Source organism: Saccharothrix sp. 6-C (genome assembly GCF_016695385.1).
Taxonomy (GTDB): Bacteria; Actinomycetota; Actinomycetes; order Mycobacteriales; family Pseudonocardiaceae; genus Actinosynnema; species Actinosynnema texasense.
The window spans coordinates 515,624-630,966 of the sequence record NZ_CP064192.1; the positions used below are offsets into that span (position 1 = coordinate 515,624).

Here is a 115,343-nt window from a genome sequence, read left to right on the forward strand (position 1 = left end):
GAAACTCGACCTCGCACCGGACGATCGGGCCGACCGGCGCGTCACGGCGGTCCTGCGCTACCTCAAGGGCAGCGGACCGAAGTAGCGCCGCCGCACCACCAGGTCGGTCCTGCCGGGCATCACCGTGCCGCGCTTGGGGCAGGCAGAGCGTCGGTGGTGGGCGGCGCTGTGGGGCGTCTGCCACCTCAAGGGGTGTCAGAGGTGTGTCAGGACGGTGGCTGGGTGGTGTCAGGGCGGCAGGTGATCGTAGGGACGTGGTCAGGTCGGCGAGTGCGCTTGGTCCTGGCGGAATCGTCCCCGACGGGGGGATGGTCGACGAAGTCGAGGAGATTGCCATGCGGAAGTTCGAGACGCCCGCCCCGATCGCCGCCGTTCTGGACGTCCCCGCCGGGCGGGTCCGGGTTGTCGCGGCCGAGCGGGACGACACCGTGGTCGAGGTTCAGGCGGTGGACGGGGCGAAGAGGCGCGATGTGAAGGCGGCCGAACAGGTCGCGGTCGAGTTCGGGGATGGTGTCCTGCGGGTGGTGGCTCCGGTGGAGAACCAGTACTTCGGTCCTTCCGGTGCGGTCGACGTGACGATCCACCTGCCCGCCGGGTCGCGGGTGGAGGCGAAGGTGGCCGGTGCGGAGGTTCAGGCCACCGGGCAGCTCGGCGACGTCGACATCGTCGGCGCGCACGGGTTGGTGGCGCTCGACGAGGTCGCCGGCGCCCGGTTGGCCCTGCTCGCCGGCGACGTCACCGTCGCCCGCTTGGCCGGGCCTGCCGAGATCAGCACCGGCAAGGGCGACATCCGCATCACCGAGGCGGTGGCCGGTGCGGTGGTCCTGCGCACCGAGGCCGGTGACGTGACGGTCGGCGCCGCGGGGTCGGCCTCCCTGGACGCCGGCACGTCCTACGGTCGCATCCACAACGCGCTCAAGAACACCGAAGGCGCCGGCGCCCGGCTCGCCATCCAGGCGACCACCACCTACGGCGACATCACGGCCCGCAGCCTGTGAGTCGGCCCTTACCGGTCGGCTCGGCGGCGGGCCGCGTCGTCCAGCAGGGCTCCGACGGTCCGGCGGGCGGGGTTCGGGGTGGCCGGCGCGGTGTCCTGGCGGAAGCGGCGCTGCAGGTGCAGCCGCAGTCGGGTGGTCTCGCCCTGGACGACTCGTTCGACGATCCGGTCCTTCTCGGCGGACGGCAAGGACTTCACCCAAGCGGTCAGGGCGGCTGGGGTGGTGGCCGGTTCGGTGAGCGGTGGGCTGGTCAGGGCGGCGGTCGCGAGCAGGTCGTCGTCCAGGCGCAGGAAGTCGGCGAGGGCGCGCTGGGACGCGGTGAGGGTGGTCAGCCCGGGTGGGACCGGTGGCTCGAGGTCGTCGTCGGCCTCGCGGCCGAAGGCGTCCTCGTCGCGTTCCCAGGTGCCGTAGGCGGCGAGCCACGCCAGGTAGAGCGGCCGGAGGTCGCCGGTGGCCAGTTCGGCGCGGACGCCGACGATCGTCGGCAGCAACGTCTCGGCGTCCTCGTCGAAGTCGAACTCGCCGGAGTGGTCCTCGTTGACGAAGTCGAGCACGGTGGACCCGGCCGCGGTCCAGGCGGTCACCTGGTCGTCCACGCAGTGCTCGTCGACGACCTCGGGATCGAGCAGGTCGCTCGGCAGGCGGAACATCACGCGACGCGTGCCCCAGTTCGTCACGTGCAGGTGGGCGTCGTAGTAGCGCTCCATCCACGAGTCCGCGTCGCCCTTGAAGTCGCCCCAGTGGTACTCGTTGACGAAGCTGGTGGCGGTGATCGTCGCGCGGGTGGAGGCGGCTCGGACCTCGGCCTGCTCGTCACCGTCCAGTGGCCGGTCGATCGCGAGGAACTCGTAGTACTGGTACTCGCTCACTGCCCGTCCAGTCGCTCGGTGGGCCGGAGCGGTGGGCCGTCCGGCGGCGTGCGAGGTGAAGGTAGCGGTTGCGCGGTGCGGGTCCGCCGCGGCCGATGCGACCACGCTGCCGCCGCTCGGTCACGGTCCGCAGGTCGGGCCGGGACGTGGGCAGCCCGGCGTTTGGTGGGGTTCGAGCGTCGTGGCCGGCTGATGGGCGAGGTGTTTCGCTGCTCGCCGGCGGGCGTTCGGGCGTCTCGCCGGCGGGAGGTCGCGGTCGACGCGGGGCGGATCGGGTCGAGGGTCCACGGGTCGGGTCGTCGGGGTGGAAGCGCTGATCAGAGCTGGTTCAGACCGGCGGGTCGGCGGGGTGGCGCAGGCTGGGGAAGCTGGCCCGTCCGGTGAAAGTGAGCAGTGCTCGCTTGGTCAAGATGGCGTACGTCACTCACGTGATTCCTAGGTGAAGTGCGTGTGAGGGCTCACGCTGCGAGCTGACAAATTCCGGTGGCGTGTCGTCGGGGGACATGCGCTCACCTTGGGGGCTCCATCATCTTGTCCACCAGCCGCGCGGCGGCGGGGCGGTCACGCCTGCGCACGCCGAGATTCCTCGCATCCCTGCTGGCTCTCTCCGCCGTCGCCGCGACCGCGGTGGTCACGGCGAGCGGGCCGGACGAGCCCGTTCCGCCGTCACCGGTCACCGAGGCGCCGGACACGGGCACCGCGCTCGCCGCCGCCCGGGTCCAGGGCACCGAGGTCGAGTCGGTCGCCCTGCGGTCCGCCACCCGGACCGTGTTCGCGCAGCCCGACGGCACGTTGCGCGCGCACCTGTCGTTGGTGCCGCGACGCGTGCGGCAGGGCGACGCGTGGGCGGCGGTCGACACGTCGCTGCACGTCGGCGAGAAGACCGTGGCGCCCAAGGCCGCGGAGGTCGGTCTCGGGTTCTCGCGCGGCGGCGCGGACACCCCGCTGGTGGAGCTGACCAAGGACGGCAGGAGCTTCGCGCTGACCTGGCCGGGCACGCTGCCCGAACCGCGGGTCGAGGGCCGCAGCGCCACCTACCCCGAGGTCCTGCCGGGCGTGGACCTGGTCATGGCGGCGGTGGGGGACGGCTACGACCAGTTCGTGGTGGTCAAGACCCCGGAAGCGGCGCGCGCCCCGGAACTCGCCCGCCTCCGGCTCGGGATGAGGACCTCCGGCCTCACCGTGAAGGCGGACGGCGCCGGCGGCCTGGACATGGTCGACGACGCGGGCGCCGAGGTGTTCACGGTGCCGCCGTCGACGATGTGGGACTCGAAGGAGCGGGCCGACACCGAGACGCCGCGGACCGACCTCGCGCCCGTCGGCGTCGAGCTCGCCGCGGACTCGCTCACGCTGGTCCCCGACCAGTCCCTGCTGACCGACCCGAACACGGTGTTCCCGGTCTACGTCGACCCGGCGCCCCGCACGGTGCACAAGTCGGGCTGGACGACGGTCTACCAGAACGACGGTGACGGCAACGTCGCCAACAGCACGCACTGGAACGGCTACAACTCGCAGGGCGAGACGAACTGGTGGGTCACGGTCGACCCGACGGCCCGCTCCGGCCGCGCCTACGCGACGTCGCCGCTGCTGCGGACCCGCTCCTACTTCCAGTTCGACACCTCGTTCCTGGCGGGCAAGGTGGTGAGCGCCGCGAAGGTGAACACCGCGTACGTGCACGCGCCGGGGTGCAACCTGTCGCACAACCACTCGCTGCACCTGGCGGGCTGGGGCGTCGACGCGAACACGAGCTGGAACAACCAGCCACCCGACCGAGGTGTGATCAACACGCAGGCGATCGGCTCGGTGCACGGCAACTGCTCCGGGCAGAAGGGCGTCAGCTTCACCAACGTCGGTCCGCACGTGAACACGACCGGCGCGTCCACCTACTTCATCGGCGCGGACAACGAGAGCGACGAGTGGGCGTGGCGGAAGTTCAACCCCAACGACACCGTCATGGTCGTCGAGTACAACGGCACGCCGGGCACGCCGACCGGGATGCACACGGTGCCCGACCCGGCGGCGTGCCGCTGGTGCGGCGGTGTGCCGTACGTCGGTGACTCGAGCATCACGCTGAAGGCCCAGGTGTCCGACCCGGACGGCGACCAGGTCCGGGCCGAGTGGGACGTCTACGACATCAAGGAGGACGGCACCTACGGCAAGGACACGCGCGCCGGCGGCTGGGTCCCGTCCGGCTCGTGGACGAGCACCGAGGTCAGCCTCGTCGACTTCGACGGCAAGACCGTCCACTGGTACGTGCGGGCACAGGACGGCGTGGCGAGCTCCCCGTACGCCCAGCACCCCGAGGCGTTCGTGGTCGACCGGACGGCGCCGGTGAAGGTCCCCCGGGTCGACAGCGTGGTGTACCCGGAGGACAACCGCTGGCACGGCGGCGTTTCGGTGCCGGGCACGTTCTCCTTCACCGCCGACCCCCTCGACGTGGACGTCGACGGGTTCGAGTACGGCTGGCGCGGCGGCGGCTGGACGAGGATCGCCGCCGACGAGCTGGGCGGCACCGCGACCCTCCCGCTGACCCCGCCCGGTGACGGCCCGCGCGACCTGATGGTGCGCAGCGTCGACCGCGCGGGCAACGCCGGACCTGCGCGGGTCTACCACTTCTACGTCCGCCCCGGCAACGGCGCGCTCGCGCAGTGGTCGATGGAGGGCAACACCGCCGACACCGCCCACCTCGGCGACCGCGACGCCACCACGCACGGCGCCACGTCCTACGTCCCCGGCGCGGTCGGTTCGGCGCTCGCGCTGGGCGGCGCCGGGCACGCCGAGGCGCCCAACGCGGTGCGCACCGACGAGAGCTTCTCGGTGTCGGCGTGGGTCCGGCTCGACGTGGTCGGCGACTCGATCCACACCGCCGTGAGCCAGGACGGCTCGTCGATCTGCGGCTTCTGCCTGCAGTACGAGGGCACCTCGCGGCGCTGGGTGTTCGTCATGCCGCAGAGCGACGGGACGCCGTCCGCCGGGTACTCCTTCGTGCGGTCGGCGGAAGAGCCCACGCCCGGCGTGTGGACCCACCTGGCCGGCGTGCACGACGCGCAGAACAAGCAGCTCAAGCTGTACGTCAACGGTGTGTGGGCGGGCACCACCCCGAGGTCGGTGGAGTGGAACGCCACCGGCGTGCTGCGCATCGGCCAGTCCAAGGGCGGCGGTGTGCTCGGCAAGGAGTGGATCGGCGCGCTGGACGAGGTGCGGGTCCACGACCGCGTGCTGAGCGACAGCGAGGTGCTCGCCGAGGTCCGGCGGGACGGCGTGCACGTCGCGCACTGGCGCTTCGAGGAGGACCCGGGCCACCCGACCGCGCCCAACTCGGTGGCCGGTGGCGCCACCGCCCACCTCGACGGCGGGGCGGACTTCGTCGCCGAGCGGTTCGACGGCGAAGCGGTCGTCGACAGCGCCCTCCGGTTCGACGGCACGGGCCAGGCCACCACCGGGGGCCCGGTGGTGCGCACGGACAGGAGCTTCACCGTGTCCGCCTCGGTCACGCTCGACGACGTGAACAGCCCGATGACCGTGCTGTCGCAGGACGGTCCGACCGCGAGCGGGTTCGCGCTGCGGCAGTCGGGCGGCCGCTGGGAGTTCGGCGTGGCGCAGCAGGGCGGCACGTCGTGGAACGTCCTCGCGCGGAGCGGGGCCATGACCGCGGTGAAGGACACCCCGACGCACCTCGCCGGCGTGTTCGACGCCCGCGCCAAGACCGCCACGCTGTACGTCGACGGTCAGCAGGTGTCCGTCAGCGCCGCCGCCGCGCAGCCGCTGTGGGACGCGCCCGGCTCGTTCGCCCTGGGGCGCGCGCAGGCGTCCGGCGGGCACGTGGACTTCCTGCGCGGGCGGTTGGACGAGGTGCGGGTGCACAGCCGCGCCCTGGCCGCGGACGAGGTCGAGGCGATCGTGACCCTCGACGCGGGACCGGTCCGGCAGTGGCGGCTCGACGGCGACGGCGCCGACAGCTCCGGGCAGCACGTGGACGCCGAGCACGACCCGGCGGTGGACTGGGTGTCGGGCCGGAACGACAACTCCGACCCGAAGGACCTCGCGGCGCGCCTGCGCGGCCAGGCCGGGTCGGAGCTGTCCTCCGGCCACGCGGTCGACACCTCGCGCAGCTTCTCGGTCGCCGCCTGGGCGCGGCTGGACCAGCTCGGCGGCTACCCGACGGTCCTCTCGCAGGACGGCCGGACCACGAGCGCGTTCCAGCTCCAGGCGACCCCGGAGGGCCACTGGGCGCTGGCGATGTTCCCCGAGGACGTGAACGGCGGCGGCACGCCGCACGTGCGGGCCGTCGGCCCGGTCGTGCAGCTCGGGATGTGGACGCACCTGGCCGCCACCTACGACGCCACCCGCGACCAGATGATCCTCTACGTCAACGGTGAGCAGGCCGCCACCGCGGCGCACGCGAACGCCTGGGACCACGCCGCCGGCCGGTTCCGCATCGGCCGCGGCCAGCGGCTCGGCGCCGGGGCCGACCACTTCCCGGGCGCGGTCGACGACGTGGAGGTGCACAGCCGCGTCCTGTTCGCGGGCGAGATCCGCGACAAGGCCGGGCGCGACCTCAGCCTCGTGCACAAGTGGCAGCTCGACGAGGCCGCGGGCGGCAGCGTCGGCGACTCGGTCGGCGGGGGCACCGGCACGGTGACCGGCGGTCCGACCTCCGCGCCCGGCAGGGTGGGCAGCGCGCTCAGCTTCGACGGCGTGGACGACTCGGTGTCCACCACCGCGGTCCCGCGCACCGACGAGGACTTCACCGTCTCCGCGTGGGTGCTCCTGCCGTCGCTGCAGTGCGCGACGACGAAGTGCAAGCACGTCGCGGTGAGCCAGGACGGCTCGCGCAACAGCAAGTTCCGCCTCGGCGTCGTCAAGGACCGGGACCACCTCTACGGCAACTGGCTGTTCGAGATGCCGGAGTCCGACACGGACTCGACCGCGGTCACCACCGCGGCCGTGTCGGTGGAGTCGTCCGACTTCGGCAACTGGGTCCACCTGCTCGGCGTCTACGACCGGTCGGCCAGGCAGGTGCTGCTGTACGTCGACGGCCACCGCGTCGGCGAGGGCACGGTGACGTCGGCGTGGCGGGCGGACGGCGGCGTGCAGATCGGCCGCGGCCGGGTCGCGGGCCAGCCGGCCGAGCGCTGGCCGGGCCTGGTCGACGACGTCCGGCTGCACACCGGCTCACTGGACGACGACGGGGTGCTCGCGCTGTTCAAGAGCTACCCCGACGAGGCGCAGCCGGCGGCGTCGCTGCCGGTCGCGGACGCCGGGCGGTGGACGATGAAGGAGAGGACCGGCGCCACCGCCGCCGACTCCAGCGGACGGGGCAACACCGTCACGTTCACCGGCGGCGCCGGGTGGATCGGCGGCCGCACCGGCGGCGGCGCGTGGCTCGACGGCAGCACGGCCTCGGGGCAGACCGCCGGGCACGTGGTCGACACCGGCAGCAGCTTCTCCGTGTCGGCCTGGGCGTTCCGGAACGCGAACACCGCGGAGAACCGCACGGTCGTCGCGCAGGACGGCAACCGGGTCAGCTCGTTCGCCCTCCAGTACGACGCCGGCGGCAAGTGGGCCGTGGCGATGCCGAAGGCGGACGAGGACGACCCGGAGACGGTGACGCTGCTGTCCACCGAGCCCGCCGTGCTGGGCAGGTGGACCCACCTGACGGTGGTCTACGACCACGACGACAAGCACCTGCGGCTCTACGTCGGGGGAGTGCTGTCCGCCGTGCGGGTCGGGGTGACCGGGGTGGACGGCGGCGGCGCGCTCAGCGTCGGCAGGCACCAGAAGAACGGCGTCAAGGGCGGCTACTTCCCGGGCGGTGTCGACGACCTGCGGGTCTTCGACCGGGCGTTGAGCCACGGCGAGGTCGCCGCGGTCAACCGCGACGTCGTGCTCGCGCCCTACGGGGTGTGGCGGTTCGACGGCGGCACGGGCGTCGACAGCACCCCGCGCGGCAACACGGTCACGTTCACCGGACCGACGTCGTTCGTGCCGGGCGTGATCGGCGACGCGCTCAAGCTGGAGGGCTCCTCGTCCGGCACCTCGACCATGGTCGGCATCAACTCGCGCGACAGCTTCACGGTGAGCGCGTGGGCGCGCTTGGAACGCGACGACAAGCCGTACGCGGTGGTGAGCCAGGACGGCGTGCGCCGCAGCGGGTTCGTGCTGCAGTACCGGCCGGAGTCCCACCGCTGGGTGTTCGCCGCCCCGGCCCAGGACTCCGACAGCGCGCCGCTGGTCCAGGCACTGTCCGCGGAACCGGCGGTCACGTGGCGCTGGACGCACCTGACGGGGATCTACGACCACGCCGGCGGTGAGCTGCGGCTGTACGTGGACGGGAAGTTCTCGGGCAGCACCGACTTCCGGCTGTGGCCCTCCGACGGCGCGCTGGCCATCGGTCGGGCCAAGGACAAGGACGGCGCCACCGACCAGTTCGCCGGCCTGATCGACGACGTGCGGATCGACCAGGGCGAGCTGGCCGACAGCAAGGTGCTGGAACGCGCCACCCGGCCCGCGCCGCCCGCCGGGCAGCTCGGCCGGTACGTGGACGAGCGGGGGCAGCACTACACCGGCAACACCGCTGTCGCACCGCTGCCGGGGTTCCGGTACGAGGGCATCCTCGGCGCGCCGGTCCCGTCGAACCACGCGAACACCCGGGTGCTGCGTTCCTGCAAGTCGGGTGACGACCTGTTCACCTCGACGTCGGCGGACTGCGAGGGCGGCACGAAGCTCGCCGACATCGGCAGCGTCTACACCGTCGAACCGACCAACGTCGAGACCATCGCCGTGTACCGGTGCGTCGCCGGCAGCGACCGCTTCGACTCCCTGACCGGCGACTGCGAAGGGGCGACGAAGCAGCAGCTGCTCGGCTACACGCTGGATTACGCGCCACTGGCCCGTTACACCTCGGGGCAGTACCCGTGGGACAACTGGAGCACGGTGCAGGGCGTGACACCCGGCTACCGCCTCGAAGGAGTCCTCGGCTGGGTCACCACGGCGGCCCCCGGCACCGTCCCGCTGTACTCCTGCCAGTCCGGCGTGGACATGTTCAGCTCACTGGACCCGGCCTGCGAAGGGGGCACGCGGATCGCGTCCCTCGGCCGGATCTTCGCCACGCCGCCCGCCGGTGCGCCGACCGACGAGTTGTCCCGGTGCCTGGAAACCGGCACCACGAACAGGTTCGACTCCATCGGCAACTGCGAGGGGCACCAGGTCCAGCAGCGGTTGGGCTACCTGCTGCGGACGCCGCCCGCCGTCGTGCCCACCTTCCCCGCGGCCTGACCCGTGCCTTCCACTGGAGGAACCATGCAAGCGGCCAGACGTGCCCTGACCAGGGTCCTGACCGTCGTGCTCGTCCTGTCCGCGACCACCGCGACCACGCCCGCGGCGATCGCGGCGACGGGGCCGTCGGTCGACGCGCCGGCGGTCGAACCGGTGCCGGTGACCGGCACGGCGATGGCGTCCCGCCCGGCCGACGAGGCCACCACCAGGGCGTTGCGCAACGACCAACCGGCTTCCGGCGGCACGCAGGAGGGCGGCGGGTCGTTCACCGCGACACCGCTCTCGACCTCGGCGTCGTGGGAGGTGTCCGGGCAGAGCGGTGACTTCACCTGGTCCTACCCGCTGCGGGTGCCGCCGTCACCGGGCGGTTTCGCGCCGTCGTTGGGGCTGTCGTACCGGTCGTCCGCCGTGGACGGCCTGACCAGCGCGACGAACAACCAGCCGTCGTGGATCGGCGACGGCTGGGACCTGTCGGCCGGGTTCGTGGAACGCGCCTACGGCGGTTGCGCCGACGACACCCAGGGCGGCACCACGCCACCCAAGACCGGCGACCTGTGCTGGAAGAGCGACAACGCCACCACCTCCTACGCCGGTGGCGGCGGGATGCTCATCCGCGACGACGCGACCGGCGCGTGGCGGCTCAAGTCCGACGACCGGTCCCGCGTCGAACGCGTCACCGTCGCGGGCAACGGCGACGACGACGGCGAGTCGTGGAAGATCACCACGGTCGACGGCTCGCAGTACTTCTTCGGGTCGCGGCCGGAGTCGAAGTCGACGTGGACGGTGCCGGTGTTCGGCGACGACGCCGGCGAACCCTGCCACGCCACGACGTTCGACGCGTCGTCGTGCGCGCAGGCGTGGCGGTGGAACCTGGACAAGGCCGTCGACCCGCGCGGCAACGTGATCCTCTACAGCTACGAGACCGAGACCAACAACTACGGCCGCAACCTCAAGGACGCCGGGGTGTCCTACACCCGCGCGGGCACGCTCAAGAGCGTCGAGTACGGCCTGCGCGACGACGTCGCGGCGCCCGCGACGGGCCGCGTCGAGTTCGGGCTGGCCGACCGGTGCGTGCCGGGTGGCACGTGCGCGTTCGACCACAAGGAGAACTGGCCGGACGTGCCGCTGGACCAGCGGTGCGACACGGCCACGTGCAAGGACCGCCACTCGCCGACGTTCTGGTCGACCAAGCGCCTGGCGACGATCACCACGCAGGTGCGGGTCGGCACGACGTGGTCGAACGTGGACCGGTGGACGCTGAACCACGAGTTCCCCAAGGCCGACGACGTGTACCAGGCGGCGTTGTGGCTCAAGGGCATCACGCACACCGGCCTGGTCGGCGGCGAGGTCTCCCTGCCCGAGGTGACGTTCGAGGGCGCCGCGATGCCCAACCGCGTCGACACGCCGACGGGCATCGGCCCGCTCAACCGCTACCGCGTGACGGGGGTGGTGTCGGAGGCCGGCGGCGTCACCGCGATCCGCTACGCCCCGCCGGACTGCGTGCCGGGCGGCTCCATGCCCGTCGACGCCCAGTCCAACACCCTGCGCTGCTTCCCCTCGACGTGGGCGAAGAAGGACTACGCCGAGCGGACGGACTACTTCCACAAGTACGTCGTGGAGTCGATCACCACGACGGACCGGTTGGCGTCGAGCCCCGAGCAGGTCGTGCGCTACGAGTACCTCGACGGCGCGGCGTGGCGCTACAACCGGTCGGAGTTCACCAAGGACGACAAGCGGACCTGGAACGAGTTCCGCGGCTACGGCCGCGTCCGCACGCGCGCGGGCTCCGAGGACGACCCGAGCGGTCCGGTCACGATGACCGAGGACCGGTACTACCGGGGCCTGCACGGCGACCACCTGCCGGGCGGCTCGCGCACGGTGGCGGTCACCGACTCCGAGGGCGGCGCGCGGGAGGACTCCGACTGGCTGAGCGGTTTCCGGTTCGAGTCCGCCACCCACGACGGTGAGGCCGGCGGGGTCGTCGCGAAGACGATCTCCACGCCGACCTGGTCGGGTCCGACCGCGACCAGGGGGCAGTTCAAGTCCTACTTCGTCGCTTCCGGGTCCACGACCTCCCACACCACGTTGCGGGGCGGCGGCGTGCGGAGCACCAAGACCGAGACCGCCTACGACGAGCACGGTCAGGCGATCTCGGTCGACGACCACGGCGACCTGGCCGTGACCGGCGACGAGCAGTGCACGCGGACGTCGTACACGCAGGACGCGTCCCGGTGGATGTGGTCCTACCCGACCCAGACGGAGACCGTGGGCGTCGGGTGCGCCGCCACGCCGACCTTCCCCGCCGACGCCATCGCGGGCGCGCGGACCGAGTACGACGCGTCGGGCAGCCCGACGAAGCTGGAGGTGCTCGACCAGCGCCCGGCGTCCGGCCCGGTGTTCGTCACGAAGTCGACGACGACCTACGACGTCTACGGCCGCCTGCTGACCCTCAAGGACGCCGCGCAGTCCACCACGACCACCGCGTACACCCCGAGCACGGGCGGCGCGCTGACCGGAACCACGGTCACCAACGCGCTGGGCCACGTGGTGACGACGACGGTCGACCCGGCGTGGGGCGCCACGGCCAAGGTCGTGGACGCCAACGAGAACACCTCCGAGGCCGCGTTCGACGCGCTGGGACGCACGGTGCGGGTGTGGCGGCCCAACCGGCCGCGCGAGGAGTTCTCCGACCGCCCGAGCACCACCATCGCCTACTCGGTGCGGCGTGACGCGTCCACCGCCGTGACCACGACCACGGTCGGACCGCGCGGCACCTACACGACCGGCACCACCGTGTACGACGGCCTCTACCGCGTCCGTCAGACGCAGACGCCGACCGACGGCGGCCGGCTCGTCGTGGACACCGCCTACGGCAGCCGCGGCCAGGTCACCCGGACCACCCAGCCGTTCTACAACAACGCGCCCGTCGACGAGCAGCTGCTCGGCTTCTCCGAGACGGTCGTGCCCGGTCTGAAGCGCACCCGGTACGACGGTGCGGGCCGGGAGATCGCGTCGATCTTCCAGGGCGGCGGGCAGGAGAAGTGGCGCTCGACCACCGCTTACGGCGGCGACCGGCTCGACATCACCCCGCCGCCGGGTGGCACGCCGACCACCACGCTCGTCGACGTCCGCGGGCGCACCACGGAGCTGTGGCAGTACAAGGGCGCGGTGGCCGCAGGTGACCACGACACCACCAGGTACGGCTACACGCGGACCGGTGCGATCGCCTCGACCACCGACGCCGCCGGGAACACGTGGCGCTGGTCGTACGACCTCCAGGGCAGGCAGGTCCGGGCGGAGGACGTCGACAAGGGCACCTCGACGACCACGTACGACGCCCTGGGCCGCACGGACACGGTGACCGACGCCCGCGGCTCGACGCTGAAGTACGGCTATGACGTGCTGGGCCGCAACACCACCGTGCACAACGGCAGCACGTTGTTGCAGGAGTACACCTACGACACGGCGCTGTACGGCTTGGGACGGGTGCACCGCTCCACCCGGCACGTGGACGGCAATGCCTACACCAGCTCCGTCGAGGCGTACACGACGCTCTACCAGCCGATCCGCAGCGAAGTCACCATCCCCGCGATCGAAGGACCGCTCAAGGGCACCTACCGGACCGAGTACGCCTACAAGCCGGACGGCTCGCCGGCGGGCCTGGCCTACGGCGCGGTGACCAGCGCCAACATCCCGTCCGAGACCGTGCTGTACGAGTACGACGACCTGGGCCGGTTGACCAAGTCCAACGGCGGGCTCAGCGGCCTGGGCACCGACAGCCTGGTGACGAGCACCGAGTTCACCAAGTACGGCGAGCTCTACCGCCTCCAGACCGGCACGTCCGGCAAGCGCATGTGGCAGTCGTACTACTACGACGACCACACCCGTCGGATGAACCGCCAGATCATCGACGCCGAGGTGGCGTCACCCATGCAGGCGGACCTGCACTACGCCCACGACCCGGCGGGCAACGTCACGTCGGTCACCGACGAGACGCGCGGTCAGCCGGTGGACCGGCAGTGCTTCCGCTACGACCACCTGCGGCGCATGACGGACGCGTGGACCCCTTCGGGTTCCTGCGAGACGGCACCGGCCACAGCGTCCCTGTCGGGGCCCGCGCCGTACTGGCACGCCTACACCTACAACGAGGCGGGCAACCGGCTCGAGGAGGTTCAGCACTCCGCCGCCGGCGACACCACCCGCACCTACCACTACCCGGCGGCCGGTTCACCCCGTCCGCACGCCGTGTCGTCCGTGACGACGGAGGGGCCGGGGGTCGGGAAGACCGACGAGTACGAGTACGACGAGATCGGCTCGACGGTCGGGCGTCCGGGCCAGGAGCTGTTCTGGGACGCGGAGGGACGCGTCGCCGAGGTCGCCGAGGGCACGAAGATCACCGAGTTCCTCTACTCGGCGGACGGGACGCGCCTGATCCGCCGCGCGCCGGACGCCACGACGTTGTACCTGGGCGACCAGGAACTGCGCTTGGCCAAGGGCGCGACCGCACCCACGGTGACCCGCTACTACCGGCACGGCGGCAAGACCGTCGCCATGCGCGAGGGTCGCAGCAAGCTGACGTGGTTGGCCTCCGACCACCAGGGCACGGCGCAGATCGCCGTCGACAAGGCCACGATGACCGTCAGCCGTCGCAGGCAGTTGCCGTTCGGCGGTCCGCGTGGCGGGTTGGTGGCGTTGCCCGGCGAGCGCGGTTTCGTCGGTGGCACGAACGACGTGTCGACGGGCCTGGTCCACGTCGGTGCGCGTGACTACGACGCGGCGCTGGGCAAGTTCATCTCGGTCGACCCGGTCATGGGCCTGTCGAACCCGCAGCAGTGGAACGCCTACGCGTACGCCGAGAACAACCCCGTCACGCTGAGCGACCCGACCGGGTTGGCGTCCTTCATGTGCCCGGACGGCGAGTGCAACGGCAAGAAGACCACCAACGGCCTGGGCCACGACCGCTCGGGCTCGACCCCGTCCACGCCCGCGCCGCCGTCGTACCCGGAGCAGATCCCGGACGAGATCCGGACCGCCGCGCCGGAGCAGCGGCAGCCAATCCTGCGGCAGCGGTGGAACGACCTCAAGATGTTGCCGAACCAGGCGGAGTTCGCCGCCCAGTACGGGCGGGCGTACTGCCACGAGTTCAGTGCGGACTCCCTGTGCCGCAAGTCGAAGTCGATGTCCCTCGGTGACCACGTGCAACTCCTGCTCGACGTGGCGAGCGCGGCGGCGGGCACCCGCAAACAGGCGGGACCGACCCTCGAGGACGTCGCCGACGTCGCCCGCCGCGGGTTCCACGTGGGCCGTTTCACGGTCAACGCGCCTCTCACCGCAGGCGCTACGCTGTGGGCCGAGGCCAACGGCGCCGACTGCGGAATGGCGGAAGGCCTGATGGTGCACTGCAAGAGCATGGAGAGCGGCTACGGCACCCGTGCGGGAATGACGATCGGGAACACCTTCCTCACCGGACACTCCGAGGTGACGGCGCCACTGGCCGAGCACGAGGCGAACCACGCCACGCAGTGGGCGTTCATCCCCGGGTTCGGGCTGCTCTACGTCGCGGCCGAACGGACGGCGGTGCTCACGGGCCACTGCAACATGTTCGAAGTGATCGCGGACGCCGAAAAGGGGGGATACGAGTGCTGACCAGAACCCTCGCCACCATGTTGTCCTTCGCCCTGATCGGCGCGGCTTCAGCGGCGTGCGTCCCGCAGACCCCTCACGCTCCGCTCGCTGTCCGGCTCGACGACTCCGGAGCCGTCGAGATCCTCGACACCCAGTGCAAGATGCAGGCGGTGAACAGGGTCGAGGTGATCGCGCCGGACCCCGACACCGTGGTCGACGACAGCGACATCCGGCTCTGGAAGGTGGAGTTCGGGTCGCCTTCGACGGCGCGCACCTATGTCGTCGGTGAACCCCAGCCGGGCGGCGATGAGGTTGTCGCGTGGCGGAAGCCGGACCCTGACCAGCGACTCTTCGCCCAGATCAGCACGGACGGCGGGATGACGCTCGGCACCGGGTTCACCCTCGCCGACCTGGCCGACGGCAAGGTTCGCTACCACCTGGAGAACATGACGCACGAGCAGTTCCTCGAAGAGTCCAAGTGCTGACCTGACGTCAGCCCTCCCACCGGCCGCCACCACGCCTCCGCCCCGCTGGGCGCCACCCAGCGGGGCGGAGTGCTGTGTTTGTCCACTTTTTGGCCCGTCCAGGTCTTATTGCCCACTTTTTTGTCTGTTTTTCGCGCGTGACTGCTGCATATCATCTGCCGCGTGTCCGACTACAAGTTCGATTTCTTCATCAGCTACGCCCGTCGTGGCACCGTCCAGCAATGGTTGCTGAACCATTTCCTCCGGAAGCTGTCGGATTGTCTGGCAGATCAGTTCGCCCCGGCGCCGAAGATCTACGTCGACCGGGAGATGTCGAGGGCGGCGCACTGGCCGGACAGCCTGAGGCATGCGTTGCGGCACAGCAAGATCATGATCCAGCTGCTCAGCCCGCAGTACTTCGCCTCGCCCTGGTGCATGGCCGAGTGGTACAGCATGCTGGAAAGGGAAAGGATGCTGGGGCTGGCGAGCCCGGAAACATCCCAAGGGCTCATCTATCCCATCCTGTACTCGGACTCCGACAACTTTCCGTTGGAGGGCAAGGTCCGGTCCTGGTGGAGCTTCAAGGAATTCGCCTACCCGGATCCGGTGTACCAGCAGACCCACGAATTCGTGCGATTCCACCACGAGGTGAACAAGCTGGCGGCCGATCTCGTGGCCTTGGTCCAGCAAGTGCCTCCTTGGCGACCCGACTGGCCGGACGTCGACCCACCAGACCCCGTGCTGGCCCCTACACCTCCGATACCGAGGTTCTGATGACTGCCGGGACCGTCATCACCTTCTACTCCTACAAGGGCGGGGTCGGGCGGAGCTTCACGCTGGCCAACGTCGCTGTCCTGCTGGCCCGTTGGGGCTACCGCGTGCTCGCCGTCGACTGGGACCTGGAGGCCCCTGGGCTGCACCACTACTTCAAGCCGGTGATGCCCGAACAGCCCGAGGGTGGCGTCATCGACCTCGCCCACGACTTCCTCGCGGGGGCGGAGAGCCCTCGCCCGCACGCCGTCCGGCTCGAGGTCGAGGGCAACACCCTCGCGTTGCTGGCGGCGGGTCGCGATGACGACTCCTACACCGACCGGATGCAGCGCATCGACTGGGAAGACCTCTACCAGCGTGGTTTCGCGGAATTCCTGGAGCGCTGCCGGGCGGAGTGGGTCGAGGACTACGACTTCGTGCTGATCGACAGCCGAACCGGCGTCTCGGACATCGCCGGCATCTGCACCGCGCAGCTGCCCGATCGGCTGGCCGTCCTGTTCACCGCCAACGAGCAGAACCTCAAAGACGTCGTGAACGTCGTGCGACGTGCTGACGCCGCCCGTGACCGGATGCCCTACGACCGACCGAGACACCTCGTGCTGCCGATCCTGTCCCGGCTGGACGAGTCGGTGGAGTACAAGCGGGCCGAGCGGTGGCGACGCAAGTGCGCCGAGGTCGTCGGGCCGTTGTTCCGCAACTGGCTGGTCAAGAGCGTGCCGGAAGACCTGATGTTGCGGCACCTCACGCTGCCCTACATCCCCTTCTGGAGCTTCGGCGAGCAGTTGTCCGTGCTTCAGGAGGACGTCCCGTCGGCGGGCCAGGTCTCGTTCGCCCTGGAAACGGTGGCGGCGGTGATCGTGCAGCAGTTCGACCGCACCGACGTGCTCGCCGACAACCGGGACGCCTACGTGGCGTCGGCGCGCGACCGCCGCCAGGACTTCGACCTGGACCTGCTGGTGTCCAGCCCGCGGTCCACGCTGGACGTCGCGGACCGGTTGGTCGACGAGCTGCGCGGCCTCGGGGTGAAAGCAGCCCGGTCGTCGTCCGGTGACCTGGAGATCCTCGACCGGACCAGCGGCCTCGCCGAACACCTGTGCCTCGTCGTGGACGGCACCTTGAGCCGGTGGCAGGTCACCGAGGTCGAGCGCTTCCTGCGGCACACGATCGGCCCGGACGGTGGTCAGCGGCGGCTGTTCTGCGTGCTGACCGACGACACCGACCCCGCCAACCTGCCCGGTTTCCTGCGCAACCTGCGGTACCTGCGGTTCGAGCCCGGTGTGGCGCGGGACCTCCACGACATGATCACCGGCACGCCCGTCGGTGAGGGCGACCGGGACCGGGAAGCGCTGCGGAACGCGGCGTCCGCGCTGCGCGCCATCCCGGACCGACTGCCGACGGTCGGCCGGTTGTCGCTGGTCGAGCAGACCGTGCACGACATGTCGACCGCTCTGGACAACGGAGACCTGGCGGCGCTGCGGCACTTCTCCGTCGACCTCGGCGTGCTGTCCAAGCCGCACGCGGACGACGGTCAGGCCATCGCGTCCCAAGGCCTCCTGGCCGACATCACCACCCTCCTGGACCGGATCGATCGTCGGATCGACGCGTCCACCGACTGAAAGGCGGCACCATGCCGGAGAAGTTCGGGAACGACGAACGAGCAGCGCTCATCGTGCTCATGCTGGCGGACCGGGACGTGCCCAACGTGGAGCTCGACCGCGAGCTCAAGGTGAGGCTGGGGAAGGACGGTCGCGATCGGTTGAACGACCTCGGCCTCCTCCGGTCGTGGACGGAGAAGCGCCGGATCTGGCACCGGATCACCGACGAGGGGATCTCCTGGTGCATGGACGACCTCGCCGCGGGCGATCCGCCGTCCAAGTCGGGTCCGCTGTCGCGGGCGCACTTCACGGTGTTGAAGCGCTTCATCCAGTACCACAAGAGGCGGGGCACCCTGGCGGAGGTGATCCGCTCCGGCGCTGACCTGGAGTCGGTGATCCGGGCCGCCTACCTGGCCCTGTCGGTCAAGCCGCAGGACTGGGTCCGCCTGGCCAAGCTGCGTCCCGAGCTCAACGGCGCGGACAAGGAAGAGGTCGACGCGGTCCTGGTGGAGATGGTGAAGACCGGCACCGTCCACCTGGCCCCGGACTCCAACCGCAAGGTGCTGACCGAAGCCGACCACGCCGCGGCACTCCGGATCGCCGGCGAGGACAACCACCTGGTGGCGATCGAGGAATCATGAGCGAGCAACAGCGCAAGGCACTGGCCGCACTCCGCTTCAACTCGGCGTTGACTCCGGACGACGTCTGGCAGACCCCGCTGTCCCACGTGGACGGCCTGCACGCGAAGGCGGAGGGCCGGATCCGGGCCGGTATCGCGGAAGCCAAGAGGAGCACCGGCCCCAGCCCCATCGGTCTCGCGATCCAAGGGCGCAAGGGAGTGGGCAAGACCCACTTGCTCGGCTCGGTGCGCCGCATGGTGCAGCGGGAAGGCGGCTACTTCTTCCTGGTCGAGCTGACCACCGGCCAGGAGTTCTGGAACGACGTCGCCGAGGCCATGCGCAGCGAGCTGCGCCGGGCCCGGGATGACGGCGACTTGCAGCTCACCGTGCTGCTCCGCCAGTTGTGCGAGACGGCGGGCGTGCCCATGTCGGTGGCGAGGGCGATCACGGGTGAGACGACGGTGACCCCTCAGGACCTGACCGTCTTCCTCAACCACCTGCGCGGGGTGGACGGCCGGATCGCGATCGAGTGCGCCGACACGATCCGGGCCCTGGTGCTCTACGCCTCAGAGCACGCCGACATCGGCTTGACGCACCTGCAGGGCCTGTCGGAGGCGGGCGGCGTCGCTCGGGAGTGGGGTCTGCCGCCGAGGTCGAAACCGCCGCAGACGCTGGTGCGGGACATCTCGCGCGTGCTGGCGCTGACCGGCCCGTGCGTCATCGCCGTGGACCAGTTGGACACCCTGGTCAACCTCGACCGGGAATCGATCGACGCGAAGGTGACGAGCGCCGAGCTGAAGGGAGAGCTCGCGCTCATCGCCGACGGGCTGATGAAGGTCCGGGAGAAGACCAGGCGGACGCTGTCGATCGTGGCCTGCCTGCCCAACACGTGGAAGATGCTGCACGACATCGCGAGCGACACGGTCACCGACCGGTTCACCGAGATCCCGTTCCTCGGTTCGATCGTGGACCCGGCACTGGGCCGCGCGCTGGTGGAGAAGTGGCTCGGAGTGGTCTACGAGCGCGTCGGGTTCACCCCGCCCTACCCGACCTGGCCGGTGGCGCCGGAGGCGTTCGGCGCGGGATGGGCCGTCACCCTGACCCCTCGCGTGCTGCTCAAACGCATCCACTCGCACGTCGAGTCCTGCCTGTACGGCGACATCCGGGAGCTGGGGTCGTTCACCGAGGTGTCGATCGAACCGCCCCCGCCGGTCGAGGACGACGGGACGGAGCCGGACTACTTCCAGGAGCTCGACACCCGGTTCGAGCGGTTGCGGGAGAAGGCGGAGATCACGGCGGCCGGGTTGAAGCAGCACAACGAGGACGAGGTCATGCCGGCGTTGTTGCTGGCCGGGTTGAAGTCGTGGATCAACGAGGTCGGCAACGACGACATGGAGTGGCAGGCCGAGCAGCTCCACGGCGGTGGCGACCTGCACGCCCGGTTGCGCCGCACCCTGAACGAGGACCTCGACACCGACGAGCGGTGGGGGTTCCGGCTCATCGCCAGTGGTCACGGGCGTTCCGTGCTGAACCGGATGCGGAAGGTGCGGGACGCGGCGCGGTTGGGGGTGCAGAACCGGCACCTGGTGCTGCTCCGCAACGGCGACGGGGGGTGGGCCGGCAAGGTGACCAGGACCGAGGTCGCCGGGTTGGAGCAGGCCGGTGGCCGGTGGGTGGAGATCTCGGACGACGACCTGCGCACGTTCAGCGCGTTGAGGGAGATGCTGTCGTCGCAGACGCACCAGCTGCTGTCCTGGCTGGTGGCGCGGAAACCGGCCAGCCGGTCGACGTTCCTGCGGGAGGTGCTGCCCGGGTCGGACCGGTCCGGGTCCGACCGGTCCGCTGCAGGTCACCAGGAGACCCGGCCCCCGCCGGTCGGGGAACCGGAGCCGCAGCAGGTCGCGGCGCCGCGTGAGCCGCTGTCGCCGACGGAGCTGGTGCTCGGCATGGACGGCTCGATCCGGATCGAGCTGGAGTCGCTGCGCAAGCACGCCATCGTCTTCGCGGGTTCCGGCAGCGGCAAGACCGTGCTGCTGCGGCGGATCGTCGAGGAGTGCGCCCTGCGGGGGGTGTCGGCGATCGTGCTGGACCCGAACAACGACCTGGCGCGGCTCGGTGACGCGTGGCCCGTGCCGCCCGACGACTGGCTGCCGGGTGACGCGGACGCCGCCGCCGAGTACTTCGAGAACACCGAGGTGGTGGTGTGGACGCCCGGTCGCACCAGTGGCCGGCCGCTCAGCTTCCACCCGCTGCCGGACTTCGCCGAGGTGCGCGGGGACGTGGACGAGTTCGCCGCCTCGGTCGAGGCGGCGCTGGCCCGGCTGGTGCCGCACGCCAAGGCGGGCGGCGACTCGAAGTCGGCCGCCCGCAGCCGGGCGGTGCTGAAAGAGGCGTTGACGCACTACGCCCGCTCGGACGGCCGGGACCTGTCGGCGTTCATCGACGTGCTGGACGACCTGCCGGAAGGGGTGAGCAAGCTCAGCACGGCCCGTGCGACGGCGGCGGACCTGGCGGAGACGTTGCGCGCCGCGATGGTCAACGACCCGCTGCTCGGCGGCACGGGCGAGCCTACGGACCCGGCCGTGCTGCTCACCCCGACGCCGGGCAAGCGGGCGCGGATCTCGGTGATCAGCTTCATCGGGTTGCCGTCGGAGGAGCAGCGGCAGGGGTTCGTCAGCCAGCTCCAGCTGGAGGTGTTCGCCTGGATCAAGCGCAACCCGGCGGTGGACCGGCCCCTCGGCGGCCTGGTCGTGATGGACGAGGCGCAGACGATCGCGCCGTCGACCGGGCAGACGGCGAGCACGCGGACCACGATCCTGCTGGCCTCGCAGGCCCGCAAGTACGGGTTGGGGCTGCTGCTCGCCACCCAGGCGCCGAAGGGCGTGCACAACCAGGTCGTCGGCAACGCGACGACGCAGTTCTTCGGCAGGCTCAACAGCCCGACGCAGGTCGCGGCGGCGAACGAGATGGCCAGGGCCAAGGGCAGCTCGGTCGGCGACATCTCGCGGTTGGGCCGCGGGCGGTTCTACGTCACGGCGGAGGACTTCGGGTTCCGCCTGATGCGGACACCGCTGTGCCTGAGCCACCACCCGCCGAGCCCGCTGCGGCTGGAAGAGGTGCTCGACCGGGCACGCGGAGAACGGGACTGACCCCCGGCACGACGAGACGCGCTCCCCGCCCGCGAAGGGTGGGGAGCGCGTCTCGTCGCACGGTCAGCCGACGGTGGAGGCGAGCACCTCGTCGAGCCGCTGCCAGAGGGCGGTGAACAGCTCCTCCCGGCGGTAGGCGCGGGTCGAGCCGCTGCCGCCGAGCACCGAGAAGTCGTGCACTTCGAGCACGGCCGCGCCCACGCCGGTGTCGTAGACCGGGCGCGCCCAGCCGTTGGTGAGCGCGGCGACCCCGTCCTGCCTGCCGACCACGAAGTTCACCGTCTCGTCGCCGCCGATCCCGCCGCGCTGGATGTCGAGCGCGTACACGGTGTCACCGGCCCGTTCCACCCGCACGGCGATCCGCGTCTCGCCGACGTGCGCGGTGCCGACGAGCCCGCGCCGCTCCAGCCTCGGCAACGCGGCGGCGAACTGCGCGCCCAGGTAGCGCAACGTCGCGTCCTGCTCGGTGTAGCGGCTGAAGGTGGCCGGCACGACCGGCTCCGCGACGACCTCCTCGTCCTGCGGGGCGACCCCCTTGACCCTGGCGACGACCTCGCTGACCGGCGCGCGTTCCCGACCGACGGCCTCGGCCGCCTCGATCCGGGCGGTCAGCGCCTCGGTGAGCCGGTCCGCCGCCGTGCCGCGCACGTAGGCGACGTGCGGGTGCAGCAGGTCCGGCGGCACGGCCACGTCGCCGAGCAGCACCGGCAGCACGTGCTCGTCACCGGCCTTGACCGCGCGCAGCGCGGCCGTGGTGAAGTCGTCCACCTCCGACACGAACGGGACGAAGAACCGCACCCGCGCGTCCGGCAGGTCACCGCCATCCTTGTGCGCCCACCACTCGTGCGTCTGCTCGGGCCCGTGCAGCACGGTCAGCCCGCGCTGCTGGAACGCCTCCACCACCTCCTCGACGGCGGAGCGCTGCTCCTCGGCGAACGACACGGCGACGTCGTACTCGCTCACGACCGAACCTCCCTGTCCGACCGGCCCGGTGGCCGGTTGTCCTGATCTGCGGGCACAGCATCCGCACCGGGTGTCGACGAGAAGTGGACGAGGAGTGGATGCCCGCCGTCGCCCGTTGCCCGCGCCGTCGGGAAACGGGCAACACCTGGCCACCCGCGATACGTCGGTGAATCATTGTCGGTGAGGGCGGAAGAATTCAAATAAATGCCCTCACGAGATTACTCACCGATTCCCGTGGAGGATTCTTCATGTCTGAGATCACGCCCAAGTCCGTGACCAAGGTCGGTTTGTCGCTGGCCGCGCTGGGCGCCGTGGTCGCGGTGTTCGCGTCGGGTGGCGGCGCGTCCGCCTCGTCGTTCGAGGAGTGCCCGCCGCCGGTCACCACCACCGTCACCGTCGGACCCGACGGCAACCCGTGGTACGGCTGACCGCAGGAATGCGCCCGGCCGGCCGCGGAATTCCCGTGGCCGGCCGGGCGATTGCGCCGGACCGGGCGCGGTGGTGTACTCGGACGTCAGCCGTACCAGGAGGCTCAGGTGACCGGATCATTTGGTGAATTACTCCGCGAATGCCGCGTGGCCGCGGGTCTGTCGATAGGGCAGTTGGCCAAGCGCGTGCACTACAGCAAAGGCCACCTCAGCAAGGTCGAGAACGACCTGAAGGCGCCGCACGACACCATGGCGCGGCTGTGCGACAGCGTGCTCGACGCGGGCGGCAGCCTCATCGAGGCGGCCCGCGCGGCACGGGACCAGGCGGTCGAGCGGGCCGCCGGCGCCGGGCTCGCGCTCGACCGCCGCCAGGTGCTGGTCGCCGGCACGGGCACGGTGCTCGGCATGGCGCTCGCGGGCGGCCCGCGGCCCGCGGCGGACGAGCGGGTGGTGGCGGGGATGCGGACCTCGTTCGAGCACCTGCGCTCCCTGGGCATGCAGACGAGCCCCGTCGTGGTCCTCGAACCGCTGGTCGCCCTGCTGCGGACGGTGCACGCGCTCGCGCACGAGAACGCCGAGCCGGTCCGGTCCCGGCTGCTGCTGCTCGCCGCGCGCATCGCCGAGTACACGGGGTGGATGAACCAGGAAGCGGGCGACGAACAGGGCGCGCTGGCGTGGACCCGGCACGCCTCCGAGCTGGCGCGGGCCGGCGGCGACCGGGAGATCGTGAGCTACGCGCTCGTCCGGGAGGCCGGGCTCGCGCTCTACCGGCAGGACTCGGCCGAGACCATCGGGCTCGCCCAGCGGGCGCAGGTCGTCGACCGGGCGAGCGCCCGGACCCGGGGCCTGGCCGCGCGCCGGGAGGCGCAGGGTCACGCCCTGGCCGGCGACCTCGGCGCCTTCGACCGCGCGATGGACCGCGCCGCCCACCTCCTCGACCGGTCCACCGCGGACACCGGGGCGTACCCGGTGCTCGGCTCGACCGCGCCGGACCCGGCGGAGCTCGCCAAGGGCTGGTCGCTGTGCGACCTCGGCCGGACCGCGGACTCGGCGACCGTGCTGGAGCGGGAACTGCTCCGGCTGCCCGCCACGTCCCGCCGGTCACGGGCCAGGTTCGGCACCCGGCGCTCGCTCGCCCTCGCGCTCGCCGGTGAGGTGGACCAGAGCTGCGTGACGCTGGCCGGCACGCTGGACGACGTGGCGCACGTCGACTCGGCGACCGTGCGGGCGGACCTGCGGGAGCTGTCCCGGACGTTGGGCCGGTGGCACAACCACGGCGCGGTCCGGGAGGTGTACCCCGAGCTGCGGCGCGTGCTGCGGCAGCGGTTCTGACCGCGTCCGGCGGGTCGCGGTGGCAGGCGACCCGCCGGACGCGGCGCGGCTCAGCGGCACGCGCAGGTCAGGCCCGCGTGCTCGGCCCGCACCTCGTCCGCCTCCGGCTGGCCGAGCGCGACGAACTCCGCCTCCGCCGCGTCCCAGTGCTCGGCGGCCTTGGTGTGCTGCCCCAACGCGTGCAGCGCCCGGGCGACGCCGTGGTGGGCGCGGGCGCCGTGCCCGCGGTTCCCGGCTCCCGTCGCCAGGTCCAGCGCCGCGCGGTAGGCGTGCAGCGCGCCCGACCGGTCGCCGCCCGCCTGCGCGGTCGCGGCCCGGTCCAGGAAGAGCCGGGTGCGCAGGTCGGTGTTGGACACGTCGGCCGCCGCCGCCCTGGCCCGCTCGTGGTAGTGCACCGCTTCGGCCACCCGGCCCTGTGACCGGTGCACGTTGGCGGTGTAGTTCAGCGCGTAGGCCGCCAGGCAGTCGTCACCCAGCTCGACGGCCAGGTCGTGCGCCTCCAGGTGGGCGTCGAGGGCCTCGTCCGCCAGCCCCAGCCGCTGCTGCACCGTGCCCAGGTTGTTCAACGCGTGCGCCAGCCCTTGGCGGTGGTCGACCGCGCGCAGGAGCGGCACGGCGGCCCGGTGCCGGCGCAGCGCGAGGTCCAGTTCGCCGCGTTCCTCGCCCAGCACGCCGAGCATGCTCAAGGCGTGCGCCTGGCCGCGCCGGTCGCCGCACCGCTCGAACTTCTCCAACGCGGCCTCGAAGTGCCCGATCGCCTCGGTGTGCCGGCCGAGCTGCATCTGGGAGATCGCGAGCATGCTCAACGCGTCCGCCTCGCCGAGTTCGTCGCCGAGCCCTCGCCACACCGGCAGCGCGCGGGTGGCCAGCTCCGACGCCTCCTCCAACCGGCCGAGCCGGTCGTAGGCGGTGGCGAGCCGCAGCAGCACGTGGGCGCGGCCGTGCTCCTCCTCCGGCACGGCGCGCACGGTCGCCCAGGCCAGCTCCATCGTCTCGACCCAGTCCTCGAACCGGCTCGTGGTGTGGAAGTGGCGCCAGATCAGCACCGCCAGCCGCCACACGTGGCCGGGCAGCTCCCGTTCGGCGGCCCAGCGGATGGCGGCGACCAGGTTGTCCCGCTCGGCCGCGATCCAGGCCGTCGCCTGCCGCTGGTCGTCGAACGAGGGCACCACCCGGCTGGTGCGGTGCACGGCGGGCAGGTGGGCGCGGTCGAACGGGTAGGCCGCGCCCACCGCTGCGGCCAGGCCGACCAGGTAGAAGTCGAGCAGCCGCAGCAGGGCGTCCACGCGTTCGGTGGGCGTGGTCGGCGACGGCTCGGCGGCGGCGAACTCCTTGAGCGGGTCCAGCATCCGGTAGCGCTCCGGCGCGACCTCCTCCAGCAGGCACACCTCGTGCAGGTCGTCGAGCACCGCGCGGACACCGGGGACGTCACGGGCCGCCAGCGCCGCCGCGCCCGCCACGTCAAGGTCCGGCCCCGGCAGGTGGCCGAACAGCCGGAACAGCTCCCGCTGCGCCGCGTCGAGCTGGAGGTAGGACACCCGCACCGCGGCGCCGTCCGCGCCGTCGCCGTCCACCGGCCACGGCCCGCTCTCCTCCAACTGGCGCAGCAGGTGCTCCAGCGGCCACCGGTCGTGCCGGCGGAACAGCGCCGCGGCCACCCGGATCTGCATCGGCATGTACCCGCACCGCTTGACCACCCCGGCCACCTCCGCCGACCGGCCGCGCAGCCGCAGCGGCCCGGCCAGCGCGCGGAACAGCGCGAACGCGTCCTCGGGCGGCAGTTCGAGCAGCCGCAGGTGCGCGCCGGTGTCCGGCTCGCCCACCCGCCTGCTGGTCACGATCGCGAAGCAGCCCGGCTCCTCCGGCAGCAGCGACCGCACCTGCTCCGGCGAGTGCGCGTTGTCCAGCACCACCAACGTCCGCGTGCCGTACAGCTCCGTCTGGTACAGGGTGAACTTCCGGTTCACCGACGCCGGGATCTGCTCGGGCGGCACGCCCAGCTCGCCCAGCAGCTGGTCGAGCGCGTCCGACACCGTCATCGGGGACACGTTCGGCGTGTACCCGTTGAGCCGCACCAGCAGCTGCCCGTCCGGGAACCGGTGCCGCAGCCGGTGCGCCGCCTCCACGGCCAGGCCGGTCTTGCCCACGCCGGGCGCCCCGCCCACCCACACCGCGCGCCGCTCACCCGGCGTCGCCGCGGCCGCCTCGACCACCGCCAGCTCCGCGTCCCGACCGGTGAACCCGCCCTCCCTCGACGGCAGCGAGCTGGTCGGCTCGCCGCGTTCCGCGCGGGCGGCGAGCTTGCGCAGCTGCGGCCCCGGCTCCCAGCCCTGCTCGGCCAGCGCGGCCTCGGTGGCGTGGAAGACCCGGCCCGCCTCGGTCCGGTCCCCGTTGGCGATCAACGCCCGCATCAGCAGCGCGGCGTGCTTCTGCCGGGCCGGGTCGGTGCGCACCACCGGCCGCAGCCGGTCGCGCACCGACCGGTGGTCGCCCGCGTCCAGCTCCAGCTCGGACAGGTCGCCGACCGCGTCGTAGTAGCTGTCGTCGGGCGACATGACCTCCGTGCCGCCGATCCGGTCGTGGTCGATGTCCTCCAGGAACCGGCCACGCCACAGGTCGACGGCGGCGCGTAACAGCGCGATCGCCAGGCGCGGGTCGTCCGCCCGCGCCGCCTCCGCCTCCGCGCGCAGCCGGTCGAACCGGACGGTGTCGAGCTGGTCGTCGTCGACCCGCAGCAGGTAGCCGGTCGGCGTCGTCTCGATCACCACGTCCGTGCCCTGGAACGCCTTGCGCAGCTTGTTGATGTAGCCGCGCACCAGGTTGCGGCGCTCGGGGTTGCCGCCCCACACGATCTCGGTCAGCTTCTCGGTGGACACCGGCCTGTTCGCGTGCAGCAGGAGCACCACGAGCACGAACCGCTGCTGCTGGTCGCCCAACGGCAGCCGAGCACTCCCGTGCCACGCCTCCAACGGACCAAGCATCCGAAATTCCACGCCGCCTCCTGGTTCGCGAGCTCGATGTCTACGACGCATGTCGTCCGAACGGCCGGATGTGTGTCGGCATCCGCCTCGGGTCCACCGCCGGTAGACAAGCACCCGGCACGCTCCGGCCCGTCCGCAGAAGTTGTGGGATGGAGGAGAAGCATGGGAATCGATGTGCTGCCCTGCTACGTGGTGTGCGACGTGTCGCTCTCGATGACCGACCACCTCGGCGAGGTGAACGCGGGGTTGCGGGAGTTGCGGGGCGCGGTGCACGCCGACCCGTCGGCGGCCGCGCTGACCAGGGTCTGCGTGGTCGGGTTCGCCGCCGCGGCCACCGTGCTGCAACCGCTGCGACCGGCGGCGGAGCTGACGGAGCTGAGCGCGTCCAGACCCCGGGCGGGGACCAACTTCGGTCCCGCGTTCGCGTTGTTGCGCGAGACCATCTCGCACGACGTCCGCGCCCTGAAGGCACGTCGCCTGCGGGTGTGCCGCCCGGTCGTGTTCTTCACCTCCGACGGCCGGCCGACCGACCCGGCGACCTGGCCGGACGCGTTCGCCGCGCTGGCCGACCCCGCCTGGCCGGCCCGCCCGACCGTGGTCGCCTACGGCCTCGGCGCGGTCGACCGCGGCACGCTCGACCGCATCGGCACGTTCCGCGTCTTCCTCGGGCAGGACGGCATCCGCCTGGGCACCGCGCTGGCGGTGTCGGTGACCGGGACGGCCCGGCGCGCGGACCGCGTCTAGGCCATCCACGATGTGTCCACCTCCGGTCCACTGGCCGGCCGCACCCTGCACGGCGGAACACCGTGGAGATCGACGGGGGTGAGGCGATGAACGCGTACGCGGACCTGGTCCGGGAGCTGAAGTCGCTCCGCAAGGGTCGTGGCGTGCTGGCGGGCCGGATCGGGGACCGGGTGGGGCCGACGCTGCGCGCGACCTGCGGGGTGAGCGAGGGCGACGCGCCGGGCGCGATCCGCCGGAAGGTGTCCGCCCGGCTCTCCGAGCTGGCCGGGCGGCTGCCGGCGGACCTGCGGCTGGCCACGCTCGCGGCGTTCGCCATCGACGCCGAGGCCCGGCTGCCGCTCTACCAGGACCGGGTGCACTGGGCGGCGGTGCGGATGGAGCGCGACCCGCGCACCGTCCGCCGCCGGGTCGACGAGGCCATCAACCACCTCGCCGAGCTGGCCGCCGACGTGCCCCGGTCCCGGCCGGGCGGTCCGCCGGGCGGCTGGCGCACCACCGAGCTGCACACCGTGCTGACCCTGGACCGGCCGCTGCCCGAGGTGATCGAGCGGCACCGGGTGGTGGCCGACCGGGACGGTCTGCGCGAGCTGGCCCTGACGCCGCCGCGGCCGCTGGACCGGCCCGGTCTCGACGTGCGGGTGCTGTACGGCGGCACGCTGGTCGCCCGTCCCGGCCCGACCCCGACCCTGGCCCTGCCGTCGTCGGTGGACGGCGGCGACTCGCACGACTTCGCGATCCGCTTCCGCCCGCCGGCGGTGCACGTGCTGCGGTCCTACTTCGTGCACGTGCCGTGGCACCCGGTGGACCTGCTCGACCTGAGGGTCCGCTTCGGCGGCACGTCCACGCCGCCGCGCGTGTGGGTGCTGGACGGCGCGCACCGGCACGACGGGGCCGACCGGGCCGACCGCGGGCACCGGCACCCGGTGGACCGGGCGGGCGAGATCCACGTCAGGTTCCGCCACCTGATGCCGGGGCTGGCCTACGGGGTGCGCTGGGAGGCGGCGGGGGAGTAGGAGGGCCCCGACGCGGAGGCCGGGCGCGGGCCCGAGGTCGCCGCAGTCAGTCGAGGACCGCGGAGGCCTCCACCTCCACGAGCACGTCCGGCTCGAACAGGTGGTCGACGCCGATGAGCGACGCGGGCGGGAAGGGCCGCGGGATGCCCAGCTCCTCGGCGACCAGGGCGACGCCGGCCATGAAGTCGTCGATCTTCTCCGGGCTCCAGCGCGTGACGTAGAACCGGAGGCGCACGACGTCGGAGAAGTCCGCGCCGGCGCCGGCCAGGCCGAGCGCCGTGTTCCGCAGGGCCTGGGCGACCTGGCCCGCGAGGTCGCCGGTCGCAACCGGGTTCCCCTCGGCGTCACGGGCGATCTGGCCGGCGACGTGCACGTGACGCGTGCCCGTGCCGATCGAGACGTGGTGGTAGGGGACGGGCTGGAACATGCCCTCGGGGGTGAGCAACCGCACGGTCACGGGACGTCCTTCACGCTGGTAGTCGGTGGTATCCAAGGTCTACCTGGTACACGGAGGGAACTTCAACGAGACTAGGTGTCATGGTGGAAACCGCCCAGCAGACCTCCGACGGACCCCAGATCGCCGCGCCGCACCGCGAGCTGCTCGACCAGGTGCTCGACAAGTGGTCCTTGCAGGTGCTCGACCAGCTCTGCGGGCGTCCCTCGCGCTTCAACGAGCTGCGCCGGGCGATCCCGGTCGTGACGCAGAAGTCGCTCACGACGACGTTGCGGCGGCTGGAGCGCAACGGGATGGTCGAGCGCGTCGTGGTGAGCTCGCGGCCGGTCGCCGTGGAGTACCGCATCACGCCGCTCGGGAAGACGCTCCAGGACCTGATCGACGCCCTCCTGCGGTGGACCACCGTCACCATGGCCGACGTCGAACGGGCCCGCGCGCGGTTCGACGCCGAGGCGTAGGCCGGCGGCCTCCCCTTTGTCCGTCCGGCGTGGACGGTGCCGGGCCGCGTTGGGCGAAAAGGCAGACGGCCGTAGGCCACTTGCCCACGTTCGACGATGGCGGAGGGAGGAGTGATTGACAAGGTCACAGGCTCGTCGCACAGTTTGGGAGCGCTCCCAGTTCATCACCGTCGATGAGGAATCCTCTTATGAGACCGCGTTCTGCCGTGCTTCCGGCACTCGTCGCGCTCGTGGCCGCCCAGGTCGTGCTGACCGCGGGCGCCTCGGCGCAGGCCGACCCGACCGCCGCCACCGTCACGGTCAACACCAGGGCCGGGTTGGAGGTGGTGCACGAGGCGGCCACGGGCGTCAACCACGCCATCTGGGACACCCACCTGGGCAGTGACGCCGTCGCCGACCTGCTCCGGGACGCCGGCGTGAAGGCGATGCGCTACCCCGGCGGCTCGTACTCGGACATCTACCACTGGGCGGACCACACGGCACCCGGCGGGTACGTGGCGCCGAACACCGACTTCGACACGTTCATGGGCGGCGTGCGGCGGGCCGGCGGGCAGGCGATCGTCACGGCCAACTACGGCACCGGCACGGCGGCGGAGGCGGCGGCCTGGGTCCGCTACGCCAACGTCGAGAAGAACTACGGCGTGAAGTACTGGGAGATCGGCAACGAGAACTACGGCAACGGCCACTACGGCTCGGGCTGGGAGGCGGACGAGCACCCGGACAAGAGCCCGACTTACTACGCCACCCTCGTGCGCGACTACGCCACGGCGATGAAGGCGGTCGACCCGACCATCAAGATCGGCGCGGTGCTGACCACGCCGGGCGAGTGGCCGGACGCCATCGCCGCCGCGGGCGACAGCGGGTCGTGGAACGAAATCGTGCTGTCGATCGCCGGCCCCGTGGTCGACTTCGGCATCATCCACTGGTACCCCAGCGGTGACACCGCGGCGCAGGTGCTGGCCAAGACCGACCGGGTGGCCGACCAGGTCGCGATGGTGCGCGAGCAGTCGCGCCGCCTGGCGGGCAAGGACCTCGGCATCGCGCTGACCGAGGTGAACACCTCCTACGGCCGCAACACCCAGCCGGGCGCGCTGTTCGCCGCCGACGCCTACGCGACGATGATCGGCCAGGGCGTGTTCAACGTGGACTGGTGGAACGTCCACAACGGCATCGGGCAGGTCCGCGAGATCGCCGGCCACCCGGACTACGACGACTACGGCCTGCTCTCCAGCGGCACCTGCACCGCCGACGGCTCGGCCTGCCAGCCCGCGCTGAACACGCCGTTCGCGCCGTACCACGCCATCTCGATGGTGAGCCGCTTCGCCCGCCCCGGCGACCAGCTCGTCACGACCGCGTCCACCGACCCGCTGGTGCGCAGCCACGCGGCCCGGCGGCCGGACGGCGGCCTCGCGGTGATGCTGATCAACCAGGACCCGGACGCGGCGAAGACCGTCGACCTGAGGTTCGCGGGCTACTCGCCCGCCGCCGCCGCGACCGTGCTCACCTTCGCCAACGGCGACACCGGCATCTCGTCCGCGACCGGCTCGTCGTCCTCGGCGACCCTGCCGCCGTACTCGATCACCACCCTCGTGCTCCGGCCGAACGGCTCCGCGACCGGCCCGGCCGCGCCCGCCCGACCGGCGGTGGACTCGGTCACCGACCGCACCGCCGTGCTGTCCTGGCCCGCGCCGCCCGCCGCCGTGAAGTACGAGGTGCACCGCGTCAACGGCGCGAACACCGAGCAGTGGGGCGAGACCACCGGCACGACGTTCACCGCGGCCAACCTCAAGCCCGCCACGGAGTACACGGTCAACCTGGTCGCGCGCGACAACGCGGGCAAGGTCTCGTGGTCCTCGCCGCCGCTGACCTTCACCACCGGCACGCCGGCCACGTCGACGTGCGCGGTGACCTACCGGGAGAGCACCAACTGGGGCAACGGTTTCGTGGCCGACCTGGAGGTGACCAACACCGGCACGACGCCGATCGCCGGGTGGACGCTGACCTACACCTGGCCGACCACCTGGCAGCAGGTCTCCAGCGGCTGGAACGCCACCTGGACGCAGACCGGCTACCAGGTGTCCGTGGCCAACACCGCGACGCTGGCGCCTGGCGCCTCGACCACGGCCGGATTCGTGGGCAGCTACCAAGGCCCGAACGTGCGGCCCGTGGCGTACTCGTTGAACGGGAAGCTCTGCACCACCCGCTGACCGGCGTGGGTTGTTCCGCTGCCCCCTGTCGACCGCGGTCGACAGGGGGCAGCGGCGTTTCGCCGAACGTTGTTCGTTCACATTCATGACCGGCGCCGGTCGCTTTTGTTCACGAGTGTGACCAGTGCGTATCCCCTGGCGGAGAAGCGAATTCCAAGCGTTGACCGGATGTGTCGCAGCTCCTAACATCCGAAGGGAAATAGCTTTCCCTGCCCGACGGTCACATTTGTGAATCGGCGCGGAGTCCGCCGGTTCCGGTCGTGCGCGAAAAGCCCCGTCGGAAGTCGCGTGGAAGTGGAGTCGGCATGAGCACATCGGAGCAGCCCGCAGTGGCGCGGGCTGTACGACCGCGGGTCGTCCGCAGTGGGTTGGTCGCGGTGGCGGCCGTCGCCGCGTTGGCGGCGACGCTGGCGGCCTGGCCGCTCGCCTCGCCGGCGCAGGCGGCGGTCGGCGCGGGCACCTACACCGTGAAGAACGCCGCCAGCGGGCACTGCCTGGACGCCGCGGGGTCGACCAGCGGCACGCAGCTGCGGCAGCAGGCGTGCGGCGACGTCACGGCGCAGCGGTGGTCGTTGACCGCGGTCAGCGGCGGGTTCCGGATCACGTCGGCCGCGACCGGCCTGTGCGTCGGCGTGCAGGACGCGTCGACCAGCGCGGGCAAGGCGATCCAGCAGCAGACGTGCACGGGCGGCTCCAGCCAGGTCTGGTCGGTGACCGCGAGCGGCAGCAACTACCGCGTGGTCAACGCCAACGGCGGCAAGTGCGTGAACGTCAAGGACAGCTCCACCGCGGTCGGCGCCCTGGTGCAGCAGAACTCCTGCGACAGCGTCGTCTCCAAGCAGTGGACGTTCACCCCCGTCACCGGTGACACGACGACGACCACCACCAGCACCACCACGACGACGACTACGACGACCACGACCACCACGACGTCGCAGCCGCCGTCCTCCGCGCTGTACGTGGCGCCGAACGGCACCGACAGCGCCGCGGGCACGCAGGCCAGCCCGACCACGCTCACCTCGGCGATCAGCCGCATCACCGCCGGCGGCACGATCCTGATGCGCGGCGGCACCTACCGCTTCACGCAGACCGTCACCATCCCGCAGGGCAAGAACGGCGCCTCCGGCGACCGCACCGAGCTGTTCGCCTACCCCGGCGAGACCCCGGTGCTGGACTTCTCGGCCCAGGCCGAGGACCCGGCCAACCGCGGCCTGGCGGTGAACGGCGACTACTGGCACGTGCGGGGCATCATCGTCGAGCGCGCCGGTGACAACGGCATCTTCATCGGCGGCAGCAACAACATCTTCGAGCGCACGGTGACCCGCTTCAACCGCGACACCGGGTTGCAGCTGTCGCGGATGCTGTCCACCACGCCCAAGGACCAGTGGCCGGCCAACAACCTGATCCTCAGCGCGGAGTCGCACGACAACGCCGACTCCGACGGCGAGGACGCCGACGGGTTCGCCGCGAAGCTGACCTCCGGGCCGGGCAACGTGTTCCGCTACGCCGTGGCGCACAACAACATCGACGACGGCTGGGACCTCTACACCAAGTCCGACACCGGCCCGATCGGCGCGGTCACCATCGAGGACTCGCTCGCCTACGAGAACGGCACGCTGAGCAACGGCGGCCAGGCCGGCAACGGCGACCGCAACGGCTACAAGCTCGGCGGCGAGGACATCGGCGTGAACCACGTCATCCGCCGCAACATCGCCTACGACAACGGCAAGCACGGCTTCACCTACAACCGCAACCTCGGCACGATGACCGTGTCCGACAACGTCAGCATCGACAACGCCGAGCGCAACTTCAGCTTCGACGGCGGCTCGTCGGTGTTCCGCAACAACACCTCGTGCCGCAGCGGCAGCGGCACCAACGACAAGACCGTCGGCAACGTCGACGGCTCCAACCAGTTCTGGACCGGCTCGAACGGCTCCCGCTGCGCTTCCTACAGCGGCGCCCTGCGCTGGTCCTACGCCTCGGACGGCCGCCTGGTCGTCACCTTCGGGTAGGCCCCTCGTCCCGGTGCGGCGGGCTGTGCGCCCGCCGCACCGGTGGCGTCGTCAGTTGCCGCGCCCCCGGTCGTCCAGGACGAGCGGGGCGCGGCCTTCGACGGTGTAGCGGACGTGCGTGACGCCGGGGGTGTGCAGGACCCGGGTGGGCGTCAGCTCGATGCCTTCCTTCTGCCCCAGGCCGAGGTCGGCGTCGAGCAGGCGCAGGCCCTCGCCGAGCACCACCGGCACGATGTGCAGCTCCAGCTCGTCCAGCAGGCCGGCGGCCAGCACCTGGCGGACCAGCGAGCCACCACCGGCGACCGCGACGTCCTTGCCGCCGGCCGCGGCCTTCGCCCGGGCCACCGCGCTCTCGACGCCGTCGGTGACGTAGGTGAAGCTGGTGCCGCCCTCGCGTTGCAGGGTCTGGCGCGGCCGGTGGGTCACCACGAACACCGGCGCGCGGAACGGCGGCTCCTCGCCCCACGGCGCCTCGCCGCCGTCGGCCATGCGCCGGCCCATCACGTAGGCGCCGGCGGCCTCGAAGTGCTCCTGGATGACGTCGGAGTTGACGTCCCGCTCACCGCCCGCGATGCCCTGCCGCTCCCGCCACGCCATCGCGCTGATCGCCCAGCGGGTGACGCGGAAGAACGCCGCCGCCTCCGCCGAGTGCAGCCAGTCGCCGCCGCCCTCGTGGCGCGGTCCGGCGTAGAAGCCGTCGAGGGACACCGACAGCTGCGCGGTCACCTTGGTCATGGCTGCGTTCCTTCCTCCCGGCGACGCCCGGCGGGGTCGCTCGGGAGGGGATCGGAGCCGACGACGCGTCTTCTACACCCGGCCGGGAGAAATGTCGGCCGCTGCGCAGCGGGCCGCCCGCAGCAGCAGGAACCGCTGCTCGGGGACGTTGCCGGCCAGCCGCGCGGCCTGCCGGAACGCCTCGCCCGCGGCGGTGGGGTCACCGGCGCGTTCGAGCAGGTGCGCCCGCACGGCGAGCAGCCGGTGGTGGCCGGCCAGGACCCCCCGCTCCAGCTCCGCGACGACGTCCAGGGCGGCCCGGGGGCCGCGCACCTCGCCCAGCGCGACGGCCCGGTTCAGCGCGGTGACCGAGCTGGGTGCGAGGCGTTGCAGCACGTCGTAGAGGGCGAGGACCTGCGGCCAGTCGGTGTCCTCCGCCGTGGCCGCCTCGCTGTGCACGGCGGCGATGGCCGCCTGCACCTGGTACGGGCCGGCGGGGTGGGCGGCCAGGCTGCGGGTCACCAGGTCCGTGCCCTCGGCGATGGCCGCGCGGTCCCACCGCGACCGGTCCTGCTCGGCCAGCGGGACCAGCACGCCGTCCGGGTCGGCGCGGGCCGCGCCGCGGGCCTCGGTCAGCAGCATCAACGCCAGCAGCCCGGCCGTCTCGCCGGAGTCGGGCAGCCGCTCGTGCAGCTCCCGGGTCAGCCGCATCGCCTGCTCGGTCAGGTCGGGCCGGCGCAGCCGGGGACCGGCGCTGGCGCTGTAGCCCTCGTTGAACAGCAGGTAGAGCACGTGCCGCACGACCGCCAAGGCCCGTTCGCGGTCGGCGGGCGGCTCGAACCGCGCGCCCGCCTCCAGCAGCCGCTGCTTGGCGCGGGAGATCCGCTGGCCCATCGTCTTGTCCGGCACCAGGAACGCGGCGGCGATCTCGGCGGTGCTCAGCCCGGCCACGGCCCGCAGGGTCAGCGCCATCTGGGACGGCGCGGTCAGCGCGGGGTGGCAGCACAGGAACAGCAGCTCCAGCAGGTCGTCGCGGGCCGGCTCGGCGTCCGGCGGCGGCGCGAGCAGCGCGTCGCGCGGCACGGCGTCGAACAGCGCCTGCTCCCGGCGTTCCCGCGCGGCGTCGGAGCGCACCAGGTCCACGTAGCGGCGGGCGGCGACCGTGGTGAGCCAGCCGAAGGGGTGTTCGGGGACGCCGTCGCGCGACCACGCGTCGGCGGCGTCGATCAACGCCTCCTGCACGGCGTCCTCGCACCGCGCGAAGTCGCCGTGCCGGCGCACGAGGACGCCGAGCACCGGGGGCGTCAACGCGCGCAGGACGTGCTCGACGGTCAAAGGTCGTCGCCGCCCTGCCGCATCAGGGGCCACACCTCGAGCCCGCCGCCCAGGCCGCGGCTGTAGCGCAGGGCCGGGTAGGACCGCGCGATCTCCAGGGCCCGCTGCTCGCTGTCGACGTCGACCACGAAGTAGGAGCCGACGTACTCCTTGGCCTCCAGGTACGGGCCGTCGGTGACGACGGGCGCGTCGTCGACCACGCGCACCGACCGCGGGCGCTCCACCAGGCCCTGGGAGTCGACCAGCTCGCCGGACGCCCGCAGGTCCGCGTTGAACGCGTCCACCTCGGCGACCAGCTCGCCGAACTCCTCCGCGTCCACGCTGTTCCACACCTGCTCGTTGCCGTAGATCAGCATCAGGTACTTCACCGCGTTGCCTCCCACCACCGTCGACTTCGGACGGTGGGGATTGTGCCGGCACCGCCCCGCTTTCGAAACTTTTGCGAAAACGTGTCGCCCTCCGGCGTGATCTGGTGGGGATCACCGGAGGTCCTTTGTGAATCGTTGCAGCTCAGGGCTTCGTTGTGTTTCGGGGGATTTCCGATAATGTCGGAGCCGTGAGCGCGTTGAAGATCCTCGAACGCACGTGCCTCGTGCGCCGGGCGCGGAGCGACCGGCCGCGCCCTCCCGCGCCGCTGGTGGAGCTGGTGTTCCCCGCCCTGAACAGCGCGTGGGCCATGGAGGTGATGCGGGGCGTCGTCGACTCCGGGTTGGACGTCGTGCTGTCCTCGGCGGCCGGTCGTGGCACGTCGTGGGCGACGGACCTGGTCGCGGCCCGCCGAGCCGGCGTGCTGATGGTGACCTGCCCGATCAGCGCGGCCGAGGAACGGGTGCTGGCGCACGCCGGGGTGCCGCTGGTGCACATCGACCCGGTCGACGCGGCCGCGCCGGACCTGCTGAGCGTCGCCGCCACCAACCGGGCGGGCGGCGTCACGGCGGTGAAGCACCTGCTGTCGCTCGGGCACCGGCGGATCGGTGTCGTCGGCGGTCCGCGTGACGTGCTGTGCAGCCGCGCCCGCGTGGACGGCTACCGCTTCGTCCTCGGCCGTGCCGGCATCGCGCCCGACACCGCCTTGGTGCGGCACGCCGACTTCACCCGCGAGGGCGGCCGGCGGGAGGCCGCCGAACTGCTCCGCCTGCCCGACCGCCCGACCGCGATCTTCGCGGCCAACGACGAGCAGGCCCTCGGCGTGGTCGAGGCCGCCCGCGCCGCGGGCCTGTCGGTGCCCGCCGACCTGAGCGTGGTCGGCTTCGACGACCTGCCCGCCGCCCGCCGCTGCGCCCCGGCCCTGACCACCGTCCGCCAACCGCTGGCCGCGATGGGCGGGCAGGCGGGCCGGATGCTGGCCGACCTGATCGCCGGCCGCGCGCCGGCGACCGACCGGGTCGAGCTGGCCACCGACCTGATCGTCCGCGACTCGACCGCCCCGCCAACCCCCTGGTGACGGGGCGTCGTCACGTCAGCCCGTGGTCGTCACCGCGGTCGGCGCGGCCGTCGTGACCGCGGTCGTCGTCGGCGCGGTCGTCAGCGCGGGTGACTGGGTGACGGTCGACGGCGGCGGGGTGGTGGAGGTGGTCGTGGTGGGCACGGTCGGCATCACGACGGTGAAGGGGACGCCCGACTCCTCGCGGCAGCCCCGCTCGTCGTGCACCACCCTCGGGCGGGGGTAGCGGTTGTCGTCGCGGTCCTCGCCCTGGCAGCCGTACCACGGCGCGTTGAGCGGGCGGCCCTGCTCGTCGTAGAGGTGGACGTCGGTGAGCGGCTTGCCGTCCTTGTCGAAGACGTAGATGTTGTCGTGGCTCTGCGGCGTCGGGTGGTACGAGACCGGCGCGCTGTTGACCGGGTAGCTGTCGAACCGGGTGGCCAGCGTGCCGACGACCAGCAGCAGGACGCCCAGGGCGAACCCGGTCGCGGGCAGGCTGATCCACAGCCACCGGCGGTCGGTCCGCGCCTTCGGGCCGGCCACCAGCGACAGCGCCGCCACCGCCAGGGCGACCACGAACGTGCCGTCCGGCCGGTACACCAGCACGCCGCCCGCGCCGATGAGCACCGCGCGGACGATCCACCACACCGGCTGGAAGACCCGCAGCGACACGAGAGCCTTGCGCAGCTCGGACTTCCCGGGCTTCTCGGCCCGCGCCAGCGCGTCCTTGGCGGCGGCCACCTCCGGCAGCTTCGCGATCTCCGCCACCAGGCCCTCCTGCCGGAACACCAGCAGGGTGGCCGCCGCCGCGCAGAGGGCGACGAGGACGGTCAGCTCCGCGACCTCGCCGCGCGAGACGGCGAAGGCGAACGCGGTGACCGCGGCGGCCAGGAGGACCCACAACGCGAACCGGGCCATGATCACCGGCCGGTTCCCGGCGCCCGGCGCGGGGGGCGAGGTGGGGGAGGGGTACCCCGCCGCGACCCGCAGCTCCTCGGCGTACGCGCGCGGGGTGCCGAGCCGGTCGACCAGGGCGGCCGACGAGAACTCCTCGCCCATCTCCTCGGCGACCTCGACCACGTGCGCGCCCGCGTCGTCCATGATCTCGGCGACCTCGGCGGCGGGCAGGTCGGACAGCGCGTCGCGCATGGCGTCCAGGTAGTGCTTGACCTCGGTGTTCGTCTGCGTGCTCATGCACCCTCCCCCAACAGGTCGTCCAACGTCCGGGCGAACGACTTCCAGGTCTTGCCGGATTCGAGCAGCCGTTCCCGGCCCGGCTCGTTGAGGCTGTAGTACTTGCGGTGCGGGCCCTCTTCGCTGGGCACGACGTACGACGTGAGCAGTCCGGCGTTGTAGAGCCGGCGCAGGGTGCCGTAGACCGACGCGTCGCCGACGCCGTCCAGACCGCCTTGGCGGAGCCGGCGGAGCACGTCGTAGCCGTACCCGTCCTCCTTGCGCAGCACGGCAAGGACGGCGAGGTCCAGCACCCCCTTGAGCAGCTGGCTGGTGTCCATGCGCTTCTCCCCGGTGGTGTGCCATGAATGGTACTACGGTATGCGCAGTACCGTGCACGAGGGGGTAGTGCGGAGCTGCGGGAGACCGTCCGTGCCCCGCACGGGCGGGGACGCCGACTTCACCTGCGAGCGCGTCGAGGACCGGGGCGGGCGGATCGCGGCGTGCGGCTGCGAACCCGTGCCCGTGGGCGAGCTCGCCGGGCCCTTCACCGCGGAGGACCCCGACGAGCGGTGCGAGTGCGGGTGGGCCCGCTCAGGACCTGAGCACGGCCGTGCCGCCCGCCGGGACGGTCAGCTCCGACTCGCAACGCCGTCCGGTGAGCAGTTCGGTGCCGGACGCGGCCAGCCGCACCTCGGCGTCGGTGTGGTTGAGCACGAACAGGTAGTCGGCGTCGGCGCCGCGGCGGCGCACCACCTCCACGTCGCGCGGCAGGTCGTCGCGCGCCTCGACGCCGGCGGCGGGGAAGACCTCGCGCAGCACCGCGTCCAGCGCCGCGCCGCGCAGCCGGGTCGAGACGTACCAGGCGACGCCGTCGCCGAGGCGGTGCCGCGTCACCGCCGGGCCTCCCGCCGCCGGCCCGTCCACATAGGAGTGCACGGTCTCCGCGCCGGTCGGCCGGACGTGCTCGGCCCACACGTCGCCGCGCAGCCCGCCGTCCAGCGAGACCTCCTCGCCGGCGCGCAGCGGCAGGAACTCCTCGACCTCCAGGCCGAGCACGTCGCGCAACGCGCCCGGGTGGGCGCCGGGGTGCACGGTGTCGTTGGCGTCGACGATGCCGGAGAAGTAGGAGACGACGAGCGTGCCGCCACCGGCCACGTAGTCGTGCAGCACCTCGGCCGCCGCCGTCGACGTGAGGTAGAGCGACGGCACCACCACGAGCCGGTAGCCGGTCAGGTCGGCCTCCGGCGCGACGAAGTCGACCGTCAGCCGGGCGTCCCACAGCTGCTCGTAGAACGCGCCGACCCGTTCCCGGTAGGACAGGTCAACCGACGGCCGCCAGTCCAGCTCCAGCGCCCACCACGACTCCCAGTCCCACAGCACGGCCACGTCGGCGCGCACCAGGCTGCCGCGCACCTCGTGCAACGCGCCCAGGTCGTGGCCCAGCCGCACGACCTCCTGCCACAGCCTGCTGCGCGTGCCGGCGTGGGGCAGCATCGCGGAGTGGAACTTCTCCGCGCCGAAGCGGGAAGCCCGCCACTGGAAGAACATCACCGCGTCCGCGCCGCGCGCCACGTGCGCCAGGCTGTTGCGGCGCATCTCGCCGGGCCGCTTGGCGATGTTGCGCGGCTGCCAGTTCACCGCGCCGGTGGAGTGCTCCATGAGCATCCACGGCTGCCCGCCCGCCACCGCGCGGGTCAGGTCCGCCGACATGGCCAGGTCGATGTGGTTGCGCCTCGCCTCGGCGGTCAGGTAGTGGTCGTTGGCCACCACGTCGACCTCGCGCGCCCACCGCCAGTAGTCGATCGACTTGCAGTTGGTGGTCATGAAGTTCGTGGTCACGGGCACGGTCGAGTGCTCGCGCAGGATGTCGCGCTCGGCGGTGTAGCAGGCCAGCAGCTCGTCGGAGCAGAACCGGGCGAAGTCCAGCTCGTGCGCCGGGTTGCCGGTGGTGCCGGACACCCGCGGCGGCTCGACCTCGGCCCACTCGCCGTAGCGCTGGCCCCAGAAGCTGGTGCCCCAGGCGTCGTTGAGCGCGTCGAGGTCGCCGTGCCGGGCGCGCAGCCAGCGCCGGAACGCGGTGGCCGACTCCGGGCAGTAGCACGCGCCGACCGGCGCGCCGTACTCGTTGTGCACGTGCCACAGCGCCACGGCCGGGTGGTCGCCGTAGCGCGCGCCGAGCTGCCGGGTGATGGCCGCGGCGGCCTGGCGGTAGGCGGGCGCGCTCGGGCAGAACGTCGCCCGCGACCCGCGCTCCAGCTCGACCCCGTCCCGGGTGACCGGCCGGATCGCCGGGTGCGCGCGGTAGAGCCAGGCGGGCGGCACGACGGTCGGCGTGGCCAGGTTGACCGCGATGCCCGCGCCGTGCAGCAGGTCGAGCAGCCGGTCCAGCCAGCCGAAGTCGAACTCGCCGGGTCGCGGCTCCAGCGCCGCCCACGCGTGGATCGCGACGCTGACCAGGTTGACGCCGGCCTGCCGCATCAGCGCGACGTCCTCGGCCCACACCTCCTCCGGCCACTGCTCGGGGTTGTAGTCCCCGCCGTAGACGAGCCCGTCCACGCCCACCGGCAGCCGCGGCGCGGGCTGGTCCGGCACGGGTCGGCCGTCGGCCTGACGAGGCACCACGAACGTCATGAACACTCCAGCGGCTGTGAACGTGCACGGTCTGATTGCAGATTACGGTGCAGATAAGACAGGGTGTCAAGTAGTTGACACGGCTGACCTCCGGACAACTACTGTGCACGTTCACAGCGCGGTTCTCGCTGGCAGCGGCGTCAGCGACGCGGAACCCCCGGAGACCTCATGCGACTCGACATCGCGAAGAAGGCCCTGGCACTCGGACTCGGCCTCACCCTGCTCGCGGGCTGCGGCGGCGGCGCCGAGGAGGCTGCCGACGGCCCGGTCGAACTCTCCTTCTGGGCGTGGGCGCCCGACATCGACAAGGTGGTCGACAAGTGGAACGCCGCCCACCCCGAGACCAAGGTCGTGTTCAGCAAGCAGGCCCAGGGCGACGACCTGGTGACCAAGCTCCTGACCAGCGCGAAGGGCGGCAACCCGCCGGACCTCGCGCAGGTGGAGTTCCAGGCGCTGCCGACCCTGGTCAGCAACGACGTGCTGGCCGACATCTCCGAAGGCGCGGCGTCGGCCCGGGACGAGTTCGCGCCGGGCATCTGGGACCAGGTCACGCTGGGCGGCAGCGGCGTCTACGCCGTGCCGCAGGACTCCGGCCCGATGATGTTCTACTACCGCGCCGACCTGTTCGAGCAGTACGGCCTGAAGGTGCCGACCACCTGGGACGAGTACGCGCGGACCGCCCGTGACCTGCGGGCCGCGGCACCGGACAAGTTCCTCGGCACGTTCTCGGCCAACGACCCGGGCTGGTTCGCGGGCCTCGCGCAGCAGGCGGGCGCCTCGTGGTGGGCGGTCGACGGCGACGCGTGGAAGGTGTCCGTGGACGACGCCGCGACCAGGAAGGTCGCCCAGTACTGGCAGGGCCTCGTCGCCGAGGGCGCGATCGACAAGTCCCCGATGTACACCCCGGAGTGGAACAAGGCGCTCAACGACGGCACGCAGGTCGGCTGGCTGAGCGCGGTGTGGGCGCCGGGCGTGCTCAAGGGCAACGCGGAGAGCACCCAGGGCAAGTGGGCGATGGCCCCGATGCCGCAGTGGGACGCCGCCGAACCGCGCACGGGCAACTGGGGCGGCTCCACCACGGCGGTGACGGCGGGCTCGAAGAAGCAGAAGGCGGCGACGGAGTTCGCGCTCTGGCTCAACACCGACCCGGCCGCCGTCGAGGCGCTGGTGACGGTGTGCGGCATCTACCCGGCGGCGACGTCGGCGCAGGAGGCGCTGGCCAAGCCGCCCGCGTTCTTCCCGAACCAGCCGGACTTCTACGCACGGGCCGCGAAGATCGCCGCCACGTCGTCCGGCTTCACGTGGGGGCCGAACGTCAACGTCACCTACACCGCGTACAAGAACGCGATGGGCGAGGCCGTCAGCGGCGGCGCGGACCTGGTGCCCGCGCTGGCGAAGATGCAGACCGCGACCGTGGACGACATGAAGGCCAACGGCTTCACGGTCGGCGGCTGAGCCCGTGGCGTCCACGCGTGCGCCCGGGCGGGGTGGTGCGGCGCCGAAGCTGGCGCCGTACGCCTTCGTGGCCCCGGCGGTGGTGCTGTTCCTGCTGGTGTTCGCGCTGCCGATCGCCTACACGGTGTACCTGAGCCTGTTCCGCACCGAGGTCAAGGGGCTGGGGCTGGGCAGGGGCAGCCGGTCCGAGGTGTTCGTCGGCCTGGACAACTACGCGCGCGCGCTCACCGACTCCGAGCTCGGCGCGGGTGCGTTGCGGGTGTTCGGCTACGGCGCGATCCTGGTGCCCGCGATGCTGGGCCTGGCCCTGGTGTTCGCGCTGCTGCTCGACGAGGACCGGGTGCGGGCGCGCGGGTTCAGCCGGATCGCGATCTTCCTGCCGTACGCGATCCCGGGCGTCATCGCGTCGCTGCTGTGGGGCTTCCTGTACCTGCCGGGCACCAGCCCGGTCAACCAGCTGCTGCGCGAGCTGTCGCTGCCCGGGGTGGACCTGCTCTCGCCGACCGGGATCTACTTCGCGCTGGCCAACATCGCGGTGTGGGGCGGCGTCGGCTACAACATGGTCGTCCTCTACACGGCGCTGCGCGCGATCCCGCGCGACCTGTACGAGGCGGCCCGGATCGACGGCTGCACGCCCTGGCAGGTCGCGGTGCGGGTCAAGATCCCGCTGCTGGCGCCCGCGCTGGTGCTGACGTCGTTGTTCTCGGTCATCGCGACGCTCCAGGTGTTCGCCGAGCCGACCACCCTGGCGCCGCTGACCAACTCGCTCTCGCTCACCTGGACGCCGTTGATGAAGGTCTACCAGGACGCGTTCGGCCGCGGTGACCTCTACTCGGCCGCCGCGACGTCGGTGCTGATCGCCCTGGTGATGTTCGTGATCTCGTTCGGGCTGCTGCGGGTGACGCGGTCGCGGGCGTTCGGGGGTGAGCGGTGAGGGCGCGCCTCGGCGGGCTGCCGACGTTCGTGCTGCTGCTGGGCGCGGCGTACTGCCTGTTCCCGGTGGCGTGGGTGGTGGTCGCCGCGACGAAGAGCACGGGCGAGCTGTTCGCCACGACCACGCTGTCGGTCGGGTCGTCACTGGCCGCGAACCTCGGCGAGCTGCACGGCTACCGCGACGGCGTGTTCTGGCAGTGGATGGCGAACTCGGCGCTGTACGCGGGCGTGGGCGCGCTGCTGTCGGCGGCGCTGTCCGGCGTCACGGGGTACGCGCTGGCCAAGTACTCGTTCCGGGGCCGGGGGTTGATCTTCAACGCGTTGATCGCGGGCGTGCTGGTGCCGGCCGTGGTGCTGGCCATCCCGCAGTACCTGCTGATGTCGAAGATCGGCCTGACCGACACCTACCTGTCGGTGCTGCTGCCGAGCGTGGTCAGCCCGTACGGCATCTATCTGGCCCGCGTCTACGCCGCCGCGGCCGTGCCCGAGGACGTGGTCGAGGCGGCCCGCACGGACGGGGCGGGCGAAGCCCGGATCCTGGGCTCCATCGCGTTGCCGATGATGGTCCCGGGCCTGGTCACGGTGTTCCTGTTCCAGTTCGTGTCGATCTGGAACAACTTCATGCTGCCCTACATCATGCTCGGCGACGACGGGAAGTTCCCGGTCACGCTGGGGCTCTACACGATGCTCAAGCAGGGCAACACCACGCCCGCGCTCTACACCCTGGTCGTCACCGGGTCGTTGGTGTCGGTGCTGCCCTTGATCGCGCTGTTCCTCACGTTGCAGCGATACTGGCGCATCGACTTGCTCTCCGGAGCGGTGAAAGCATGAGGGAGTCATGAGCGTCGAGCGCAGCAAGGCGGCGCGGAACCGGCCGACCATCCACGACGTGGCCGCCGCCGCGGGGGTGTCGCGCGGCACGGTGTCGCGCGCGCTCAACGGCGGCCGCAACGTCAGCCCGGCCGCGTTGGAGGCCGTGCTGAAGGCCGTGCGGACCACCGGGTACGTCGCCAACCCGGCCGCCCGGAGCCTCGTCACGCAGCGTGCGCACTCGGTGGCCTTCGTGCTCACCGAACCGCAGCAGCGGCTGTTCGAGGACCCCAACTTCAGCATCCTGCTCCAGGGCTGCACGCAGGAGCTGGCCGAACTCGACGTGCCGGTGCTGCTCATGACCGCCAGCACGGAGGTCGAGCGCAAGCGGACGAGCCGGTTCATCGCCGCCGGTCACGTGGACGGCGTGCTGCTGGTGTCCTCGCACACCGGCAACCCGCTGCTGGAGGAGCTGCGCGACTCGGGCATCCCGGTCGTGGCGTGCGGCAAGCCGATCGGCCACGAGGGCCAGGTCGCCTACGCCGCCGCCGACGACCGCTCGGGCGCGCGGCAGATGGTCGAGCACCTCCGGTCGCGCGGGCGTCGGCGCATCGCCACCATCACCGGCCCGCCGGACACCCCCGGCGGTGTCGAACGCCTCGCCGGCTACCGGGACGTGCTCGGCCCCGACGCCTCCCCGGACCTCATCGCGCACGGCGACTACAGCCGTGCGGGCGGCGAGGCGGCGATGGCCTCGCTGCTGGCACGGGCCCCTGACCTGGACGCGGTCTTCGTCGCCTCCGACCTGATGGCGGCCGGTGCGCTCAACGTGCTGCACGACTCCGGCCGGCGCGTGCCGGAGGACGTTGCCGTGGGCGGTTTCGACGACTCCAGCATCGCCACCTCCACCCGGCCCGCGCTGACCACCGTGCGGCAGCCGTTCCAGCGCATCACCCGCGAGATGGTCCGCCTGCTGCTGGAGCAGATCCAGGGCGAACCACCGGCCGCCTCCATCCTGCCGACCGAGCTGGTCGTGCGCGCCTCGACCTGAGGTCGGCGCCGCCGCAGCTCCTAGCGGAGCGACTCCAGCGCGCCGCGGCGGGCGGTGACGTCCGCCGGGTCGTCACCGAAGACCAGCAGCTGGAGGGTGCTGAGCACCACCGGGTTGTCGGTGCGGGTGGTGTCGTGGCCGGAGGTGATGAGCACGCCGCCCGCGTTCAGCGACGGTCGGACGTGGGCGAGCAGCTCGGCCAGCGGCGCGGCCGCGGTGAGCTTGACCGACTCGGCGTACCCGTCGAGGGCGTCGGGCCGCACCGACTGCAGGGCGAGCAGCGGGATCGAGCCGCTGGTGATCCGGAAGTTCAGGTCGAGCATGACGAGCTGCCCGTCGAGCGTCTCGGCGCAGTCCAGGCTGCACAGGCCGCGGTAGCCGAGGTCCGCGGCGCGTTGGGTGATCGCCACGCACTCCGCGAGCAGGTCGGCCGGCGGCGGGCTGACCAGCCCGAACAGGCCGCCGACGTAGACGCCGGTGTCGTCGACGCGCTGTTCGGTGACGGCGAGCAGGCGGGCGACGGCGTCCGGGCCGACGTAGAGCTGCACGCCCCAGTTGCGCGCCAGGTACAGGTACTCCTCGACCACGAACTCGCCCAGCAGGTCGGTGAACGCCGGGAACTCGACCCGTTCGCCCGCCTCGTGCAGGTAGACGTCGAGGCTGCCGCCGTGCGCGTCGTCCGTGGCGGCCTTGAGGACCCAGGACTCCGCCGCCGGCGCGGCCCCGGCCAGCTCCGCACGGGTGACGACGCTGCGGCGGGCGTGGAAGCGCGGTGCGACGATCGTGCCGATGGTGGCCTTGTTGTTCAGGTGACCGACGAGGTGGGCGGTCTTGACCACGCGGTCGTCGGGGCACAGCGCGGTGGGGTGCGGGTACTCCATCGAGATCAGCAGGCCGTCGGCCATCGCCTCGGTGACGCGGGCGGCGAACCCGGCTTCGTCGCGGAAGTCGCGCAGGTCGTCGCCGACGGGCAGACCGCCGTCGCGCAGCTGCGCCAGCAGCTCCGGGTCCGTGCCACCCGCGCTGCACAGCACCGGCGTGTCACCCGCGACCGCGATCGGGCGGGCGGAGAGCGCGTCGACGGTGTTGCGGTGCCGGTTCGCGGCGGTCGCAGCCGGCCGTGCGCAGACCGCGACGCCCGGGCCGTACACGTCGGTGAGCGCGCGAGGGGCGCCGACGGCCGGCGGCAGCGGTGTGGAGATGCTGATGACGTGCTCCCGTTGGGGTGAGTCGGGACGGCCACGCACGCCACACGGGTGGTGTGGACGTCATGCCGTAAGGCGGAGCGAGAGCGGTGAAGACGTGCCGTGCGCGCGAGGCGCGTCCACTGCCGGTCCCGTCGGTGCTCGGGCGCCGGATGCGTGAACCGTGGGCGGGCAACCCGGACACGGGCTGCGTCCACCCAGCTTCTCACACCGACCCCCACCTCACCCAAACGCGCGAGAGCCCAACCCCCACGCCGCGAGAGTCCAACCCCCACGGCGCGAGAGTCCAACCCCCACGGCGCGAGAGTCCAACGTCCAGAGCACCTGAATTCAACGCTCAGCCGACGGGCCGCCGGTCGTGAGCGTTGAACTCGGGGTGCGTGAACGTTGGACTCTCGCGCCGTGAACGTTGGACTCTCGGGTTAGTGGGGGGTGAAGGTCAGGCAGAGGCGGAGGGGGTGTTCGCCCCACGTGTTCATCGCGTACATGGCCAGCAGGCCGCCCGCCTCGATCGACTCACCCGTCGCCGGCGCGTTGAGCGAGGACTGGCCGAGCCACATCGGGGTCTCGGCGGGCGGCGTGGGCGCGGTCTGGGCGATCGCGACCGGCCGGCCCTCGTGCTCCTGGACGGCCAGCAGCACGTACGGCTCGGCCAGCTCCGCCGTGTTCCGGCCCGGCTCCACGGTGACGTACTCGCCCCGCTCCGCCGCCGCCGCGCTCACCCGGCCGATCCACCGGAACGCCTCCAGCAGCGTGTCCGTGGTCAACGCCTCGTGCGCCTCCAGCGCGGTCACCCTGGTCAGCCCGGCCGCGGCGCCGGCGATCCCGCCGTCCTCGGCGCGGTACCGGTCGAGCAGCGTGATCGTGGCCGACGCCTCGTCCAGCGCGACCAGGTCGCGGAACCGCCGGTCGGTCAACGGCGTGCGCGCGAGCACGCCGAGGGCCAGCTTCTCCAGCACCGCGTCCGGTGAGGTCATCCGCCAGAACGTGCACTCGTCGCCGATCCACAGGGGCAGGTAGCCGCCGATCGGCAGCCCCGGCACGACCGTCGTCACCGTCGACCCGACCTCGGGTCCCGCGGCCACCGCGCCGGGCTGGAACGGCGCGAGCGCGGCGAACCGGGGATCGACCCGCGCGGTGCGGATGACGTGGTGCGCCCACGCCCGCACGCGCGTCAACGGGTGGTCGGCGAACTGCGGGTCGTAGCGGGGGTCGTCGCCCTTGTGGAACGGCAGCCGCCCTTCCACCTCGGGCGCGTACGGGTGCGGCATCACCCACCCGTCGAACCCGAGCTGCGCCACGAGCACCGCCTCGCGCGTCCCGGTCGTCCCCCGCTCCGCCGCCTGGATCTTGAGCACGGCGCTGCTCTCGGCCTTGGGCACGGTGAACGAGCCGATGAACACCTGGCCGGAGGGCTGGTCCGGCAGCGGCACCTTCACCACCTGGAGCAACGCGGGCACGTCACCCAGTCGCACGTGATGCGCCTCGATCAGGCAGCCGACGTCACCGGTGGTCACGGCCAGGTCGTGCCGCAGCTTCGGCATCTCGTCCAACGACGCGGGCAGGTCCGGCACCAGGTCGAAGTACGTGAGGCTGACCTGGTCGCCGTTCGCGGGGTTCACCCAAGTGGTCTGGTCGTGCTGCTGGAAACCGGTCGTGTCGAATGCGATAGGCACCCGTTGACCCTATTGGGTGACACCGATGCTCACTGGTTGAGATACGCCAGCACGGCCCGGACGCGCCGGTGGGTGTTGTCCGCGGGCGGCAGGTCCAGCTTGGTCAGGATGTTGCTGATGTGCTTCTCCACCGACGGCGGCGCGAGCACGAGCTCGGCGCAGATGGCCGAGTTGGACAGTCCCTGCGCGACGAGCGCCAGCACTTCCCGCTCCCGCGCGGTCAGGGCGGCGACGCGCTGGTCGCGGGTGTTGCGGGCGAACAGCTGGCGGATCACCTCCGGGTCCATCGCGGTGCCGCCGGCGGCCACCCGCTCCAGCGCGTCGAGGAACTCGTCCAACGCCGTCACGCGATCCTTGAGCAGGTAGCCGATCGCGCCGTTGCCGTCGGCGAGCAGCTCCGTCGCGTACGTGCGCTCGACGTACTGCGACAGGATCAGGATCGGCGCCTTCGGGTCCCGCTCGCGCACCGACAGCGCGGCGCGCAGCCCTTCGTCCCGGAAACCGGGCGGCAACCGCACGTCCACGATGGACAGGTCCGGCCGGTGCTCCAGCACGGCCCGCTCCAGGTCCGGCGCGTTGTCCACGGCCGCGACCACGGTGTGCCCGGTGTCGGTCAGCATCCGCACCAGGCCGTCGCGCAGCAGCAGCAGGTCTTCGGCGATCACGATGCGCATGGGAACTCCGCGAGGACGGTGGTGGGCCCACCGGGTGGACTGGTGACCTCCATCGTGCCGTCCAGCGCCTCCACCCGGCGCCGCAGCCCGTCCAACCCGGAGCCGGAGGGGTCCGCGCCGCCTCGCCCGTCGTCCCGTACCGCCAACGTCAGCACCCCGTCCGTCCTGCGCAGCGTGATCACGCACTCGTCCGCGCCCGCGTGCTTCACCGCGTTCGCCAACGCCTCCGCGACCACGAAGTACGCCGCCGACTCGACCGCCGCCGGCAGGTCGCCCAGCTCCGGCGCGTCCACCACGACCGACGACGGCGCGTCACCCGCCAGCGCGGTCAACGCCGACACCAGCCCCCGGTCGGTCAGGATCGGCGGGTAGATCCCGCGCACCAACCGCCGCAGCTCGGCGAGCGCCTCGTCCAGCTGCCGCCGGGCGCTCACCACGTCCGCCCGCACCGGGTCCTCCGCCGACCCCGACGCGCGCAGCTTCCGGTCCGCCAACGCCAGCGTCATGCCCGCCGCCACGATCCGCGCCTGCGCGCCGTCGTGCAGGTCCCGTTCGATCCGCCGCAGCTCGGCGGCCTGCGCGTCCACCACCCGCAGCCGGGTCGCCCGCAGTGCGCTGACCTGCTGCCGCAACCGAGCCCGCGGCCCGGCCTCCAGCAGCCGCGCCGCCACGGACGCCTGCACCCGTGACAGCGCCGCGACCAGCCACCACACCGGCCACGCCGCCGCCAGCCCCGCCGCGGCCAGCGTGAACCGCCCGCCGACGGTGTTGAACAGCCAGTCCGCCACCGGGTACAGGCGGGGGTTCGGCACGGCCCACAGCCACAGCGGCGCGAGCACCGTGCCCAGCCAGACCAGCCCGGCGACCACCCCGGCGACCCCGGTCACCAGCCCCACCGGGAACCCCGCCAGCAGCCACGCCAGGTCACGCCACGTGCCGGGCTCGCGGATCACCGCACGGCCGCGCGTCCACGGGTTCCGGCCGGTCAGCGGCCCGTACGGGTCGCCGATCGGCCTCCGCAACACCCACCCGGCCCGCCACCGCTCCACCCGCGCGATCCGCCGGCTCACCCACGTCACCACCAGGAACACCGGCGGCCCCAGGTAGGTGAACGACAGCAGCCCGGTGGCCAGGGTGGTCACCACCGCCCAGACGAACGAGGCGGGCCCGATGACCAGCCCGGCCAGCAGGTGCGCCAGTCCTCTGGCCGCTCGCGGGAACACCCGGTCAACCTAGCCGGGGCAGGGCGCGCAGCCGGACCACCACCCGGGCGGGCGCCGCACCGGCCACCAGGCCGAGCAAGCCGACGCCCGCGACCATCCCGAAGTAGCGCACCGGGTCCGCGAACAGCCGCCACTGCCCGTCCTGCGCCACGCTGAACGCCCCGACCACCACGCCGCTGATGGCGCAGCCGAGCACCAACGCGACCACCACCGTGATCAACGCCTCCCAGTCGAGCAGCCGGTGCAGCTGCCGTGACGTGGCGCCGGCCAACCGCAGCTCCCCGAACTCCCTCCGCCTCGCCCCGGTGGCGACCGCGAACGTGTTGACCACCGCGATCGCGGTGAACCCCAGCGACACCGCCACCATCAACTCCCACGCCGCCTGCTGGTTCTGCACCTCGACGACACCCCCGGACCCGGCCGGGAACCCGCTCAGGTCCGGCTCGCCACGCAGGTAGACCGCGCCCACCAGCCCCCGCGGGTCGTGCGCCGCCACGAGCCCCGCGTCCAGCACCAGATCGCCGAACCCGCGCCAGTTCGAGTACACCGCCACCACCGGCAACGCCACCCGCGTCCCGTCGGCGAGCCAGAACGAGGGCCGGTCGCCGACCGCCCACCCGCGCCTCTCGGCCAACGGCTCGCTGACCGCCACCGATCCCTCCAGAACCCCGAGCTCTCCGTCCACGACGCCCAAGTCCAACGCGGACTCACCGGCCAGCCTCAACCCCTGCGCCGGGTAGTCCTCCGGCTTGCCGCCCTCGTCGACGACCACCCTCGTGCCGACCGTCAGCGCGGACCCCGTCACCGACGGCAACGCGGCCATCTTCTCCGCGGTCACCAACGGCAACCCCGACGCGTTCGCGACCTTCACCGTCGCCGGCGCCGTGCGCGCCGCCTCCTGCTCCGCCGTCACCGCGCCCAGGATGTCGCCGTTGACCAACATCGTCGCGTTGATGGCGAACATCAACGTCAGCGGAATCGCCACCCCCACCACCCGCCGGCTCTCGACCCGCGTCATCGCACCGGCGACCCGACCGGCGACACCCGCCGGCCCCACCACGCGGGACACCACCGCCGTCACCGCCCCGACGACCAGCGGCCCCACCGCCGCCAGCGCGCACAGCAGCAACGCGCACGACACGAAACCCATCCCCATGCCCAACGCCCCACCCAACGGCACCAGGACCAACACCGCCACCGCACCCGCCGCCAGCACGACCGCCGCCACCACCCTCGGCGCCCGGCTGCCGCCACCGGCCGTCACCGTCTCGCGCAACGCCTGCGTCGGCGAGATCCGCACGGCCCGCCTCGCCGCCACCGACGTCGCGCCCAACGTGACCGCCAACCCGACCACCGCCGCCGCGACCAGCACCAACGCGCTGACCGACACGGTGAACTGCGCCGGGACCGCCCCCAGCTCGCGGAACCGGCCGGCCACCAGGTGCGCCACGGCCACGCCGACCGGCAGCGCCGGCACCGTCGCGACCACCGTGACCAGCGCGACCTCCGTCCCCAGCAACCGCCGCAGCTGGCGCGGCGTCGCACCGGCCGTCCGCAACAGCGCCAACTCCCGCAACCGCTGCCGCACCGCCAGCGACACCGTCCCGGTCAGCACGAACACCGCCGCGAACCCCGTGATGCCGAGCACGAACCCGAAGATCGAGACACCCCCGATGTAGTCGGGCACCGCCCCCGGCAGGTCACCGTTCACCTTGTCCGCCCCGGTGAACACCCCGACCCCGAGCCCTTCCAGCGCGGCGGCGACCTCCGTGACCTCCGCGCCCTCCGCCACCCGCACCGCGACCGCTGTCGGCCCGCTCAACCCCGACCACGCGACGACCTGCCGGTCCGCCACGAACACCGCCGCCTGCCCCGGCACACCTCCGCTGACCACCCCCGCCACCCGCACCTCACGGGCACCGGTCTTCGTCGTCAGCCCCACCACCTGCCCGACCGCCAACCCCAGCTCCGACCCGACCGCCACCTCGCCGTCCGCGGGTTCGACCCCGTCCCGCAACGCGTACGGCGTCAACCCCGCCGAACCCCACCCGTGCCCCACCACCGCCGCGCGCTCCGGCGCCCGCACCGCGACACCCGCGACGTCCAGCGCCACCGGGAACGCCACATCCGCCACCACCTCGCCGACCCCGGGAGTCGCGGCCACCCGCCCCACCAGCTCGCCGGGCAGCACCCCCGCCCCCGTCAACCGCTCGGTCTTGGTCTTCACCTTGACCTTGTCGCCCTTGTCCACCGACGTCGTGAGCTCGACCGCCCGTTCCGCCGCCACCACCACGTCCGCCCCGGCGAACCGGTCCCCACCCGGCCCCGCCGTCAACACCGAGTACAGCAACGAGCCGCTGCCCGAGATCAACGCGACCGCCAGGAACGCCGTCAGGAAGGTCCCGGCGAAGGAACCGACCCGCCGCCGCACACTCGCCACCGCCAGCTTCACCATCATCGGGTCAGCTCCGTCATCCGTGCCGCCACCAGCTCCGCCGTCGGCGACACCAGCTCGCCGGCCAGCCCGCCGTCCGCCAGGAACACCACCCGATCCGCCCACGCCGCCGCCGCCGGATCGTGCGTCACCATCACCACCGTCGCCGCGGACGAGTCCACGAACCCCCGCAGCAACCCCAGGACCTCCCGCCCGGTGGACAGGTCCAGCGCACCCGTCGGCTCGTCACCGAAGATCACCTCCGGTCGCCCCGCCAACGCCCGCGCCAACGCCACCCGCTGCTGCTGCCCACCGGACAACTCCCCGGGCCGGGCCCTCTCCCTCCCGCCGAGCCCGACCCGCTGCAAGACCTCGCGCGCCCACGCCTTGTCCGGCCGCGTCCCCGCGAACCTCTGCGGCAGCAACACGTTGTCCCACACCGTCAACGCGTCCACCAGGTTGAACGACTGGAACACGAACCCGACGTGCCGCCGGCGCACCGCCGTCAGCTTGGGCTCCCGCAACGCGCCGACCTCCTGCCCGGCCAGCACGACCCGCCCACCGTCCGGCAAGTCCAACCCGGCCGCGCAGTGCAACAACGTCGACTTACCGGACCCGGACGGCCCCATCACCGCCGTGAACGACCCCCGACCGAACCCGACCGACACCCGGTCCAACGCCCGCACCCGCCCGGCGTACACCTTCGTCACCTCGGTCAACGACACGACATCCGGCACCAATCCCATGCCGACAACCATCGCGCCGACAACCCCGGAAACCCACCGTGCGACCCCGGATCACGGGGGTATGGCCACCCCTACCACCTTCCCCACACCCCTCCCTTTCCCATGGAAGGGCTTCGTGTCATCCCGCCGACCTGGCTCCGCCCTACCGCGCGTGTCAAGGGGGCTTGTCCAGCACTACCCGCGGCATTCACCGATGCCGCCCCCTTGATACGTGTGGTAGCCCGTAGGGAGGTCGGTGGGATGACACGAACCCCGACCCACAACGGACCCGGCGCATCACCACGAACCCGGTCATCCTGCTGATCTGCCCGTCCGGCGAGGACTCTTTTATCTATTTCATCTATTCACCTTTCCTCCCCTGACCCCTCACCTCACCTCCCCAACCCGTGCTCATACGCGTAGATCACCGCATGCACCCGCGTCCGAAGCCCCAACTTCGTAAGGATCCGGGCCACGTGCGTCTTCACCGTCCCCTCCTCGATCGTGAGCTCCGCCGCGATCTCCGCGTTGCTCAACCCCCGCACCACCTGCGCCAGCACCTCCTGCTCGCGGGGTGTGAGCCGGCCGACGTCCTGCGGCGCGGCCCGCGGCGAGAGCTGGGCGAACCGGGCGATCAGCCGTCCCGTCACCTTCGGGTCGATCAACCCGCGCCCTTCGTGCAGCCCGCGGACCGCGTCCAAGAGCATCGCCGGGTCGCTGTCCTTCAACAGGAACCCGCCCGCGCCCGCCGCCAGCGCGCCGAACAGGTACTCGTCCAGGTCGAACGTCGTCAACGCCAGCACCTTCGACCGGACCTCCGCCGCGCTCAACCGGGCGATCGCCGCGATCCCGTCGCGTGCGGCATCCGCAGGTCCATGACGACCACGTCCGGCCTCCGGGTCAACGCCAGGTGGACCGCCTCGGTCCCGCTGCCCGCCTCACCGACCACCTCGATGTCCGGCTCGCCGTCCAGCACCATCCGCAACGCTTCCCGCACCGCCCGCTGGTCGTCCGCCACGAGCACCCGGATCGGCACTAGCCCACCCTCCCCGTCGGCAACTCCGCGCGCACCGACCACCCCGCCCCACCGGGCCCGACCACCAACGTCCCCCCGACCGACCGCACCCTTTCCCTCATCCCCCGAATCCCCTGCCCTTCCAAACCAGGCCGCCCGGCTCCTCCCACCCCGTCATCCGCCACCGTCACCACCAGCAGCCCTTGATCCCGCCGCACCCGCACCTCGACCCGACCCGCCGTCGAGTGCCTGACCACATTCGTCAACGCCTCCTGCACCACCCGGTACGCCGTGTGGTCGACGGCAGGCGGCACCGGCGCCGCCGCCCCGGACCAGCTCACCGTGATCCGCCGATCCGGTCCGGAGAGCCTCTCCGCCAACTGCTCCACCTCGCCCAGCCCCACCCCCACCGGCACGTCCCGCAACGTGCTCAACATCTCCCTGACCTCCTCCAACGCCGACGACGACAGTTCGGCGATCGTCCCCAACGCCCGATCGGCGACCGGCGGCGCGCCGTCCAGCACCCGCCGCGCCGCCGTCGCCTGCATCCGGATCGCCGTCAGGTGGTGGCCCACGCTGTCGTGCACGTCCCGCGCCAGCCGGGCCCGGTCCTCCGCCAGCACCCGGTCGGCTTCCGCCACCAGGCGATCCGCCTCCGCCCGCTGCACCCGCAACGTCTGGTCCGCCCGTTCCCGGTGCAGTCGCAACGCGTACCCGGTCGCCACCGGCGCCACGCCCATCACCACCAGGTCCGTGACCGTGAAGACCCGCACCGGGCTGCCCGCGATCACCGCGCTGACCAGCACCCAGCACCCAGCACCCGCACACCGCCAGCACCAACCCCGGCGCGCGCTCGCGGTGGTAGACGGCCGCGCAGAACGTGCCCATCGTGACCAGCATCCCCGGCCACGCCGGCAGGAACCCGAGCCCGCCCAACCCCACCACCGCCGACAGCACCGCTCCCGTCAACGGCAGCACGCGCCGCAACAACAACGGCATCGCCACGCAGAGGCTGGACCCGACCAACACCGCCATCCCCGGCGGCGGCTGCCCCTTCCCCTCCCACAACGTCAGCAGCACCAGCACCGCCGCCACCGCCGGCACGAGCAGCCCTTCCCGCACCCACCTCACTCCCGCCGCCCCCTCACGCCGCCCCCTCACGCCCACCGTCCTAGGCGGCTCCGCAGACCGCACCCTCACCCGGCAGCTCACCGGTCAACAAGTACCTGTGCACGTGTTCCCGGACGCACGGATGACCGCTCAGGTACAGCGCATGCCCACCCTTCACCGGCAGGTACCGCGCGTTGCCCCACTGCGCCGTCACCCTGCGCGCGTCCTGCGGCGGCGTCGTGCCGTCGTACTCACCGCCGGCCACCAACACGGGCCCGGCCCCCGGCCCCAACTCCCGCAACCTCTCCGGCGGGTACGTACCCTTCCCCGGCAACCCCGCGCAGTGGTACGCCATCGGCCACGCCGCCACCCACCCGATGTGCGGTGTGACCTGCCGCAACCGCGCCTCGAACGACTTCACGACCCGGTAGTCGGACGGGTACGGGAAGTCAGCGCAGAACATGATCCGGGACAGGTCGGGGTCACGCCCGCCGACCGGCTGCTCGGCGAAGCGCGTGGCGTCGCCCGCGTGGGCCTCCGCGATGGCCCGCGCCAAGTCCGGCCACTCCTGCTCGAACCCCGGGTTGGTCCGCGACGCGATCCGGGAGGCGTTCACCGTCGTGCTCCCCGCCGGGATCGGCTCGCGCGCCGCCCGCTCCAGCACCTCGTCCCACACCTCCACCACGTCACGCCCGTGCAGCGCGCAGTCGACCTGCTCGCCGCACCACTGCGCGAACCGCTCCAGGTTGCGCTCCACCGTCCGGGCGCGCGGCAGCAGCCAGTCGACCCAGGACCGGGTCGTGTGGTCCAGCACGCTGTCCAGGTACATCCGCCCGACCCGCCCCGGGAAGTGCCGCGCGTAGGCCTGGGCGAACACCGTGCCGTAGGAGTTGCCGTAGTAGTCGAGCCGGTCCTGTCCCAGGGCCGCCCGGATCGCGTCCATGTCGTAGGCGACCTGACGCGAGTCGAGGTGACCGGCCAACGGCCCGGCGGCCACCCGTCCGCAGTCGACGCCGAACCGGTGGTTCGCCGTCCGGTACCGCTCGTACTCGGCCTGGCCCGGCGACGCCCACTCCAGGTTCTCCGGCAGCGGCGCCGGGTACGGGCACGTGATCCCGGCGCTCGCCTCGAACCCGCGCGGGTCGGAGACCACGACGTCGAACCACCGGGTCAGGTCGCTGAACGCGCTCTTCGCGACGCGCAACACCGAGATCTGCTGCGCCGGCCCGCCCAGGTTGACCAGCAGCACGCCCTTCTTGGCGGCCTGGTCCCGCGCGGGCAGCCGCGCGACGGCCAGCCGCACCCGTCCACCGCGCGGCTTGCCCCAGTCCGCGGGCACCGCCACTTCGCCGCACTGCAACCCGTCCCCGCAGTCCGCCCACTCCAGCGGGCGTCCCTCGGCCTGCGACGCACCCGGCGCCACGTTGAGCGCGGTGAGCAGGCAGATCGCCCCCACCACACCCCTGATCGCTTTCTTCATGCGCCCAGCGTCCCGGGCCGCCCCCACCCCCCACGTCCGCCTTTCGACAGATCTTCCCCGACCTCTTACCTCCCTTGCCCGCCTACCTCGTCGCCGTGGGGTACTCGTAGCTCGCCGCCGGCTGGTCGACCTGCGGCAGGTCGTGGCCGAGCCGGTCGCGCTTCGCGGTCAGGTAGCCGATGTTGTGCGGGTTCGGCCGCATCAGGTGCGGCACGCGGGCCACGACCTCGATGCCGTCGGCCTCCAGCGCCTCGATCTTGTCCGGGTTGTTCGACATCAACCGGACCGACGTGACGCGCAGGTGCTTGAGCACGCGCGCGGCCGGTGAGTAGTCCCGGACGTCGACCGGCAGGCCGAGCGACGTCGCGGAGTCGAGTGTGTCCAGTCCCTGTTCGTCCTGGAGCACGTGCGTGCGCACCTTCGCCACCAGGCCGATGCCCCGCCCCTCGTGGCCGCGCAGGTAGACCAGGATGCCGCTGCCCTCCGCCACGATCCGGTCCAGCGCCGCGTCGAGCTGGTCGCCGCACTCGCAGCGCATCGCGCCGAAGAGGTCACCGGTCATGCACTCCGAGTGCACGCGCACCAGCACGTTCTCGCGCAACGCGGTCTTGCCGTAGACGAGCGCCATGTGCTCGTGGCCGTCGGCCCGGAACGCGATCGCGCGGAACGTGCCGCGTCTCGTGACCAGGTCCGACTCCGCCACGTCCTCGTCGTTGAAGGTTTCCTCGCGCATCCGGCTCCCTCGTCACACGACCCCGACACCGGCGAGAGTTCACTACGCTCGACCGGTACTTGCACCGTAGCTCGCTCATCCGGCGGAGGTCACCCTGTTCAGCATCACCGTTCGCGATCACGTGATGGTCGCCCACAGCTTCCGCGGCGAGGTCTTCGGCCCGGCCCAACGCCTGCACGGGGCCACGTTCGTGGTGGACGCGAAGTTCAAGCGGGCCGAGCTCGACGCCGACAACATCGTGGTCGACATCGGACTCGCCACCGAGCGGCTGCGCGCCGTCCTCGGCGAGCTCAACTACCGCAACCTCGACGACGTGCCGGAGTTCGCCGGGGTGAACACGTCGACCGAGTTCCTGGCCAAGCACATCGCGGACGAGCTGGCGGAGGCCGTGCACGCGGGTTCGCTCGGCGAGGGCGCGCGCGGGCTCTCCGGGATCGAGGTCTCGCTGCACGAGTCGCACGTGGCCTGGGCGAGCTACGAACGCCCGTTGTGACGGTCCACTTCGTCCTGCCCGGCGGGGTGGACGACCCGGCGTCGCCCAGCGGCGGCAACGCCTACGACCGGCGGGTGCTCGACGGGCTCGCGGCGGCACGCGAGATCGCGGCACGCGAGATCGCGGTGCCCGGCGCGTGGCCGCGACCCGGGACCGCGGCCCGCTCGGCGTTGGGGCGGGCGCTGGGCGGGATCTCCGACGGCTCGGTCGTCGTGCTCGACGGGCTGGTGGCGTGCGGGGTGCCGGAGGTCGTCGTGCCGCACGCCGGCCGGCTGCGGCTGGTGATCCTGGTGCACCTGCCGCTGGCCGACGAGACTGGCCTGCCACCGGCTCTGGCGGCACGGCTCGACGCCGCCGAGCGGGAGGTCCTGCGCGCCGCCCGCGCCGTCGTGGCGACCAGCCCGTCGGCGGCCCGGCGGCTCGCCTCGCACCACGGGTTGGCGCAGGTCCACGTCGTCGTGCCCGGCACCGATCCCGCGCCGCCCGCCACCGGCACGGACGGCGCGTCCCGCCTCCTGTGCGTCGCCTCCCTCACACCCCGCAAGGGGCACGACGTGCTGGCGCGCGCCTTGGCCTCGGTGGCCGACCTGCCGTGGACCTGCGCGTTCGTCGGACCCGGGCGGTCGCCGGTCCGCGACCTGGTCGACCGGCACGGGCTGGGTTCGCGGATCGAGCTGACCGGGCCCCTCACCGGACCGGCGCTCGCCCACGAGTACGCGACGGCGGACCTGTTCGTGCTGGCGTCGTTGGCCGAGACCTACGGGATGGTGGTGACGGAGGCGTTGGCGCGCGGCGTGCCGGTGGTGGCCAGCGCCGTGCCGGACGCGCTCGGCGCCGGCGGGGTGCTGCTGCCGGCGGGCGACGTGACGGCGTTCGCCGAAGCTCTGCGTCGGTGGTTCACCGACGACGAGTGGCGGCGTGACCTGCGCGCTCGTGCTGCGGCACGCCGCCAGGAGTTGTCCACATGGGACGAAACGGCCGTTGCGCTGGCGGAGGTGCTGGCTACTCTGCGGCCATGAGCACCTTCGCACCGGAATGGCTGTCGCTGCGCGAGAAGGCCGACGCCGAGGCCCGCGCGCTGGACCTGGTCGACCGGCTCTTGAAGATCGATCTGAACCGGACACCCCTCGTGGTGCGTGATCTCGGGTGTGGGACGGGATCGCTGGGACGATGGCTCGCCGGCCGACTGGGTGGCGCGCAGCACTGGGTGCTGCACGACCGCGACCCCCGGCTGCTCAGCATCGCGGCGGCGACGATGAGCGGGGTGACGATCGAGACGCACGAGGGCGACCTCACCGGGCTGACCGGCGCGGACATCGCGGGCACGTCGCTGGTCACCGCGTCCGCGCTGCTGGACCTGCTGACCGCCGAGGAGGTGGACGCGCTGGCCGCGGCGTGCGTCGACGCGGGCTGTCCGGCGCTGTTGACGCTGTCGGTGGCGGGTCGGGTGGAGTTCGACCCGGCCGAGCCGCTGGACGCCGAGTTCGAGGCCGCGTTCAACGGGCACCAGCGGCGGGTGGTCGACGGTCGTCGCCTGCTGGGGCCGGACGCGGTCGCGGTCGCCGTGGAGGCGTTCGAGCGGCGGGGCGCGGAGGTGACCACGAGTCCCAGCCCGTGGCGGCTCGGGCCGGAGCAGGCGGCGCTGGCGGGGGAGTGGCTGCGCGGGTGGGTGGGGGCGGCGGTGGAGCAGGAACCCGGCTTGGCCGCCGAGGCGCCCGGCTACCTGCGGCGCAAGCTCGACAACGGCCGACGCGTGGTGGTGCACCACACGGACCTCTTGGCGGTCATCCCTTGACGCACCACGACGAGCGGCCCGCGACCGGCCGCCACCCCGCCCGCCTTCCTGCCCGTGCCGGTGCCCGTGCCCGCACCACCATCACCCGCGCGTGGCCCTGGCTCCGGCTCCTGGCGGCCGTCGCCCTCCTGGTCGCCCTGGGCCACCGCCTGGGCGCCGACGCCTTCGTGGCCGGTCTGCGCGCGGTCGACGGGTGGGCGGTGGCCGCCGCGGTGGGCATCGGGCTGCTCACCACCGTGGCCGGCGCCTGGCGGTGGTGCCTGATCGCCCGCCGCCTCGGCCTGCCGCTGACCCTCCCCGCCGCGGTCTCCGACTACTACCGCGGTCTGCTCCTCAACGCCGTCCTGCCCGCGGGGGTGCTCGGTGACGTCCACCGGGCGGTGAGCCACGGACGGCAGGCCGGTGACGTGGGGCGCGGCGTCCGAGCCGTCGTGTTCGAGCGCGGCGCCGGGCAGGTCCTGCTGGTCGCCCTCGGCATCGCGGTCCTGTGCGCCGACCCCCTGACGATCCCCGACCCCACCCTCTCGACCGGCCTGACCCTGACCTTCGCCCTCCTCACCGTGACCTTGGCCCTGGCCCTCGCCTGCCTCTCCCCGAAGTTCCGCCGAGCCGCCCGGACCACCTGGGCCGACGCCCGCACCGGCCTGGTGAACCGCGACGTCCTGCCCAAGGTCGCCCTCCTGTCGGCGGTGACCCTGGCCGGCCACGTGGCGCTGTTCCTGGTCGCCGCCAGTGCCGCCGGCGCGCAGGCGCCGACCACCCGGCTCGTCCCGCTGGCCGTGCTCGCCCTGCTGGTCATGGCCGTCCCGCTGAACGTCGGCGGGTTCGGGCCGCGGGAGGTGTTCCTGGCGGTGGCGTTCGGGGCGGCCGGGTTCGGCGCCGCGCAAGGGGTCGCCACCGGTGTCGTCTACGGCGTGCTGGCGCTGATCGGCAGCCTGCCCGGCGTCTTCACCCTCTTCCGGGGACGGATGCGGCGGACGCGGCGGTCAGAACAGCTCCAGGTACGGCCCGAACGCCTCGACCAGCCCCGCGAGCACGTCCCGGCCCTTGTCGGCTGACGCGAGCGACGGCCGCCCGACCACCCCCGACGACGTGTACGGCGCGAGTCCCCGCGTGAGCATGTGCGGCCGGTCGTCGGCCAGGTGGTCGCTGGTCTCGTACCCGGGTCTCACCAGCTCCGGGTGGGCGTGCAGGAGGATCGAGGTCTCCAGCTCGCCCGCGTGCATGTCGCTGCGCGACGACGTCTCGAGCCCGGCGGCGGCCCGTGCCGCGGCCCAGTCGCCGCTGCCGGGGAACAACGCCATCCCCTCCGACTCCTGCACCACGTTCGACAGCACGTAGTTCCCGCCGTGCCCGCTGACCAGCACCAGGTTCGGCACACCCGACCGCCGCAACGAGTCCGCCACGTCCCGCACCACCGCGTACAGCGTCCGCGCCGAGATGCTCACCGTGCCGGGCCACGTGGCGTGCTCGTGCGAGCAGGAGATCGTGATCGGCGGGAGCAGCTGCACGGGGTGCGCGTCGGCGATCGCCCGCGCGACCGCGCAGGCCACGACCGTGTCCGTGGCCAGCGGCAGGTACGGGCCGTGCTGCTCGTGGCTGCCCACGGGCAGCACCGCCACGGTCGCCGCACGCGCACGCACGTCTTCGGTGGTGTCAGACAGGTACATACGCGGCACGGTAGTCAACGCCGGCGCCCAACCCCCTCCGTCAACCCCCTCCGTCAACCCCTTCCGTCAACTGCCGTAGTCGACGCGGTGGCACAGGGGCGGCAGCGTGCCGCCGGCCAGCACGGACGGCAGGTCGTCGAACCGGCTCTCCCCGGTGATCAGCGCGTCGAAGACGGGGTCGGCGAGCAGGTCCAGCGCCAGCGCCATCCGCTCGGCGTACGTGCGGTCCGGCCGCGCCACCACCCCCACCTGGCTGCTGCGCAACCGCAGCCGCCCCGAGTGGAAGAACTCGCCGAGCGGCACCGACACCCGCCGGTCGCCGTACCAGCTCAGCTCCACCACCTGCCCTTCCGGCGCGAGCAGCGCCAACGACCGCGCCAGCCCTTCCTCGGACGCGCTCGCGTGCACGACCAGGTCGCAGTTCCCCGAGGCTTCCTCGGGCGACGCGAACCCGACACCCAGCGCGGCGGCCACCGACGCGCGGCCCGGGTCCGCGTCCACCAGTTGCAGCCGCACGCCGGGGAACCGGGCCAGCACGGCGGCCACGCTGCACCCCACCATCCCGCCGCCGACGACCGCGATCCGGTCGCCGATCATCGGCTTGGCGTCCCACAGCGCGTTCACCGCCGTCTCCACCGTCCCGGCGAGCACCGCGCGCGCGGCGGGCACCGAGTCCGGCACGGGCGTCACGGCGTCGGCCGGCACCACGTAACGCGTCTGGTGTGGATAGAGGCAGAACACCGTGCGGCCGAGCAGCGGTCCTCCTTCCACCACACCGACGTTGAGGTAGCCGTACTTCACCGGCCACGGGAAGTCGCCCTCCTGGAACGGCGCCCGCATCACGTCGTGCTGGCTCTCCGGCACGCCGCCGCGCAGGACCAGGCTCTCGGTGCCCCGGCTGATCCCCGAGTACAGCGTGCGCACCACCACGTCGTCGGGGCCGGGCTCGGCGAGCGCCACGTCCCGGATCTCACTTTTTCCCGATGAGGTGAACCACAGGGCCCTCGCCGAGCGTGTCATCTAGTACAACCTCCGGACAACGGGGCCACCGCCACGAGGGGCACGATGACGACACTCCACCACAGCGCGACCTCGCGGACGACCGGGCCGCCGTTCGCGGAGCAGTGGCGACCCAACGCCGAGCCCGCCGCGTGGGCCGGCGCCCAGGTGATCCTGCTCGGCGTGCTGGAGGGCACGGTCGGGTTGGGCGTGCTCGGCTGGCTCGCGGGCATCGCCTACGCGGTGGCGAGCCAGGCGTTGCTGAGCGGCGCGGTGCAGCGGTCGTCGCGCGGGGCGCTCGGGCCGGCCGACCGGGTCACGGTGGTCAGGGGGCTGCTGGTCGGCGGCGTCACGGCGCTGGTGGCCGACGGCGGCGGGCACCCGGCGCTGCTGGTCGTGGCCGCCTCCGTCGCGCTGGCGCTGGACTTCGTGGACGGGCAGGTGGCACGCCGCACCGGCACCGCGTCGGCGATGGGCGCGCGGTTCGACATGGAGGTCGACGCGTTCCTGATCCTGGTGCTGAGCGTGCACGTGTCGCTCACCCTCGGCCCCTGGGTCGTGGTGATGGGCGCGCTGCGGTACGCGTTCGTCGCGGCTTCCCGGGGCCTGGCCTGGTTGAGGGGCGCACTGCCGCCGAGCTACGCCCGCAAGGCCGTGGCCGCGGTGCAGGGCGTCGCGCTCGTGGTCGCCGCGTCCGGCCTGCTGCCGCACCCCGGAGTCCTCGTCGGACTCGCGCTGGCCTCGCTGCTCTGGTCGTTCGGCCGTGACGTCGCCTGGTTGTGGCGCACCGCCCCCGCATCGATGGAAGGAGTCAGCCATGTCTGACGCGGCCCGGACCAACGTCAACGTCGGCCACCTCGCCCTGTGGGTGTTGCAGGTGCTGCTGGCCGCGTACTTCGTCTACAGCGGGGTGTCGCTGCTCGGCGACGACTTCGTCGGCAAGTTCGACCGGATCGGGTCCGGCCAGTGGCTGCGGTACGTGACCGGGGTGCTGGAGCTCGCCGGCGCGCTCGGCCTGCTCGTGCCGCGGCTGTGCGGGCTCGCCGCGCTCGGCCTGGTCGGCGTGATGGCGGGCGCGGTCGTCACGGAGCTGTTCGTCCTGGGCGACACCGAGGGCGCGGTGCTGCCCGCCTTGCTGCTCGTGCTCGCCGCCGCGGTGGCGCTGGGCCGCCGGGACACCGTCCGCGCGGTGCTTCAGAGCTTCGGGAAGTAGCGCAGCACGGCGACGTCACCGAGCTTGCTCACGTCCTCGAGGTGGAAGCGGCGCGCCGGACCGCCGGGGAACTCGGCCGGGTTGAGGAACCTCGGCGCGGCGGCCTGCCCGATCAGCATCGGGGCGACCGCCATCCGGATCTCGTCGGCCAACCCGGCGGCCAGGAACGCGGTGTGGATCGTGCCGCCGCCCTCCACCATGAGCCGGTCCACGCCACGCGCGCCGAGGTCGTCCAACAACGCGCCGAAGTCGACCTCCGGTCCCAGCGACACGACCTCCGCGAGGTCGCCGACGGACTCGACGGCCCGACCGCGACCGGCCTCCGCCGTGTAGACGATCTTGTCGCCGCCGTGGTGCCAGAACTTGAGCGTCGGGTCGAGGTCGCCGCTGCCGGTCACGGTCACCTTCACCGGGTACTCGGGACGGCCCTCGGCCACCCGGGCGGCGCGCCGGTGCGCGCCGTTGACCAGCAGGCGCGGGTTGTCGCGGCGGATCGTGGCGGCGCCGACCAGGATCGCGCCGGACTCCGCGCGCACCTGGTCCACGTGGTCGAAGTCCTCGGCGTTGGACAGCGGGAACCGGTGCGCGCTGCGGTCGTCGATGTAGCCGTCCACGCTGACGGCCACGCTGAGCAGGACGTGCGGACGGGTCACGGACCCACCGTACCGAGGTCCTCTCGTGCTCCAGGCTGATCCGGTGCGTGCTTCGCCCTCGTACCATTCAGCCCGTGCACGACGTCCTCCGCTCGACGTGGGGTGAACCCCGGCCCCGCCACCCGCCGACGCGGGTGTGGCGGGACTGGGCGCTGGTGGGCGTGCTCGTGCCGGCGGCGGCGCTGGAGATGGCGCTGCGGCCCGACTTCCCGTGGCGCGGACTGTGGGCCGTGGTCGTGATCGGGCTGGCGCCCGCGCTGCTGTGGCGTCGGACCCGGCCGCTGCTGGTGCTCGTCGTCGCCTTCGCCGCCACGGGCCTGGTCCCGCTGGTCACCGGCGGGGACCGGGCCGAGCCCTACACCTCGGCGTTCGTGCTGATCCTGGTGTACTCGGTGGTCAGGTGGGGTTCCGGGCGCGAGGCGGTGATCGGCCTGGTCGTCGTGCTCGGCAGCGCGTGCTTCGCCATGGCGTCGCGCCACCTGGCCCTCGTCGACGCGGTCGCCGGGCTCACCGTGGTGCTCACGGCCACCGCTTCCGGCGTCGCGACGCGGTACCGGGCCGTCCTGCGGACGCGTGAGCTCGACCAGGTGAAGCTGGTGGAGCGGGAACGGCTGGCCCGCGACCTGCACGACACGGTCGCCCACCACGTGTCCGCCATCGCGATCCGCGCCCAGGCAGGCCTCGCGACCGCCGTGACGCAGCCGGACGCCGCGACCGACGCGCTGCGCCTGATCGAGGCCGAGGCCTCGCGCGCCCTCGCCGAGATGCGCGCGATGGTGCGCGTCCTGCGGCGCGACGAACCCGCGGACCTGGCGCCCAGCCCGCGCATCGCCGACCTCGGGCAGCTCGCGACCAGCCCCCGCGGCGGCCCGTCGGTCGAGGTGGGCCTCGCGGGCGACTTGGACGACGTGCACCCGTCGGTCGACGCCGCCGTCTACCGGCTGGCCCAGGAAGCGGTCACCAACGCCCGCCGGCACGCCCGGCACGCCACCCGCATCGAGGTGCGCGTCGCCGCCGACGACACGTCCGTGCACCTGCGCGTGAGCGACGACGGCGACGTGCCCGCCGGTCCGGCCGCCGCGCCGGGGTACGGGCTCATCGGCATGTTCGAGCGCGTCGACCTGCTCGGCGGCACCTGCGCCGCCGGCCCGGACCACGAGCGGGGCTGGACCGTGACCGCCACCCTGCCCCGGACGGGAACGGGCGCATGAGCGTCCGGGTGGTCGTCGCCGACGACCAGGAGATCGTCCGCACCGGGCTCACGATGATCCTCGACGCCCAGCCGGGCATCGAGGTCGTCGGCTCGGCCGGGGACGGTCGGCGTGCCGTGGAACTCGCCAGGCGGCTGCGCCCCGACGTGTGCCTGTTCGACATCAGGATGCCCGGCCTGGACGGCATCGAGGCGGCCCGGCTGCTGGCCGGACCGGGCGTGGCGGACCCGCTCGCCGTCGTCGTCATCACCACGTTCGACCTGGACGAGTACGTCTTCACCGCGCTCCGGGCCGGCGCGGTCGGCTTCCTGCTCAAGGACGCCGGCCCCGCGCTGCTCGCCCAAGCCGTCCACGCCGCCGCCGAGGGCGACGCGCTCATCGCGCCGAGCGTCACCGCACGGCTGCTGAAGACCTTCGCCGCCACCGGGCCCGCCACCCCGCCCCAACCGGTCGCACCGCTCACGGACCGCGAGGAGCAGGTCCTCGTCCCCGTGGCGCGGGGCCGGACCAACGGCGAGATCGCCGACGAGCTCCACATCACCCTGAGCACGGTCAAGACCCACATCGCGAGCCTGATGACCAAACTGGGCGTCCGCAACCGCGTCGAGATCGCCCTGTGGGCCTACGAGACCGACCGCCTCGCCCGCCGCCCCGGCGGCGGGCCGCACCACCCCGGCCGAAAGTACTAGCCGCGCCTGCCGGGAGTACCACCCGACTCCGGCCCTTCTCCCGATGTCCGCCCCGCCGCCGGTCACCAGACTCGGACCACCGAGACCGGACCGACGAAGGGCCTCCCGTGACCTCCTCCACCAGGGCCGACTGGCTCGTGCCGACCGCGCTGGTCGCGCTCGCGCTCATCCCGACGGCCGGCGGCGCCATCCGCCTCACCGATCTGGCGGGCGGCGAGGTCACCGCGGAGAACGCGAGGTTCTTCGCCGCGCCGGCGCCGGTGGTGCTGCACATCTTCAGCGCCGTCCTGTACTGCCTCGGGGGCGCTTTCCAGTTCTCCGCCGGGTTCCGCCGGCGCAAGCCCGCCACCCACCGCGTCCTCGGCCGGGTCCTCGTCCCGGCGGGCGTCCTGATGGGGCTCACCGGCCTGTGGATGACCTTGTTCTACCCCTACCCGGAGGGTGACGGCGACCTCCTCGCCGCCTTCCGCCTGGTGACCGGCTCGGGCACCGTCCTGGCCCTCGTCCTCGGCTTCCACGCGATCCGCCGCCGCGACGTCCGCCGCCACCGCGCCTGGATGGTCCGGGCCTACGCCCTCGCCCAGGGCGCGGGCACGCAAGCGCTGGTCACCATCGCCTGGGTGCTGCTCGTCGGCCCGGCCACCGGTATGACCAGGACACTGCTCCTCGGCCTCGGCTGGGTGATCAACATCGCGGTCGCGGAGTGGGTCGTCCGTGAACCGGGCAGGGGCCGGCGCACGTTCTACCGGGCAAGGAGAGCAGAGAGGACCGCATGACCGACGCCCCCGAAACCGCCGACGCCCCCGAAACCGCCGACGCCCCCGAAACCGCCGACGCCCCCGAAGCCGCTGGTGCCGCCGACGCAGCCGAAGCCGCTGGTGCCGCTGAAGCACCCTCCGCGGCCGGCGCCCGTCGCGACCGGCGCCGGATCGCCGGCAGCGCCCTGGCCGCCGCGCTGGTCCTGCTCGCCCTGCTCATGCCGAGCGACCTCGCGTCGCTGACCCCCGCCACCTTCCTCCGCCTCCCGGTCGAAGCGCTGCTCGGCGTGGTGCTGGTCCTGGTCCTGCCCGAACGGGCGCGGCGCGTCGCGGCGCCGGTCGGCGGGGCCGTGCTCGGCGTCCTGCTCGTGGTGAAGGCGCTGGACATCGGCTTCGACGCGGTGCTGCACCGGCCGTTCGACCTGGTGCTCGACTGGCCGTTGCTCGCGCCCGCCGTGGACTACGTGGACGTGACGGCGGGGCGGTTCGCGGCGGTGGCGGCCGTCGTCCTGACCGTGCTGCCGGCGGTCGCGGTGGTGTTCCTGACCGCGCGGTCCGCCCTGCGGCTCAGCGGGGTCGTGGCCCGCCACCGGACCGCCGCCACCCGCGCCGTCGCCGTGCTCGCCGTCGTGTGGACCACCCTCGCCGCACCGGGCCTCCAGCTCACCCCCGCCGGTCCGGTCGCGTCGCGCAGCACGGCGGGGTTCGCCTACGACCAGGCGCGCCGGGTGCAGGCCGGGCTGCGCGACCGCGACCGGTTCGCCACCGAGTCGGCGGTCGACCCGTTCGCCGGCGCGGCGGCGGGGGAGGCGCTGACCTCGTTGCGCGGCAAGGACGTCGTCGTGGCGTTCGTCGAGAGCTACGGGCGCGCCGCGGTCGAGCACCCGGAGATGGCGCCGCACGTCGGCGCGGCGCTCGACGCGGGCACCCGCCGACTCGCGGAGGCCGGGTACGGCGCGCGCAGCGCGTTCCTCACCTCGCCGACGGCCGGCGGTGGGAGCTGGCTGGCCCAGGCCACCCTGCTGTCCGGGCTGTGGATCGACAACCAGCAGCGCTACCGCACCCTGCTGGCCGGCGACCGGTTGACGCTCGGCGGCGCGTTCCGGCGCGCGGGCTGGCGCTCCGTGGGCGTCATGCCGGGCATCACGAAGGCCTGGCCGGAAGGCGGGTTCTTCGACTACGACCGGATCTACGCGTTCGACGACCTCGGCTACCGCGGTCCGCGCTTCGGCTACGCCACCACGCCCGACGAGTTCACCATGGCGAGGTTCCAGCAGTTCGAGCGCGCCGCCGGGCACGCGCCCGTGATGGCGGCGATCCCCCTGCTGTCCAGCCACGCGCCGTGGTCGCCCGCGCCGACGGCGGTCGGCTGGGCGGACGTCGGCGACGGCTCGGTGTTCCACTCCATGGCCTCGGGGGAGGCCCCGGCGGAGGACATGTTCGGCCGCGACCCGGCGCTCGTGCGGTCCGACTACGCGCGCACGGTCGAGTACTCGGTCAACACCCTGGTGTCCTACGTCGAGACCTACGGCGACGACGACCTCGTGCTCGTCTTCCTCGGCGACCACCAGCCCGCGCCGTTCGTCACCGGCCCGGACGCGGGTCGGGACGTGCCGATCACCATCGTGACCCGCGACCGGGCCGTGCTCGACCGGACCGACGGCTGGGGCTGGACCGACGGCCTCAAGCCCGCCGCCCAAGCCCCGGTGCGCCCCATGAGCACTTTCCGCGACCAGTTCCTGAGCACGTTCCGGTGACCGCTTCCGGTGACCGCTTCCGGTGGAGCGGGGCACTCATCAGCAGCGAATGCACTACCGTCGTCGCCGCAGACGGATCAATCCATGGGGGAGTGCAATGAGGTCCTTCCGACGCAGACTGCTCGTCGCCACCGCGCTCACCGCCACCACGGTGCTGGTCGGCGCCACGGCCGCGGTGCCGGCCGCGAGCGCGGGCAGCGACGTGAACGCCCTGCTGGCCGAGTCGCTGCGGCAGGCGATCGTCGCGCAGAACTTCGAGGACGTGCTCGACCTGACCCCGCCGGAGTCGGTGGCGGCGGCGTCGAAGGCGGGCGCGCCGGAGAAGCACGACCCGCTGTCCGCCGAGGAGGCGTCGGCGGCCCGGGTCGACGCCGCCGCGGCCCGGCCGCTGCACCAGACGCCGAACATGGACCTCGCGGTGATCGAGATCGACCGCCTCGGCCGGCCGATCGCGATGGCCGACGTGCTGCTCAGCCCGCAGTACCCGAACGGGGTCGTGGTGCCCCTGAACACGCGGAAGCTGTCCACCGACCAGGTGCGCTACCGCTGGTGGGACGACACCGAGTGGGACGTCAACGGCGGTCGTGGCACCCGTGACGTGCTCGCCGGCCGGGAGGGCGCGCCCCTCGACTTCTCCTCGCCGTACCCCGCGTCGGTGCTCAAGCTCATGGTCGGCTTCGGCGTGCTGCGGCTGACCGACCAGGGTCGGGTGAACCTCGACGCGGTCTACGACTACCAGCCGGTCACGCCGCACCCGGTGTGCGGTGCGGCCTCCAGCAAGGTGATCCGGCAGCACTTCGACGAGATGATCACCAAGTCGCAGAACGAGTCCACCTGCGCGTTGATCAAGATGATCCACGACCTCGGCGCGTGGGACGAGGTCAACGCCACGTTCGTCGAGCTCGGCATGCCGACGCTGATGGTCACCGGCACGAACCCGGAGAACGGCGGCCGGTGGATCGGGTCGAACATGAGCAGCATCGACACCGCCAAGCTGCTCCTGCTGGTCAACGGCGGCTCGGGCGTGCTGTGGACGACCGACGCGGGCAGGCAGGTCACCCGCGACGAGCTGACCGAGGCGTCCCGCGTGCAGTTCATCAAGTCGCTGGGCAACCAGGGCCACAACGAGATGCTGTCCACCACGAACCACTGCGGGCGCGCCTACCCGGTGCAGGGCATCCCGCAGCTGACGCCGCCGCGCTGGATCCAGGCCGACGGCACGGTGAAGGTCGGCGACGCCGTCTACGACAGCGACGTGCGGCCGTGCGACGCGGTCGCCGAGGTGACGTTCAGCCACAAGACGGGCTGGGTCGACACGACCGGCAGCGACGCGGGCATCGTGCGGTCCCTGCCGGGCAAGGAGCGGCGCAACTACATCGTGGTCGCCTTCTCCAACCTGGGCACCGACTACGTCGACACCTACCGCCCCGCCGACCGGCCCGGTGTCTTCCCGGTGCTCTACACCGAGAAGTACGCCAAGCTGGGCGCGGCCGTCGACGACATCATGGTCGCGATCACGCCGATGTCCCACTGGACCGTGCGCCAGGGCTGACCCGCCGCCCCCGATGCGACAGGGGTTCGACCCCGGAGTGCTCGCAGGAGCCCCTGTCGCATCGGGCCGGCCGTGCGCGGGCAGGGCGACCGGACCGGACCCGCTCCGGTACACCCGTTCGAGAAAACCCGTTGGCGCGACCGCGCACCATCCGGTGCACTTCCAGCCATGAGCGACCAGCCCGCAGTGCGACCGGCGCCCGTCAGCGGCTTCCCGGAGTGGCTGCCGCACGTGCGCCTGGTGGAACTGCGCTGGCTGGACGCGATCCGCGCCGCTTTCGAGCGCTACGGCTTCTGCTCCATCGAAACCCCCGCCGCCGAACGGCTCGAAGTCCTCCTCGCCAAGGGCGAGACCTCCAAGGAGGTGTACACGCTCGGTCGGGCGCAGGGTTCGGACGAGGGGCAGCTCGGTCTGCGCTTCGACCTCACCGTCCCGTTCGCCCGGTACGCGGCGCAGCACTTCAACGAGCTCGTCTTCCCCTTCAAGCGCTACCAGGTGCAGAGCGTGTGGCGTGGTGAGCGGCCGCAGGACGGGCGGTTCCGCGAGTTCACCCAGTGCGACATCGACGTGATCAACGTCGACCGGGTGCCGATCCACTTCGACGCCGAGCTGCCGCGCATCGTGCACGAGGTGCTGACCTCGCTCTGCCTGCCCGCGTGGACCATCAACGTCAACAACCGCAAGGTGTTGCAGGGCTTCTACGAGGGCTTGGGCATCGACGAGCCGCTCGACGTCATCCGGGCCGTCGACAAGATCGACAAGATCGGCGCGGACGGCGTGGCGTCCCTGCTGGCGGACCGGCTCGACCAGGCCCGGATCGAGTCCGTCCTGGCGCTCGCGCGACTGCGCGGCGGCGTCGAGGACGTGCGCGCGCTCGGCGTGCGATCGGCCCTCTTGGACGAAGGCCTCGCGGAGCTGGACTTCGTCCTCTGCGAACTGGCCGACCTCCCCGAGGTGGTCGCCGACTTCTCCATCGCCCGCGGGCTGGACTACTACACCGGCACCGTCTACGAGGGGAAGTTCGTCGACTGGCCGGAGTACGGCTCGATCTGCTCCGGCGGCCGGTACGAGAACCTGGCCGGCTCGTTCATCCGCCGCAGCCTGCCCGGCGTCGGCATGTCGATCGGGTTCTCCCGGATCTTCGCCAAGGTGCTGTCCGCCGGCCTGCTCGACACGGGCCCGAGCACGCCCGCCGACGTCCTCGTCGTCCTGCCGCCGGACCGCCGCCGGACCGCCACCGCCACGGCGAAAGCCTTGCGCGACAACGGCTTCAACGTCGAGCTGTACCACCAGGAGGACAAGGTCGCCAAGCAGCTCCGGTACGCCTCCCGCAAGGGCATCCCGTTCGTGTGGTTCCCGCCGTTCCAGGACGGCCGGTCGCACGAGGTGAAGGACCTGGCCACCGGCGCGCAGACCACCGCCGACCCGGCGACCTGGTCACGCCCGCGTCCCTGAGCCGGGCCGCGCGACCGCGGACCACGGGCCGCGGTCGCGCCCCGCTCAGGTCCGCACCTCGCGCGTCCGCCACATCACCAGCACGAAGTACGGCGTGCCGATCAACGCGATCACCAGCCCGGCCGGCACCTGCGCGGGCGCGATGACCGTCCGGCCCACGGTGTCGGCCGCGCTCACGAGCACCGCGCCCACCGCCGCCGCGACCGGCAGCACGCGCGCGTGCCGACCGCCGACCAGCGACCTGGCCAGGTGCGGCGCGACCAGCCCGACGAACGCCACCACGCCGATCGCGGACACGGCCGTCGCCGCCAGCACGCCCGCCGCCAGCAGGATCACCAGCCGCGACCGCTCCACCCGCATCCCCAGCACGCGCGGCGTGTCCTCGTCCAGGCTGTGCAGGTCCAGCTCGCGGTGCCGCGCCCACAGCAACGGCGTGAGCAGCACCAGCGCCAGCGCGGTCGGCACGACCTGCTCCAACGTCCGCCCGTACGTCGAGCCGGACATCCACGTCAACGCCTTCGCCGTGTTCCACGGGTCCGAGGTCACGATCAGCAGCGTGATCAGCGCCATCCCGGCCGACCACATCGCGATGCCGATGACCACCAGCCGGTCCGAGTCCAGCCCCGACCGCCACGCCAGCCCGTAGACCAGCGCGAACGCCACCATCGCGCCCACGCCCGCCGCACCGGCGATGTGCCACGCGCCGGCCATCGGCACCGCCGTGATCAGCGTGATCGCGGCGAGCCCCGCACCCGCCGTGATGCCCAGCAGGCCGGGTTCCGCCAACGGGTTGCGGCTCACCGACTGGATGCCGCACCCGGCCACCGCCAGCGCCGCGCCCGCCACCAGCGCCGCCAGCACGCGCGGCAGCCGCTGGTCGACCACGAACGTCAGGGCCGTGCCGGTCCGCCCCGCGAACCAGTTCGCCAGGTCGCCCAGCAGCACCAGCCGGTCCCCGAGCATCAGCCCCGCCGTCGGCGCCGCGACCAGCAGCACGCCCAGCACCACCGACGTCACCACGAGCCGCCGCGACGACGTGGCCACCCCGACCCGCCCGGCCGGCGCCTGCCGGGGCGTCCCGCCCGACCGCCCCCGCCGCGCCAACCAGATCAGCACGACCGCGCCCAGCACCGTGGTCATCACCCCGGTCGGCACCCGCACCGCCGCCGCCGAACCCATGACGGCCCGCAGCAGCACGTCCGCGCCGAGCACGATCACCACGCCGACCAGCCCGGAGAACGGCAGCAGCGCCCGGTGCTTGCCCAAGCCGGGCACGATCGGCGTCAGCAGCCGGGTGATCACCGGCGCGCTCAGCCCCACGAACCCGATCGGCCCGGCGATCGTCACCGCCGCCGCCGTCAACGCCACGGTCAGCAGCACCGCGCCCACGCGGGTGCGCCGCACCCTCAAGCCCAGCACGGTCGCGTTGTCGTCGCCCAGCGCCAGGATGTCGAGCGACCGCCCCATCACCAGCAGCGCCGCCACCGCGACCACCACGACCGGCGTCATCTGCGCGGTCGCGTCCAGGTCGCTCACGGTCAGCGAGCCGGAGCCCCACGCGAACAGCCCGGTCGTCTCCTGCTCGTACATCAGCAGCAGCAGGATCGTGGCCGACTGGAGCGTCAACATGACCGCCGACCCGACGAGCACCAGGCGCGGGCTGGTGGAACCGCCGCCCGACAACCCGAGCACGATCACCGACGCCGCGAGCCCGCCGACGAACGCCGCCGCGCCCGCCGGCAGCGTGGGCAGGCTCAGCCCGAACGCCGCGATCGACACCACGGCCAGGTGCGAGCCCGCGTTCACGGCGAGCGTGTCCGGGGAGGCCAGCGGGTTGCGCGCCACCGACTGCATCCCCGCGCCGGCCACGCCGAGCGCGACGCCGAGCAGCAGCGCGGCGAGCAGGCGCGGCACGCGCGAGCCCTCCAGCACGGCGAGGGTCTGCGCGTCGCCGTCGCCCACGAGGGCGGCGAGCAGGTCGAGCACACCGGTCGACGCGGTGCCCTGGGTGAGGTGGACGGCGGAGAGCACGGCGATGAGCGCCACGACCCCCGCCGTCACGACGGCGGTGCGCATCAGGCGGTGGTGGCCTTCACGAACTGCTCGGCGACCTCGATGACCGACTTCGGCCCGCCGAACGTCCAGGTGCCCGGCTCCAGCTTGACGACCTTCTTCGAGACCACGAACGGCAGCCGCTGCCACACCGGGTTCGCCGCGAGGCCGGTGGTGAACACGTCGTCCTCGGAGGCGCTGTAGAACAGCACCGTCTTCGGGTCGGTGAGCGCGGTGAGGCCCTCGACGTCGGTGGCGCCCAGGCCCCACTGCGGGTCGACCTCGCCGGTCCACGCGTTCTTCAGGCCGACCGCCTCGGCGGCGTCGGAGACCAGCGAGCCCTTGCCGAACGGGCGGATGTTGACCGTGCTGCCCTGCAACCAGCCGTCGGCCATGACGAACGGCGTGCCGGCCGCGCCCTTGGCCTCGACCGCCTTCTTGCCGTCGGCCAGCGCGGTGTCCAGCTCGGCCAGCAGCGCGTCGCCCTCGGCGGACTTGCCGATCGCCCGGGCGATCAGCTTCGTGTCCTCGCGCAGCCGGTCGAGGTTGCGGGAGGCGTCGCTGGCCTTGGTGACGATCACGGGGACGTACTTCTCCAGCTGGGAGGCCAGCGTCTCGTCCCGGCCCTTCGCCATGATCACCAGGTCGGGGTCGAGCGCGACGATCGAGTCGACGCTGGGCTCGTTGCGCTTGCCGACGTCCTTCACGTCGGCGGCGAGCGGCACGGCCGAGTCCCACGTCTTGTAACCGGTCGCGTCCGCGACACCCACCGGCATGACACCCAGTGAGGCGACGGTCTCGGTCTCCGCCCACTCCAGCGTGACGACCTTCTGGGCGGGGGAGTCGAGCTTGACCTCCTTCCCGCGGGAGTCGGTGACGGTGACCGGACCGCCGGCGGACTCGGTCGGCGCGGACGTCGGCGTCTCGGTCGTGCCGCACGCGGACAGCAGCACGGCCGCCGTGACGAGGGCAGGGGCAAGCAAGCGCATCGCTGGTACCTCTCAGGGGTGAAGGGGGAAGGGGTCAGGCCGGTCGCGGGGTGTGCCTGCCGAGGGGGCGGCAGTGGATCGCGCCGGTCACCGGGTCGTCGGCGACGTGCACCGTGACGCCGTAGGCCCGGGTCAGGTGCTCGCCGGTGAGGACGTCGCGGACCCCGCCCGCCGCGACGACCCGGCCCTCGCTCAGCAGCACGACCTCGTCCGCGATGATCGCCGCGTGGTCGAGGTCGTGCAGCACGACGCCGACCGCCACGTCGTGGTCGTCCGCCAGGTCGCGCACCACGTCGAGCACCTCGACCTGGTAGCGCAGGTCGAGGTGGTTGGTGGGCTCGTCCAGCAGCAGCACGGAGGTCTGCTGCGCCAGGCACGACGCCAGCCACACGCGCTGCAACTCGCCGCCGGACAGCTCGTCCACGCCGCGGTCGGCCATCGCGGTCACGCCGGTCAGCTCCATCGCGCGCTCGACGGCCGCGCCACCCTCCAGGTCGACCCCGCGCCACCCGGTCCGGTACGGGTACCGGCCGTAGGAGACGACGTCGCGCACCGACACCCCCGACGGCGTCGGCCGCTGCTGGGTGAGCAGGGTTACGTTGCGGGCGAACTCCTTGCCGGACAGGGGGGAGTGGCCCCACACCGACCTCTCGCCGACGCGGACGTTCCCCTCGCGCGGCCGGTGCAGCCGCGCCAGCGACCGCAGGACGGTCGACTTGCCGGACCCGTTGGGCCCGACGAGCGCCGTCACGGCGCCCGCGCGGAGTCCGAGCGAGACACCGTGCACCACCGCGCGGTCGTGGTGCGCCAGGACCAGTCCCTCACCGGCGAGCAGCGCGTCTCCCTTAGACATGAGGGGAGCCTAACCTAAGGTCGCGAATCGCCCATATGGGCGTGATCTACTGCACTCCTCGGCCTATCCGGTAACGCTGCGCATGGGTGCATCGGACGCGGATGGACCCGTAACGGTGGCTTCGTCCCGCTCGACAACCCCGCTGTCACACGGACGGGACGGGGTCGGTCAAGTGAAGAAGCTCGAAGCGCACGAGGTGGCGCTCGCCAAGGTGTTCTCCAGCGACTACGAGTTCGTCGTCCCGGACTACCAGCGCCCCTACACCTGGGAGCCCGCGCAGGCGACGCAGCTGCTGGCCGACCTGGTCGAGGCGGTCGACCGGGACCCCGAGGACCCGTACTTCCTGGGGTCCGTGGTGCTCGTCAAGCGCCCGGACGAGCCGCTCGCCGAGGTCATCGACGGCCAGCAGCGGCTCACCACGTTGACCATCCTGCTGGCCGTGCTGCGGGAGCTGACCGAGGACCCGCGCGACGCGGACAACCTCGACATCCTCATCTGGGAGCCGGGCAACACCATCCTGGACCTGGACTCCCGCCCGCGGCTGCGCCTGCGTCCGAGGGACGAGGAGTTCTTCCGCAAGCACGTGCAGGCGCGAGGCGGGGTCGACCTGCTCCACCCGGAGGCCAAGTACCCCAACGACGCGCAGGCCCGCATCGCCGCGAACGCCCGCGCCCTGCGCGACGCCCTGGCCTCGTCCACGCCGGCCCAGCGACTGGCGCTGGCCAAGGCCGTGGTCCAGCGGACGTTCCTGGTCATGGTCTCCACCTCCGACCTGACCAGCGCCTACCGCATCTTCTCGGTGATGAACTCGCGCGGGGTGGAGCTCTCACCGGCCGACATCTTCAAGTCGCAGGTCATCGGGGCCCTGCCGGACCACGACAAGGCCCGCTACGCGGAGAAGTGGGAGGACCTGGAGGCGGACCTCGGGCGCGAGGCGTTCGCCGACCTGTTCTCGCACATCCGCATGGTGGTGCTGAAGTACCGGGCCCGGCAGCAGTTGCTCACCGAGTTCGGCGACCACGTCCTCAAGGGCTTCCTCGACGAGGGCAAGGCCGCGGTGTTCGTCGACGACGTGCTGGAGCCCTACGGGTCGGCCTACCGGGACATCCTCACCCGCGACCACCAGTCCCTGTCCCAGGCGACCGAGGTCAACGACTGGCTGCGCCGGTTGCACCTGCTCGACAACTTCGACTGGCAGGCGCCCGCGCTGTGGGCGTTGAAGACGCACCGCAACGACGGTTCCTGGCTGGTCGGGTTCCTGCGCCGGCTCGACCGCCTCGGCGCGTGGATGCTGGTGACCCGCTGCAACGCCCAGGCCCGCGGTCAGCGGATCGCGAAGCTCCTCCAGGAGCTGCAGGATGGGCTCGGCCTGGGTTCGCCCGCCCTCGACCTCGACGCCGACGAGCGGGCCGAGCTCCGGGCGAAGCTGGACGGCGACGTCTACCGCAGCGCCGCCGTGCGGAAGTACGTCCTGCTGCGGTTGAACGAGCTGGTCTCGGACCCGTTCGTGGCGCAGGACGTCAAGATCGTCACGGTCGAGCACGTGCTGCCGCAGAGCCCGTCGGCGGGCTGCGAGTGGCGCGAGGTCTTCACCGAGTCCGACCGGGAGCGGTGGACCCACCGGCTGGCGAACCTCGTCCTGCTCAGCCGGACCAAGAACTCGGCGGCGGGCAACCTCGACTTCGCCGCGAAGAGGGACAAGTACTTCGCGGGCGGCAAGTCGCCGAGCTACGGGCTGACCACGGAGGTGCTGCGGGAGGAGACCTGGACGCCCGACGTGCTCGACGCCCGGCAGGAGCGGCTGGTCGGCGCCCTCGCCGAGCACTGGGAGCTGCGCGTCAGCTGAAGTGGCGCCGCGTGTCGGCCACCAGGGACCTGAACACCACCGTGTTCATCCGGCGGTCGACCTTGACCGCGGGCTCGTAGGCGAACGTCCAGGTCAGCCGGCAGCCGTCGCCGGACCGCTCCACCAGGTAGTCCTCGCCGAAGCGCCGGTACACCGGCAGGTTCGCCCGGTCCACCAGGAACGACTGCCGCCGCCCCTCCTCCCAGCGCATGAAGTGCTCGTTGAGCCGCAGCACGCCCAGCACCGTCGCGGTCCGCGTCGTGCCCACGCCGAACGGGCGCGGGGAGGTGTACTCGACCGACGACAGCAGCCGGCACCACCACAGCGGGTTGGATGCGGTCAGACCCCGCCACACACGTTCGGGTGACACCGGCAGGTCCAGCACGTAGCTGTGACGCTGCGGCGCCGAGTCGAAGAAGTCCACGTCGAACGGCTCCAAGCGGGGCACGTCGTCCAGTGTGACGCCTGTGCGCCGGTTTCACCGCTTGCCCGCGCGATGGTGCCTCACCGGCTGAACCGCCACCCGCCGACGACCACCCAAAGCAGCAGTGGGTTGAGCCGGACGGGCGGACTCCCCGCTCGAACGTGTGGATCACCGCCGCCGGTCTTGGCCGCCATGCCCGCGCACTGGTTGCGTACACCCGGTACGTCCCGACGAGAGGTGCGAGCCGATGGCGCAGCCGTTCCAGCTGCCGGATTTCTACATGCCCTACCCGGCCCGGCTGAACCCCAACCTGGAGCGCGCGCGCACCCACACGAAGACGTGGGCGCACGGGATGGACATGATCGACGTCCCCCAGCACGGCACGGTCATCTGGACCGAGGAGGACCTCGACAACCACGACTACGCCCTGCTCTGCGCCTACACCCACCCCGACGCCTCGGCCGACGACCTCGACCTCGTCACCGACTGGTACGTGTGGGTCTTCTACTTCGACGACCACTTCGTCGAGCTCTACAAGCGCAACCCGGACGTGACGGGCGCCAAGGCCTACCTCGACCGGTTGCCGCTGTTCATGCCGGTCGACGGCGCGATCACCGCGGAACCGGCGAACCCGGTCGAGAAGGGCCTCGCCGACCTGTGGACGCGCACCGTCGGCAGCCACTCGGCGGACTGGCGCCGCCGGTTCGCCGACAACACCAAGCACCTGCTGGACGAGTCCATGTGGGAGCTGCTCAACATCTCCGAGGGCAGGCTCTCCAACCCGATCGAGTACGTCGAGATGCGCCGCAAGGTCGGCGGCGCGCCGTGGTCGGCGAACCTGGTCGAGCACGTCACCGGCCTGGAGGTGCCCGCCCGGATCGCCCTCAGCCGCCCGATGGGCGTCCTGCGCGACACGTTCGCCGACGCCGTGCACCTGCGCAACGACCTGTTCTCCTACGAGCGCGAGGTGCTCGACGAGGGCGAGCTGAGCAACGGCGTCCTGGTGCTGGAGAAGTTCCTGGACCTCCCGACCCAGGAGGCCGCCGAGGCGGTCAACGACCTGCTCACCTCCCGCCTGCACCAGTTCGAGCACACCGCCGTCACCGAGGTGCCGCTGCTGCTCGACGAGCACGCCGTCGACCCCGCCGGCCGCCTCGCCGTGCTGGCGTACGTGAAGGGCCTGCAGGACTGGCAGTCCGGCGGCCACGAGTGGCACGCCCGGTCCAGCCGCTACATGAACGAGGGCGCGGTCACCGCGAGCCCGGTGCTCGGCGGCCCCACCGGGCTGGGCACGAGCGCCCTCCGCGCGCTCATCGCGACCGCGCCGCAACGCCTGCGCAGCTTCAGCCACGTGCCGTTCGAGGAGGTGCCGCCGAGGCCCGAACCGGCGCTGGACATGCCGTTCGAGGTGGCGGTGAGCCCGCACTGGCACGACGCGCGGGAGAAGAGCGTCGCCTGGGCGCGCGAGATGGGCCTCTTCGACGACGTGCCCCGCGTGTGGACCGAGGGCAGGTTGCGCGACATGGACCTCGCGCTGTGCTCGGCGGGCATCGACCCGGACGCCACGCCGGAGCAGCTGGAGATCTCCGCGTTGTGGCTGACCTGGGGCACCTACGGCGACGACTACTACCCGGTCGTGTTCGGCCGCACGCCGGACCTGGCGGTCGCGAAGGCCGCCACCGACCGGCTCAAGCAGATGATGCCGCTGGAGGGCGCGTCGCCGTCGCCGACGACCCCGCTGGAACGCGGCCTCGCCGACGTCTGGCAGCGGACCACGGCTCCGATGCCGCCGGACAACCGGCGGCAGCTGCGCCACACGCTGGACCTGATGCTGGACAGCTGGTTGTGGGAGCTGAAGAACCAGCACGAGAACCGGGTGCCCGATCCCGTCGACTACGTGGAGATGCGCCGGCACACGTTCGGCTCGGAGCTGACGATGAGCCTGTCCCGGCTCGGCCACGGCAAGCTGGTGCCCGACGCCATCTACCGGACCCGCACGATACGCAACATCGAGAACTCGGCGATGGACTACGCCACCATCCTCAACGACCTCTTCTCGTACCGGAAGGAGATCCAGTTCGAGGGCGAGGTGCACAACATGGTGCTGGTGGTGCGCAACTTCCTCGACGTCGACCTGGACCGGGCGTGGGGCATCGCGACCGACCTGGCCAACGCGCGGCTGGCGCAGTTCCAGCACTCGGTGCGGGTCGAGCTGCCCGCGTTGTTCGAGGAGTTCCACCTCGAACCCGAGGCGCGCGAAGCGCTGCACGACTACGTCGGCGAGCTGCGGGACTGGCTGTCGGGCATCCTGCACTGGCACCGGGAGGTCGTGCGCTACCACGACGCCGACCTGGCCAAGCACTTCGGCGACCGGGAGCTCGGGTTCACGCCGCGGGCCCTGCGCGGCCCCACGGGCCTCGGCACGGCCTCGACCCGCCTCCTCGCGGCCAGGTGACGTCACACGTCGGAGGCGGCCGCCGGGTCGCCGCCGTGCGGGCACGGCTCCACTCCTGGCGATGCTCGGCCGCCGCGAGCACCCCGACCGCCACCACGGCCACCGCCGTCGGCACCGCGACACCGGCACGGAACCCGGCCTCGCCGCGGCCCGCCAGTCCCGCCGCCAGCGCCGCCACCGCCGGCCCGACCGTCGTGCCGACCATCCGCGCGGTCGCGCTCAGACCCGCCCCCGGTCCGGCACGGCAGCCCCCGCCCGTCACCGCGCAGCGACCGCCACCGCCACCGCCGGCAGCTTCATCAGGAACACCGGACGCCGGCCGAACGCGCCCGCCACCAGCCCGCCCAGCGGCGCGCCGGCCGGCCCGCCGACCGTCATGATCGTGACCACGTACCCGATCGCCCGCCCGCGCTGCTCCGGCGCCACCGCCGCGACCACGATCGGCATGTGCCCGGCCGGCACCAGTGACCCGGCCACGCCCTGCGACACCCGACCCACCACCAAGACCCAGAACGACGGCGCGACCGTCCGCCCGGTCCACCCACCGCCCGGCCGGGATCGCGACCGCCGCCATCGGCAGCGTGTAGGCCGGCAGCACCCACGCCGCGACCGTCATCTCGGTGGTGACCACCAGCATCGCCGTCGCCAACGCCACCACGGGCGATCAACGGGTCGTGACCTGCGCGTCCTCCGCCACGGCGGTGACGCTACGACCGCCCGCCGACCGGTCGAACCCGTCAGGTGACCGGTCGCCGGACGCGCACTCGTGCGGTCCGCGCACCGACCGGCCGCGCTATCGTCGAAGCCCCGGACACGAGGTGGCGACGTGGGCGACGACGAGCTCGGCTCCGAGGCGGCGGAGGACTCCCCGGTCGGGAGCGCCGACGACGAGCGGGACGAGCCGGTGTACCTCCCCCCCGGCGGGACGCGCCCGGCTCAGCCGCCTCCGCCGGCGCAGGCGGCGGCAGGCGCAGCCCCCGGTCGCCAGGCGGGCGGGACCGGGCAAGCGCGTCGCCGGCGTCAAGGTCACCAGGAACCCGGCGCGAGGTCCGCTGGACGGGCACGGGTCGGTCTACCTCTCCGCGGACGACCCCCGCGAGGTCATGGACGCGCTGGTCGCGCTGGGACTGGTGTTCGGCTTCACCGTGGTGCGCGTCGGCGAGCCGGAGATCGGCTCGTGGTTCCAGCGGCTGGGCCTGGTGTTCCGCCCGGGAGCCCGGGAGAAGCTCGCCGACCTCGCCGCCAAGGCCGAACGCGCGGCCGAGCTGCACGCCGTCCTGCAGGTGCGCTCGCAGAACGACGAGCGGGAGGCGAACGCGGTCGGCCGGCTGATCGAGGCGCTCGGCGCCACCGAGACGGCCGTCATCCAGATCAGCTCCATCATCGTGGTCAAGGCGGACGGCGTCATCGTCTCCAAGGTGCTCACCGAAGAGCAGGTGAAGCACCTCTCGCACAACCCGGACCTGCTCAAGGACCCGCGTGCCGTCCTCGACGCGCTCAAGCAGGGGTTCCCGACCGACGCCGGCGGCGGCCGCGCCGCGCTGGAGGCGGCGTCCGACCGCCGCGACGTCCACGGCGAGTGACCGGCGCGAGCCGACCCGGACGACCAGTCACCTGACAGATGCCCGTGCCCCGCCCCCGCTCCTAGCGTCGACACCGACACGACCCAGGGAGGGCACACCGTGATCAAGCTAGCGATCATCGTCGGCAGCACCCGGCGCGGCCGGTTCGCGCCGGTGGTGGCGAACTGGTTCGCCGACCGGGCCAAGCAGCGCGCCGACCTGAGCGTGGACGTGGTCGACCTGGACGACCTCGACCTGCCGGACCGGCTGCACGCCTTCGGCGAGGACCCGGCGCCGGAGGTCGCGCTGGTCTCGCCGCGCCTGCGTGACGCGGACGCGTTCGTCGTCGTCACACCCGAGTACAACCACAGCTTCCCCGCGCCGTTGAAGAGCGCCATCGACTGGCACTACACCGAGTGGCAGGCCAAACCGGTCGGGTTCGTCTCCTACGGCGGTGTCGGCGGCGGGTTGCGCGCGGTCGAGCAGCTTCGGCAGGTCTTCGCCGAGCTGCACGCGGTCACCGTGCGGGACACCGTCAGCTTCCACGGCGCGTGGTCCCGGTTCGACGAGGCGGGCGAGCCGGTCGACGCCGACGAGGTGGCCAAGGCCGCCACGGCCGTGCTCGACCAGGTGGTCTGGTGGGGGACGGCGCTCAAGGAGGCCCGCGCCAAGCGGCCTTACGGGGCCTGACGTGCGGGCCGTGCGGCTGCACGCGTTCGGCTCGGCCCTGCGGTGCGAGGAGGTCGAGGACCCGTCGCCGGGGTCGGGCCAGGTGCGGATCGCGGTGCGCGCGGCGGGCGTGCACCTGCTGGACGGGGTGGTCCGGCGTGGCGGTGACGGGTGCGTGCCGCTGCCGGACCTGCCCGCGGTGCTGGGTTCCGAGGTGGCCGGCGTGGTGGACGCGGTCGGTCGCGACGTGGACGAGTCGTGGCTGGGGCGGCGGGTGGTGACGCAGCTCGGCCTGCTCGGCGGGGGGTACGCCGAGCTGGCGGTGCGGGAGGTGGGCGCGCTGCACGTCGTCCCGGCCGGGCTCGACTTCCCGGCGGCCGTGGCGATGATCTGCACCGGGAGCACGGCGTTGGGCGTGCTGGACGCGGCGGCCCCCGCCCCGGACGACGTGGTGGTGGTGACGGCCGCCGCCGGCGGGGTCGGCACCCTGCTGGTGCAGGGCGCGGTCCGGGCGGGCGCGCTGGTGGTGGGCTTGGCGGGGTGCGAGGAGAAGCGGCGGGCCGCGTTGCGGGCGGGCGCGGCGGTGGCCGTCGACTACCTGGGGCGGGAGTGGCAGCGGCAGGTGCGCGAACGGCTCGGTGGACGGGAGGTGACGGCGGTGCTGGACGGTGTCGGGGGTGTGCTGGGCCGGGCCGCCGCGGACCTGCTCGCGCCGGGCGGGCGGGTGGTGATGTTCGGCTCGTCGTCGGGCGCGCCGGCCCACCTGACCTCGGCCGACCTGTTCGCCCGCGCCCTGACCGCGACCGTCGCCCTCGGACCGCAGGTGGCGAAGCGGTCGGGCGGGCTGCGCGCGCTGGAGACCCGCGCCCTGGCCGTCGCCGCCGACCACGGGCTGACCCCGTCCATCCAACCGTTCCCGCTGGCCGACGCCGGGCGGGCGCACGAGGCGATGGAGAGCAGGCACACGGTCGGCAAGGTCGTCCTGCTCCCGGCCGCCGGCTAGGGTCGTGACCATGCTGCACGGCAGGTCCGCCGAACTGGCCGCGGTGGACACCCTGCTCTCCGCCGCCCGCGCCGGGCAGAGCGGCGTGCTCGTGCTGCGCGGCGAGGCGGGCATCGGCAAGTCCGCCCTCCTGGCCCACGCCGCCACCCGGGCCACCTCGCCCACCCCGGAACTGTCGTACCCCTTCGGCACAATGAAATCAGGGGACCCCCTGCCGGGTACCCCTGCGCAGCCACCGCCCGCCCCGGCCGGGACCGACCACCGCCCGGCCGCCGGCAACCAAGCCCTGGCCGGCGGCAACCAAGCCCTGGCCGACGGCAACCGCGCCCCGGCCGGCGGACATCGCAGCGCGGCCGACGCCGGGTTCCTGGTCCTGCGCGGCACCGCGGTGGAGTCCGAGTCGGTGGTGCCGTTCGCCGGGTTGAACCTGCTCCTCGGCCCCGTCGTGCACCGCCTCGACGCCCTCCCGCCCAACCAGGCCACCGCACTGCGCGCCGCCCTCGGCCTCGCCGCGCCCGAAGGCGGCGACCACCACCTCGTCGGCCTGGCCGTGCTCACCCTCCTGGCCGACCTCGCCGACCGCAACCCCGTCCTCTGCCTGGTCGACGACGCGCACTGGCTGGACCAGGGCTCGGCGCAGGCGCTGGTCTTCGCCGCCCGCCGCCTCCAGGCCGAGGGCATCGCGCTGGTCTTCGCCGCCCGTGACCTGCACGCGCCGCCGTTCCCCGCGCCCGGCCTGCCCGAGCTGCGCCTCACCGGCCTCACCCCCGAGCACGCCGCCGCCCTCCTCGAAGAGCACGCCGCCGACCTGCCGCGCCACGTCCGCGACCAGATCGCCGAGGAAGCCCGCGGCAACCCGTTGGCGCTGCTGGAACTCCCCGCCGCCCAACGCGAAGGCCACCTGCCCGCCGCCCACGCCTACCGCGTCGCCGCCCTGCCCACCCACAGCCGCATCCAGCAGACCTTCGCCGACCGCATCGGCACGCTCCCCGAGCGCACCCGAACCCTCCTGCTGGTCGCCGCCGCCGACGACACCGGCGACCCGACCGTCGTGTTCGAGGCCGCCGGTCTGCTCGGCGCGTCCGTCGACGACCTCGAAGCCGCCGAACAACGCCAACTCCTGCGCTCCGACGACGGCCGGCTGACCTTCCGCCACCCCCTGATCCGCGCCGCCGCCTACCAGAGCGCCCCGCTCAAGCAGCGCCTCACCGTCCACAGGGCACTGGCCGACGTGCTGCCCGACGCCCACCGCAGCGCCTGGCACCTGGCCGCCGCCACCACCGCGCCCGACGAGGACGTCGCCCGAGCCCTCGCCCGCACCGCCGAGGACGCCCGCGAGCGGGGCGGTTACGTCGCCGTCGCCGCCGCCTACCAGCGCGCCGCCGAACTCACCCCGGACCCCGTCGAACGCGGCCACCGGTTGGCGTCGGCGGCGGGCGCGGCCGGTGCGGCGGGCCAGTTCGACCGCGCGGTCGTGCTCGCCGACCAGGCGTGGCACCTGGTGGGCAACCCGGTGGACGGCGCGCGGGTCGCCCGCATCCAGGCGCGGCTGGCCAGTGAGCAGGGACGGTCGGCGGAGGCCGCGGTGCAGCTCGCCCGCGCCGTGCGGTGCGCCGAGCACACGGACCGGGAACTGGCGGGGGAGCTGCTGTTCCACGCCGCCAACAACGCGTGGGCCGGCCGCGACCTGGACCTGTTGAAAGACATCGCGGCCCGCGCCGGGGACCTGCCCGGCGCCGACGACACCCGGCGGGTCGCCACCGCCGCCCTGGGCCTGGACGGCGCCGACGTCCCCGGCGGCATGGCGGCGTTGCGCGAACTGCTCGACTCCCCGTACGTCGGCGGGCCCGGCAACGCGGTCACCGCCTGGTGGAACCTCGTCCTCGGCGACGACCGGGCGGCCTACGCGTGGGCGTTCGACCTGGAACGCCAGTCCCGCGCCCAAGGCGCCCTCGGCGTGCTGCCCCGGGCCCTCGCCTACCTGGCCCGCGGCCGGCTGCACCTGGGCCGGCACCGCGACGCGCGGGCCACCGCCGAGGAGGGGCTGCGCATCGCCGCGGACATCGGCCAGGAGTTCAGCGTCGGCTTCCTGTCCGCCGTGCTCGCCGAGCTGGCCGCCGTCGAAGGCGACGCGGCCAGGTGCGAGGAGCTGGTGGCGACGCTGGTCGACGGCGCGCCCCAGTCCGTGCGGGCCGCGTGCGCGTCGGCGCTGCTCGACCTCGGACTCGGCCGGCACGAGGCCGTGCTGGACCGGTTGGCCGACGTCGCCGCGGGCGCGCACCGGCTCTACTCCGTCACCAGCCTGCCCGACCTGGTCGAGGCGTCCGCCCGGCTGGGCAAGCCGGACGCGAACGCCGCCCGCTGGTTCGACGAGTGGGCCTCGGGCACCGGCCGGCCGTGGGCTCGGGCCGTCTCCGCGCGGTGCCGCGCCCTGCTCACCGACGACGAGCGGTGGTACGTGAAGGCCGTCGACCTGCACCGCGTCGACGACAGCCGCCCGTTCGAACGCGCCCGCACCGAGCTGCTGTACGGGGAGTGGCTGCGCCGGGCCCGCCGCAAGGCCGACGCCCGCACCCACCTGCGGTCGGCGTCGGAGGTGTTCGAACGGCTGGGCGCGACACCGTGGGCCGCCCGCGCCCGCACCGAGCTGCGCGCCACCGGCGAGAGCCGGGCCGTGCCGGGACCGGACCCGCTCAGCGCCCTCACCCCGCAGGAGTTGCAGGTCGTGCGGCTGGCGGCCGAGGGACTGAGCAACCGGGACATCGGCGCGCAGCTGTTCCTGAGCCCGCGCACGGTCGGTTACCACCTCTACAAGGCGTACCCGAAGCTCGGCGTCGCGTCGCGCGTGGAACTCGGCAAACTCGCCCTCACCTGACCCGCGCGTGTCCTACGTCCAGAACACCCGTGTCCTACGTTCGGAACACCCGAGTTGAACGCTCAGAACACGACCCGGGCGGCCGAGACCGGTCGTCGCGCCACCGGGAACGTCCGCGCGGACGCCGTGTTCACGCTCCACCGGTACCGGCTGAACTCGCCGGTCGCGTCGGACGCGTAGAACATCATGTGCCCGTACCCGGCGCCGTCCGTCGCCGCGGTGGCGTTGAAGATCCGGTTGTCCGGGAACCGGAAGTAGTTGCCCACCCCGTACACGCCGTGCGGCTCGGACGTGCAGTCCACGACCTCCACCGCGTACTGCGTCTCGCCGCGGAAGTTCAGCCCGCGGGTCGGCGCGGTGTACACGCCCTTCACCGAACGCACCATCACCACGTGACCGGTGTTGGTGTCCTGGTCGTTGCGGTAGTCGATGGCGATCACGTCACCCGGACGAAGGTCCGCCACCCTGGTGACGCGTTCGAAGTGCGGGATCTCCCGCTCCGCGAACGCCGCCCGGTAGTCCCGCGCGAACGGGCTCGCCACGCCGAAGTGGGCGCTGAAGAACCGCGGCGTCGCCCACTTGTACGTCCGCTTCAGCACGGCGGTCAGGAACGACGCGCACTGGCTCTGGTTGACCCATCCGGACGCGTCGCCGGGCGAACCCCACCGGACCACGTTCGGCTGGTCCGGCTCCTTGTAGGTGTTGTTGGCCAACGGGCACGTCGGCAACGACAGGTAGCCGACCAGCTGCTCGGCTTCCAGCAGGTGCGGTGTGGACGGCCGGTGTGGACGCGGCGCCCGGGCCGGCGCGGCGGTCGTCCCGGGGGTCGCGGCCACGGCGGTTCCCCCGGAGAACGATCTGCGCGACAGGTCCATCGTGCGACTCCCCCTTCGATGCGGGCCCGCACACCGTAGTCGAAGGGGATGAGCCGCACGTGGTGGTTCAGCGCGCGTAGACCAGCAGAACGGTGGTCAGCACGGTGCAGAGGGCGAGCATCGTGGCGATCCCGGTCATCGCCGCGCCGGCCGACAGCAGGACCCGGGTGAGCATGCCGAGCACTCGGCGCAGGAGCTTGGTCAGACCCATGACCAGCGTCAACGCGCCGATCATGACCACCACCACGAGCGGCGTCCACTCGGTGGCCTCGGAAGTTCGGGCTAACGCGGTGAGCATGTTCATGATGACCCCCGGATGGCTTCCTGGGTGAACTTCACCTCTACTCACTGAAGTTGACTGAACCTCAGTAATATGAGAGTAAGTGGGGTGTACTCGACTGACAAGCCCCTGATAGGGGTATCCGCTCGTCACTTTTCTCCGCAATAGTGTATGTTCCACGCTTCAGCTATCACGCTGAAGTTCACTGAAGGGCGCGCGGTCGTGGTCGTTGCGGATGACTCCCACTCGCTGTCGCACCGCCTTCGGGCGCTGCGCGAGGAGCAGTGGCCCGACGTGGTCATCACGCAGAGCGACCTCGCGCAGGCGTTCAGCGCCGACAAGCCGGCCAGCGTGCCGCTGCTGTCGTCGTGGGAGAGCCGCGGCAAGCCCAAGACGCCACCGCTGAACCGCCTCGCCGCCTACGCCACCTTCTTCGCCACCGAGCGCTCCGTGGCCACCCGCCCGTACCGGCTGATCCCGGTGGACGAGCTGACCCCCGAGGAGCTGCGCCGCCGCGAGGAGCTGCTGCGCGAACTGGTCGCGCTGCGCGCCGCCGTCGACCGCGAAGACGGCACGACCCCCGCCCAGGACCGCGCCGACCGGGGCTTCTGGTACTTCGACGACCGGCACGACATCACCATCGTCGTCGCCCAGCTCCCGGCCGACATGCGGGCGGCCATGCCCTACTCCGACCCCACGCAGCCGGACTACGTCGAGCTCTACACCTACGCCGACCTCGACGCCCTCATCGAGCTGCACGGCCACATCCGCGCGCTCAACCCCCGCAGCCAGGTCAACTTCCGCATCGCCTCGAACCTGGCGCCCGACGACTACACCACGCACCTCGTGCTGCTCGGCGGCGTCGACTGGAACCTCGTCACCCGCGAACTGCTCGACCGCGTCGACCTCCCGATCACCCAGGTCGCCCGGCACGACGAGGCCGAAGCGGGCGGTTTCGTGGTGCGCGACGGCGAAGGCCACGAGCGGCTCTTCGCGCCCAAGCTCGGCAACTCCCGCGGCCACGAGGTCCTGATCGAGGACGTCGGCCACTTCTACCGCGGCACCAACCCGTTCAACCACAAGCGGACGGTGACGATCTGCAACGGCCAGTACGGCAGGGGCACCCTCGGTGTCGTGCGGGCCCTCACCGACGGCAGGTTCCGCGACCGCAACGCGGAGTACCTGAGCCGGCGGTTCCCGGACATGGCCTCTTACAGCGTCCTCACCAGGGTGATGGTCGTGAACGGCCAGGTGGTCACACCGGACTGGAACCTGCCGGAGTTCCGCCTCTTCGAATGGCCGGAGGGCCAGAGTTGAACGTCGCAGGCCCCGTGCTCGCCCCCGCCAGGGTGGCCCCGGCGCCGGTCGGGCGTCCCCGGTCGGCGAACCACCACGGTTCCCACCGCCACCTGCTGACCAAGGACGCGTTCGCCGTCCCGGCCGAGGTGAACGCGATCATCGTGCCGACCGCGCGACCCACCAGGTACCTGGAGCACGTCGTCGCGCTCGCCGGCCACCATCGCTGCACGCTGGTGGTGCTGTGCAGCCACCACGCGTCGGCGGTCGCCGCCACGGCGCTTGCGGAACGAGGCGGTGTCGAGGTCGTCGCCATCGACGTCGCCGACGTGCCCCGCAGGCTCCTGCCGCAGTTCGAGACCACGGCGATGCTGCGCGGCGGTCGATTCGACCGCCGCACCGACACCAGCCTCAAGCGCAACCTGGGGTTGCTGGTGGCCGCCGTGTCAGGCTGGGAACGGGTCGTCTACGTGGACGACGACGTGGTGATCCCGCGGCCGGACGACCTGGGCACCGCGGTGGGCCTGTTGGACACGTTCACCGGCGTCGGCCTCTCGGTCGGCGGCTACCCCGACAACTCGGTGGTCTGCCACGCCTACCGTGAGGCGGGCGGCGACCAGGACACGTTCATCGGCACGGGCGCGCTGGCAGTCGGCCGCGAGTCGTTCGCCTCGTTCTTCCCCAACATCTACAACGAGGACTGGTTCTTCCTGCTCGGCGAGACCGGGCTCGCGCCGTCCGCGGTCACGGGTCAGGCGCTGCAGAAGCCGTACGACCCGTACCGGGACACCATGCGTGCCCGCACCGAGGAGCTGGGTGACTGCCTCGCCGAAGGGCTGTTCGGCCTGCTCGACGCCGGACGCGGCCTGACCGAGGCCGACGCCGGGTACTGGCGGTGGTTCCTGGGCCGACGTCGGCGGTTCATCGAAGAGGTCATCGGCATGGTGGTGGACACCCAGCCGGACGGCCCGGCCAAGGACAGGATGATCGCCGCCCTCAAGGCCGCCGGTGGTCGCAACCGCCTCATCGAGCCACAGCTCTGCGTGGACTACCTCACGGCGTGGCGCGCCGACCGCGAGGTGTGGCGCGACCACGTCGAGGACGCGTGCCGCAGCCACGGCGACCGTCCCGTGCCGGCCCTGCTGACCGAGCTGGGTCTGCCGCACCACTACCGCCCGGGCGCCACCACTGCACCTGAAACGAGGGCGCGGTACCCGGTCGTCGCTCCCTGAGCCACCACAACGCCGCCGCTGGTCAACCGATCAGGCGATCCAGTCGACGACGGACCTCCACTGCCTCGGGTGCGCCGAGCTCAAGGTAGATATCCAGGGCGAGACCCCACCGGTCCCGAGCCCTGGCCACGTCACGCGACGCTTCGTGTGCGTTTGCGAAGCCCTCGTGCGCCTGGGCCTGCTCATGGCGATCACCGATGTCCAGGGCGATGGCGAGTGCCTGTTCGTGGCACGCCAGCACCTCGTCGGTCATCCCCGTGCGGCGCAGCGCGTTGCCGAGTCCGTTGAGCGCCTCGGCCTCCAGCGCGCGATCGCGGGTGGCGCGAGCGAGTTCGAGCGCCTCCTGGTGGTAGCCCTTGGCCTCGAGGTTGCGCTCCAGGTGCTGGAACGCCACGCCGATGTCGTTGAGCACATAACCGATCCGCGGTCGGTCGTTGGCCTTCCGGAACAGCGCCAGTGCGCGTTGCATGTGTTCGACGGACTCCTCGTGGCGCCCCAACCGGTCGAGGACCAGCCCCATGTTGTTGAGCACCTGACCCTGACCCGTGCGGTCGCCCACTTCCTCGAACAGGCGCAGAGCGGCCGAGTCGCAGGCCAAGGCTTCGTCCTGGCGCCCGAGAAGCATGTGCACGTGGCCCAGGTCCGCCAGCGCCAACGCCTCCACGAGCGGACTACCCGCCTGCCGCAGCACCGTGATCGCCCGCGTCAAGTGGTCCTGAGCTTCCAGGTAGCGACCCAAGCGCTGGTACACGACGCCGAGGTTGTGCGACGCCCGACCCTCGGACACCTTGTCACCCCGCTGTCGGGCCGCGGTCACGGCAAGGGAGTGCAGCGTGACGGCGTCGTCGAAGTGGCCGTGGACGTCGAGGAACCGGTAGAGAGTGGCGGACAGCGATGTCGCGTAGGTCGTCCAGGTGGTGTGGGCCGCCACTGCGGCGAGCGTGGCACGCTCAGTCTCCAGCCAACGCACGGCTTGGGCGTCGTCCACGAGGTTGGCGGGCGATTCGCTGTCCGTCGGGAACTTCGGCCTGCGGTCGTGCTCCTGGGGGAAGAGGATGTCCATCGCCTGCGACGCGGTGCGCAGGAAGAAGTTGAACAACCGGCCCGACGCCGCGTGCCGTGACTCCTCGGGCTCCTCCTGGGACGCGAGGTCGGCCGCGTAGACGCGCAACAGGTCGTGCATCTGGTACCGACCGGTCGTGGTGCGTTCCAGCAGGTGTGCGCGAACCAGCGAGTCGAGGAGCCGACGCCCCCGTGCCGCCGGGGTCTGGAACAGGACCGCGGCGCTGACCGGGTCGAAGTCCCGTCCGGGGTGCAGGCCGAGTAGGCGGAACGCGCGGGACTGCTCGGGGTCGAGGTTCCGGTAGGACCAGGACAGCACCGCCCGCACCGCCGTGTACGGGTCGTCCCCGGCGTCGAGCATGTCGAGCCTGCCCTGCTCGTCCGCGAGTTCGCGGACGAGTTCGGCGAGCGTCGCCTGGGGGTTGTCGGTGACGAGGTCGGCGGCGATCCGGAGGGCCAGCGGCAGGCGGGCGCAGTGCCGGACGAGGGAGTCGACGGCCTCCGGCTCGGTGTCGACGCGAGGACCGATCAGCATGCGCAGCAGGTACCTCGCCTGGTCGTGAGGCAGGAGATCGAGGTTCACCCGGCGGGCGCCGTCCCGGGAGACGAGGCCCGGCAGGGCGTCACGGCTGGTCACGAGCACCAGGCACGAGGATGTGCCAGGCAGCAGGGGCCGGACCTGGTCGGCGGAACGCGCGTTGTCGAGCACGATCAGCATCCGACGACCGGCGGCGAGGCTGCGGAACCGGGCCGCCCGCTCGTCCAGGTCGTGAGGGATGTCGGTGTTCGGCACGCCCAACGACCGCAGGAGACTCGCGAGTGCCGCGGCGGGCGGCACCGGTTCATCCGGGCCGTAACCGCGCAGGTTGAGGTAGAGCTGACCGTCGGGAAACCGGTCACTGACCCGATGTGCCCAGTGCGTGGCGAAGGCCGTCTTTCCCACCCCGGCCGTGCCGGATACCGCCGAGATCACCACTGCCGCCGTGGACGACGTCTCCTCCGTGGACGCGAGCATCAGGTCCATCTCGGCGAGTTGCTGCACTCGATCGGTGAACGCGTGCACGTCCGGCGGCAGTTCGTGGGGCGGGGGTATCGGACTGGTCCGGGTGGTGTGCAGGTGTACACCACCCGCGATCGACGCGGCCTGCACGACGGCTCCGGCCGCCCCCGACACGTCGTTGGTCTTGTCGCCTCGGCGCTCGTCCGACACTCGCGACCTCCGTCCTGTTCTCCGGAGCGTATCGACGGTGCCACAACCGGAATCCGCCCAACAGCGGCCACGTTCCGGGGAACTCCGCGAGTCACCTCGACGTTGACCCGTGCACAAGTCCTGGTTCGGCGCGGAACCGACCCTTCGAGTGGGCGGAGGGCCGGTTGAGCCACCCGGCGACAGCGATCTCGAGCCAGCACGGCTCGCACAGCAGACTCCTCGTCACGGTTGACGTCGCGGACTCCCCGCCCGGTGCGGTGGACGCGATCATCGTGCCCACCAGCAGACCTTGGCGGTACCTCTGCGCGGCGATCGACACGGCGGCGGTGCTCGGTCGACCGCTCCTCGTGTTGTGCAGCGGCGAAGCATCACCCCACCGAACCGTGAAGCTGGCCCGCACCAGGGGCGTCGAGATGCTGCTGGTCGACGTCGGCGCGCTGCCCGCCTCGCTGATGCCCCGCCTGTCGGCGACCGCGAAGGTGCTCAGCTCCACGGAGTTCCTGCGGCACACCGACACCAGCTTCAAGCGCAACCTCGGCCTGCTCGTGTCCCGGGTGGTCGGCTGGGAGCGGGTGGCGTTCCTCGACGACGACATCACCGTGCCGACCCCGTCGGACCTCGACGCGGCGGCCGGCCTGGTCTCGGAGGGCTACGCCGCCGTCGGGCTGGAGGTCGGCGGCTTCCCGGACAACTCGGTGGTCTGCCACGCGCACCGCGAGACGGGCGGCGACCAGGGCACGTTCATCGGCGGCGGCGCGCTGGTGATCGGCCGCGAGTCGATGACCTCGTTCTTCCCGACGATCTACAACGAGGACTGGTTCTTCCTGCTCGACGACGCGGGCCTGCGCCGGTCGGCGATCACCGGCCGGGTGGAGCAGAAGCCGTACGACCCGTTCGCCAACGAGTCGCGGGCGCAGATGGAGGAGTTCGGCGACTGCCTCGCCGAGGGGGTGTTCGCGCTGCTGGACGACGACGGCGGTCGAGGCGGCGGCGGACGAGGGCTACTGGTCGGACTTCCTGCACGGCCGGATGGCCCTGATCGACAGCATCCTCGACCGCATCAGGTCACGGGGACGGCGCGACGACGAGGCGCTGCGCATGGAGATCGCCCTGCGCGCCGCGCGCAAGCGTTGCGAGGCCATCCCGCCGTCGCTGTGCGTGCGGTACCTGAAGGCGCTCGCCCAGGACCGCCGCACGTGGGCGGCGCACGTCGCGACCTTCCCGCAGGGCGCGGTCGACCTGCGGGGCGCGGTCACGGCGTTGGGGTTGGCCGGGCACGCCACGTACGTCACCCGCTGACCGCCGGCCCTCCCATGTGGCGGAACGCTCAGTCCGCGGCCCGCGCCGGCGATTAGGCTCGCCTGCTGGGACGCAGACGGTAGGAGGGCGCATGACGAGCACCGATGGTCGGCAGAAGTGGCTGACCGTCGCCGAGGAGCTGGCCGCGGCGTTGCGGGTCGACGCGGCGGAGCGCGACCGGCTCGGTGCGGAGCCGTCGGCGGAGGTCGGGGCGTTGCGGCGGTCCGGGCTGCTCGGGGTCGGCGACTGGGCCACGCAGCAGGCCGTGACCAGGGTCGTCGGCGCGGCGGACGCCAACGTCGGCCACCTCCTCGGCTACCACTACCTCCAGGTGTGGCGCAGCGGCCTCTTCGACAACCCGAACTCCCAGACCGGCGACAACCTGTTCTCTGCCGGTCTCTTCTGGGCAGGCGTCAGCAACCCGCTGGACGCGGCGCTGGAACTGCGGCCGGTCGACGGCGGGTACGAGGTCACGGGCCGCAAGACGTTCGCCACGGGCGCGTCGGTGGCCGACCGGCTGGTGGTCAGCGCCACCGACACCGAGACCGGCGACAAGATCACCTTCACGCTCGACGCCAAGGCCGACGGCATCACCTACGCCGGCGACTGGGACAACATCGGGCAACGCCTCACCGCCAGCGGCGGCGTGGTGTTCGACCACGTCCACGTGCCGGCCGACCAGGTCCTCGGCGCGCACGACGACAGCAGCCCGCGCCTGTCGCTGGCCGCCCTGGGCTTCCAGCTGGTGCTCGCCCAGCTGTACGTGGCGATGGCGGAGGGCGCGCTGGCCGAAGCCGCCCAGTACACCCGCACGACCACCCGCCCGTGGTTCCTCAGCGGTGTCGACACGGCCACCGCCGACCCCTACATCCTGGGCACGTACGGCGAGCTGGTCGCCGACGCGCAGGCCGCCGGCCTCCTCGCCGACCACGCCTCGGACCGGCTGGACCAGGCGTCCCGGCGGGGCGCCGACCTGACCCGGACCGAGCGCGCGGAGACCGCCGCCGCCATCTCGTCGGCCAAGGTCGTCGCCACCAAGGTCGCCAACCAGACCACGAGCCGGGTGTTTGAGCTGTGCGGCGCGCGGGCCACCGCCGCCGGCTACGCCTTCGACCGGTTCTGGCGCAACGCCCGCACCCTCACCCTGCACGACCCCGTGTCGTACAAGGCCCGCGAGGTCGGCGCGTACCACCTCACCGGCGAGCACGCGCCGTTCACCGGGTACAGCTGATGGAGCCGCTGCTCGCGCGCAGCGTGCGCCTCGACGACGACGGGGTGCACGTGCTGGACCGGCGCAACTTCCCGTTCGAGAAGACGTGGGTGCGCTGCGGCACGGTCGCCGAGGTCGCGAAGGCCATCGAGGACATGGTCACCCAGTCCTCCGGCCCGTACTTCGCCGCGCTGTGGGGCATGGTGCTGGCCGCCCGCGAGGCCCGCGACCTGCCCCGTGACGAGGCCCGTGCCCACCTCGACCAGGCCGGGCAGCTCCTGGTCGCCACCCGCCGCACCAACAACCACCTGCGCAAGGCCGTGGCCGCCGTGCTGGCGGGTGTCGACGCGAACGACGACCTCGAAGCCGGCGCCCTCGCAGGCGCGAAGGCGGGGGACGAGCGCTACCGCAGCCGCAGCCGCAGCCTCGGCAGGCACACCGCCGAGCTGCTGCCGGACGAGGGCGCGGTGCTCACGCACTGCTGGGCCGACCTCTACCTGACCGAGACCGTCGCCGCTGCCCAGAGCATGGGCAAGCGTTTGCGGTTCGTCTGCACGGAGACCCGCCCGTACCTCCAGGGCGCCCGCCTGACCGCGGAGACGCTGGGGGAGATGGGCGTCGACACGACCCTGATCACCGACGGCATGGGCGCGGCCGTGATGTCGACCGGCGACGTGGACGTGCTGCTGACCGCCGCCGACCGCGTCACGATGGACGGGCACGTGGTCAACAAGGTCGGCACGCTCGGCCTGGCGGTCGCCGCGCACGCGTTCGACGTGCCGTTCCTGGCCATGGTGCAGGCGCCGGACCGCCTGGCGCCCTCCGCCGCCGACGTGCCGATCGAGTACCGGCCCGGTGACGAGGTGCGGCACACGCTCGGCCGCCGCACGGCCACCGACCGGGCCCGGGGCCTGTACCCCGCCTTCGACGTCACCCCGCCGCGGTTCGTCACGAAGGTGGTGACCGACCGCGGTGCGTACGCTCCGGACGGTTTGGCCGATTACTACGTTGGGGACGTTCATGACTGAATGGGTCGTGCTGGACATCGAAGGCACGCTCAGCGCCACCGACCAGGTCCTGGTCACGCTGTACGACTACGCCCGGCCGCGGCTCGGGCCGTGGATCGACGCGCACGGCGACGACCCGGCCGTCGCCGAGGCCGTGGCACAGGTCCGCGAGCTGTCCGGTGTGGACGGTGGCACGGACGAGCTGGTGCGCGTGCTGCACGGCTGGATGGACGCCGACCGGAAGGTCACGCCGCTCAAGACGTTGCAGGGCTTGATCTGGCAGCGCGGGTACGCCGAGGGCGACCTGGTGGCCGAGTTCTTCCCGGACGTCGTGCCCGCGCTGCGCAAGTGGCACGCCGAGGGCGCCAAGCTGGCCGTGTTCTCCTCCGGCTCGGTGGCCGGTCAGGTGGCGTTCTTCGCGCACACCGCGGACGGCGACCTCACGTCGTTGTTCGAGTTCCACTTCGACACCGTGAACGCGGGCCCGAAGCGCGAGGCCGGCTCCTACCTCAAGATCGCCTCCGTGCTCGGGTCGAGCGACATCACGTTCTACTCCGACGTTCCCGCCGAGCTGCACGCCGCCGCCGAGGCCGGTTGGCAGACGGTCGGCGTGGCGCGCCCCGGCGAGCCGTACGGCGACGCGGACTTCGGTCCACACCGGACCGTGGACGCCCTGTGACGCCGGGCGAGGCGCTGGCCGCCGAGTGCGCCCGGTACACCGCGATGGGCTGGATGCGCGGCACCTCGGGCAACCTCTCCGTGGTCGTGGACCGCGGTCCGCTGCGGCTCGCGGTGACCGTCAGCGGCAAGGACAAGGGCGAGCTGACGCCGGACGACGTGGTGCTCGTCGACGCCGAGGGCCGCACGGACGACCCGGCGCGCGTGCCGTCGGCGGAAGCGGGCCTGCACGGGCGGATCGCGGCGGTGTCCGGTGCGGGCGCGGTGGTCCACGTGCACGCCCTGGCGCCGGTCGTCGCGGCCGAGCACTGGCCGGACGGCGTCGAGCTGCGCGACCTGGAGATGCTCAAGGGCTTCGGCCGCCAGGCGCACGAGTCCGTGGTCATCCCGGTGGTGCCGAACAGCCAGGACATGCGGGTGCTCGGCGACGCGTTCGAGGCCGGTTTCCGCGAGGACGTGCCGGCCTTGATTGTCGCCCGCCACGGGGTGTACGTGTGGGGTGACGACCTCTACCAGGCGCGGCACCGGCTGGAGTGCTTGGAGTGGCTGTTGCGCTTCAAAGCCGAGATTCACAGGAGGTAGGCGCGATGACGTTGCTGACCGTGTGGTCGGACACCGACCCGGAGACCGCTCTGGTGCGCACCGCCGACCCCGCCGAGATCGCGGTGGAGCTGAAGCAGCTGGGCGTCCGCTACGAGCAGTGGCCGGTCGTACCGGGTGTGACCAGGGAGAACGCCCTGGAGGTGTACGCCGAGCAGGTAGCCCGCGTCACCGAGACCGAGGGCTACATCCTGGTCGACGCGATGGAGATGACCCCGTCGGACGACCCGGAGTGGCTGGCGTCGGCCGGGCAGGCGCGGCTGAAGTTCCTGGCCGAGCACACCCACGACGACGACGAGGACCGGTTCTTCGCCCGCGGCTCCGGCGTGTTCTACCTGCACGTCAAGGAGCGCGTGTACGCGGTGCTGTGCGAGGCGGGCGACCTGCTGAGCGTGCCCGAGAACACCACCCACTGGTTCGACATGGGCACCCGGCCGGACTACGTGTCGATCCGGTTCTTCCACGACGACGACGGCTGGGTCGGCAACTTCACCGGCAGCGAGATCGCCGAGGCGTTCCCGACCTACGACGTGCTCATGGCGGGTCACCGAGCGAGCTGAGCTCGGCGGCGAGGTTGGCCTTGGCGCGGTCCTCCCACCGGTCACGCGCCTGCGGCGTGACGTAGAGCGGGTCGCGCCCGGCCAACGCGCGCAGGACCTCGCCCCGCCCGACCCGCCACGCGTCGTCCGGCACGTGCGCGTACTCGGCGCGCACGGCCGCGCGGTAGCGCTCGTAGGCGGCCGGGTCGGAGCCGAGGACGGCCAGGTCGGCGTCCAGGAGCAGGCACGTCAGCGGGTCGTCCGAGGTGTGCTCCGCGGTGGCCAGCACCAGCGCGGCCACCTCGTCGGCCGCCGGCAGCCCGGCGAGCCGGGCCCGGACCCACTCGGCGCTGCGCCGCTCGTCCTCGCCCGGCACGCCGTCGTAGACCACGTCGTGCGCGAGGGCGGCGAGCGTGAGCACGGCGCGCTCCCGCGCCGTGCGGCCGACGGCCAGCGCGTCCGCGTCACGGACGACGGCCAGCACGTGGTCGGCGTTGTGGTAGCCGCGGTGCGGCTCGGCGTACCGCCCGACGAGGTCACCGGGCCCGTGCGCGCCGCCCAGCACCCGGACCGCCTCGTGCCACCGGACCTCCAGCTCACGCATGGGGCAACCTCACCGTGAAGGCCGCGCCGCCCTCGGGCGCGGGACCGGCCTCGATCGTGCCACCCAACCGGGTCACCAGACCGTGCACCAGGGCGAGCCCGACCCCGGTGCCGACCGGCCGGGACCGCTCGTACTTCGCGTGCAGCGCGCCCTTGCGGAACGCCACCCGGTAGTCCTCCTCGGACAGGCCCGGACCGCCGTCGCGCACCTGGAGCACGTCGTCCAGCGCCAGCACCACCGGCCGACCGGCGGGCGTGAGGCGCAGCGCGTTCTCCAGCAGCCCGTCCAGCACCTGCCGCACCCGCCGGGCGTCCGTCGTCCGCACGGTCGGCTCCACCGGCGCCTCCAACCGGAACTCGACGCCCTTCGCCGCGCACCGCGCCCGCCACACCTCGGCGGCGGCCGTGACGACCTCGGTCAGGTCGACCCGGTCGAGGTCGACGCGGAAGTCGTCCGCGCCCAGCCTGGCCAGGTCCAGCAGGTCGGTGACCAGCCGGTCGAGCCGGTGCGCCTCCCGCGAGATGGTGCGGCCGACCGACGGCACCTCCGGCCCGGACACCACGCCGTCGGCCAGGGACTCGGCGAACCCGCTCACCGCGGTCAACGGCGTGCGCAGCTCGTGCGAGACCGACAGCAGGAACTCCCGCTGCCTGGCCTCGCTGCGCGCCAACGCGTCGGCCAGGGCGTTCACCGCGCCGCCGACCTCGGCGACCTCCGCCGGCCCCCGCTCGGGCGCCCGCAGGTCACGCCGACCGCCGCTCATGGTGCGCGCGACCGCCGCCGTCCGCCGCAGCGGGCGTGCGACCAGCTTGCCCAGCAGCAACCCGGCCACCGCCGCCACCAGCAACCCGACGCCCAGCGCGAACGCGATGTTGCGCAGCAGCTTGCGCCCCGGCCCGTTGCCGACGCCGGTCTCCTGCACCAGCGCCACCCCGGGCCGCACCTCGACCAGCCGCGTCCCCGCGCTGCCCGACCCGACCCCCGCCTCGCGCACCGCCCGCACGGCCCGCGGCTCACCGGTCAACCCGCCGTCCGGGCCGATCAGCACCACGGCGATGCCCTGGCCGCGCAGCACCTCGACCACCCGCAGCCGCCCGGCCCGACCCACGTCGAGCTGCTCGGCCACCACGTCCGCCTGGTCGGCCAGCCCCTCCCGGCTCACCTCCCGGGCGGCGGTGAGCACCAGCCGCGCCGACACCAACCCCGCCACCACGACCGCCACCGCGGCCACGGCCAGGCACAACGCGGTGATCCGGAACGCCAGGCTCGTGCGCCTCACGACGCCTCGACCGAGTAGCCGACCCCGCGCACGGTCCTGATCGGGCTGCGGTCGCCCAGCTTCGCCCGCAACTGCGCCACGTGCACGTCCACCGTCCGCGTGCCCGCCACCGCCGCGTAACCCCACACCGCGCTCAGCAGCTGCTCCCGCTCGAACACCCGCCCGGGGTGCCGCATCAGGTGCGCGAGCAGCTCGAACTCCGTCGACGTCAACGCCACCTCCACCCCGCCCGCCCACACCCGCCGCCGGTCGCCGTCCAGCTTCACGTCACCGACCACGTGCACGGCGCTGACCCGCGGCGCTCCCCGGCGCAGCACGGTGCGCACCCGGGCCACCAGCTCGCGCGGGCTGAACGGCTTGGTCACGTAGTCGTCCGCGCCCAGCTCCAGCCCGAGCACCCGGTCCACCTCGTCGTCGCGCGCGGTCACGAACAGCACCGGCGTCCAGTCGCCCGCCGCCCGCAGCGCGCGGCACACCTCGACCCCGTCCAGCCCGGGCAGGCCGACGTCCAGCAGCACCGCCACCGGCCGCAGCCGCCGCACCGCCGCCAGCGCCGCGTGCCCGTCCGCCTCGACGTGCACCCCGAACCCGTCGCGCCGCAGGTAGAGGCAGATCAGGTCGGCGATGGCCCGTTCGTCCTCCACGACCAGCACGAGTCCCTGCACGCCGCGCATCGTGGCACGGCGAGGGCGGTGGACGAGGCGCGGAGCTGTTCGGGTTCGGTAAAGGTCACGGCCGGCGCAAGCCGCTCCTCCAACCGGTGAAACGCCGCTACCCGCCGTTAACATCACCGCTTCATAACGACTGGGCGGCAACCCGATTCATCTGAATGGGCTACCTCGATAGAGGGACAACCGGTGTAGTTCGATCCCTCGGTTACCCCACGACCCAGCGGAGCAGCAGCCATGCGCATCACCACCCGCCGCCTGTTCGGAGCAGCCGCGCTGCTCGCCCTGAGCGCCACCGGCCTGCTGGGCGGCACCGCCTCGGCCACCTCGGAGACCCCGCTGCCCGGCGACGCCCGCGCCGTCGTGGGCGAGCGGAAGAACGTCGACATCGGCCAGCCCGGCAACGCCTGCGAGGTCGTCGGCCTGCCCGGCGAGGAGATGACGATGCCCGCGGGCACCTTCACCGTCGAGGGCGTCGACATCGACATCACGGCCAACCCCGAGGGCTACGTGCTCACCGGCGTCGTGGTGAAGGGCGGCCCGGCCTACAACGTCTACACCGCCGCCAAGCTCGGCGACCTGGCGTGGGAAGACCTGCACCCGCCGCTCAACGCCGGCGGCGGCCCCGCCGGCATCAGCCACTGGTTCGTCTGCGCCGAGCAGGACGACACGGTCACCACGACCGAGTCCACCCCGGTGACCACTACGCCGTCCACCACGTCCTCCACCCCGGCGAGCACCACCGACGAGGTCGCCCCGACGACGACCACCGAGTCGGTCGCCGTCACGCCGACCAGCACCTCGACCCCGGTCGCCGTCGACGGCCCCGGCAACGACGACCTGGCCGACACGGGCTTCGACGGCGGCTGGATGCTCGTCGTCGGCCTCGCCCTGGTCGCCGCCGGCGCCGCCTTCGTCGCCTCCCCGAAGCTGCGCGACCTCCTGCGCCGCTGACCCCCCACCACTCCTCTCCTCTCCCTCCACCAGCCCCGACCCGCACCTCCGCGAGGTCGCCCGCGACGCCGGAGGTGGCGCCATCCAGCACTGTGACCTGCGCTACCTCACTTGATCCAGCGGGCAGCCCAGCCGCGCCACCCGGAACAGGGCCGTCTACGATCCGATGAGCCGGCGGCGCCACCCGCAGGCCCAGCCAGTACCAGACAGTGCAGGAGGCACCGTGACGGCCGTAGCCCCGCAGCCGATCGCGACGCGGCCCTTCGGGACTCGCGACGCGGTCAAGGGTTCGTTCCTGCTGCGGATGTTCCGCACCACGGACCACAAGCAGATCGGGATCATGTACCTGGTCACGTCGTTCGCCTTCTTCATGGTGGGCGGCGCGATGGCCATGCTGATGCGGACCGAGCTGGCACGACCGGGCATGCAGTTCCTGTCCCAGGAGCAGTTCAACCAGCTGTTCACCATGCACGGCACGGTGATGCTGCTGCTGTACGCGACGCCCATCGTGTTCGGTTTCGCCAACTTCATCCTGCCGCTGCAGATCGGTTCGCCGGACGTCGCGTTCCCGCGGCTCAACGCGTTCTCGTACTGGCTGTACCTGTTCGGCGGCCTGATCGTGATGGCGGGCTTCCTGACGCCGGGTGGCGCGGCCGACTTCGGCTGGTTCGCCTACACCCCGCTGTCGAACGCGATCCACTCGCCCGGCGTCGGCGCCGACCTGTGGATCTCGGGCCTGGTCGTCGGTGGTCTCGGCACCATCCTCGGCGCGGTCAACATGATCACCACGGTGGTCTGCCTCCGGGCGCCCGGCATGACCATGTTCCGCATGCCGATCTTCACCTGGAACATCCTGGTGACGTCCGTGCTGGTGCTGCTGGCGTTCCCGATCCTGACCGCCGCGCTGCTGGGCCTGCTGGCCGACCGCCACCTGGGCGCGCACGTGTTCGACCCGGCCAACGGCGGCGTGATCCTCTGGCAGCACCTGTTCTGGTTCTTCGGCCACCCCGAGGTGTACATCGTCGCGCTGCCGTTCTTCGGCATCGTGTCGGAGATCTTCCCGGTGTTCAGCCGCAAGCCGATCTTCGGCTACAACGGCCTGGTCTACGCGACGCTGGGCATCGCGGCGCTGTCCGTGGCGGTGTGGGCGCACCACATGTACGCCACCGGCGCGGTGCTGCTGCCGTTCTTCGCGTTCATGACGTTCCTGATCGCGGTGCCGACCGGCATCAAGTTCTTCAACTGGATCGGCACGATGTGGAAGGGGCAGCTGACGTTCGAGACCCCGATGCTGTTCAGCATCGGCTTCATCGTCACCTTCCTCTTCGGCGGCCTGTCCGGCATCCTGCTGGCCGCGCCGGCGATCGACTTCCACGTGTCGGACACGTACTTCGTCGTGGCGCACTTCCACTACGTGCTGTACGGCACGATCGTGTTCGCCACCTTCGCGGGCATCTACTTCTGGTTCCCGAAGATCACCGGCCGGATGATGGACGAGCCGCTGGGCAAGCTCCACTTCTGGACCACGTTCCTCGGCTTCCACGCCACGTTCCTGGTGCAGCACTGGCTGGGCAACGAGGGCATGCCGCGCCGCTACGCGGACTACCTGCCCAGCGACGGCTTCACCACGCTGAACACGATCTCCACGATCGGCGCGTACATCCTGGGCGCGTCCACGCTGCCGTTCATCTGGAACGTCTTCAAGTCCTACCGGTACGGCGAGACCGTGAAGGTGGACGACCCGTGGGGCTTCGGCAACTCGCTGGAGTGGGCGACCTCGTGCCCGCCGCCGCGGCACAACTTCACCGAGCTGCCGCGCATCCGCTCGGCGCGCCCGGCGTTCGAGCTGCACTACCCGCACATGATCGAGCGGCTGCACAGCGAGGCGCACGTGACGTTCACCGGCAAGGCCATCGCGCACGAGGACGCGAAGCCCGCGCCGTCCGAGGTGGCCGCCGCCGCTGTGCAATCGGGCACAGCCTCGGAGAACACCGAGGGCGACCACAAGTGACGCTTGTAACCTGAGCACAGGTTCAACGGCGAGCCCCGACGATCGGCGTCCGAATCCCTCGGCCGCGGACGTCGGGGCTCGTCGCTGTCTGGCATAGGAGCCATCAGTGACCAAGCCCAGCGCCACGCCCGTCCTGATCACGGTCACCGGACCGGACAAGCCGGGGGTCTCCTCCGTGCTCTTCGCGGTGTTGACCAGGCACGGCGTGGAAATCCTCGACGTCGAGCAGGTCGTCATCCGCGGTCGGTTGGTGCTCGGCGTGCTCGTGTCCGCCGACCGCGACCCGGAGGGGTTGCAGGAGGCCGTCGAGCAGGCCATGGCGACGGTGTCCATGCTCGTCGAGGTGGAGATCGGCGCGGACTCGAAGCGGACCGCGCGGCTGGAGTCCAGCCACGTGCTGATCCTGCTCGGCCGCCCGGTCACGGCCCGCGCGTTCACCGAGGTGGCGCGCCGGCTGGCGTCGCTCGGCGTGAACATCGACGCGATGCGGGGTGTGGCCGACTACCCCGTCACCGGCCTCGAGCTGCGGGTGTCCGTGGCCGACGACACGCCGGAGAGCGACGCGCAGCTGCGGTCGGCGTTGGCCGAGGTGGCGGTGCGCGGCGGGCTGGACATCGCGGTGGAGCGGGCCGGGCTGACCCGGCGGGCCAAGCGGCTGGTGGTGTTCGACGTCGACTCCACGCTCATCCAGGGCGAGGTGATCGAGATGCTGGCCGCGCACGTCGGGGTGGAGCCGCAGGTCAAGGAGATCACCGACGCGGCGATGCGCGGCGAGCTGGACTTCACCGAGTCGCTGCGGCGGCGGGTGGCGCTGCTGGAGGGCCTGGACGAGTCCGTGCTGGACGAGGTGGCCGGGTCGTTGGAGCTGACGCCGGGCGCGCGGACGACGGTGCGGACGTTGAAGCGACTCGGGTTCCGCTGCGGGGTGGTGTCCGGCGGTTTCACGCGCGTGATCCAGCGGCTGGTCGACGACCTGGGCCTGGACTTCTGCGCGGCCAACGAGCTGGAGATCGTGGACGGCAAGCTGACCGGCCGGGTCCTCGGCGAGGTGGTCGACCGGGCGGGCAAGGCGGTGGCGCTGCGGCGGTTCGCCGACCAGCAGGGCATCACGCTGGCGCAGACCGTGGCCGTCGGTGACGGCGCGAACGACATCGACATGCTCGGCGCGGCCGGGCTGGGCATCGCGTTCAACGCCAAGCCCGCGTTGCGCGAGGTGGCGGACACGGCGCTGTCGCACCCGTTCCTGGACGCGGTGCTGTTCGTCCTCGGCGTGACGCGTGCGGAGGTGGAGGCCGCGGACGCGGCGGACGGTCTGGAGCTGAACCGGCTGTGAACCCGATCCTGCGGATGCTGGTGGACCGGCACTGGTCGACCGACGAGGAAGACCCGGCGTCGGTCCGGGCGATGCCGGTGGTGCTGCGGATCGAGCGGTCCGCGCCGCCGTCCCGGACGGACGTGCTGGAGGCCGCGGCGGCCGCCGCCATCGCGGTGTGCCTGGACGACCGCGCGCTGCCGGGCGGCGAGTGGCACGACGACCTGGTGGCGTGGGTGCGCGGCCGGATCCGGAAGGTGTCGCGGCGGGCCCGGGGCGCGCACTGGGAGGCCGTGCAGGCGTTGCCGGGTGTGACGGTCGCGGTCGGTGGCGCGTCGGTGCGGGCGTTCGTGCCGAGCCGGGTGGTGGACCTGCCCAAGGAGCTGAGCCGGCTGCAGATCTCCGGCAGCGAGCTGCCGCCCGACGAGCCGGGCCCGGTGCCGCCCGGCGCGGTCGAGCTCTGGCTGAACCCGCGCGTGGAGATGACGGCGGGCAAGGCGGCGGCGCAGGTGGGGCACGCGTCGATGCTGGTCGCGCCGCACCTGTCCGACGCCGAGCTGAAGGAGTGGGCCGGGCTGGACTACCGGTGCGCCGTGCGGACGCCGTCGGCGGCCGACTGGGACGCGCTGGTGGTGAGGCCGGACGTCGTGCTCGTGCGGGACGCCGGGTACACCGAGGTGGCGCCCGGAACCGCCACGGTGGCCGTGCACCGACGTTTCGTTTGACCGGTTTGCGGTAACCATCCCCGGCGTGGGCCTGTTGGACGTGTTGGACGCCAAGCTCGGTGACGGGCTGGAGAGCTTGCTGTGCGCGCACCACGCGAGACGGTTGCGCAAGCTGGGGTGGGGGTCGGCCTTCGGCTCGGAGGCCGGCTGGTGGACGCCGCGGCGGCCGGTGCGGACCGGCAACCGGGTCGACGTGCTGGTGGACGGGCACGAGGTGCTGCCCGCCATCGCGTCGGCGATCTCGTCGGCGCGCAAGTCCGTCCACCTGGCCGGGTGGTGCGCCAGCCCGGACTTCCGGCTGACCCGCGAACCGGGTTCGCCGACGTTGCGCGAGCTGCTGGCGTCGGCCTCGTCCCGGGTGCCGGTGCGCGTGCTGCTGTGGGCGGGGCCGCCGGTGCCGATGTTCGAACCGACCCGCAAGCGGGTGCTGGCGGCGCAGCGCGAGTTCACCCGCGACAGCGCCGTGCGGTGCGAGATCGACGCGCGGGAGCGGACGCTGCACTGCCACCACGAGAAGATCGTCGTGGTGGACGACGAGGTGGCGTTCGTCGGCGGCATGGACCTGACCGCGGTGGAGGGCGACCGGCACGACAGCGCCGAGCACCCGCCCCGCGAACCGCTGGGCTGGCACGACATCGGGACGCGCCTGCGCGGGCCGATCGTCGCGGACGCGGCCGAGCACTTCCGCCTGCGCTGGCAGGAGATCTCCGGCGAGCAGCTGCCCCCGGCGATCCCGCCCGCGCCCGCCGGCTCGTCCTCCGCGCAGCTGGTGCGCACGATCCCGGAGCGCACCTACGACTTCGCGCCCCGCGGCGAGTTCAGCCTGCTCGACTCCTACCTGCGCGCGCTGCGCTCGGCGACGAGCCTGGTCTACCTCGAGAACCAGTTCCTCTGGTCGCCTGAGGTCACCGAGGTCCTGATCGACAAGCTCCGCAACCCGCCGAGCCCCGACTTCCGCACCGTCCTGGTGCTGCCGCGCAAGCCGAGCAACGGCGCGGACACCACCCGCGGCCAGCTGGGACGCCTGCTGGACGCCGACGACGGCAACCACCGGCTGGTCGCCGCCACGTTGTCCTCGCACGACGGCGCGACGTCGTCGTCGGTCTACGTGCACGCCAAGCTCGCCCTCGTGGACGACCGCTGGTTGAGCATCGGCTCGGCCAACCTGAACGAGCACTCGCTGTTCAACGACACCGAGGTCAACGTCGTGACCGACGACCCGGAGGTGGCCCGGGACGCCCGCCTGCGCCTGTGGTCCGAGCACCTCCAGCGCCCGCTGGCCGAGGTCGCCGGTCCGGCCCACGAGGTCGTGGACCGCCTCTGGCGCCCCACCCTGGCCGCCGAGGGCAAGCACCGCCTGACCGCCCTCCCGGGCGTCTCCCGCCGCGCCGGCCGCCTCCAAGGCCCCCTCCGCGGCCTCCTCGTCGACGGCTGACCCTCGAGAGTCCTACCTCCAACCCGCGCGAGTCCTACGTTCAGAACGCGCGTGTCCTACGTTCAGGCCATGCGTGTCCTACGTTCGGAACACCCGAGTTGAACGCTCAGCGCCCGCCAGACGAGGGAACGGCCGTCAGTTGTTGGCCGCGTCGAGCCGCTTGAGCGCCGCCCGCACGACCTCCGGGTCGTACGTCGTCCAGAACGGCGGCAGCGAGGCACGCAGGAACCCGCCGTAACGGGCCGTCGCCAACCGCGGGTCGAGCACGGCGACCACGCCCTTGTCGTTCATTGAACGCAGCAGCCGCCCCGCGCCCTGGGCCAGCAGCAGCGCGGCGTGGGTCGCCGCCACGGTGAGGAAGCCGTTGCCGCCGCGCGACTCCACGGCCTTCTGCCGCGCCGACGCCAACGGGTCGTCCGGCCGCGGGAACGGGATGCGGTCCATCACCACCAGCGACAGCGCCGGCCCCGGCACGTCCACGCCCTGCCACAGCGACAAAGTGCCGAACAGGCACGTCTGCGCGTCCTCGGCGAACCGCTTCACCAACTGCCCGGTGGCGTCGTCGCCCTGGCACAGCACGGGGTAGTCCACCTTGTCCCGCAACGCTTCCGCCGCCGCCTTCGCCGCACGCATCGACGAGAACAGCCCCAACGTGCGCCCGCCGGCCGCGTTGACCAGACTCTCGATCTCGTCCACATAGGACGGTGGCAGCCCGTCGCGTCCCGGCGGCGGCAGGTGCCGCGCCACGTACAGGATCCCGCTGCTGCCGTGCTCGAACGGCGAACCGACGTCCAGCCCGCTCCACCGCGGCGCGCCCAGGTCCGACGGCGGCTCCTTGTCCGTCGCCGTCCCCTCCGCCTTGCGGGCGCCCGACGCCGCCGGCAGCCCCCACTGCCGCGCCAACGTGTCGAACGTGCCACCCAACGTCAACGTCGCCGAGGTCAGGACCGTGGTCCGCTTCCCGAACAGCCGCTCCCGCAGCAACCCGCCGACACCGAGCGGCGCGACCCGCAACGACGGCGCCTTGTTGCGGTCGGCGAAGTCACCCGACACCCAGACCACGTCGTGGTCCTCGTCGAACGCCCCCAAAATCCGGGTGGCGCAGTCGTGCACGTCGTCCAGCAGCGACATCGCCAGCTTGCGCGACGTCGCGCCGTCCACGTCCTCCTTGCGCTCCGGCCCCAGCGACGTGATGCACGCGTGCGCCGCGTCCTTGGTCGCCCGCAGCGCGCCCGCCAACGCCTGCGGCAGGCTGTCCAACCGACCGGCCGGCATCTCCTCCAGGATCATCGCCAGGCCGTCGCTGGCCTCGGCCATCCGGTCGGCCACGGTCTGGTCGATCAGCCGCCCGCAGCGCCGCGCGGCCGTGGCGACCAGGGACGCGCTCAGCTCTTCCGTCGCCACCGACGTGACCCGGTCCACCAGGTCGTGCGCCTCGTCGATCACCACCACGTCGTGGTCGGGCAGGACCTGGTAGCCCTCCAGCGCGTCCACGGCGAGCATCGCGTGGTTGGTCACCACGACGTCCGCCTTGCCCGCCTCGGCCCGTGCCTTCTCCGCGAAGCAGTCCACGCCGATCGGGCACTTGTTCACGCCGAGGCACTCCCGCGCGGTCACGGAGACCTGGCGCCACGCCTGGTCCGTGACGCCGGGCACGAGCTCGTCGCGGTCACCGGTCTCGGTGTCGGACGACCACTCGTGCAGGCGCTTGATCTCGCGGCCCATCTTGGACACCGCGAACGGGTCGAACAGGCCCGCGTCCTCCGGCTCGTCCGGCGCGCCGGTGTGCAGGCGGTGCATGCACAGGTAGTTGCGGCGGCCCTTGAGGATGGCGAACCGCGGCTCGCGCCCCAGCTCCTTGCGCAACGCCTTGGCCAGCCGGGGCAGGTCGCGGTCCACGAGCTGGCGCTGCAGCGCGATGGTGGCGGTGGAGATGACGACGGTCGTCTCCTCGGCCACGGCGTGCCGCAGCGCGGGCACCAGGTAGGCGAGCGACTTGCCCGTGCCGGTGCCCGCCTGGACGGCGAGGTGCTCGCCGGTCCGGATCGACCGCTCGACGGCCTCGGCCATGTCGACCTGGCCCTGGCGTTCGGCTCCGCCCACCGCCTCCACGGCGACGGCGAGCAACGTCCTGGTGTCGGGGATGGCGGTGGTGGCGGGCACGGCGAAGACCGTACCCGCCCACCCCGTCACCGGGGGTCGGACACCCCAACCCGTCCTGAGCGTTGAACTCGGGTGTTCCGAACGTAGGACTCACGCGTTCTGAACGTAGGACTCACGCGTTCTGAACGTAGGACTCACGCGTTCCGAACGTAGGACTCGCGCGAGGTCACTTGCGGTTGAGCAGGGCCCAGGTCGCGGGCAGGAGACCGGCCGCCAGGGCGATCTTCAGCGCGTCGCCCAGCAGGAACGGCGTCACGCCCAGCTGCAGCGCCTTGCCGAAGCCCACGCCCGCCGCGGCCATCAGCCACGGCACGCCGCACGCGTAGATCACCAGGTTGCCCACCGCCATCGTGCCGACGGTCCGCAACGGCGTGCGGTCACCGCCGCGCGCCGCCAGGTGGCCGACCAGCGCGCCGGCGAACACGAACCCGACCACGTACCCGAGCGACGCGGGCGTGCCCGACGAGGCGCCCTGGAACCACGGCACACCGGCCACGCCGGCGATCAGGTAGAGCACCATCGACGCGCCACCGCGCTGCCACCCGAGCGCCGCGCCCACGAGCAGGGCGGCGAACGTCTGGCCGGTCAGCGGCACGGGGCTGCCCGGCACCGGCAGCGCGACCTGGGCGGCCAGGCCGGTCAGCCCGGCGCCCGCGACGACCAGGGCGATGTCACGCGCGAGAGCGCCCGGGACCAGGTCGGCGAGCACCGCGCGACGGCCGGGAACGGCGAGGACGGACACTTGGGACCTCCCAGAGGATCGACTTCTCGGGCAGGTTAACCGGCGATCTCTGGTTCGGTCTTCGTCGAAGCTCTACAAAGTCGGGCATCTCACGCGTGACGGGCCGACGCGTCAGTGCTCCAGCGCCACGTCCGCGGCGATCCGCTCGGTGTTGCCGCACGTCTTCGCCCGCCTGTCGCGCCCGCGTGCCGACCGGGCCACCGCCGGCCACGACGCCAGGCAGCACGCGCAGGCGTAGATCGCATAGAGCAACCCGTAGCCGATCGCCCGCGCGAGACCGGTCGTGGGCGCGCACCGCGCCCGGTACACCGGCCCCCACAGCACGAACGGCAGCAGGCCGAGCATCCCGTGCACCGCGAACGAGGTCCACGCGCCGTCGACCAACCACGCCCACACCTCACCCGGCGCGTGCGCCGCGCGCTGGCCCAGCACCAGCAACGGCACGGGGTAGACGAGCGTGGCGAGCAGCCGTGACCACGGCCGGACCAGGGAGCACGTCAGCTTCGCCGCGCCCGTCGGGGACAGGTGCGGTGAGGACCAGATCCGCCGCAGGTGCCGCAGGCTCCGCATCGTCCCGTGCCCCGTCCGGGCGCGTTGCGCGAGCAACCGCCGCAGGCTGTGGAGCCCTTCCCGGTGCACGTGGGTGTCCGTGGTGAACCCGGTGCGCCACCCCGCCGTCAAGAGGCGCACGCCCAGCTCGGGGTCCTCCGGCGACGACCCCCGCCACGGCCTCCCGGCCGGTCCCGCGACGGAGTCCAGCGCCGACAGCCGGGTGAACCGGCCGTCGCTGTCCGGGGAGGTCGTGCCGCGCGACAGCCGGATCGCCGCGACCGCGGTCCGGAGCTCCAGGTCCTGCACCCGCACCAGCAGGCCGCCGAGGACGCCGCGCCACCTCGGCCCGCCCGCCTGCCGCCCGCCCGCGTTCACCACCCGCACGTCGACCTGCACCGCGCCGACGCCGGGGTCGCCGAACAGGTGCTCCGCCGCGCACACGTCGAGGCAGTCGCGGGCGGGCCGGCCGCCGGCGTCCACCACCACCGCCACCGCGCGGTCGGCGTCGGCGTGCCGCCCCATCCACAGCTTCACGGTCCGGTAGGCGTCGTTGAGCGCGTCGCCCCTGCCGGTGCGCGCGTGCGGCCGGCGCCGTCGCACGAGGTGGACGTGCGGGTCGTCCCGGAAGCCGTGCACGACGTCCACCGTGCCGTCGTCGGAGTCGTCGTCTATGACCCACACGTGCGCGTCGGGGAACGCCTCGCGCAGGTACCGCACCGTGCCGCCGACGACGGCTTCCCCGTCCCGGCACGGCAGCAGGAAGTGCCACTCGAAATCGGCGGCCCGCCCGTGCGGCCGGGGCCGGTGCCGCAGGTAGGGCAGGACGACCAGGACCAGGTACGCCACGAGCGCGACGCCCATCGCCGACGTCAGCGCCCGGGTGATCCCCAGCAGCACGTCGAAGTCCGCGACGGGGGTCATCGCCGGGTCGCCGGCCACGTGAGCGCCACCGGTGCGGCGGCGCTGCCGGCAGGCGCCATGAGCGCACCGACGACCACCCGGTCGAGGTGTTCGGTGCGGGGTAAGGCAAACGCCACTGGCGGAGTCCTTTCCCTCGATTGGGGATCACCTGATAGGGCTGCTTGGTGGTCATCGGATCTGCGTACGGCGAACCTCACCCCCGGATCGAGTGACAACGTGAAATGATTTCGGGCGTTAGACCCACCATCGGTGGTCGCAATTGGGCGATTCGAGTGGCCGTTGTCCCTCTTTACGGTCAGCAACTCTTAATACGACGGAAGGAACGCCGATAGGGGCATTTGCTCGACCAGACGTTTTCGAGGAGGGAGCTTCATGCGTGTGCCACTGACGCGTCAGGCCGCGGCGGCCGGACTGGTCGCCGTCGCGGCGCTGGTCCTCGGAGCCGCACCGGCCTCGGCGGCTCCGGGGGACGCCTCGGCCCACGGCGCGCGGCTCGACCTGGCGCTGTCGGGCCGCGGCGCGGTGTCGGCCGGCCCGTTCGCCGCCGCCACCGCGGACGGCCCCACCTCCACCACGTCGGCGAGCGTGGACGTGCCGGGCGTCCTGAAGACCGGCGCGGTCGACGCGTCCGCGTCGCGCGACGACAAGACCGGCGCCGTCGGCTCCCGGGCGAGCACCGCCGACGTCCGGCTCGACCTGCTCCCGACCGTGACCGGCGGCCTGTCCGCCGACCTGGTCGAAGCCGAGTGCGCGGCCACCCAGAAGGGACTGACGGGCCGGGCCGGGTTCGTCGGGCTCGACCTCGGACGGCTCGGCGAAGCCGGGGTCGGCGTCGGCGCCGACCCCGCGCCGAACACCGCCCTCGACGTCGACCTCCGCGGTGTGGACGTCGCCCGGGTCGTGGTCAACGAGCAGCTCCGCAACGCCGACGGCAGCCTCACCGTCAACGCCGTGCACGTGACCCTGCTCGGCGACGCGCCCGGCTCGGTCGGCGCCGGTGACCTGGTGCTGTCCTCGGCCACCTGCGGTCCGGCCGGCCTGCCGATCCCGATGGCGTCCGGCGCCGGCCGGTGGCTCGGGCTCGGCCTGCTGGCCCTGTTCGGCGTGCCCGTCGGCGCTTCGGCGCTGCGCCGCCGGCACGACCTCGCGGCGGGCTGAGCCGTGCGCGAGACCCCCGGCGGCGGCGACGCGGCCGGCACGGGAACCGGCTCGTCGGCGACCGCCGACGAGTAGCGCGCGTGCGCCCCGGCCACGCGCCCACCCCCAGTCGCGCGGCCGGGGCGCCGCACCCACCGGGAACCTCGACGGGCGAGCACCCCTGGCGCCACCCGAACCGCAGTGAAGGGAGCAAGGTGAAGGAAGTCGTGCTGCTCGCGGGCACCCGACCCGAGGCGGTGAGGATCGCGCCGGTGGCGCTGGCGCTCGGCGACCACCCGGTGCTCCGGCCCGTCATCGTCCACAGCGGACCGCACATCGGCCTGGTCGAGCAGGCGCTCAGCGCGTTCGGCCTGCACGTGGACGTCAGGCTGGACGTGCCGCGGACCACCGGGTACCGGACCGGGCCGCGGGCCCGCCTGGTCGCGGGGTTCGACCGGCTGCTGAGCGGGCGCGACCCGGCCGTCGTCCTCGTGCCGGGCGGCACGGGGACCGCGCTGGCCGGCGCGCTCGCCGCGTTCTGGCGCGGCATCCCGGTCGCCCACCTCGACGCCGGCCCGCGCGGCGGCGACCTCGTGGGGCCGTCCCCCGAGGAGGGCGCTTGGCAGCTGATCGCCCGGATCGCCGCCCTGCACCTCGCGCCGACCGACGAGGACGCCGCCGCGCTCGTCCGCGAGGGCCTGGCCGACCGCCGGATCGTGGTCACCGGCAGCACCGCGGTCGACGCCGTGCAGCGGATGGCCGCCGCGGACCTGCCCGCCCGCGACCCCGACCTCGCGGCGCTGGAACGCGTGCTCGACGAGCGCGCCGAACGCCTGGTGCTGGTCACCGTGCACCGGCGCGAGTCGTGGGGCCGGCCGTTGACGCGCGTGCTGCACGCCGTGCGGGCCGTCGCCGACCGGCACCCCGACGTGCGCGTGCTGCTGCCCGCCCACCCGGACCCGCGGGTGCGCGCGGCGGCACGGGCCGTGCTCGGCGGGCACGAGCGGATCGTGGTGACCGGGCCGCTGGACTACGCGGACCTGGTGCGCGCGTTGCGCCGGTCCGCGCTGGTGCTCACCGACTCCGGCGGCATCCAGGAGGAGGCGCCCACGTTCGGCGTGCCGGTGCTGGTGCTGCGCGACACGACCGAGCGGGTGTCCGCGGTGGAGGCGGGCGGCGCGTGGCTGGTCGGCACCGACCCGATCCGGATCCTGGCCGAGGCGGGCTGGGTGCTCGGCGCGCGGCTGCGGCTGCCGCGCGGGCGCAACCCGTTCGGCGACGGCCGCGCGGCGTTCCGGGTGCTTGATGCGTTGGAGCGACTCGTGGGTCTGCCGGGTGATTTCTCCAACGCGCCGCTGCCGGTGCGCATCCCGTGCTGAGCACGCCCCGATGGTCATCACTCGATCAGGTAGGGATTTTTCCTCTGACGGGTGATGTGCGCGCTAGATCATCGGGTCGTGTCCGCGAGGGTTCGATATTCCTCTCGTCCGTGAATAGCAGAAGGGCGACACGATGAAGCAGATCGGAGCGCGCCGGGTCGGCGCCGTGACCGCGGCGCTGGTACTCGGCCTGGTCACGGCCGCGCCGCCGGCGTCGGCGGCCAACCCGGCGGGGGTGGCGTCCGTCGGCTCCGCCGAGTTCACCAAGGCGGGCACGCGGATCACCGTCGCGCCGCTGGCGCCGTGCGCGGTCGACGGCACCACGTCCAACTCGTCCGAGGCGGTGAGCCGCGCGGGCGTCCGGTTCGGCGCGGGCACGTCGTCGTGCACCACCGCGGTGGTGGACCCGGACAACGGCACGACCACGACCACGTCCGAGGCGGTCGGTTCCGACTTCGAGCTGTCGGCGCTGGTGTCGGCGGGCGGGCCGAGGCTGCGGGTGGCCAGGTGGAAGATCACCTGCCTGGGCGGCGAGTCCGGCACCAACGCGGGGTGGGCGGCGGACGGCCTGCAGGGCTTCACCGGGCTGCCCGAGCAGATCGCGCCGAACCACGTGCACGAGGTGAAGGCGGGCGACGGCACGGTGCTGGCCACCGCGACGTTCGGCGAGACGACCGTCCCGAGCCCGAACGACGGCAGCATCGCGATGGCCATGCTGCACCTGCGGTTCACCGAGGCGTCCGCCATCACCGGCGACGTCGTCCTCGGCGCGACCGCCTGCGCCCCGACGCCGTGACCTGAGCGTTCGGGCGCCCCTCGCGACCGGGGGCGCCCGAACCGGGGCTCACCTCACGCGCGGCGTGCCCGTCAGCGTCACGCCGGCCTCGCCCAGCCGGGTCAACGCGCTGTCCACCGTCGCCTGCGACACGCCCGCCGTGAGGTCCAGCAGCACGGTGACCGCGAACCCGGCGTCCGCCGCGTCCATCGCCGTCGCGCGCACGCAGTGGTCGGTGGCGACCCCGACCACGTCCACCTGCTCGACGCCGCGCGCCCGCAGCCAGTCCACCAGCCGCTCACCCGTGCGGGACTCGCCCTCGAACCCCGAGTACGCCGCCGCGTACGCGCCCTTCGAGAACACCTCCTCCACGGCCGTCACGTCCAGCTCCGGGTGGAACGCCGCGCCGGCCGTCCCCGCCACGCAGTGCACCGGCCACGAGTCCACGAAGTCCGGCGTCTCGCTGAAGTGCGGGCCGGGATCGACGTGGTAGTCGCGCGTCGCCACCACGTGGTCGTAGGACGAGGAGGCGACGTGCGCCGAGACCTCCGCCGCCACGGCCGCCCCACCGGGCACGGCCAGGGAGCCGCCCTCGCAGAAGTCGATCTGCACGTCGACCACGATCAGCGCCTTGCTCATCTGCGCCCCCTACAGGAACGTC

Annotated in this window: 93 protein-coding genes and 1 pseudogene (2 of these 94 running past the window's edge); 55 read left to right on the plus strand and 39 right to left on the minus strand. The window is 72.6% G+C overall.

Translation table 11 applies throughout. From position 1 onward, the window contains the following. On the plus strand, positions 1-85 hold the 3' portion of the coding sequence (locus tag IOD16_RS02420; RefSeq protein ID WP_201438709.1) for a response regulator. The gene continues 572 nt to the left of window position 1, outside the view; the window shows 85 of its 657 coding nt (coding positions 573-657); its start codon lies off the left edge, out of view; its stop codon occupies positions 83-85. 250 nt (positions 86-335) lie between these two features. Next, the gene (locus IOD16_RS02425; protein ID WP_201438710.1) at positions 336-998 is read left to right on the plus strand and encodes a DUF4097 family beta strand repeat-containing protein; all 663 of its coding nucleotides are present in this window, start codon (positions 336-338) and stop codon (positions 996-998) included. A gap of 8 nt (positions 999-1,006) precedes the next feature. Here the strand turns inward: IOD16_RS02425 and IOD16_RS02430 are convergent, their stop codons facing one another. Further along, a complete protein-coding gene (locus IOD16_RS02430) occupies positions 1,007-1,867 on the minus strand; it encodes a hypothetical protein (protein WP_201438711.1) in 861 nt (286 codons plus the stop codon). A gap of 531 nt (positions 1,868-2,398) precedes the next feature. Here IOD16_RS02430 and IOD16_RS02435 point away from each other — a divergent pair. The 7 genes from IOD16_RS02435 (at position 2,399) to IOD16_RS02465 (ending at position 21,369) form a co-directional block, all read left to right on the plus strand. Then, positions 2,399-9,145, plus strand: a complete 6,747-nt coding sequence (locus tag IOD16_RS02435) for a LamG domain-containing protein (RefSeq protein ID WP_201438712.1) — start codon at positions 2,399-2,401, stop codon at positions 9,143-9,145. A 24-nt stretch (positions 9,146-9,169) separates the two neighbouring features. Continuing rightward, positions 9,170-14,791 carry an RHS repeat-associated core domain-containing protein gene (locus IOD16_RS02440; protein ID WP_201438713.1) on the plus strand — a complete coding sequence of 1,874 codons (5,622 nt, stop codon included), beginning with the start codon at positions 9,170-9,172 and terminating at the stop codon, positions 14,789-14,791. Beyond that, a complete protein-coding gene (locus IOD16_RS02445; protein ID WP_201438714.1) occupies positions 14,785-15,255 on the plus strand; it encodes a hypothetical protein in 471 nt (156 codons plus the stop codon). The genes IOD16_RS02440 and IOD16_RS02445 overlap by 7 nt, the downstream gene beginning before the upstream one ends. A gap of 162 nt (positions 15,256-15,417) precedes the next feature. Further along, complete coding sequence (locus IOD16_RS02450) at positions 15,418-16,008, plus strand: TIR domain-containing protein (protein ID WP_201438715.1); 591 nt, start codon at positions 15,418-15,420, stop codon at positions 16,006-16,008. After that, positions 16,008-17,621: a tyrosine-protein kinase family protein gene (locus IOD16_RS02455; RefSeq protein WP_236594697.1), complete on the plus strand. Its 1,614-nt coding sequence runs from the start codon at positions 16,008-16,010 to the stop codon at positions 17,619-17,621. Before IOD16_RS02450 ends, IOD16_RS02455 begins: the two co-directional genes overlap by 1 nt. 11 nt (positions 17,622-17,632) lie before the next feature. Beyond that, positions 17,633-18,241, plus strand: a complete 609-nt coding sequence (locus IOD16_RS02460) for a hypothetical protein (RefSeq protein ID WP_201438717.1) — start codon at positions 17,633-17,635, stop codon at positions 18,239-18,241. Then, positions 18,238-21,369, plus strand: coding sequence for an ATP-binding protein (locus IOD16_RS02465; protein ID WP_201438718.1), 3,132 nt, complete (start codon positions 18,238-18,240; stop codon positions 21,367-21,369). The genes IOD16_RS02460 and IOD16_RS02465 overlap by 4 nt, the downstream gene beginning before the upstream one ends. Before the next feature lie 63 nt (positions 21,370-21,432). On the opposite strand, the gene IOD16_RS02470 is transcribed toward IOD16_RS02465, so the two are convergent. Then, positions 21,433-22,332 carry a toll/interleukin-1 receptor domain-containing protein gene (locus tag IOD16_RS02470; RefSeq protein WP_201438719.1) on the minus strand — a complete coding sequence of 300 codons (900 nt, stop codon included), beginning with the start codon at positions 22,330-22,332 and terminating at the stop codon, positions 21,433-21,435. Positions 22,333-22,580: 248 nt separating this feature from the next. On the opposite strand from IOD16_RS02470, the gene IOD16_RS02475 reads away from it, so the two are divergent. Together IOD16_RS02475 and IOD16_RS02480 are read left to right on the plus strand one after the other, a co-directional pair. Next, complete coding sequence (locus IOD16_RS02475) at positions 22,581-22,760, plus strand: hypothetical protein (RefSeq protein ID WP_201438720.1); 180 nt, start codon at positions 22,581-22,583, stop codon at positions 22,758-22,760. Between the two features lie 108 nt (positions 22,761-22,868). Continuing rightward, positions 22,869-24,092 carry a helix-turn-helix domain-containing protein gene (locus tag IOD16_RS02480; protein ID WP_201438721.1) on the plus strand — a complete coding sequence of 408 codons (1,224 nt, stop codon included), beginning with the start codon at positions 22,869-22,871 and terminating at the stop codon, positions 24,090-24,092. A gap of 50 nt (positions 24,093-24,142) precedes the next feature. Here the strand turns inward: IOD16_RS02480 and IOD16_RS02485 are convergent, their stop codons facing one another. Then, a complete protein-coding gene (locus IOD16_RS02485) occupies positions 24,143-27,073 on the minus strand; it encodes an AfsR/SARP family transcriptional regulator (RefSeq protein WP_201438722.1) in 2,931 nt (976 codons plus the stop codon). Between the two features lie 162 nt (positions 27,074-27,235). Here IOD16_RS02485 and IOD16_RS02490 point away from each other — a divergent pair, with 162 nt between their 5' ends. Together IOD16_RS02490 and IOD16_RS02495 are read left to right on the plus strand one after the other, a co-directional pair. Next, positions 27,236-27,817, plus strand: coding sequence for a vWA domain-containing protein (locus tag IOD16_RS02490; protein ID WP_201438723.1), 582 nt, complete (start codon positions 27,236-27,238; stop codon positions 27,815-27,817). Between the two features lie 86 nt (positions 27,818-27,903). Continuing rightward, positions 27,904-28,830: a hypothetical protein gene (locus IOD16_RS02495; protein WP_201438724.1), complete on the plus strand. Its 927-nt coding sequence runs from the start codon at positions 27,904-27,906 to the stop codon at positions 28,828-28,830. Between the two features lie 46 nt (positions 28,831-28,876). On the opposite strand, the gene IOD16_RS02500 is transcribed toward IOD16_RS02495, so the two are convergent. Then, the gene (locus IOD16_RS02500) at positions 28,877-29,287 is read right to left on the minus strand and encodes a RidA family protein (RefSeq protein WP_201438725.1); all 411 of its coding nucleotides are present in this window, start codon (positions 29,285-29,287) and stop codon (positions 28,877-28,879) included. A gap of 80 nt (positions 29,288-29,367) precedes the next feature. Between IOD16_RS02500 and IOD16_RS02505 the strand changes: the two genes are divergently transcribed. The 3 genes from IOD16_RS02505 (at position 29,368) to IOD16_RS02515 (ending at position 33,961) form a co-directional block, all read left to right on the plus strand. After that, the gene (locus IOD16_RS02505) at positions 29,368-29,742 is read left to right on the plus strand and encodes a winged helix-turn-helix transcriptional regulator (RefSeq protein ID WP_201438726.1); all 375 of its coding nucleotides are present in this window, start codon (positions 29,368-29,370) and stop codon (positions 29,740-29,742) included. 206 nt (positions 29,743-29,948) lie between these two features. Then, complete coding sequence (locus IOD16_RS02510) at positions 29,949-31,949, plus strand: cellulose binding domain-containing protein (RefSeq protein ID WP_236594699.1); 2,001 nt, start codon at positions 29,949-29,951, stop codon at positions 31,947-31,949. A gap of 305 nt (positions 31,950-32,254) precedes the next feature. Continuing rightward, positions 32,255-33,961 (plus strand): RICIN domain-containing protein, encoded by a 1,707-nt coding sequence (locus tag IOD16_RS02515; protein ID WP_201438728.1) that lies wholly within the window; start codon positions 32,255-32,257, stop codon positions 33,959-33,961. Positions 33,962-34,012: 51 nt separating this feature from the next. Here the strand turns inward: IOD16_RS02515 and IOD16_RS02520 are convergent, their stop codons facing one another. The 3 genes from IOD16_RS02520 to IOD16_RS02530 all read right to left on the minus strand — a co-directional run bounded on the left by IOD16_RS02520 (position 34,013) and on the right by IOD16_RS02530 (position 36,378). Beyond that, positions 34,013-34,696, minus strand: a complete 684-nt coding sequence (locus IOD16_RS02520) for a dihydrofolate reductase family protein (RefSeq protein ID WP_201438729.1) — start codon at positions 34,694-34,696, stop codon at positions 34,013-34,015. A gap of 72 nt (positions 34,697-34,768) precedes the next feature. Further along, positions 34,769-36,010 carry an RNA polymerase sigma factor gene (locus IOD16_RS02525; RefSeq protein WP_201438730.1) on the minus strand — a complete coding sequence of 414 codons (1,242 nt, stop codon included), beginning with the start codon at positions 36,008-36,010 and terminating at the stop codon, positions 34,769-34,771. Continuing rightward, positions 36,007-36,378, minus strand: coding sequence for a YciI family protein (locus IOD16_RS02530; RefSeq protein WP_123748091.1), 372 nt, complete (start codon positions 36,376-36,378; stop codon positions 36,007-36,009). The genes IOD16_RS02525 and IOD16_RS02530 overlap by 4 nt, the downstream gene beginning before the upstream one ends. Positions 36,379-36,566: 188 nt before the next feature. On the opposite strand from IOD16_RS02530, the gene IOD16_RS02535 reads away from it, so the two are divergent. Further along, complete coding sequence (locus IOD16_RS02535; RefSeq protein WP_236594700.1) at positions 36,567-37,454, plus strand: substrate-binding domain-containing protein; 888 nt, start codon at positions 36,567-36,569, stop codon at positions 37,452-37,454. Positions 37,455-37,469: 15 nt separating this feature from the next. Here the strand turns inward: IOD16_RS02535 and IOD16_RS02540 are convergent, their stop codons facing one another. The 3 genes from IOD16_RS02540 to IOD16_RS02550 all read right to left on the minus strand — a co-directional run bounded on the left by IOD16_RS02540 (position 37,470) and on the right by IOD16_RS02550 (position 41,240). After that, positions 37,470-38,627 (minus strand): HAAS signaling domain-containing protein, encoded by a 1,158-nt coding sequence (locus IOD16_RS02540; RefSeq protein WP_201438731.1) that lies wholly within the window; start codon positions 38,625-38,627, stop codon positions 37,470-37,472. Then, positions 38,624-38,947 carry a PadR family transcriptional regulator gene (locus IOD16_RS02545; protein WP_123743866.1) on the minus strand — a complete coding sequence of 108 codons (324 nt, stop codon included), beginning with the start codon at positions 38,945-38,947 and terminating at the stop codon, positions 38,624-38,626. The genes IOD16_RS02540 and IOD16_RS02545 overlap by 4 nt, the downstream gene beginning before the upstream one ends. Before the next feature lie 253 nt (positions 38,948-39,200). Then, a complete protein-coding gene (locus IOD16_RS02550) occupies positions 39,201-41,240 on the minus strand; it encodes a beta-galactosidase (RefSeq protein WP_201438732.1) in 2,040 nt (679 codons plus the stop codon). A 168-nt stretch (positions 41,241-41,408) separates the two neighbouring features. Here IOD16_RS02550 and IOD16_RS02555 point away from each other — a divergent pair, with 168 nt between their 5' ends. Genes IOD16_RS02555 through IOD16_RS02570 form a run of 4 tightly spaced genes read left to right on the plus strand, consistent with a single transcriptional unit; the run spans position 41,409 to position 45,489 of the window. Beyond that, complete coding sequence (locus IOD16_RS02555; RefSeq protein WP_201438733.1) at positions 41,409-42,695, plus strand: ABC transporter substrate-binding protein; 1,287 nt, start codon at positions 41,409-41,411, stop codon at positions 42,693-42,695. Positions 42,696-42,699: 4 nt separating this feature from the next. Beyond that, positions 42,700-43,629: a carbohydrate ABC transporter permease gene (locus IOD16_RS02560; RefSeq protein ID WP_201438734.1), complete on the plus strand. Its 930-nt coding sequence runs from the start codon at positions 42,700-42,702 to the stop codon at positions 43,627-43,629. Further along, complete coding sequence (locus IOD16_RS02565) at positions 43,626-44,459, plus strand: carbohydrate ABC transporter permease (RefSeq protein ID WP_123743862.1); 834 nt, start codon at positions 43,626-43,628, stop codon at positions 44,457-44,459. The genes IOD16_RS02560 and IOD16_RS02565 overlap by 4 nt, the downstream gene beginning before the upstream one ends. 7 nt (positions 44,460-44,466) lie before the next feature. Next, on the plus strand, positions 44,467-45,489 hold the full coding sequence (locus IOD16_RS02570; RefSeq protein WP_123743861.1) for a LacI family DNA-binding transcriptional regulator: 1,023 nt from the start codon (positions 44,467-44,469) through the stop codon (positions 45,487-45,489). Positions 45,490-45,509: 20 nt separating this feature from the next. Here the strand turns inward: IOD16_RS02570 and IOD16_RS02575 are convergent, their stop codons facing one another. From IOD16_RS02575 to ribA, 10 genes and pseudogenes are all read right to left on the minus strand, one after another. Continuing rightward, positions 45,510-46,736, minus strand: coding sequence for a hypothetical protein (locus IOD16_RS02575; RefSeq protein WP_201438735.1), 1,227 nt, complete (start codon positions 46,734-46,736; stop codon positions 45,510-45,512). 380 nt (positions 46,737-47,116) lie between these two features. Beyond that, a complete protein-coding gene (locus IOD16_RS02580) occupies positions 47,117-48,370 on the minus strand; it encodes a hypothetical protein (RefSeq protein WP_201438736.1) in 1,254 nt (417 codons plus the stop codon). A 29-nt stretch (positions 48,371-48,399) separates the two neighbouring features. Then, entirely contained in the window at positions 48,400-49,044 is a 645-nt protein-coding gene (locus IOD16_RS02585; protein ID WP_123743859.1) for a response regulator transcription factor, read from the minus strand. Further along, positions 49,032-50,267 (minus strand): sensor histidine kinase, encoded by a 1,236-nt coding sequence (locus tag IOD16_RS02590; RefSeq protein WP_236594701.1) that lies wholly within the window; start codon positions 50,265-50,267, stop codon positions 49,032-49,034. The genes IOD16_RS02585 and IOD16_RS02590 overlap by 13 nt, the downstream gene beginning before the upstream one ends. A gap of 4 nt (positions 50,268-50,271) precedes the next feature. Next, a complete protein-coding gene (locus tag IOD16_RS40830) occupies positions 50,272-52,725 on the minus strand; it encodes an ABC transporter permease (protein ID WP_268957672.1) in 2,454 nt (817 codons plus the stop codon). Next, a complete protein-coding gene (locus IOD16_RS02600; protein WP_201438737.1) occupies positions 52,722-53,447 on the minus strand; it encodes an ABC transporter ATP-binding protein in 726 nt (241 codons plus the stop codon). Before IOD16_RS02600 ends, IOD16_RS40830 begins: the two co-directional genes overlap by 4 nt. Positions 53,448-53,818: 371 nt before the next feature. Beyond that, positions 53,819-54,405: pseudogene (locus tag IOD16_RS02605) on the minus strand (LuxR C-terminal-related transcriptional regulator). Positions 54,406-54,461: 56 nt separating this feature from the next. Next, a complete protein-coding gene (locus IOD16_RS02610) occupies positions 54,462-55,247 on the minus strand; it encodes a sensor histidine kinase (protein WP_201438738.1) in 786 nt (261 codons plus the stop codon). Between the two features lie 365 nt (positions 55,248-55,612). Beyond that, positions 55,613-57,031 carry an alpha/beta hydrolase gene (locus IOD16_RS02615; RefSeq protein ID WP_201438739.1) on the minus strand — a complete coding sequence of 473 codons (1,419 nt, stop codon included), beginning with the start codon at positions 57,029-57,031 and terminating at the stop codon, positions 55,613-55,615. An 82-nt stretch (positions 57,032-57,113) separates the two neighbouring features. Continuing rightward, on the minus strand, positions 57,114-57,764 hold the full coding sequence (gene ribA / locus IOD16_RS02620; RefSeq protein WP_123743853.1) for a GTP cyclohydrolase II: 651 nt from the start codon (positions 57,762-57,764) through the stop codon (positions 57,114-57,116). A 94-nt stretch (positions 57,765-57,858) separates the two neighbouring features. Between ribA and IOD16_RS02625 the strand changes: the two genes are divergently transcribed. The 4 genes from IOD16_RS02625 to IOD16_RS02640 are packed head-to-tail and all read left to right on the plus strand — an operon-like array spanning position 57,859 to position 61,110. Then, positions 57,859-58,257, plus strand: a complete 399-nt coding sequence (locus IOD16_RS02625) for a 6-pyruvoyl trahydropterin synthase family protein (protein ID WP_123743852.1) — start codon at positions 57,859-57,861, stop codon at positions 58,255-58,257. Beyond that, positions 58,254-59,276, plus strand: a complete 1,023-nt coding sequence (locus IOD16_RS02630) for a glycosyltransferase family 4 protein (protein ID WP_201438740.1) — start codon at positions 58,254-58,256, stop codon at positions 59,274-59,276. Before IOD16_RS02625 ends, IOD16_RS02630 begins: the two co-directional genes overlap by 4 nt. Beyond that, positions 59,273-60,052, plus strand: coding sequence for a class I SAM-dependent methyltransferase (locus tag IOD16_RS02635; protein ID WP_201438741.1), 780 nt, complete (start codon positions 59,273-59,275; stop codon positions 60,050-60,052). Before IOD16_RS02630 ends, IOD16_RS02635 begins: the two co-directional genes overlap by 4 nt. Beyond that, complete coding sequence (locus tag IOD16_RS02640) at positions 60,049-61,110, plus strand: lysylphosphatidylglycerol synthase transmembrane domain-containing protein (protein WP_236594702.1); 1,062 nt, start codon at positions 60,049-60,051, stop codon at positions 61,108-61,110. Before IOD16_RS02635 ends, IOD16_RS02640 begins: the two co-directional genes overlap by 4 nt. Here IOD16_RS02640 and IOD16_RS02645 read toward each other — a convergent pair. Together IOD16_RS02645 and IOD16_RS02650 are read right to left on the minus strand one after the other, a co-directional pair. Next, entirely contained in the window at positions 61,039-61,722 is a 684-nt protein-coding gene (locus IOD16_RS02645) for a creatininase family protein (protein WP_201438742.1), read from the minus strand. The genes IOD16_RS02640 and IOD16_RS02645 overlap by 72 nt on opposite strands. A 66-nt stretch (positions 61,723-61,788) precedes the next feature. Beyond that, positions 61,789-62,742 carry a zinc-dependent alcohol dehydrogenase gene (locus IOD16_RS02650; protein ID WP_201438743.1) on the minus strand — a complete coding sequence of 318 codons (954 nt, stop codon included), beginning with the start codon at positions 62,740-62,742 and terminating at the stop codon, positions 61,789-61,791. A gap of 45 nt (positions 62,743-62,787) precedes the next feature. Here IOD16_RS02650 and IOD16_RS02655 point away from each other — a divergent pair, with 45 nt between their 5' ends. After that, complete coding sequence (locus tag IOD16_RS02655) at positions 62,788-63,546, plus strand: CDP-alcohol phosphatidyltransferase family protein (protein ID WP_201438744.1); 759 nt, start codon at positions 62,788-62,790, stop codon at positions 63,544-63,546. Next, positions 63,539-63,934, plus strand: coding sequence for a DoxX family protein (locus IOD16_RS02660; protein WP_123743846.1), 396 nt, complete (start codon positions 63,539-63,541; stop codon positions 63,932-63,934). Before IOD16_RS02655 ends, IOD16_RS02660 begins: the two co-directional genes overlap by 8 nt. On the opposite strand, the gene IOD16_RS02665 is transcribed toward IOD16_RS02660, so the two are convergent. Beyond that, entirely contained in the window at positions 63,916-64,587 is a 672-nt protein-coding gene (locus IOD16_RS02665) for a RibD family protein (RefSeq protein ID WP_201438745.1), read from the minus strand. The genes IOD16_RS02660 and IOD16_RS02665 overlap by 19 nt on opposite strands. 74 nt (positions 64,588-64,661) lie before the next feature. Between IOD16_RS02665 and IOD16_RS02670 the strand changes: the two genes are divergently transcribed. From IOD16_RS02670 to hisS, 6 genes are all read left to right on the plus strand, one after another. Then, entirely contained in the window at positions 64,662-65,798 is a 1,137-nt protein-coding gene (locus IOD16_RS02670) for a sensor histidine kinase (RefSeq protein WP_201438746.1), read from the plus strand. Further along, a complete protein-coding gene (locus IOD16_RS02675) occupies positions 65,795-66,487 on the plus strand; it encodes a response regulator (RefSeq protein ID WP_201438747.1) in 693 nt (230 codons plus the stop codon). The genes IOD16_RS02670 and IOD16_RS02675 overlap by 4 nt, the downstream gene beginning before the upstream one ends. A 107-nt stretch (positions 66,488-66,594) precedes the next feature. Further along, entirely contained in the window at positions 66,595-67,263 is a 669-nt protein-coding gene (locus tag IOD16_RS02680) for a DUF2306 domain-containing protein (protein WP_201438748.1), read from the plus strand. Then, positions 67,260-69,002, plus strand: coding sequence for a sulfatase-like hydrolase/transferase (locus IOD16_RS02685; RefSeq protein ID WP_236594703.1), 1,743 nt, complete (start codon positions 67,260-67,262; stop codon positions 69,000-69,002). Before IOD16_RS02680 ends, IOD16_RS02685 begins: the two co-directional genes overlap by 4 nt. 97 nt (positions 69,003-69,099) lie before the next feature. Then, a complete protein-coding gene (locus IOD16_RS02690; RefSeq protein WP_201438749.1) occupies positions 69,100-70,554 on the plus strand; it encodes a serine hydrolase in 1,455 nt (484 codons plus the stop codon). A 168-nt stretch (positions 70,555-70,722) separates the two neighbouring features. Next, entirely contained in the window at positions 70,723-72,009 is a 1,287-nt protein-coding gene (gene hisS / locus IOD16_RS02695; RefSeq protein ID WP_201438750.1) for a histidine--tRNA ligase, read from the plus strand. Positions 72,010-72,054: 45 nt separating this feature from the next. Here hisS and IOD16_RS02700 read toward each other — a convergent pair whose 3' ends face one another. Genes IOD16_RS02700 through IOD16_RS02710 form a run of 3 tightly spaced genes read right to left on the minus strand, consistent with a single transcriptional unit; the run spans position 72,055 to position 75,903 of the window. Then, the gene (locus IOD16_RS02700) at positions 72,055-74,085 is read right to left on the minus strand and encodes an iron ABC transporter permease (RefSeq protein WP_201438751.1); all 2,031 of its coding nucleotides are present in this window, start codon (positions 74,083-74,085) and stop codon (positions 72,055-72,057) included. Beyond that, positions 74,085-75,050 carry an ABC transporter substrate-binding protein gene (locus IOD16_RS02705; RefSeq protein WP_123743839.1) on the minus strand — a complete coding sequence of 322 codons (966 nt, stop codon included), beginning with the start codon at positions 75,048-75,050 and terminating at the stop codon, positions 74,085-74,087. Before IOD16_RS02705 ends, IOD16_RS02700 begins: the two co-directional genes overlap by 1 nt. A gap of 34 nt (positions 75,051-75,084) precedes the next feature. Continuing rightward, on the minus strand, positions 75,085-75,903 hold the full coding sequence (locus IOD16_RS02710) for an ABC transporter ATP-binding protein (RefSeq protein WP_123743838.1): 819 nt from the start codon (positions 75,901-75,903) through the stop codon (positions 75,085-75,087). Positions 75,904-76,075: 172 nt separating this feature from the next. On the opposite strand from IOD16_RS02710, the gene IOD16_RS02715 reads away from it, so the two are divergent. Next, positions 76,076-77,749: a DUF262 domain-containing protein gene (locus tag IOD16_RS02715; RefSeq protein WP_201438752.1), complete on the plus strand. Its 1,674-nt coding sequence runs from the start codon at positions 76,076-76,078 to the stop codon at positions 77,747-77,749. Here the strand turns inward: IOD16_RS02715 and IOD16_RS02720 are convergent. Then, positions 77,742-78,197 (minus strand): SRPBCC family protein, encoded by a 456-nt coding sequence (locus IOD16_RS02720; protein WP_201438753.1) that lies wholly within the window; start codon positions 78,195-78,197, stop codon positions 77,742-77,744. The genes IOD16_RS02715 and IOD16_RS02720 overlap by 8 nt on opposite strands. Before the next feature lie 223 nt (positions 78,198-78,420). Here IOD16_RS02720 and IOD16_RS02725 point away from each other — a divergent pair, with 223 nt between their 5' ends. Then, positions 78,421-80,628 carry a terpene synthase family protein gene (locus IOD16_RS02725; RefSeq protein ID WP_201438754.1) on the plus strand — a complete coding sequence of 736 codons (2,208 nt, stop codon included), beginning with the start codon at positions 78,421-78,423 and terminating at the stop codon, positions 80,626-80,628. 258 nt (positions 80,629-80,886) lie between these two features. Here IOD16_RS02725 and IOD16_RS39890 read toward each other — a convergent pair whose 3' ends face one another. After that, entirely contained in the window at positions 80,887-81,117 is a 231-nt protein-coding gene (locus tag IOD16_RS39890; RefSeq protein WP_236594704.1) for an MFS transporter, read from the minus strand. 614 nt (positions 81,118-81,731) lie between these two features. On the opposite strand from IOD16_RS39890, the gene IOD16_RS02735 reads away from it, so the two are divergent. The 4 genes from IOD16_RS02735 to IOD16_RS40835 all read left to right on the plus strand — a co-directional run bounded on the left by IOD16_RS02735 (position 81,732) and on the right by IOD16_RS40835 (position 86,737). After that, the gene (locus IOD16_RS02735) at positions 81,732-82,211 is read left to right on the plus strand and encodes a hypothetical protein (RefSeq protein ID WP_201438755.1); all 480 of its coding nucleotides are present in this window, start codon (positions 81,732-81,734) and stop codon (positions 82,209-82,211) included. 99 nt (positions 82,212-82,310) lie between these two features. Continuing rightward, the gene (locus IOD16_RS02740; protein ID WP_236594705.1) at positions 82,311-82,880 is read left to right on the plus strand and encodes an NADPH-dependent FMN reductase; all 570 of its coding nucleotides are present in this window, start codon (positions 82,311-82,313) and stop codon (positions 82,878-82,880) included. Position 82,881: 1 nt separating this feature from the next. After that, positions 82,882-83,862, plus strand: coding sequence for a zinc-binding dehydrogenase (locus tag IOD16_RS02745; RefSeq protein WP_201438756.1), 981 nt, complete (start codon positions 82,882-82,884; stop codon positions 83,860-83,862). 10 nt (positions 83,863-83,872) lie between these two features. Further along, the gene (locus IOD16_RS40835; protein ID WP_268957673.1) at positions 83,873-86,737 is read left to right on the plus strand and encodes a helix-turn-helix transcriptional regulator; all 2,865 of its coding nucleotides are present in this window, start codon (positions 83,873-83,875) and stop codon (positions 86,735-86,737) included. A 62-nt stretch (positions 86,738-86,799) separates the two neighbouring features. Here the strand turns inward: IOD16_RS40835 and IOD16_RS02760 are convergent, their stop codons facing one another. Then, the gene (locus IOD16_RS02760) at positions 86,800-87,573 is read right to left on the minus strand and encodes a hypothetical protein (RefSeq protein WP_236594706.1); all 774 of its coding nucleotides are present in this window, start codon (positions 87,571-87,573) and stop codon (positions 86,800-86,802) included. A gap of 106 nt (positions 87,574-87,679) precedes the next feature. Next, complete coding sequence (locus IOD16_RS02765) at positions 87,680-87,910, minus strand: hypothetical protein (RefSeq protein WP_201438758.1); 231 nt, start codon at positions 87,908-87,910, stop codon at positions 87,680-87,682. Positions 87,911-88,114: 204 nt separating this feature from the next. Between IOD16_RS02765 and IOD16_RS02770 the strand changes: the two genes are divergently transcribed. Then, positions 88,115-89,209, plus strand: a complete 1,095-nt coding sequence (locus tag IOD16_RS02770; protein WP_201438759.1) for an XRE family transcriptional regulator — start codon at positions 88,115-88,117, stop codon at positions 89,207-89,209. After that, the gene (locus IOD16_RS02775; protein ID WP_201438760.1) at positions 89,206-90,420 is read left to right on the plus strand and encodes a hypothetical protein; all 1,215 of its coding nucleotides are present in this window, start codon (positions 89,206-89,208) and stop codon (positions 90,418-90,420) included. Before IOD16_RS02770 ends, IOD16_RS02775 begins: the two co-directional genes overlap by 4 nt. A 22-nt stretch (positions 90,421-90,442) precedes the next feature. On the opposite strand, the gene IOD16_RS02780 is transcribed toward IOD16_RS02775, so the two are convergent. Further along, complete coding sequence (locus IOD16_RS02780) at positions 90,443-92,692, minus strand: ATP-binding protein (RefSeq protein WP_201438761.1); 2,250 nt, start codon at positions 92,690-92,692, stop codon at positions 90,443-90,445. Positions 92,693-92,949: 257 nt separating this feature from the next. Between IOD16_RS02780 and IOD16_RS02785 the strand changes: the two genes are divergently transcribed. The 6 genes from IOD16_RS02785 to IOD16_RS02810 are packed head-to-tail and all read left to right on the plus strand — an operon-like array spanning position 92,950 to position 98,046. Beyond that, a complete protein-coding gene (locus IOD16_RS02785; RefSeq protein ID WP_201438762.1) occupies positions 92,950-94,047 on the plus strand; it encodes a hypothetical protein in 1,098 nt (365 codons plus the stop codon). Positions 94,048-94,082: 35 nt separating this feature from the next. Further along, entirely contained in the window at positions 94,083-95,222 is a 1,140-nt protein-coding gene (locus tag IOD16_RS02790; RefSeq protein WP_201438763.1) for an acyl-CoA dehydrogenase family protein, read from the plus strand. After that, positions 95,222-96,229, plus strand: coding sequence for a s-methyl-5-thioribose-1-phosphate isomerase (locus IOD16_RS02795; RefSeq protein WP_201438764.1), 1,008 nt, complete (start codon positions 95,222-95,224; stop codon positions 96,227-96,229). The genes IOD16_RS02790 and IOD16_RS02795 overlap by 1 nt, the downstream gene beginning before the upstream one ends. Next, the gene (mtnC, locus tag IOD16_RS02800; protein WP_201438765.1) at positions 96,222-96,887 is read left to right on the plus strand and encodes an acireductone synthase; all 666 of its coding nucleotides are present in this window, start codon (positions 96,222-96,224) and stop codon (positions 96,885-96,887) included. The genes IOD16_RS02795 and mtnC overlap by 8 nt, the downstream gene beginning before the upstream one ends. Further along, the gene (gene mtnB / locus IOD16_RS02805) at positions 96,884-97,468 is read left to right on the plus strand and encodes a methylthioribulose 1-phosphate dehydratase (protein WP_201438766.1); all 585 of its coding nucleotides are present in this window, start codon (positions 96,884-96,886) and stop codon (positions 97,466-97,468) included. The genes mtnC and mtnB overlap by 4 nt, the downstream gene beginning before the upstream one ends. A gap of 5 nt (positions 97,469-97,473) precedes the next feature. Next, complete coding sequence (locus IOD16_RS02810) at positions 97,474-98,046, plus strand: 1,2-dihydroxy-3-keto-5-methylthiopentene dioxygenase (RefSeq protein WP_201438767.1); 573 nt, start codon at positions 97,474-97,476, stop codon at positions 98,044-98,046. On the opposite strand, the gene IOD16_RS02815 is transcribed toward IOD16_RS02810, so the two are convergent. Genes IOD16_RS02815 through IOD16_RS02825 form a run of 3 tightly spaced genes read right to left on the minus strand, consistent with a single transcriptional unit; the run spans position 98,021 to position 100,582 of the window. Further along, complete coding sequence (locus tag IOD16_RS02815) at positions 98,021-98,629, minus strand: HD domain-containing protein (RefSeq protein ID WP_201438768.1); 609 nt, start codon at positions 98,627-98,629, stop codon at positions 98,021-98,023. The two genes, IOD16_RS02810 and IOD16_RS02815, sit on opposite strands and share 26 nt — an antisense overlap. Beyond that, a complete protein-coding gene (locus IOD16_RS02820; protein WP_201438769.1) occupies positions 98,622-99,908 on the minus strand; it encodes a HAMP domain-containing sensor histidine kinase in 1,287 nt (428 codons plus the stop codon). The genes IOD16_RS02815 and IOD16_RS02820 overlap by 8 nt, the downstream gene beginning before the upstream one ends. Beyond that, the gene (locus tag IOD16_RS02825) at positions 99,905-100,582 is read right to left on the minus strand and encodes a response regulator (RefSeq protein WP_201438770.1); all 678 of its coding nucleotides are present in this window, start codon (positions 100,580-100,582) and stop codon (positions 99,905-99,907) included. The genes IOD16_RS02820 and IOD16_RS02825 overlap by 4 nt, the downstream gene beginning before the upstream one ends. A 231-nt stretch (positions 100,583-100,813) precedes the next feature. Here IOD16_RS02825 and IOD16_RS02830 point away from each other — a divergent pair, with 231 nt between their 5' ends. The 5 genes from IOD16_RS02830 (at position 100,814) to IOD16_RS02850 (ending at position 107,013) form a co-directional block, all read left to right on the plus strand. Then, entirely contained in the window at positions 100,814-101,530 is a 717-nt protein-coding gene (locus IOD16_RS02830) for a hypothetical protein (protein ID WP_201438771.1), read from the plus strand. Between the two features lie 223 nt (positions 101,531-101,753). Beyond that, the gene (gene ctaD / locus IOD16_RS02835; RefSeq protein WP_201438772.1) at positions 101,754-103,541 is read left to right on the plus strand and encodes an aa3-type cytochrome oxidase subunit I; all 1,788 of its coding nucleotides are present in this window, start codon (positions 101,754-101,756) and stop codon (positions 103,539-103,541) included. Positions 103,542-103,647: 106 nt separating this feature from the next. Continuing rightward, positions 103,648-104,874: a phosphoserine phosphatase SerB gene (gene serB, locus IOD16_RS02840; protein ID WP_201438773.1), complete on the plus strand. Its 1,227-nt coding sequence runs from the start codon at positions 103,648-103,650 to the stop codon at positions 104,872-104,874. A gap of 14 nt (positions 104,875-104,888) precedes the next feature. After that, a complete protein-coding gene (locus IOD16_RS02845) occupies positions 104,889-105,578 on the plus strand; it encodes a peptidyl-tRNA hydrolase (RefSeq protein WP_201441168.1) in 690 nt (229 codons plus the stop codon). Between the two features lie 25 nt (positions 105,579-105,603). After that, positions 105,604-107,013, plus strand: coding sequence for a phospholipase D-like domain-containing protein (locus IOD16_RS02850; RefSeq protein WP_123743816.1), 1,410 nt, complete (start codon positions 105,604-105,606; stop codon positions 107,011-107,013). A gap of 135 nt (positions 107,014-107,148) precedes the next feature. Here IOD16_RS02850 and IOD16_RS02855 read toward each other — a convergent pair whose 3' ends face one another. The 3 genes from IOD16_RS02855 to IOD16_RS02865 form a co-directional block, all read right to left on the minus strand. Next, positions 107,149-109,176, minus strand: a complete 2,028-nt coding sequence (locus tag IOD16_RS02855) for an ATP-dependent DNA helicase (RefSeq protein WP_123748083.1) — start codon at positions 109,174-109,176, stop codon at positions 107,149-107,151. A 166-nt stretch (positions 109,177-109,342) separates the two neighbouring features. Next, on the minus strand, positions 109,343-109,918 hold the full coding sequence (locus IOD16_RS02860) for a biotin transporter BioY (protein WP_201438774.1): 576 nt from the start codon (positions 109,916-109,918) through the stop codon (positions 109,343-109,345). Positions 109,919-110,029: 111 nt separating this feature from the next. Further along, positions 110,030-111,391 carry a glycosyltransferase gene (locus tag IOD16_RS02865; protein WP_236594707.1) on the minus strand — a complete coding sequence of 454 codons (1,362 nt, stop codon included), beginning with the start codon at positions 111,389-111,391 and terminating at the stop codon, positions 110,030-110,032. A gap of 372 nt (positions 111,392-111,763) precedes the next feature. Between IOD16_RS02865 and IOD16_RS02870 the strand changes: the two genes are divergently transcribed. From IOD16_RS02870 to IOD16_RS02880, 3 genes are all read left to right on the plus strand, one after another. Continuing rightward, positions 111,764-112,549 (plus strand): choice-of-anchor P family protein, encoded by a 786-nt coding sequence (locus IOD16_RS02870; RefSeq protein ID WP_201438775.1) that lies wholly within the window; start codon positions 111,764-111,766, stop codon positions 112,547-112,549. A gap of 194 nt (positions 112,550-112,743) precedes the next feature. After that, positions 112,744-113,907 carry a non-hydrolyzing UDP-N-acetylglucosamine 2-epimerase gene (gene wecB, locus IOD16_RS02875; RefSeq protein ID WP_201438776.1) on the plus strand — a complete coding sequence of 388 codons (1,164 nt, stop codon included), beginning with the start codon at positions 112,744-112,746 and terminating at the stop codon, positions 113,905-113,907. A 133-nt stretch (positions 113,908-114,040) separates the two neighbouring features. Continuing rightward, on the plus strand, positions 114,041-114,703 hold the full coding sequence (locus IOD16_RS02880) for a hypothetical protein (protein ID WP_201438777.1): 663 nt from the start codon (positions 114,041-114,043) through the stop codon (positions 114,701-114,703). A 48-nt stretch (positions 114,704-114,751) separates the two neighbouring features. Here IOD16_RS02880 and IOD16_RS02885 read toward each other — a convergent pair whose 3' ends face one another. After that, positions 114,752-115,321 (minus strand): isochorismatase family protein, encoded by a 570-nt coding sequence (locus IOD16_RS02885; RefSeq protein ID WP_201438778.1) that lies wholly within the window; start codon positions 115,319-115,321, stop codon positions 114,752-114,754. A gap of 9 nt (positions 115,322-115,330) precedes the next feature. Then, positions 115,331-115,343: the end of a nicotinate phosphoribosyltransferase gene (locus tag IOD16_RS02890; RefSeq protein WP_201438779.1), read on the minus strand. The gene runs 1,262 nt beyond the window's last position; only the last 13 of its 1,275 coding nucleotides appear in the window; the start codon falls outside the window, past its right edge; its stop codon occupies positions 115,331-115,333.

Excerpts from the sequence above, each read along its gene's own strand:
- IOD16_RS02425 (WP_201438710.1), top strand. The coding sequence starts at position 336 with ATGCGGAAGTTCGAGACGCCCGCCCCGATCGCCGCCGTTCTGGACGTC.
- IOD16_RS02440 (WP_201438713.1), top strand. The coding sequence starts at position 9,170 with ATGCAAGCGGCCAGACGTGCCCTGACCAGGGTCCTGACCGTCGTGCTC.
- IOD16_RS02455 (WP_236594697.1), top strand. The coding sequence starts at position 16,008 with ATGACTGCCGGGACCGTCATCACCTTCTACTCCTACAAGGGCGGGGTC.
- IOD16_RS02460 (WP_201438717.1), top strand. The coding sequence starts at position 17,633 with ATGCCGGAGAAGTTCGGGAACGACGAACGAGCAGCGCTCATCGTGCTC.
- IOD16_RS02465 (WP_201438718.1), top strand. The coding sequence starts at position 18,238 with ATGAGCGAGCAACAGCGCAAGGCACTGGCCGCACTCCGCTTCAACTCG.
- IOD16_RS02475 (WP_201438720.1), top strand. The coding sequence starts at position 22,581 with ATGTCTGAGATCACGCCCAAGTCCGTGACCAAGGTCGGTTTGTCGCTG.
- IOD16_RS02485 (WP_201438722.1), bottom strand. The coding sequence starts at position 27,073 with ATGCTTGGTCCGTTGGAGGCGTGGCACGGGAGTGCTCGGCTGCCGTTG.
- IOD16_RS02490 (WP_201438723.1), top strand. The coding sequence starts at position 27,236 with ATGGGAATCGATGTGCTGCCCTGCTACGTGGTGTGCGACGTGTCGCTC.
- IOD16_RS02495 (WP_201438724.1), top strand. The coding sequence starts at position 27,904 with ATGAACGCGTACGCGGACCTGGTCCGGGAGCTGAAGTCGCTCCGCAAG.
- IOD16_RS02505 (WP_201438726.1), top strand. The coding sequence starts at position 29,368 with ATGGTGGAAACCGCCCAGCAGACCTCCGACGGACCCCAGATCGCCGCG.
- IOD16_RS02515 (WP_201438728.1), top strand. The coding sequence starts at position 32,255 with ATGAGCACATCGGAGCAGCCCGCAGTGGCGCGGGCTGTACGACCGCGG.
- IOD16_RS02520 (WP_201438729.1), bottom strand. The coding sequence starts at position 34,696 with ATGACCAAGGTGACCGCGCAGCTGTCGGTGTCCCTCGACGGCTTCTAC.
- IOD16_RS02540 (WP_201438731.1), bottom strand. The coding sequence starts at position 38,627 with ATGAGCACGCAGACGAACACCGAGGTCAAGCACTACCTGGACGCCATG.
- IOD16_RS02545 (WP_123743866.1), bottom strand. The coding sequence starts at position 38,947 with ATGGACACCAGCCAGCTGCTCAAGGGGGTGCTGGACCTCGCCGTCCTT.
- IOD16_RS02550 (WP_201438732.1), bottom strand. The coding sequence starts at position 41,240 with ATGACGTTCGTGGTGCCTCGTCAGGCCGACGGCCGACCCGTGCCGGAC.
- IOD16_RS02555 (WP_201438733.1), top strand. The coding sequence starts at position 41,409 with ATGCGACTCGACATCGCGAAGAAGGCCCTGGCACTCGGACTCGGCCTC.
- IOD16_RS02570 (WP_123743861.1), top strand. The coding sequence starts at position 44,467 with ATGAGCGTCGAGCGCAGCAAGGCGGCGCGGAACCGGCCGACCATCCAC.
- IOD16_RS02585 (WP_123743859.1), bottom strand. The coding sequence starts at position 49,044 with ATGCGCATCGTGATCGCCGAAGACCTGCTGCTGCTGCGCGACGGCCTG.
- IOD16_RS40830 (WP_268957672.1), bottom strand. The coding sequence starts at position 52,725 with ATGATGGTGAAGCTGGCGGTGGCGAGTGTGCGGCGGCGGGTCGGTTCC.
- IOD16_RS02600 (WP_201438737.1), bottom strand. The coding sequence starts at position 53,447 with ATGGGATTGGTGCCGGATGTCGTGTCGTTGACCGAGGTGACGAAGGTG.
- IOD16_RS02615 (WP_201438739.1), bottom strand. The coding sequence starts at position 57,031 with ATGAAGAAAGCGATCAGGGGTGTGGTGGGGGCGATCTGCCTGCTCACC.
- ribA (WP_123743853.1), bottom strand. The coding sequence starts at position 57,764 with ATGCGCGAGGAAACCTTCAACGACGAGGACGTGGCGGAGTCGGACCTG.
- IOD16_RS02635 (WP_201438741.1), top strand. The coding sequence starts at position 59,273 with ATGAGCACCTTCGCACCGGAATGGCTGTCGCTGCGCGAGAAGGCCGAC.
- IOD16_RS02645 (WP_201438742.1), bottom strand. The coding sequence starts at position 61,722 with ATGTACCTGTCTGACACCACCGAAGACGTGCGTGCGCGTGCGGCGACC.
- IOD16_RS02650 (WP_201438743.1), bottom strand. The coding sequence starts at position 62,742 with ATGACACGCTCGGCGAGGGCCCTGTGGTTCACCTCATCGGGAAAAAGT.
- IOD16_RS02655 (WP_201438744.1), top strand. The coding sequence starts at position 62,788 with ATGACGACACTCCACCACAGCGCGACCTCGCGGACGACCGGGCCGCCG.
- IOD16_RS02660 (WP_123743846.1), top strand. The coding sequence starts at position 63,539 with ATGTCTGACGCGGCCCGGACCAACGTCAACGTCGGCCACCTCGCCCTG.
- IOD16_RS02675 (WP_201438747.1), top strand. The coding sequence starts at position 65,795 with ATGAGCGTCCGGGTGGTCGTCGCCGACGACCAGGAGATCGTCCGCACC.
- IOD16_RS02685 (WP_236594703.1), top strand. The coding sequence starts at position 67,260 with ATGACCGACGCCCCCGAAACCGCCGACGCCCCCGAAACCGCCGACGCC.
- IOD16_RS02690 (WP_201438749.1), top strand. The coding sequence starts at position 69,100 with ATGAGGTCCTTCCGACGCAGACTGCTCGTCGCCACCGCGCTCACCGCC.
- hisS (WP_201438750.1), top strand. The coding sequence starts at position 70,723 with ATGAGCGACCAGCCCGCAGTGCGACCGGCGCCCGTCAGCGGCTTCCCG.
- IOD16_RS02700 (WP_201438751.1), bottom strand. The coding sequence starts at position 74,085 with ATGCGCACCGCCGTCGTGACGGCGGGGGTCGTGGCGCTCATCGCCGTG.
- IOD16_RS02705 (WP_123743839.1), bottom strand. The coding sequence starts at position 75,050 with ATGCGCTTGCTTGCCCCTGCCCTCGTCACGGCGGCCGTGCTGCTGTCC.
- IOD16_RS02710 (WP_123743838.1), bottom strand. The coding sequence starts at position 75,903 with ATGTCTAAGGGAGACGCGCTGCTCGCCGGTGAGGGACTGGTCCTGGCG.
- IOD16_RS02725 (WP_201438754.1), top strand. The coding sequence starts at position 78,421 with ATGGCGCAGCCGTTCCAGCTGCCGGATTTCTACATGCCCTACCCGGCC.
- IOD16_RS02735 (WP_201438755.1), top strand. The coding sequence starts at position 81,732 with ATGGACGCGCTGGTCGCGCTGGGACTGGTGTTCGGCTTCACCGTGGTG.
- IOD16_RS40835 (WP_268957673.1), top strand. The coding sequence starts at position 83,873 with ATGCTGCACGGCAGGTCCGCCGAACTGGCCGCGGTGGACACCCTGCTC.
- IOD16_RS02765 (WP_201438758.1), bottom strand. The coding sequence starts at position 87,910 with ATGCTCACCGCGTTAGCCCGAACTTCCGAGGCCACCGAGTGGACGCCG.
- IOD16_RS02790 (WP_201438763.1), top strand. The coding sequence starts at position 94,083 with ATGACGAGCACCGATGGTCGGCAGAAGTGGCTGACCGTCGCCGAGGAG.
- IOD16_RS02795 (WP_201438764.1), top strand. The coding sequence starts at position 95,222 with ATGGAGCCGCTGCTCGCGCGCAGCGTGCGCCTCGACGACGACGGGGTG.
- mtnC (WP_201438765.1), top strand. The coding sequence starts at position 96,222 with ATGACTGAATGGGTCGTGCTGGACATCGAAGGCACGCTCAGCGCCACC.
- IOD16_RS02810 (WP_201438767.1), top strand. The coding sequence starts at position 97,474 with ATGACGTTGCTGACCGTGTGGTCGGACACCGACCCGGAGACCGCTCTG.
- IOD16_RS02815 (WP_201438768.1), bottom strand. The coding sequence starts at position 98,629 with ATGCGTGAGCTGGAGGTCCGGTGGCACGAGGCGGTCCGGGTGCTGGGC.
- IOD16_RS02825 (WP_201438770.1), bottom strand. The coding sequence starts at position 100,582 with ATGCGCGGCGTGCAGGGACTCGTGCTGGTCGTGGAGGACGAACGGGCC.
- IOD16_RS02830 (WP_201438771.1), top strand. The coding sequence starts at position 100,814 with ATGCGCATCACCACCCGCCGCCTGTTCGGAGCAGCCGCGCTGCTCGCC.
- IOD16_RS02845 (WP_201441168.1), top strand. The coding sequence starts at position 104,889 with ATGCTGGTGGACCGGCACTGGTCGACCGACGAGGAAGACCCGGCGTCG.
- IOD16_RS02865 (WP_236594707.1), bottom strand. The coding sequence starts at position 111,391 with ATGACCCCCGTCGCGGACTTCGACGTGCTGCTGGGGATCACCCGGGCG.
- IOD16_RS02870 (WP_201438775.1), top strand. The coding sequence starts at position 111,764 with ATGCGTGTGCCACTGACGCGTCAGGCCGCGGCGGCCGGACTGGTCGCC.
- IOD16_RS02880 (WP_201438777.1), top strand. The coding sequence starts at position 114,041 with ATGAAGCAGATCGGAGCGCGCCGGGTCGGCGCCGTGACCGCGGCGCTG.
- IOD16_RS02885 (WP_201438778.1), bottom strand. The coding sequence starts at position 115,321 with ATGAGCAAGGCGCTGATCGTGGTCGACGTGCAGATCGACTTCTGCGAG.